Here is a 115,343-nt window from a genome sequence, read left to right as displayed (position 1 = left end):
ATCGTGTCGGTGAAGGATCTGGTGATCACCGAAGAGATGATTGCCAAGCGACTACTGGAGTCATTGCGTACGTCTCCCCATTCGGTGATGGAAGACGTGTACGATGCGTTCGCAGCAGATGCGAGCATCCTTTGTAGCGGCGATCCAAGTATCTGTCCGTTTGCGGGAAGCTGGCACGGGACCACACGACTGCGCCGATGGTTTGCCACGCTTCAAGCGACACTAGGGAGTCGGCTCAAGAGGTTCCAGGCGGTCGAAACGAATCGCTCGAAGAATATTGTGTTTGTATGGGGCGGCTTTCCACGTCGGGGAGAGCCTCTCTGCAACGAGCAGGAACGGATCGCCCTGAGGTTTCAATTCCAGGCTCTCGAAATCCGGCTGCTGGAGATTGTGTTCGACAGCAGTCAGTGCCGCCGGAATCCGGTGCCGGTCCCTATGGGAGCCGGTAGCTCGTAGTCAATTTAATCTCGCAGTGGCGCTGGAGAAACGAAGCTTAGAATGGGCGAACGGAGGGAGCTTGCGGGAACCACCAACATCGAGTGGGCCCCACAAATCGCCAAGAAGCACTAAAAACAGTCACTTCTTGGAACTCACATGGCAGAGAGCCATGTGTAAGAGTACCCCGTAGGGGAGTCGAACAAGGCGATAATCACCGGGAACTAGGCGTTTTCTCAAGCAGCGTTGCAAAAAGCGTGGCACAGTTCCCGAAATTGGCCAATCTCATCGAATCCTGGCCGCATCTTTCGGAATCCGCTCGAGCCGAGATTCTCTCAATTGCCGCGCGTGAAGGCTCGCCGCGAGTGTAGGCAGATCCTGCCGAGTTGGTAAAATCGGTGGAACGCCTGGCGGCCACCAGGCTGAGAACTCCCACCTAGGCAGGTCGCTCCTGCCGTCGGCCGCCGCGCTGGGTATCTTCCTTTCGCCCAGCACCGCGGCTGGGGTGGTTACTTGAAAGGAATGAAGGATGGCGAAGAAAAAGGCACAACGCCCCAAGCTGGTGGATGAACTCGACGCCGCATTGTCTCTCTCGGATAGCTTTCTAAACATCGAGCTTCACTTGCAGGCAATTGCCGAAGATCTACGGCTACTTGAGGGTGCGAATTCGAGTAACACACTGAAATTCGGGCTGGATGGACGTGTAGTGGATATGGCAAGCCGCTTTGATGATGATCAGTTTGACGAACTTGCTGATCCAGATCGGTTGGACCTGATCAGCAGTACAAGCAAATACCTAGCTGAATCTGTAAACAGCCTCTACTTCGAAGTGAGAACGGCCAATTCGGTCTTGGCTCAACTGCCATCCCGAGTGCTCGAATTGCTTGACAGGCATACCGGCAAAACTCCCTGGAGGGCTTGGCTGCTTCGCACCGTGCTGGATCGGTTGGTTGAGTGGCCTAGGGAGAACGAAAGCATATCATCCAAGGGGATCCTGCGGATTCCCACGCATCCCGAACGCATGCTCCAATTGTCGTCTGAATCTCATCCATACGAGCTTTGGGATGGCTATCGTGCCACGCTGTTTGCATGCCGGCTCGATATAAGTGCTCTTCGATTTGAGTTTCACAGCACGCATTCTCCAGAGGAATACTCATTGCCGCGAATGACAGTACCGAGAGAACAGGTGCTCTCATTTCTACGGGAATATCACACCAAGGAATCCGGCGAGCCTTGGCCCGCTACACTGTCTTTGGAGGCCATTGCCCACGGATCAAAAGCTTCTGGGGCTACGGTCAGTCGGCTAATCAAAGATGTGTTCGGCGGAAAAGCACAGTATGACGGGATGGATGGTCAACGGATTATGCACATGCTTAAGGACTACGACGGGGACGGGAAATCATTTGGTACCTCGTACATTGAAGGCGCAGACACGGACAAAATTGCCTGATCGTTTTCACGTTTTCACAGCGTTTTCACTGAAAATCCAATTTTCCGAGATTATTTTCCCCCTGTAAATACAGGGCCATTTCTTCTCTACACTCTCAGCGGGCCGTGATTTCATCGATTTCACGGCCCTTTTTCTTTCCTTATGTGCCTGCGAGTTGTTGTTGCTTCTCGGGCCACTTCACTAGCCGCTGGTTATTAAGCAAACCCGCTCCAGGAGAGAACAATGCTCATCGCCGATGCACACGCTGTCGGTCGCCGTAGCCTAACTCGCATCGAAGCCGCCAAGCGGCTGGGGTGCTCTGTTACCACTATCGACAACCGGATTCGAACCGGAGCCATCAAGGCTATTCGCAACGGTCGATTGGTGCGAATTCCACTCGCGGAGATCGAACGCGTCGAAAGCGATGGAATCGAAGCCTGAATCGAGAGGAGCCTTTCCCATGGCCACAATCGCGCATGAGTATCTGACAGCCCAGGAAACCGCGGACCTGCTGCGGATTTCTGCTCGGCACCTGCGAACGCTCACGAAGTCTGGCAAGGTCCCGAGCATCAAGGTAGCGGAGCGGAGCTACCGCTACCCAAAGGCTGAGCTGCTTGAATCTCTAAAGCCCCAGCGTGGGGCGGAAAGCTGAATTAAATGCCGGGCGACCCCGACCCGTGGGGCACCCGGCAAAAATCGAAAGGCACTGCCATGGTACATCACACCTCCCCGCCCGACCACCGCACGCGAAGAAACGCGAGCCATAACAGCAGATTCCCCCAACCGGTTGGCGAAATCGAGCTAGCAATACTGGAGACGCGACTTGCGATCGAAGGGGAAACCGACATCGATGCGGCCGCCCAACTGCTGAGTGGCCTCTACGCGATGTATCGCCAGAGGTTGGCAGATAGGGGAGCGGTATGATTTCGGTCTCGGAACAACCTGCACACGCGATCCCGCTGGCTACCGACGCAACGGAATGCGTACTAGGTAGCATGCTGCTGGACGCGCGGTGTATCCCGAAGGTGCTCCGGGTGTTGTCCGCACACTGTATCGTAGAGCCAGAGCACGCCGAGCTATTCCGAGCGATTGAGCGTCGCCACCGAATGGGGCAACCGATCGATCCGGTGCTACTTCTGAGAGACCTCCAAGACTCTGAGTTTCGCCATGGGCTTGGTGCGTTCATGGCATCGATCGCCGAAAAGGTGCCTACCACTGCTCACGCCGAGCATTACGCTCTGATCGTTGCTGAGGCAGCACGGAAGCGAAACATCTACGACGCAGCGAGCGTGGCAAGGCAGCACGCCCTAAACGGCAAATCGAGCCGAGAGATCCTCTGTGAACTCCATGCGTTCGCAGACGATGCTCTTCGCGAAGCAGACCCCGCGGTCAGCGAACTGGAATCGTTTCCGCTCTCGGAGTTCCTCAAGATAGAGAGTAAGCAGGATTTCCTCATTGATCGCTGCATTACCGCCGGTCAGGGAGGGGTGCAATCGGCCCGATCGAAGAGCCTCAAAACGACATTGGCCATAGCTGAGGTGTTTGCACTGGCGACCGGTACCCCATTCATGGGCGAGTACGAAGTGAAGCGAGAGTGCAGCACCGGAATCATCACGGCGGAGTCAGGTATCTCGACGGCTCAAGAGACCTTCCGACGCATTGCCAAGGCTTCCGACGCGACGAATCTCGAGGAATTGAGAAACTTCAACCTGCAGGTTTCCACCAAGATACCGCATTTGGTGGACCAAGCCGGGAGAGATCAACTTGAGCGGTTCATCGATCGATTCTCCCTGGAATGCCTGTTTGTCGACCCGACCTACAAGGCATTCGCGGGGGTCGATGATTTCAAGCTTTCGAGGATGGCCGAGGTGCTATTCCCAATTAGTGAGATCATCGACCGCACCGGTTGTTCGATCGTATTCGTTCATCATCACCGTAAGACACCGCAGCGCGAGGGCGAGCATTACACCGAACCAACGATGGAAGACATCGGCGGTACCGGCTGGCAACAGTGGGCTCGGTTTTTCATCATGCTCAACCGTCGCCGCGAATGGAACCCCGAGACCGGCCAGCACTGGCTGTGGTTCAAGACCGAGGGCTCTGCCGGATTTGGCACTCGCCGTTGGCTCGATGTGTGTGAGGGCCGCAGAGACGATCCAGGCGGCCGCACCTGGCAGGTTGAACTCAGAGACCCGGCCGAGGGTGAACAGGCCGAACGAGAGGAAGCTGCAGCACGCACCGAAAGCCTGCAGATGGAAAGCGACCGCCGCAAGGTCTGCGAAGCACTCGCCCCGCATCCTGAAGGACTCACCAAATCCAAAACTCAAGAACTGTCAAAGGTATCTCGCCGCAGGTGGCAAGCGGTTTTGGAAACGATGCTCGACTTGGGTGAGCTTGAGCTATGCGAGGTTGCCATCAGCAACCAGAAAACACCCCGCGAAGGCATTCGCCTGGTGATTGATTCAATGGATACCGAGGCACCCTAAATGACCCAGCTTAAACCACTCCGTACAACACTTAAGCCCGTACCGAATGGCGTGCGGAATGGTGGTCCAACCATCACTCCGTACACGCCCCCTTTAGGGGGCGGTGTGCGTGGTGGTGGTGGTCCCTCCCGTGGAAGCCATGCTGACCACTCCGTACGCGTACACAGTGGTCAGCGATCGAACCCGTTTCAAAAGCAGAAGCAATCAAGGCTCCAGCGAATGGGGCTCGCGGTACTCGACCAAGAGATTCACACCATGGGTGGCTTGCATCGAATGCCATCGCTGGCAGATCGGTGCGAGCGACGACTGCAGGCCGAAGAAACCGGCGTCGACTTCGAGCGTGCCCGAGTCGAAGCGATAGAGGCCAATCGCAGGGGCGAAGCAACATGTCCTTTCTGAGTAACATTTCCATGATCCAGCAAAGTGATACACTGACCGATACGCAGGTTGCCCTTTCCTCCAACACTGGGGGGAGGGGGGGCGATCCTTCCATCCTGGACCTGTCGAAGCTCAAAGACCTGCGATTGCTCAAAAAGGCCATCCTTGAGAACTGGCCGATCGCCCCAGCCGACCGCCCGGCGATCGTCGCGGCCGTAGGACTCATTGCCAACGATCCTGCATCGAGCGAACGCAAGGCTCGCACGGCCACCGAGATTTTGCTTCTCATGGTCAAGCGGAATCAAGAGTTAGATCGCGAGATTGCTTTGCTGCTGTCGCAAACTGCCACTGAATGTGCAACGAAAGCACCCCACCAACCACAACGGGTCTAGAAACGCGGGCACTCTTTCAAACTGTTCGCGTCCAGTAAGGACTATTCAACCCCCATCGGAGAGCGAATCCCATGATCGCAACACGCACCCGACTGAGAGAGATCGCAAAGGCCACTACAGCCCCCAAGGTCGACGAAGCGGCCGGTATGCTTTATGCCGCGAAACTATTAGGCGAGCACTCAAAAAACGGCAGGCGTTATCCACGCCGAACGCGCGAGGGCGCTGTAGGCATGTATGCAGGCAAAAAAATCTACCTTGACCACGCCGGTGTAGCGAGCGGCGAACGATCCTATGACCGATGGGTCGGAACAATTACGAGGGCGTACAATCGCGCAGATGGCATCTACGGCGATGTGAAGCTCCGAAAGAAATCGCCGCACTACGAAAGCATCATCGAAGCTGCTACCGACTTCAGCAATCAGTTTGGATTCTCTCACGTGGCCGACGGAAGCACCCGCTTCGAAGACGGCATCGAAGTGGTCGAATCAATCTCGGACGTTTTCTCCGTCGACATCGTGACCGACCCGGCCCACGGCGGCGGCTTGTTCGAAAGCCTTTGCGAAATGGAAGGCGCGGCCATGAACGACCCAGGAACGCGAACCGATCCGCAAAGCTCCGCAGACCAAGAGATCATCGACGAAGTGGTGAAGCTCGCAAAGGAACTCGAGCCAACGTTGGTAAAGTTGGTTACCAAAGTCCACGAAACGGGCGACTCGGTATCGCTGTCCGACGAGATTGGCCAAGTGCAGGAAATCGCTCGCATGGCCAGTGAATGGCTCCAGCAAGACACCCGGAACTTCGACGCGAAAAGCGTCGAGCGAGAGATCAATCTCATCGTGGACGGAATCGCTGAGCTGCTGAGAAATCCACTAGTCGACGGAGCACCCGAATCGATCGGCAGCATGATGAGCGCTTTAGTGGATGCACTGGACGGAGCTGCCGAGGCTCGCACGATCGTCACCACGGAGAGCATTAGCAGGCTCACGCCAGCGGGCCTTGCCGAGATCCTCACTGGCCGCCGAGAGCGACTACCCGACGCACCCAACGTGTGCGGCCTCGATGCTGACTCATCGAGCTACGCGCGGTGGTAACAATCAATTCACGGTTGCAAGTGCGTTTGCTTGCGGCCACCATGAAAACTGCCAACTACAGGAGTTTGAAAATGGCAGCCAAAACTGAGACCCCAACCGCGACTCTGCCCAACCCCGAGTATAAGTTTGCACCAACCGATGTTGATGCTCACACAGCCGACCTTCAGCGACGTGCTGCGGAGCGCGAGAAGAAACAGCAGGTACTCGAAGATTGCTTGGACCCCGAAGTCGCCGCGAGACACGAGCTAAAAAAGCAGCGATTTCGGTGGCGGGTGGCTGGCACGCTGCGCCGGGCCGTTGGCTCCGGTCGCTTCAGTGCAGAAGAAAAGGTAACAGTGGTCGTCGCCGAAAATGAAGACCAGGCGTGGGCACAAAGTTGCGATGTTTGGGGGGTATGGCCTTCCAGAAAACATGGCATGCGAGACCTGACGATCACGAAGATCGGCGAAGCCGAGACCGGTGAAAAAACGAAGATGCCCCGAAAGCTCACTTACAGCTAGATCAGACTCCGGGACGGTCGGGCGGCTGCTTAAAACTAGGTCAAGTAGTCGCCCGGCCACCCGGATTCGCAACAACCGAGAAACCCCGTGGCAGACCATCCAATTAAAATTTTGCTGAAGCAAGCCAGCGTGATGCGAAACGGAGCCCAGGTGCATCGAGAGTGCCGAGAGCGACTATTGCGAACTCCGCACCCCGAAGCTCTGGATCGTTCGACCTTGATGCTCATGCGTTCATCGCTGCTCAGCCTCCACCAGCAAGACGCCGAGGTCTATGACTCTCTGGCTGACCTATTCGAGGAGATCGCGAAATCATGGCCGACGTAATTCGCAACGTAATTGTCAAAGTAAAGCTGGAGCAGATCAAAGCTGACCTGCAGGCTCCCGACATGGGACCTGTGAAGCGTGAGATTGAATCGGTCAAGAACGAAGTGAAGCAAGCCACCGAATCGACAAAAGCGCTTAGCAAGGAAATCTCTTCCGCAAGCTCGGAGTCGCAAGGTTCCTTGCTGACGCTTCGCGAAGAATCCAACCGTCTTGGTGAAGGGCTCTCCAAGCTCGCATCGGCCGGCGGTCTCTATGCCGTGGCGATGGACGATGCACTTCCGCCGTCGATCCGGCTGTTCTCCACGCTGCGGGGCGGTGTTGAGCAAATCAGCGGCATGACGACCCTATTTCAACAAGCGGGTGGTGTGCTGGCGGGACCGTGGGGAATCGCAATCGCTGGTGCCACAACGGCAGTAAGCATTGCCGCTACCACCTGGCATTCGTGGCAGCAAGAAATCACAGACGCTACCAAAGACCTGCGACTCCAGAACGACGAGCTAGATAAGTTCTTTGAGTACCGCGAGATCCTGCAGAGTGAGCGAAACGCGAATCGAGGCATTACCCGCGAACGTCTTAGCCTGGCTCAGGAGCGAGGTGACAGCGGCGAGGTGAGCAAGATTCGCGCTGAACTGCTTTCGGAGTTGGAAGCCGAAATCCAGAAGACGGTCAGCACCCAAAAGACTATCGGTGCAGCGAGAGACCGCGGAGACATTGGCGAGCTGACAGGTGCCGAGCGATACCTTGAGAACTTCCAAAGGCGGAAGGACATCCTACAAGAGCAAATCGGCATTCGTCGCGACGAGTTTCGTGTCGACCAAAAGGCGATCGACGAGCAACAGGCGGTGGTCGAAGCGCAGCAAGCCCAGATTGTCGGCCTGCAAGAACGGCTGAAGAAAGAGAAGGCCAATCTGCTGTATGGCTCAGACACCGACTACAACACACAGGTCGACATCGTCAAATCGCTCGAAACTCGCATTCAAGAACTCGACCCGGAAGGGACACGCCAAAAGCTCGAGGAGCTGCGACAAAGAGAAGCCGAACTGCAAGACTCGCAAAACAGAACTCTCGACCTTCTGCTAGACCGACTGGAGACCGTGAACAGCAGAATCGTAACGCAACAGCAGCGGATTCTGAAGCTCGAAGGCAAATCGGAAGACGTTGAAAACGCTGCACTGAGCAATCAATTCACACGGGGCGGCAGCATCTTCTAAGCCGACACCAACGCGACACGACAGGAGTGAAGTACCATGAACGAAAATCAAATCAAGTTCCTAGCCGCCTACCGGGAGTGCGGGATCGTCAGTGAAGCGGCAAAGATCGCCGACGTGCACGTGTCGACGCACTACCGCTGGCTCTCGAATGACGAAGACTATGCCCAGCAATTCCAACAGGCCCAGGCCGAAGCGGCCAACGTGCTCGAAGAGGAAGCCCGCCGGCGAGCTGTGGAGGGTGTGCGGCGGTACAAGTTCAACCGCAATGGCGCTCCGATCCTGCACCCCGAGACCGGCGAGCCCTACTACGAACACGCCTACTCCGATTCCCTACTGATTGTCCTGCTGAAGGCGAACAACCCCACGAAGTTCGGCGACAAGATCGAACAAACGCACAAGGGCGACCAGAAAGCACCGGTGCACGTCTACCTGCCCGACAACGGGAGAGGTCGCGCCAACCTGGTCGAGGGGTAGCGAGTGCCACGCATTCTGCAACGAATGCTAGCCAGCCTACTGCAGTGGTAAGGAAACCCCGTCGATCCCGTGGCCTGTTCGAACCCTATGGAGACTATTCGAAGTGAAATCGACACCCGACCCAAGCCCCGAGGAAATCGCCCAGTTGTGCGAAGAGATTCGCGCCACCTGGTCGGAAGCGGAAACCTATCGGCGGTTGGTCGTGAAGCCTACCCCGTGGCACGTTCCGACCGCTGGAGAGCTTGAGGAGGCAGCTACCGCCTAGCGGGTGGCCTGATCTTTGACAATTCAATCTAGGGCGAGAGCCCGACCACTCGGGACAGTGCGTAAGCGGCCGCCGGGTGGAGAAATATACCGCTGTGCTTTTTGCGGTATCTCCCATTGCGGAGTACCAGATTTGCCAAGGGCAGCTAACACCATCCCAACGTGCGATGGTCGCGGCTCGCGCCCGTGACATGTACGACAAGGCGGCGAAGGAACGGCAGGGGTAACGCACCGATAAACATGATGGAAAACTTTCTATGAAGTCGACTGCCCGCGATGCCGCCGGAAAGTCAGTTGGCGTACGCGGCAAGTCGCATGGCTTGGACAAGAAAGCCAAACAGCGGAAGAAACGCAAGCCAAAATCTGTGCGTGCAACGGTGCGCGAACAAAGCAAGCGTTCTGATGTTGAAGCCGCATGTCAATTCGGCGTAGGCGGTCGCTCGCCCGACTTCGCCAACTCTGCACGCGATACTGCAAGCTTTCGCGACCCTAGATGGAAAACACCGGTGAATCAAAGGTGAGTTCGAACCTGCTAACGGTTATTCGAGCGTTGAATGCCGTCTTGAAGGCATCATGCGTTTGATGGACAATAACGCACTGATGCACAAAAAAACCCTGCTGGGGGTGGCATCCCCAACAGGGCAAATCGAAATTGCCGACAAAGACAATGTCAGTACCCACTAGTGTAACAAATCGAGGCGAGAAGCAACACCCCACCGGGCAGTTGCGTAAGCGGTCGTGGTTGCATTATCTCGGGGCAGGCGTTGCTCACCAGAACGCGCCCGATACAGCGCGGCGAGTAGTGGCATGGAAGCCGACCAAAGCGGGACTCACACCCCCGAACGCGAAGAGATTCGTAACCAGCAAAAGTACCGGGCACTGCCAGCCTGCAACCCGGTCGGGGCACATCGGATCGACTTCACGGCTCTTTATCTGGTTCGAGTCGGATTTTTTCGACCAATTTTGCAGGAAATCTTTTTAACTCTCGGGAGTTGATGAGATTTTTCGCGACGCCGAGCGGGAGCTAGACCCTAGTGCCCCAAAGATGGCCGTGGTACGCGCTGAGCAAAGCACGAACACAGGTTGACACGATTCAGCGAAAAGGCGTACCATACGGACGCTAAACCCGTTAGGTGGCATCTGATACCACCCAACACAAGAGGAATTGGAATGCTAAACTCTATTGGAAAATCAGAGAGCATGCGCGTATTGGTGTGGGGACTCCGTAAGGACCCCGGGCGGCTTCCAATCCGCCTAGCAACGCCAGTACGCGCATGCTCTTTCTTTTTGGACCTGCCGATTCTCGGTAGTCCAAGAAAGGGCTTTCTATGTACCCGATCACCAAGGCGTTGCTGGGCAAGAGTGGCGAGCAGCATCTACTCGTTGCTGAGTGGCAGAACACCCACGGGCGTTGTCGCGAATGGACCTCTACTATTCACGATGTGCTATTGCCGCACCGGAGCTATCACGTTTTCGACCGCTACAACGCGATCGTTTACAAGCTCGAACCAGGCTTCGACACTCACGACTTGCATTGGCGTGATGCAATCATGCTGGGAAGACCCGTCGAGCTGGCGACCGACTTCACGCCTCCGATGGCAGGCGATTTCGTAAACCCCATGGATGAGCGGTTCCCGAGCGGTGCGTTGATCGTAGCAGCGCTTTACTGCGGGATGTTCATCGCCGAGGAAACGATTGACGACAAAGACTACCGCGGCGAGGACCGCTATTACCTACTCGGTGCCGACTTGGTTCCGATGACGGTTGAGGACCGACCGCACTATGTGACGCTCGGTGATGCGATGGCGGCTGCGGTGAAGCTGGAGAAAGAGAGGGACCGTTTTCACTTCATGGTCTCCGACTTTGCATCTGTCGAAAAGCAAGGGGGTGCGGTATGAATCAGGAGCTAGCAAACTGGACCATCGAGCGATACCTAAACGAATCGTTTATCCCTTCCCGGGAGGATGATTGGGGTAACGCTGTCAGCACCTCCAAGGAATATCGCGTCGCGGTTTCATCGCTCGACAGGTTCGCGGGGCACAGCGTTACCATGGGCGAGGTTACCGAAGCAATCCTGGCCGAGTTCGGCGAGTGGCTTATCGACAATGGTTCCTCTGCCGAGACCGCTCACTCATACTGCAAGCGGGTGCGAGCCATCGCAAGGGAGGTGAATCCGACCGAGTTCGCTTTGCTGTTCAACACTCGCAGAGCGGTCGATCTACTCGATAAGAAAGAGCAGGAAAACGACGCTCGCGCAGGTGAAGTGCAACAAGCTGGTATCACCCTTTTGACGCCGATTGCCGATGCGAGATGCCTATACCATGCGGTGAAGCAACACCGCACGAACACCCGAAGCCGCTACAATGGGGCGTTCAATCATTGGGCTCGGCTGATAGGTGGCGAAATGGTCGGCAGTCTGACAGACGCCAATTTCGCCAAGTACGTCGAGGCTCGTCAGAACGAAAAGGCTGTTGCCGATACCATCCGCGGCGAGTTAAACAAGATACTTGCGTTCGCTCGCTGGTGTGTTGTGAGGACCACCCTGCCCGAGCCTGAATGTAAATCGCCATCGAGGACACGAAAGGCACCGAAGGCTTGGAGCAAGCAGGAGGTGCGGAAGCTGTTCGACGAAGCACGCCGCACGAATCGCAAAGTCTACGGAATGCCCGGCTCGGTGTTCTGGCCGGCGTTGCTGCACACATCGTGGGACACGGCGGAACGAATCGGAGCCTTGCTCCAGCTGACACGCGACGACATCGACCTGCACGAAAGATTTGTCCGCATAAGCCACCGGAAGGGAGGCGGCAGGGAGTTAGTAAAGAAGCTCTCACCGGAGTCGTGTAAGGCGTTGGGGCTCCTGTTCCGCACCATGCCTGGCAGCGACAAGGTTTTCATGTATGGCGACCCCAGCACGCTATGGAAAGCATACGGGAGAATCCTGGAGGACGCCGGGCTACCGTCAGGCCGCGACTCCAAGTTCCACCGGCTGCGGAAGACTCACGCCACTTGGTTGCATCGTGCTGGTGGCGACGCGACCGAAAGCTTGGGGCATTCGTCCGACGAAGTAACAAGAGCAAGCTACATCGATCCTCGGTACTCTCAAGAGAAACGAGCCGACCAATTGCTATTTAAGCCGGAGCGTACCAGCATTGCAGCGGGACTGGCTGGTGTGCTGGCGTGGTTCGGAAAGTGAGTAGTTCCGCCTCGTCGCGGTTCCGTCCGCGGCGGGGCTCTTTGCCAAAAAGGCAGCCACAGGATGCCCCAGGATCGCACGGAAGCGGTTGACCCGACCCCTGAGACCTGTTGAATATCGCGGCCTGAGAATGCCGCACAATCGAAAGGCACCACTATGGCTAGTTTGATTAAGACCACGTCGAAGAGGACCGGCAAACCCCGCTACTCGGTTCAAGTGAACATCGGGGAGCGGAACCGGCCGACGTTTCCACTTGGACAACTGACCAAGAAGCAAGCCGAGGCCGCCAAGGGGCACATCGAAAACCTGCTATCTACCAAGCGATCGGGGAGCATCCTCGACGGACCTACTGCCGACTGGCTTGCTCGAATCGATAACTCGCTGCGGGACCGGTTGGCCAAGTACGAACTCTGTGCGCCCAGGGTTGCCACCAAGCCCCAGACCGCGGTGCCCAAACTGGGGGCCTTCATTGATGGCTACATTTCGAAGCGATCGGAAGAACTGAAACCGCGGACAATCATCAACTTGAAAGTGGCTCGCGGGCATCTGGTCGAGTTCTTTTCCGTTGACCGCGACCTAGATAGCATCACGCCGGGCGATGCGGACGACTTCCGGCGAAGCTTGATCGCGAAAGGCTTGGAGGAAAACACGGTACGCAGAACGTGCGGACGAGCGAAGCAATTCTTTCGCGACGCGGTTCGGCGACGAGTGATTGACGAAAGCCCATTTGCCGACATGAAGGCAACAAGCGTAACCGCCAATCGCAAGCGTGATTACTTCGTCACGAGCGAAGAGGCGGACGCCATGCTCGAAGCATGCCCCGACACGCAGTGGAAGCTCATCATCGCCCTGAGCCGGTACGGCGGGCTGCGCTGCCCGTCGGAGCATCTGGCCCTAACTTGGGGCGATGTGGATTGGAAACGCAAGAGAATCCGCGTCAGGAGCCCCAAGACCGCCCACCACGATGGCCACGAAGAGCGGATTATGCCACTGTTTCCGCAGCTGCAGCCTTACCTTGAGGCAGCTTGGCAAGAGTTGATCGATTCCGAGGACTTTACCCCCGAAGCTCAGCCAACCAGCGAGCTGCCGGTAATTACCCGCTACCGAGATTCCAATTCCAACCTGCGAACTCAGTTGCTACGAATCATCAAGAGAGCCGGGCTAGTAGCTTGGCCGAAGCTTTTTCAGAACATGCGGGCAACCAGAGCCACCGAACTTGCCAAAGAGCATCCCGGGCACGTGGCCGCTACCTGGCTGGGGCACAGCACCAAGGTCGCCGACAAGCACACTATTGGCAGGTGACCGATGAGGACTTCAAGCGAGCCACCAGCAGTGAGCCGGAAAACGTTGCAGAATCGTTGCGGAACACACCGGAGATAGCGGAAGTGACCGGAAGCAACGACAGCCAAAGCATAAAAAAACCCCGGGAATCGCGTGAATCCCGAGGTGTACAAGCTTACAGAGTACCCCGTAGGGGAGTCGAACCCCTGTCGCCGCCGTGAGAGGGCGGTGTCCTAGGCCACTAGACGAACGGGGCGGGACACTGCTGGTGGGCGAATCGCGTGCGATTTCGGCCCGCCACAGGAAGTTCCCATTATCTGCGCTTGGGCCATCTCTTCAAGGGGTCTATTTTCCCGCCGCGGCTCGAACTGCCTGGGCGGTTTCGCACCGATCCATTATGTTAAATGGTTTGGGCCTCCCCCCTACCCTGACGTGCGGGGCCTTTGCCCCGACGCATCCGCCCGACCGCTTGGAGACGCTTCGTAATGCCCCAGTTTAACGTTTCGGTGCCTCACTACACGACCAAAGAGGAAGCCTCGACTAAGATCCGCTATCTGCTCGAGGGGATCAGTGCGAAGTACTCCGACAAGATCAAGAACCTCGAACAAACCTTCGACGGCGATCGCATGCAGTTTTCGTTCAAGACCCTCGGCATGAACGTGACCGGCGAGGGGCTCGTGGACGACGAATATGTGACGGTAAAAGGCAACATTCCGATCGCCGCGATGATGTTTAAGGGGCAAATTGAATCGACTATCAAAGACTCGCTGGTCAGACTTCTAAAGCCCCCCAAGGCGTAGTTTGCCTGCCAGCAGTCCCCTCCTCGGGGGAAAGCGACCGCAGTCGCGAACCTGCTCCGCTGCGAAGGGTCCTTCTAACTTCGGCCGATCCCGGATAGTCAGCCTGCGCGCCGATTGCCAAAATAGTCGTTAGCTCGGTGTTTCCGTCATGACTTGGGTCATAGGGTATCACCGGGCTGCGCGGGGCGATTTGCCCGTGCTATCGGATTTTAGAGGACCACGTTCGTAGGCATGACGCGATGGGGTTGGATGCTTGGATCACGGTTGCCGTTGTGCTGGCGATGTTCGTGGCGTTGCTACGTAACCTCGCCCCGCCCGATTTGCTGTTCGTCATGGGCGCGGCCATCCTGGCGCTCACGGGGGTGATCACTACCAAAGAGGCGGTCGCCGGCTTCTCGAACACCGGCATGCTGACCGTGGGCTTCCTGTTTGTTGTTGCCGCGGGGCTGCGTGAAACCGGGGTGCTCAACCATGTCGGCATGCGGTTGTTGGGGTCGTCGTCCGACGATCGGAGCGTGCTCAAGCGACTCGCAGCGGTCGTGATTCCTTCGTCGGCATTTCTGAACAACACGCCGATCGTGGCCATGCTCATGCCGGTGGTGGTCGACTGGTGTCGCCAACGTCGGGTGAGTCCCTCGAAGCTGCTCATTCCGCTCTCGTACCTCGCCATCCTCGGTGGCACCTGCACGCTCATCGGTACCTCGACCAACTTGGTGGTGCATGGTTTGATGCTCCAGCATGGGTTGCCAGGCATGGGGCTGTTCGAACTGGGAGCGGTGGGGCTACCGTACGCGGTGGTCGGAGTCATCTATATGCTCACCATCGGGCGGCGACTGCTGCCCGAACGCACCGAACTGCTCGAGCAGCTTGGCAACTCCCGCCGCGAGTATGTTGTCGAGATGCTCGTGCAACCTGGCAGCAAGTTGTTGGGCAAGACCGTCGAGTCGGCAGGGCTGCGTAATCTGCATGGGCTGTACTTGATCGAAATCGAACGCACCGGCGATTTGCTCTCGCCGGCCAGCCCCGACGAGGTGTTGCAGGCGAGCGACCGCTTGGTGTTTGCAGGCATCATCTCGAGCGTCGTGGAACTGCAGAAGATTCCCGGGCTGGTGCCGATGGCCGATGGACTCTCGGGCGATACCGCTCGCGAGCAGTCGCACCGACGCCTGGCCGAAGTTGTAGTGTCTGATAGTTCGCGGCTCGTAGGGCGGACGATTCGCGAGGCCGATTTTCGCGCTGCCTACGGAGCGGTGGTGGTGGCCGCGCATCGCGGAGGGAGCCGCATCGAAAGCAAGCTGGGCGATATTCGTTTGCAGGCGGGCGATACGCTGCTGCTACAAACTCCTCCCCACTTTGCGCGGGCGTACCGCAACGATCCAGCGTTTTATCTGGTAAGCGATGTCGACGATTACCGCCCGTTCCGCAGCCATCGCGCGTGGATAGCCGGCATCCTACTCTGCCTGCTGATCGTGCTGATGGCCACCGGCATCGTCGACACCCTGATTGCGGCCGCGTTGGTTGCCGTGGCGATGGTGCTCACCGGATGCATCTCGGCCAGCGAAGCTCGCAGCAGCATTGAATGGCAGGTGCTCGTTACCATTGCCTCGGCGTTTGCCGTGGGTATCGCGCTGGAGAACTCGGGGGTCGCCGGACAGGTGGCGAGCGGTCTCGTCGAGGCGACCCGGGGCTTCGGGCCGATCGCGGCCTTGTTGTGCATCTACTTGCTCGCGTCGATTCTCACCGAACTGATTACCAACAACGCGATTGCCATTTTGCTGTTTCCCATCTGTCTTGAAACTGCCGCGCTGCTCGAAGTCGATTCGCGGCCATTCCTCATGGCCCTTGCGTTGGCCGCCTCGGCCAGTTTTATGACTCCGATTGGCTACCAGACCAATCTCATGGTCTACGGGCCGGGCGGTTATCGCTTCGGCGACTACCTGCGCGTGGGTGCCCCGCTCAACCTGCTACTAGCCGGCGTCGCCGCTTTGCTGATTCCCTGGGCTTGGCATTTCTGAGTGCGTGGAACGTTTGCGAATAGACGACGCACGGGCCAGTCGGTGAACTGCATGCACTTTAGGTATTCCAGAGTAGTGTTTTGTCCTGGGTGCCAATGGGCTGCGCCAGTGTTTGCTGGCGGGATGGTTTGTTGTGTAAACTGCTGAAGTAAGGGGAGCCTGTACTGCTCCGGGGAACACTTTGCCAATGGTGGTGATCCAACGGAGTTGTTCTCACGGGCGAAGCCCGTGGCACGCGGCGCTAAGTCTGATCTTTGGAAGGACGGTAAATGGAATCACCCATGGGTAATCGGACTGCCAGACCTGGAAGGTGATTGAGCATGTAGCTCCCAATCTCTGAATGAGAGTGTTTTGAGCAAACTACGATATAATGTGCGGTTCCTGCTAATTTTGACAACCGTTGTCTGTGTTTTTGGATTGGCCGTAAATGTATATCAGAACTTTTGGGGTCCATTTGCAATCCTCGTAACTAGCCTTTTGTGGGAGTACTCGTGGGCAACGAGCAAAGACCGCAATGGTCCGACAGTGTTGGCACGGTGCTTGTCTGCACTGGCAGGAGCCTTCCATGGTGCCGTAATCGGGGTCGTTGTGTATATTGCGCTGTCGTCATGTTGCTTGGGAGGGCTCATCAATGTGTGGTATGTGGTGCTTGTTTGTGCCTTCTTGCTTAGCGCATGTGGTTTCGTATTTCCTCATATTTTTAAGAATTTCCGTTAGTTGCTTCCGTAGCCTAGACATTCGATCTCTCTAGTCGGGCACAGAGGCAAACTAATAATTGTCACTAGTGCCAAGAAGTTACAGCGGAGTGGCACTGCAAGACTTCCACTTTTCCGGTGCCGCTACTAGCGTGCCACCGACAGCCTTTCCAGATCGCATGGCAGTAGCAACGGCTTGTTGATGATCCGCCATGTTATCCATCACCAGCAGTGTTCTGGATGCTTGGTGGGGGAGTCACGACCTCGAAGAACCAAGCAAGCCAACGTACCCCGGCTACAGATCTGCGGTAGTGCGTGGTCTAGGACGTTAGGAAAGGTTTCGTTCTCGCCACGGATGAACGCGGATGGGGTCGCCTCTCGACCTCTTGGGCTTCGCCCACCGACAACTGGGCGGGGTGCGTTTTTGCGGAGTGGCAATGCGTAGTGCGCGCAGCTATCGGTGCTACCCGAAGTCGGATTTGAAACAGTGAGGGGCGTTTTCCGCTTCCCACCTCCCCGGGCCTGATAGCCCGACCCTCCGCCAGCGGAGGGTAAAGTCGAGGGCTAAACGATTTTTCTTAATGCTCCAGTTTTCGCTGGGAATTGGCCACCTATGGTGTTCTAATGGACATGTGTAGTTGGTACGTTGTTAGTGGTCAGTAGTCCGTTGTTGGAGGATGGAAAGATGTAACCGAGTGAACATGAAAACTAGCTAGGCCATTCACCAGGCAAGCGCTGTAGGAGCGGTCTCTGACCGCGATGGCCCTTGCGCTGGCGTTCACTGCTGCGCGTGTGGGTAATGCGATTGGTGGGGCTGCGTCGCTGGAAGCTCCTGGACCCACCCTACGCGGCGCTCGTTGATAGCGCGTTCGAAATGGCTGGCTGAGATCTTTCGGTCGCCGGAAGCTCCTTCAAGATGACATCCGCTTATTCCCATTCCGCAATCCGCAATCCCAGATCTCCAATCCGTCCCCTCCCAAAATACTTTCCCACGCATGGGAATCTATTTTGGGCAACTATCGCGGAGGTGTTAATGCAACCTGTTACCTATCAACGACTTGCGTTTTATTCCCACCCAAGAAATAGATTCCCACTCGATGCGTTTTTGGAAATGGGAATCTATTCCAGCGCGAAAACCACTGGTTTTGTAGCTTGGGCGAAGATTCAATTTTCCCATCGATGAGTAAATTGGGAATCTATTATCCCAGCGGCCGAATCGTCAGTTAGCCGCAGCCGAGAGTCGGATGGTGTCGCCGGCGAGTTCTGCTTGCAGGCCTGCTGGTTGGCAGGCGGCGGTCAGCAGTTCGTCGAGGTCGGCCTGGTCGACTTCAAACGACACCCGCTTGGCGAGCATGTCGTCGGTCACCGCTGGGTCGACTTCGAGCTGTTTGCCGAGTTGCCGAGCGAGCGCCTGGACGATTTTGCCGACCGGCTGCTGGGCGACACGGAGCGTGTAAACCTGCTTGCTCCCGCGCGGCTGCTGAGGTGCCTGCTCGCGGGGTTGGTTCGCTTTGCCGAGGAGCTGTTCGTGCAACTCCACGGAGGCGGCTACCCACACGTGTTGGCGGTCGTCGCCTGGAGTGATGGTGAGCTGCTCGCGAACTTCCGATGCAAGTTGCTCGATGTGTTGGTTGTCGTACGGATGATGCACCGTGACTGGGAGTTCGATGGGGACGATCTCGATGGAGCTTCCATTGTCGGCAGCTTGCCAGGTGAGATCGAAACCAACGAGCAGCAACGTGAGTTGTTCGGCCAGCGGAAGCGATGGCATTTTGTTGGCTTGCCACAGGTCGTGTGGCACCTGCGTGGTGCCGGTGATCGACACGTTGGCTTGCGAGCCAATTTGTTCGATCCGGTCGCGAGGGGTCGCAAGTCGCGCGATCTCGAACGATCGTCGGCGAAGCATCGCATTGCGCGGCGCGTAAGCCAGCTGGTTGGTTTGTTCGTACCCGCGTGCTAGCAAAGTTCGAATTTCTTCAACACTGGAAGGAGGTCCCACGTAGTAGAAACCGCCAACCGCGATGGCCTTGGCTTCGGCCTGCTCGGTAGCGAGATTAAAGAACTCGCCGAGCGGGGTGCGACGGGCACTCAGCGTGATGCGTTGCGTGGGATCGATGCGTCGATCGACCCACACGGATAACCGTTGCGACTGTGCTAATCGCTCCAACGCTTCGCGAACCGGAACGTCTTGCCATTGCACGGTGATCGGCGAGTTGCGCGACTGCGTGGCCGGGCCGGGTGCTCCCAAGAGCCTTGTTTCGTCGAGTGGTTCTCGCGCGAGCGAAGAACTCGCGAGCATCGCAGAGAGCAACACCAAAAGCATACCAGCAAGGCGTGCGTTTGTGGTTGTCTGAAGCATCGCAGGGATTGCTCCGGTTGCAATGGTTGAAGGCCCCGCAAGGCACCAAGCGTTAGGCGAGAACAATGGTTCCCCCCGCTAGCGACGGAAACCGGTTTTTCGTAGCACTTAATTGTAACTTGTCGCTCGCGGCACTGGCAAGCAAAACCAGTCGTTTGCCAGAATCGGTTCGTTGCAGGCAAACTTTTGCTTGTGCAGTTTGCAACCGTGATTACACTCGGAAACAGAGGCCAAGGACGTAGGGATGACAAGAGAGAGTTGTTCCCTCCGCCTCTATCGGTAACGGAAATGACTCATCACTCGAACGGAACACCCAGCTTGGAGTGACCACCAGGAACTCGGTGGACACAGCACAGGATTCACCGCCCCCTGGCAACCGGGCGGCCTGAGCGAGTCGAAGTGCGAAGCAACGTCGGCAGAAAGCCGGACAGTGCAACGCGAACCGGCGAATTATATCCAGCAAGTTGGCAAGCATTCGCCGCGACAGCGTCATTGAGATAGACAGACTCAAGAGGTTATGCAGGAGTAAACTAACGTGGAATCACAGTCGTCACGCGCTCCCATTCTGGTCAAGTATTATCACGAGTACCTCGACCAGCAGGACTCTGCAACGTTCATTCACCGTGTTGCTCGTCGGTATACTTGTGCAACGCTAGAACGTATTTCGGCCATGGGGGACCGCATCGCTCGCCGGGGAGCCATTTTGGCCATCGGCTTTATGGGCGACTACAGCTCGAACGCCATCATGGGGCGGGCGCTGATCGACCGCGACCGCGGTGTGCGTACGATTGCCGAGAATGGCATCCGCGACATTTGGTGCCGAGTGGGGAGTCGCGAACAACGACTCACGTTGCGGACAATCATTCGACTGAATCAAACCAAGAACTACGAGCGGGCGATCGACCTGTCGACTGAGTTGATTCACGAGTCGCCTTGGATTGCTGAAGCATGGTGCCAACGCGGTACTGCTTACTATCACCTGGGACAATACGACGCAGCGATTCGCGACTCGCATCAGGCGCTCGAGATCAACCCTTACCACTTTACCTCCGCCGCTGGCATGGGGCAGTGCTACATGCTGCTCGACAATCCGGTGTCGGCTCTCGAAGCATTCCGCCGAGCTCTGCGACTGAACCCCAGTATGGAAGAAGTGCGGGCCCAGGTCATTCAGCTGCAGAAGACGATTAAAGGCGAAGGTTAAACGCGAACCGAACCAAGCTAGAACGCAACATGGCGAGAGCAGCAGCTGCTCTCGCCATGTGGTGATTTCAGGTATTGAGTTTGTCGCGCGAACGCGAATCAGGCGTTACCGCAAGGTTTGTCCGGTAGGAGCCTGAGCCATGGCCTGGCGAATGCCTGCCACGTAGCGATCGGCTTGCGAGCTGAACTTGGCCAGGTTCTCTTCGCTCTCGAACAGGTAGAGTTGTCCGCCGCACTCGAGCAGGTAGGACGACTTGCCTTCTACGACGCGACCCGAGTCGATCGCAGCGACTGGGTCGATGCCCGAGAGTGCTGGGGCGTAGGCATCTCCGTTGGCGAAGAACTGGTCACGAGCTGCTTGCGAAGCAAACAGGTAGGTCCGTCCGCGGTGGTAGCAACCCCATTGGACGTCGCCCTTCTGCCAGCGGCCTTCGTTCTTCATGGTCACAGGGCAGTAGCCGAAGAAACCAACCGGAGGCGAACCCGCGGGCAACTGCGGTGCAGCACTCGCGACAGCTGGCTGTGCAGCAGCCGGAGTTTGTGCAGGAGCAGCTGGAGGAGTAGCCGAAGGAACGGCCGGCACCTGAGCAGGCTCGGCCATCGCAACCTGGCTAACAGGTGGCTGGGGCGGAGCGGCTGGTTGGGCTGGTGTGGTATAAGGGTTTGGCACGTCGATCGGGGTAACCTCGATCCGAGGAGCCGCAGCAGTTTGCTGAGTTTGCTGAGCAACCTGATTGGCGGCAGGCATGGCCATCAGAGCGTGAGGATTGCTGGTAACGCTGGGAGCACCAGCAACCGGTTGGTTGGTGAACGAGTTGTTGTCGCCCTGCACTGGGAATGCAGCAATCGCCGCACTGGCGGGCTGCGAGGTTCCTGCTACTTGGGCTTTGTTAACCAGGTTGCGAGCCATCTGACGATGATGCTCCTGAGCCAGACTCGATGTCTGCGTGATGTAATCCATCGGTGTCGCAGGCGAGATCATTCGCTTGATCACTTGACCTTGTGGAGTGATGACCACATCCGTCGGCACGCGAGTGATGCCAAACCGCTCAGCAGTAGCTGGGAAGTCGTTGGTGTTGAGCTTCACAGGCACGTAATGCGAATGAACCGCTCCGGCGACGGTCGGTTGGTTGAACACCGTTGCGTCGAGCATCCGGCACGGACTGCAGTTATCGTTGTAGAAGTGAACCAGCAGAAGCTTCTGGTCACGCTCGGCCATCGCCCGGGCGGCGTCCAGGTCCTTCTGCCAAGTGATAGCACTGGTCGACTGGGCAACCACGAGGGCCGACGGTGCCATGAGCAGGGCAATGATCGGAAGGTATTTGTACAGCATGGAAAATCACCTTGGCTTGCGGGGAGGAGTCGTGAGAGCAGCCACGGGTGCACGTCGCCCCGTATGCGTTCCATCGGCTAGTCCGTCGTTGATATCGGCCTGGCAACGGCAGCGGCTTTGGTTAAATCTGCGGGTTTTGCTGGTTGCAGCGGTGTGCGACGTCGGAGTTTTGGACGAGAACCTGGGGAAAACCGGTAGGTAAAGGGCGGAAAATGGTGGCTAAGTCGTGGAATTCGCGCTTGACAGGGTGCCAGCAATAACGAATACTGCTTGTGAGTTAAGCGTCCTGCCCACCGAGTTGGGTGGGTTCTGTAGGCCATTTCGTTCGTCGGTCGGCCTTTTTCGCCAGGGAATCGCCTTTTCGCGGAATCTTCCCAGCGTCCAGAGGCGTCCGACACGCAGACACTGCGAGGCCTTTGCCCAGAGCACTTGGCAAGCCTGCCCTATTGCTAAATAGGCAAATGGTCGTCGATCGAGGGTGGTATTTGTTTTCAAGCGAGGCAACCTGCTCGGAATGCATGTTGAGTTTGATTGCCCAAGAGTCTTTCGGCTGTGACTCAGAGGGAAAGATTCGCTAGATGGACTACCAGCTTTCGCTCAGACGAGGCTTGGCGGAACTTCACTCTATAGAAGGAAACTACAAACAACTATTGGTAGGTGAAGGTGCCGGCGCTTTCTTACGCGCTACCATTCACCACCGATGAACGTCGCCCAAGGCTTGGAGGCAAGGGGCCCATTCGCTACTAAGGCAGCGACTTTGGTTCGATTAAGCCTTTGAGGTCTGCGACGTAAGCCAATTTGGTAACGACGGCTATCAAGGGAATCACCTACGCGGAATACAAATGCCGTGCAGAGGGCCATCCGGGGGATGGCCGGTGAGTTATTTGAATCTTTCCAAACCACCGCTCTGGGGTACTCGAAGTACAGAGAGCTAGGACTGGAAGCAACACGTTGAGCGAGCAGGTGCCGCTAACCTTAGCACTGCTCGTAGAGTCGGTTGGTGTGCTACTTGAGTGCACCACGCCTGGGCTTTTTAAGGAGAGTGCCCTCGCGATCCACAACGGCTCGCAATCTTGTTTAGAGGATTTTGAGAGATATGAGTAAACGGAATAAGAGCAACCGCTACCGCGGACGGAACAACAATAACAGCAACAACAATAACAACAACGGAAGCGGTGGGCGACGTTATAATCGCAATCGCAACCGTGGTGGAGGGCGCCGGGGGACCGCGGTGGTCGAGAATCTCGATCAGAGCTTCCCCGATGATGGCACTCCGTTGCCGTTGACACCTGGCTCTGGTGTATTGGAGATGCATCCGAACGGATACGGATTCCTCCGCGATCCTGGCACCAACTTCACCCGCGAACGCAGCGATCCATTCGTGCCTGGCACGATGATCGAGAAGTATGGCCTTCGCGAGGGTCTGTTGCTGCAAGGCATGGTCCAGCGTCATCGCAAGGGCCAAGGGCCTCGATTGAAGGAATTGCTGGATGTCGACGGGCTTGCTCCCGAAGACTACGTCGGCATGAAAAACTTCGACGAACTTACCCCGATCACGCCCGAGGAATGGTTTCGCTTGGAAACCGGTCCCGAGCCGCTGAGCACTCGAGTGATTGACTTGCTGGCCCCGCTAGGTAAAGGACAGCGTGCGTTGATCGTTGCTCCCCCGCGGACCGGTAAGACCGTGTTGATGCAACAGCTTAGCCAAGCTGTGTCGACCAACTATCCTGAAGTGTCGATGATGATGCTGCTCGTCGACGAGCGGCCGGAAGAAGTCACCGATATGCGTCGCAGCGTGAATGGCGAAGTGTTCGCCAGTAGCCTCGACCAGGATGTCGAAAGCCATGTGCGTTTGTCGCAGCTCACGATCGAGCGTTGCAAGCGACTGGCCGAAATGGGCAAAGACGTGTTCTTGCTGATGGACAGCATCACGCGGTTGGCTCGCGCGTTCAACAAGTGGGTTGGCAACACTGGCCGTACTATGAGTGGTGGTGTCGACATCAAAGCGATGGACATCCCCAAAAAGCTGTTCGCAACCGCCCGTGCGTTCGAAGAAGGTGGTTCGCTGACCATCGTCGGTACGGCGCTGATCGACACCGGCAGCCGCATGGACGACCTGATCTTCCAGGAGTTCAAAGGCACCGGCAACATGGAGCTGGTTCTCGACCGCAAGCTTGCAGATCGACGAGTCTGGCCTTCGATCGACCTCGATCAATCGGGCACGCGTCGCGAAGAGAAGCTTTTGCCGCCTGAGACTCTACACGCGGCTACCATGTTACGACGAACCCTGTCGAGCATGCATCACATCGATGCGATGGAGCAGCTCACCTCGAAGTTGGGTAAGTATAAATCCAACGAAGAGTTTGTCAGCCTTATCAAAGGCGCAGCAGTCGATTAACTAACAAAACTCCGGCTAAGTCGCACGCTCCCGCGTACGGCTTAGCCGGTTTTTGCTTTTCCCCTCCAGCTGCGTCGATTCGTTTGCTGTCTCCGACTTCCCTCACAGTTTGCCAAAACAGCTGAGTTGAGGGACTCTTTTTCGGATATGTTGAGCCTGACTCTAGTAGCCAGGCGGAGCGTGCCGGGTTTACACTGTCGGTTAGCTTGTGGAGTGCCGTATGGTGCACTGCTACTAATCAACCAAGGCGCGTGAGTCTTCGCTGCAGCGAAGTACCCACACATCTTCTCAACTATTCCCGTACTCGAGCAACTTCCATGCGTCGTTCAAAGCTTCGCTTGCAGGCGAGTCGCAAGGACCAGCGCGCCCTGCAAAACTGTTTGCACCTATGGCTGGCAGCGCTGTTTGTCATGACCATGGCTGGATGCAACGAGTCGGTAGAGTCCACTGACGGTCCCGCCGAATCTTCGGCAGCTATCGAGGAGAGCGACGAGATGCAGCAAGACAAGAATTTTGGTCGAGACGTGGAATTTCTTAACGAGTACGTGAAGACGATCGTGCTACGTAGCGACGATGGTCAATCGCTCGTGGCCGTGGTCCCCGATTATCAAGGGCGGGTCATGACCTCGTCGGCCACCGGTGCGGAGGGCACCAGTTTCGGCTGGATCAACTACAAGCATATTGAGTCGAGGGAAGTCGCTAAGCACATCAACGTGTATGGTGGAGAAGAACGTTTCTGGCTCGGACCCGAAGGAGGGCAGTTCAGCATCTTCTTCGCGCCCGGGGCGAAGTTCGATCTAAGCGACTGGCAGACCCCCGCTTCGATAGATACCGAACCGTTCGAAGTAGTTTCGCAGGACGACTCGCAAGCAAGTTTTACCCGCGAAGCGACTCTCCAGAACTACTCGGGTAGCCAATTCAAGTTGCGGATTGATCGCCAGGTGGAACTCGTCGCGCCCAGCGCTGCCCAAGAGTCGCTAGAGATCGATGCCGAAGGGCTACAGTTAGTTGGGTATCGAACCACAAATTCCGTGACCAACACTGGCGACAATCCATGGACAAAAGAGTCGGGCATGCTGTCGATTTGGTTGTTAGGGATGTACAAGCCGGGGCTCGAGACCACGATCGTGGTGCCTTACGAGCAAGGCAGCGATGAGCAACTCGGCCCGATCGTGAACGATGCTTACTTTGGCAAGGTGCCTGCCGAGCGTCTCGAGGCGACTGACGGCGTGATCTTCATGTCAGGCGATGGCAAATACCGCTCGAAGATCGGACTCTCTCCCCAGCGAGCCAAGCAGGTGTGCGGCAGCTACGACGCTAAGCGTCAAGTGCTTACCATCGTGAAGTACAATATGCCGGCAGGTGTCGCCGACTACGTGAACTCCATGTGGGAACTGCAGGAGAGTCCCTTCGCTGGTGATACGGTAAACGCGTACAACGATGGTCCTCCGGAGCCTGGAGCCGAGCCACTCGGCCCATTCTACGAGCTGGAGACTTCGAGCCCCGCACTAGCACTCTCGCCAAGTGAAACCGGCACGCACATCTCGGAGACTTATCACTTGCAAGGAGATGCTGCGAGTCTCGATCGCGTTGCTCAGCAGGTGTTTGGAGTCGGGCTGCAATCCATTCGCTCGGCGCTGCAATAGGTCCGTGGTTTTCAAGTGTAGCGAGCATCATTCCATTCAACGTTTCATAACCTTCAAACAGGCGGCGGGCGATGGCGAACGATACGATCAACACAGCTAGCGATCAAGGCAATCCGTTCGTCAGCCCAACGGCTCGCGACGACTCAAAGTCAGAGGCTCCGGCCGGCGGGCGGGTGATTCCGAGAGAGTACGTGGGGCCCTTTATGCTGGTGACCTCGCTATTCGCCATGTGGGGATTCGCCAACGATATCACGAACCCAATGGTGGCCGCGTTTAAAAACGTGCTGCTGCTGAGCAACTTTCAGAGTTCGTTGGTGCAGGGAGCTTTCTATGGCGGCTACTGTGTTATGGCGATCCCGGCAGCGCTGTTTATACATCGCTTCAACTATAAGTTTGGCGTGTTGATGGGCCTGGCCTTATATGCGATCGGCTGTTTTCTGTTTGTGCCCGCTGGGTGGTCGATGCAGTTCGGGGCATTTTTGGTGGCCTACTTCATCATGACGAGCGGTCTAGCTTTTCTGGAGACCACGGCCAATCCCTATATTCTCGCCATGGGGCCGGAGTACAACGCCCCGCGGCGTTTGAACTTCGCCCAAGCGTTCAATCCTATGGGATCGATCATGGGCATGTTTATCGCCAAGGATATGATTCTGGCGCGGTTGAACGAAGCAGACGAAGCTACTCGCCTCAGCTTGCAGCAAAGCGATCCCGCGGCGCTACAAGCCATTCAGCAGAGTGATCTTGGAGTGATTATCCTCCCATATGTCATCCTTGGGGTGGTGGTGAGTGCGGCATTTGCAATGTTCTACTTCAGCCGGCTTCCAGAAGGAGAAGTCTATGAAAAGGGTGAAGGCACCATCGGGGCGACCCTAGATCGACTGTTCTCGAACCCACGCTACTTAGGAGGCGTTGTCGCCCAAGCGTTTTACGTTGGAGTGCAGATCATGTGTTGGACCTTCATCATTCAGTATGGTGAGAATGAAGTCGGCATAGCCAAAACGGAAGCGCAAGGGTTGAACATTGTTGCCATGTTTATCTTTGTGTGCAGTCGCTTTATTTGTACGTTCTTGCTGAAGTATATGAACCCAGGCGTCCTGCTTGGTGGGCTGGCCGTGGGTGGCGGTTCGCTCGTCGTCGGTGCCATGCTGCTCCCTGGATATAGTGGCATCTATTGTCTGGTAGGTGTGTCGGCCTGCATGTCGTTGATGTTTCCCACCATCTATGGCATCGCTTTGCAAGGCTTGGGCGAAGATGCAAAATTGGGGTCGGCCGGACTGATCTGTGCGATCGGCGGTGGGTGCTTCATGCCACCGCTGCAAGCGCTGATTATGGACGGAACTGGAATCAGCATCGGCTCGTTGTCGCTTACCGCTACGCGATTGTCGTTTGTATTGCCGCTCATTTGCTTCGTAGTCATTGCGGCCTACGGCATCGCGACATCCCGCCGACAACCAGCCTGAGGTTCGCCTCGCGGCACGCTTTAACCGCTTTGCGAACGTCGCTATGATAGGGACACTTTCTCGCCAACGTGATCACTAGCAAGCGAACGTATCCCACATGAGCACCTCCCCTACCCTGATTATCATGGCCGCCGGAGCTGCGCGGCGTTACGGTGGATTGAAGCAACTCGCGCCGGTTGGTCCTACAGGCGAAGCGATCATGGAGTACTCGGTGTACGATGCGCTGCAAGCGGGATTCGACAAGGTAGTGCTGGTGGTTCGTCGGGAGTTCGAGCAGGCGTTTCGCGACAAGTGGGTCGATCGTGTCGCCGGCAAGGCCGAAGTGGCTTTTGCGTTTCAGGAACCTGATGCCTTCATGCCTGCTGACACAGAAGTGCCAGAACGACCAAAGCCCTGGGGTACAGCGCACGCGGTGTTGTGTGCGAAGCCAGGGGTCGAGGGAGCCTTCGCGGTGATCAACGCGGACGACTTTTATGGCCCTGGAGCGTTTCAGGCGATGGGCGAGTTTCTGGCGTCGCCGGAGGCCAACACTGGATCGACCGCAGCCATGGTGGGCTATCAACTGGAGAAAACGCTATCGGATCACGGCACGGTCAATCGCGGGGTATGCGAAGCCGAGAATGGTAAGCTGGTAGATATCGTCGAACGCTTCAACATCGCCCGGGCTGGCGATGCTGCGGAAAGTGAGCTAGCGAATGGTGGAAAGCTGGCACTTGGGTACGACACCATCGTGTCGATGAACCTGTGGGGCTACCCCGCGGTGATGATGGACTACCTGCAAGCAGGCTTCCATCAGTTTGTTGCCAGCAAGCCGGAGCCAACCGTCGAGTTTGAGCTGCCGACCTTCACGAAGTTGCTGATGGGCGAAGGCAAGTTGTCGGTGAATGTGCTCCCTACCACCGAGCAATGGTGCGGGATGACTTATCAGGAAGATCTGCCGATCGCTCAGGCGCGGCTCAAGGAGTTAGTGGCGGCCGGGGTGTATCCCGATCCGCTATGGCAGTAACGTTTTCTGCGGAAGGCGACCACTTGAGGTCGAGTTCGGTGTAGAACATTGCACTGGGATCGATGCCTCGCTCGTCGAGCCAATCGAGTTGCTCCTCCACCTGTGGTTGCGTAGTGAGTGCGGGGAGTACCACGCCCCACACCAGCAGTAACGCCACCAGGCAGCCAGCCAGGTTCAAAACAGATTGTCGGGGAGTTCGCATCGATTGGGTCCCGCTTAGTTGGTTCCTGGAGGGAACAGTACGCCGTACATGAGCCAGGCCATGAGCAACGTGAGGCAGAGATTCAGCGATTGGCCACAGACATAAAGCACCAACGGCTTGCCGCCTTTTAGTTGCGGCAAGAGTTCGCGGAAATTGGTTTCGAGACCGATGCACACAAAGGCCAGGCAGAACAGCCACCCGCGGATTGTTTTGGTAAGCCCTTTGATGACTCCGCTGGTTAACTCTTCTCCGCCCGGCACTTGGGCGTAGATGAATGAGAAGACGATCGAAGCAGCCAAGAAGCCGAGTACGAACTTCGGAAACCGCCGCCAGATTTCGCCGACGCCGACGCGCTCGCCGGTGCGGTCGGGATCGACAAACACGGTCCAGTACACGGCCACTGCGAACGAGGTGACGCCGATCAGAATGTTCTGAATCATCTTGACTGTGACCGCCACCTGGGCGGCGGTTTCGCCCAACGTGGCACCCGCAGCGGCCACCGCACCCGTAGCGTCGATCGTTCCCCCCAGCCAGGCGCCGGCAATGTAGGGTTCGAGGCCGATGAGTTTGATGATCACCGGCATCACGGCCATCATCACCACGGTGAAGGTCAGCGACAAACTAATGGCCAGCGACAGCTCTTCCTTCTTCGCGCGGCAAGCGGCCGCCGTGGCGATGGCCGCCGATACGCCGCACACCGACATGTCGGCCGAGATCACTATGTTCAGCGTCGGCGACGACATCTTGAGCACCCTCTGCCCGAACCAGAAGGTGGTGATCAACACGATCGGCGTTACCACCCAAGCAACTCCAATGCCTGGAAGACCAAGCTCAAGCAGTTTGCTCATCAACACTTCGGCTCCGAGTAACACGAGTCCCGTCTTGATGTAAAACTCGGTTAGCACGGCTGGCTTCACAAACTTTGGCGTACCTATTGTGTTGCTGATGATCAAACCAACCAGCAGCGCCCAGAGAGCGTACTCCAAATTGTAGGCTTTGATAATTTCTTGTCCGGCTAGCACATAGGCCGCGAGTGCAAGGAGGAAGACGATCAAATACCCCGCGAGAAACTGAATGGGGTTTCTCCCTCGCACCGCTTGGGCGATGGAAAAGAGAGCCGCGATTACTCCCCCAGCGACGAGCGAACCCGACAAAGGTGTACTAAGAAACTCGCTGCCTGCTGTGTATAGACCCTCGGCGGGAGAAGTTCGCCACGAGCCTGGTTTGCCCAGGTATTCGCCGGCGCTCTTGCCACACATGCTGACGAGTACCACCGCGACCGCCAGAATGAGACCGCCGCACCAGATGGCGAGCCAGTCGTCGTGGGTGATCAACGCGGAGCGTTGCGGCTCGGGAGATTCCGTGGGAGATTTGGGGGGCGTATAAGGCATCGCACGACCTTTACCTGGCAGGAGCACATCTAATAGCGGGCTTAATCACCCGAGTGCAAAAGGGAGGACTTCCGAGTATGTCGAAAGTCTACCTGCGAGGAAAGGGTTTATTTCGCGGAATGCCGAGGAGATGCCTAGCAACCGGACGTTTCATTGTTCGGCACGACTGGCAAGCGGTAAACCACCAGTAACCCGAACATGGCAATCGCGAGTATCGATGCCAGTGCTGGCCAGGCAAGCGAACTAAGCGCAACCAACATGGCCATGGCAGCCAAGACCATTGCGATGGCGATGCGCTTTACGCGAAGCGTCACACCGCGATGCTCGTACCAGTTTTGCAGGATGGGGCCCACAAGTGGGTTCTCGAGCAACCGTTGATTCAAGGCCGGCGACGATCGGGCGTAGAAGTAGCTAGTCAACAATAGAAATGGGGTGGTTGGCAAGCCAGGTAAAACGACTCCCACCAGGCCGAGCGCCAGGAACAAGCTGCCAATCGTCACGTAGACGACGCGCTTCGCTCCTTGAACGCATTGCTGCGCCGAATCGCTAGCCGAAAGAGGAAGCTGTTGAGTCTGCATAAGCATTGCCGATGGAGGGAGCGGAAGGCAGTGTTCGGTAAACCTCAGTTTCGAAAACCCTAGCTTGCCGACATGGGGTGGCAAGCTGGTAGTCGAACCCATGCGCTATTTTGACGGCTTCACTGCCATAGGGCCGGCGAATTGGCTGGATTAGTGCGCTTAGCCATCGGCGTTAGGTGAATTGCCACTTTGTGGGTGGATTGAAATAGCTCGTACATCGTAACGTCCCAGAAACAAAAAAACTCCCTCCAAACCCATCGTGTTTGGAGGGAGTTAAAGTCCCGAAGAAGTTGCTCGCAGATTGGTTGCTGAAGGGGGATCTTACAACCAATCTGCGAGCTGCCAAGCTGTTAGTAACGCAGAATCAAATCAACCGTCAGACGGTTTTCAAGCACGTCGCGACGTTCGGTGAGTGGGTTTTCCCAAGCAACACCAATTTCGGTCAGGCGGTTCGGCTTGTACTTCACACCGAAAGCACCGGTAACGATGTCGTTACCAGCTACGCCTTGAGCACCGAGATTGAACAGGTCGCCACCGGATACGCCAAGGTTGGTGGCCGAGCCACTCTCGGTCCAATGGAACCAGTTGAACTCGGTAAGGGCATAGAAGCCGTGCCCGAAGTGATAGTCGATGTGGTTCGACCAGTACAGGCTCGACTCCTCGGCATCGTCATCCACAGGAAGACGTAGGCCGAACGCACTCAGGTAGTGCCAATCGCAGCAGAGTTCGGTACCACCGGTGACGAACAGGTGGAATTCGCCGTCGCCGTTGCCCTGCAGTGTGCGGGGGCTACCAACCGGCATCTCGTACGTGAAACCAGTGGTCAGCAGCGATTCGGTTTTGTAGTCGCGAATCAGGTTGTACTTCAGACCCAACGAAACGTCGGCCCAGCCGTCGCGAATGAGCGGATTGCTCGATACCGCGTAGCCATCTTTCGTGGCGATCAACGACAACCGGTCGGTGAGAGCAGCACGAATCTGCAGGGCGTACAGTTGCACGTCGCCACCGCCAGCGGCCAAAGGTACCTTGTGTTGCAGGAAGATGGCACGCAGTTCGGTCAGCGTGCGGGGGTCTTCGAAGAACACAGGATTAGTCATGGGGCTAATCCAGTCGTCGAAGCAGTGAGGCGTGGGACAGAAGCAGCCCAGCAGCAACTCAGGAATCACGCAGCCCGGGGCGTCGCAGCAAGCATTGCCACAAGCGATGTCATCGCAGCACCCGGTGCCGCAAGCGTCGTCACAGCAGCCTGGAGTATTGAAGCAAACTTGCTGGTTGAACTCTTCCACCAACGAGGTTTGGCCCACGAGCCGAGCCGGCGAAGCGGTGGTGTTCTGGGCAACTTGGACGCTCTCGGCATCGCTGAGATCGAAGTAGCTGGCGATGTTCTCGCGCCCGTCGGCCGTGGCAAACGATGCGGCTGCAAACATCACAGCCAGGGTGGCGTTACCCACCAGGCGGAGACGTGTCATGATCTGAATCCTTACAACAACATGAACGGGGGACTAAGGCGGCAGCATCCAAGCAATAATTGTCGCCTAACAAGGTTGTCGACCGGTTGTTGCAATAGCTTCAGAGAACGCGTGTTGCATACGTCAGACTGAAAAATCGTTATATTTTAGCCGAGAAATCAGGTGTGCACTGTGCATTATCGCTCAGTGCGACGAGCGGATTCGGTTTATGGCATAAGTGCGACATTTTGCCGCGTCTCGATTTACCCTTTATTTAACAGGGTATTTTGGGTTAGAACTGTTGCCAGCAGCTTGCGGTATATTAGTTGCCATAGCGATTGAGGACTTGAGGGTACTAATACCCTGTCGTATTTTTCCTTCCTCATCCTCAAAGAGGCTTTTGCTGTGGCTATTTCCCAAACTGCTGAGTATGCACTTCGAGCCGTGATTCGACTCGCACAAATGCCCGAACAAGCACAGACAACCCAACAACTGGCGGAATCCACCAGAGTGCCACAAAGCTACCTACCGAAGGTACTGCAGCCGCTGGCACGCGCTGGCATCGTCAAAGCTCAGCGTGGTTCCCATGGGGGATACTCCCTCAGTCGGGAAGCACAGTCGCTTTCTGTGCAAGAAGTGGTGCATTGTGTCGATCCTCCGTATCACCGCGAGGCGTGTCGTGGCGAAGGACATCAAATGTGCCGACTGCATCAACTGCTGACCGATGTTCAATCCGTAACGGAAGATCGTTACGCAGCAACGAGCATCGGCGACTTGGTGCAATCGGGGTGTGGTTCCGAACCACTGTGCAATCTGCATCTTGACGAACTGCAGCAGATTGCCACCTAAATCATTGACCTTTTCAGTAAAACCTACGTTCGTTTGGATAACGGATTACCTATGCAAGAATCGAAATCCACGCCACACACTGGGCACGGAAAAGCTACCGGACCGCTTGAGTCCTTCACCTACGACGATGCGATCACGCGTAAGTTTGTCACCGCGACGCTGGTGTGGGCCGTGGTCGGCTTCCTCGTCGGGTTGATACTGGCGGTGGAATTGCCCTTTCCGCAGGTAAACGGCGGTCTCGAATGGATTACCTTTGGGCGTTTGCGGCCGTTACATACGAATGCCGTGATTTTTGCCTTTGCTGGTAATGCGATTTTTGCGGCGATCTATTATTCAACCCAGCGGTTGTGCAAGGCTCGGATGTGGAGCGACATGCTCAGCAACCTGCACTTCTGGGGGTGGCAACTTATTATCGTGAGTGCGGCTCTGACGTTGCCTTTTGGGATTACGCAGAGCAAAGAATACGCCGAACTTGAGTGGCCTATCGACATCGCTATTGCCGTGGTGTGGGCCGGATTCTTTGGCGTGAACTTCTTTATGACACTCGTCAAACGCCGCGAACGTCACATGTACGTGGCCATCTGGTTTTACATTGCAACGATCGTCACCGTTGCGGTCCTGCATATTTTCAATAATCTGTGGGTACCGCTCGTGGCAATGGGCGAACCCGGTTCGTTGCTTGCATGGTTCAAGAGCTACCCGATTTACGCGGGGGCACAAGATGCCATGATGCAATGGTGGTACGGGCATAACGCGGTGGCGTTCTTCCTGACCACTCCGTTCTTGGGGCTCATGTATTACTACTTGCCCAAAGCGGCCAATCGCCCGGTGTTTTCCTATCGCTTGTCGATTCTTCACTTCTGGTCCTTGGTGTTCATTTACATTTGGGCCGGTCCTCACCATTTGCATTTCTCGGCTACCGACGAGTGGGTGCAAACGCTGGGCATGGTGTTCTCCATCATGCTGTGGATGCCGAGCTGGGGTGGCATGATCAACGGCTTGCTCACATTGCGTGGAGCCTGGCACAAAGTGACCGCGGACCCAGTGCTGAAGTTTTTCCTCGTGGGTATCACCTTCTACGGCATGAGCACCTTCGAGGGGCCGCTGCTGTCGGTCAAGAGCGTGAATGCCTTGAGCCATTACACCGACTGGACGATCGGCCACGTGCACGCAGGTGCTCTTGGTTGGAACGGTTTCATGGCCTTTGGCATGATCTACTGGCTCGCGCCACGGATCTATCAGACTCGGCTCTACAGCCAGCAGTTGGCAAACTTGCACTTCTGGCTTGCGACCGCTGGTATTCTGGCTTACGTCATTTCGATGTACGTGGCTGGGTTGACCCAAGGCCTGATGTGGCGTGGCATCACCGAAACTGGCCAGTTGGCTTATCCCGACTTTGTCGAAACCACTCAGGCGATTATGCCGATGTACTGGATTCGCATTGCGGGCGGTCTGCTGTACTTCGGTGGGACGTTGATCGGCTGCTGGAACATCTACATCACTTGGGCGAGCCGTCCCTCGGAGTACGAAGTACCTGTGTTCGAGGCCCCTGCCTTGGCCGATTCTCCGTTCACTCCGGAAGAGCGTCCCGAGTCGGAACTCGATGGCGTGTTGGAAATCGGCAAGAAGATCGATGTCTGGAGCACCTTGTGGTGGCATCGCGTTTGGGAACGGATGCCGATCAAGTTTACCGTGATGACCACGTTCGCGGTGGTGTTGGCTTCGGTCATGGAGTTGGTTCCCGCCTTCGTCGTGCGATCGAATATTCAGGAGATCGCCACGGTGAAACCATACTCGCCGCTCGAACTGACCGGCCGCGACGTCTATGTTTCCGAAGGGTGCTACAACTGCCATTCGCAGCAGATTCGCCCGATGGTGGCCGAGACCAAGCGATATGGCGACTACAGCAAAGAGGGCGAGTTTGTCTACGATCATCCCTTCCAGTGGGGGTCGCGACGCATCGGTCCCGACCTGGCTCGTGAAGGTGGCAAGCAAAGCCATCAATGGCACGTGTTGCATTTCAATAATCCTTCGTACATGACTCAGGGCTCGATCATGCCTGAGTACTCGTTCCTGATGAAGAAGCAGATCGACTTCAAGTCGATTCCGCTTCGGGTCGCAGCGCAACAAGCACTCGGGGTGCCCTACCCTGAGTACGAAGGCGACAATCGCAGCAAGGCGGCCGACGATGCCAAGGCTCAGGCCGCGGCCATTGCTGCTGAGTTTGTTCAGCAAAACCAAGGTCCTTACCGTGACGATGACGGCGAGGTGATCGACTTGGCCGACAAGAAGGTGATTGCCTTGATCGCGTACCTGCAACGTCTCGGCGTTGGGTTGGATGCCGAACCCGCAGCCGAACCTGCCCCCGCGACTCCCGATAGCGAAGAGACTCCAGTGGCTGTCGAACCGGCGGACGATCAACCCACTGCGGGTGGTTTGGCAAGTACCGTTGGAGAGAAAGGCGCTTCGTAATGGACTGGCTGCAAACCGAGCAAGCCGTGGACCTATTGAAGAAGGCAGGACTGGTTTTATTTGTTGCCATCTTTGCTGGAGTCGTGTTGTGGTTGCTGTTGCGTAAGAAGAGCGAAATAACACGTTGGTCGGAGTTGCCGCTCGAAGATGATCCGCCCAAGAACAATGAGAACCATGATTCGCTTTCCTAACAGGTGACGCTTGGCACGTAGCATTGGTCACTATCAGTCCAGGCGGCGAATGCCAGCGTGTCTGCCGAGTTGGAAAACGAGTTTCCCTTCACCCTAAACGTGATACCCATTTCCTATGTCCGATACTCCACAAAACGAGCCTGAAGTTCAGGAAGAACTACTCTCTAGCCACAATTACGATGGCATTCAGGAATACGATAACCCGACCCCCGGTTGGTGGAATTGGTTGTTCATCGGTTCGATTGTCTTCACTCCCATTTACGTGTTGTGGTTTCACTCTCCTTCGACCAGCCGCACCTTGGCTGCGCAATACGAAGATGCCAAGGCGGCCAATTTGAAGCTGCAGTTTGGCGAAATCGGCGACTTGGAGCCAACACGCGAAAACATCATCAAGTTCATGGATGATGACAAATGGCTCGCCGTCGGATCGGCGACGTTCGCTACCAATTGCAAGTCGTGTCACGGTGCGGATGGCGAAGGTATTTCGGCTCCGAATATGACCGACGATTACTACATCAACGTCAAGAACATCGAAGATATCGCCAAAGTCGTTAAAAACGGCGCCAAGAACGGTGCAATGCCAGCTTGGGGAAACCGCCTGCATCCGAACGAGGTCGTGTTGGTCTCTTCGTATATTGCCTCGTTGCGAGGTGAGAATTTGCCTTCGGCGCGGGGTGCCGAGGGAAATATCATTCCACCGTGGCCCGATTCGGTAAGCGACGTAGAATCCAGTAGCGAAGAAAAAGCCGACGACACGGAATCCGAAGCAAACGCTGAGCAATCGACTACCGACGGTGGTGAGGCCAAGGAGGCTGCCGCCGAGTAATTGGCGGCAAGTGAGGTTAGTCACGTGGAACTCCCTGTTCTCCAACCCGAAGAGCGTGTGCTTACCACGCTCGAAAGCGATGGTAGTCGGCATTGGATTTACCCCAAGCTGGCGACCGGTCGGTTCTGGCGCTGGCGCCGTGTGGTGGCCTACGCCCTGATCACGATCTACGCATTGCTTCCATTTCTTAAAATCGATGGCAAGCCTGCGATTCTGCTCGACTTGGGTAATCGCGAGTTTACGTTCTTCGGATTCACATTCTTGCCGACCGACACGGTGCTGCTTGCCTTGTTTGTCGTTGCGTTGTTCTTGTTTATCTTTTTTATTACTGCGATTGCGGGGCGGGTCTGGTGCGGTTGGGCCTGTCCGCAAACCGTGTACATGGAATTCGTGTTCCGGCCGCTCGAACGCTTCTTCACGGGAACGAGCGGACGCGGGGGAAAGGCCAAGAAGTCGGTGCCAGCCTGGCGTCTGGCCGCGATGTACCTCGCGTACTTCGTGATCTGCTTGCACCTGTCGAATATGTTCCTCGCTTACTTCGTGGGGGTCGATAAGCTGCACGCCTGGATCTGGACCAGTCACCCCGGCGCTCACCCTGGTGCGTTTGCCGTGGTCGCGGTAGTGACAGGGCTGATGATGTTCGACTTCTGCTACTGGCGCGAGCAACTCTGCATTATTGGTTGTCCTTACGGACGTTTTCAGTCGGTGATGCTCGATCGGTCGAGCTGCATCATCGGATACGATGAGGAGCGTGGCGAACCGCGTGGCAAAGGCCGCGATCGCGACGAGCTTAATCTCGGTAGTTGCGTAGATTGCGGGCTGTGCGTCGATGTGTGTCCCACGGGGATCGACATTCGCCAGGGGCTGCAGCTCGAGTGCATTGGCTGTGCCCAGTGCATCGATGTGTGCGACGACGTGATGCGTAAGACCGATCAGCCGATTGGCCTGATTCGTTACAGTTCGCAACAAGGTCTCGAAGGCAAGCCAACCCGCATCATTCGCCCGCGTACGCTGATCTATTTGACCGTCATCACGTTGCTGGTCACCGGTTTCTTTACCGTGCTGGTCAACAAGTCGGCGTTTGACGTCACCGTGCTTCGCGGGCTTGGAAAGCCTTTTTTGCTTTCGGAATCGGGCGACGTCGAAAATATTCTCCGTGTGAAGATTGTGAATCGGGCGGAAGAGTCCAGTGGTTATCGCATCGAAGTGATCGAGCCCGCCGAGGCCAAGATTTCCAGCGGCAGCACTGTCGAGGTGATCGACCCCGGACTCGAAGAAACCCAGCCTGTTCATATTCATGCTCCGCGATACATCTTTCGGGCAGGTAAAGTCGACCTCAAATTGCGAATCATCGACGATCAAGATCGCGTCGTTGAGGAACGGTTTTTTATGCTCGGTCCGCTATAATCAAATCAGTCAGCTAGCCAACGGCGAAGGGGTTGTGACTCATGGTTTGCTATCCAGCGAGTAGAGTCGCAGCGAATCGCAAGATCGATTGCCATTTCGACTTAACCACTAGGAAACTTTCATGGCTGAAGAGTCCCCTGCCAAGCCGACTTTCATGAACACTTTTTTTTGGCCAGCATTTGTGGTGGTGCTGTTGCTTGGGCATATGTCGCTCATGCTAGTTGCCATGACCCTGGCCAACGCCGATCCGCCGGAGTTGGTGGAAGGTAGTCCCTACTCCAATGCTCCCCAAGCCAAAACCGCATCGGCCGAGCAACCATGATCGCCCAGGTTGTTACCGTTTTTGTTGCTAGCCTGTTGGGCTCGCCTCACTGCGCAGGCATGTGCGGTCCGTTTGTCGCGTTTGCGGTTGGGCAGTCGAGCGATGGCACTTCGCGCTGGCATCTGCAGTTCGCCTATCACGGGGGGCGACTGGTGACGTACGCCTTGCTGGGAGCGGTTGCCGGGTCTTTGGGAGCCTTGATCGATCTCACCTCTACGCTCGCGGGACTGCAGCCGGTGGCCACCGCCCTGGCAGGTGGATTGATGATTGCGATGGGAGTCACCGAGTTGCTCCGGCATTTCGGGCACCGCATCGGTAAGTTACATCCTCCAGCGGTGTTGGTGAAAGCCGTGCAGCGCGGCCAGCGACTGGCCATGAAACTCACCCCCTTTAAGCGTGCCTTGGCCATTGGGTTGCTCACTACGCTTCTTCCATGTGGCTGGTTGTACATGTTCGCACTTACCGCTGCAGGCACCGGCAATCCCGTCGCGGGTGCGGTGGTGATGGCCGTGTTCTGGGCAGGTACGCTGCCGATTCTGGTTTCGCTAGGTGCCGGCGTGCAGGCGGCCGTCGGTATTCTTGGCAAGCGATTGCCGCTGGTGTGTGCGACTGCTTTAATCGCGGTTGGATTGATGACGCTCGTGGGACGCTTAGGACTCGAGCCCGAAGCGTTGGCCCATAGTGTCGAACAGCGACAACCGGCAGGCCAGGACGCGCCCGATCCTAATGAGCTTCCTCCGTGTTGCCGCCCGGACGCCAAAAAGTCTGCTCCATGACCGCTGTGCCCGAGGTTGTTTGCGACCATTGCGGATTGCCTGTGCCGCGTGGTTTGGTCGATCCTGATGCCGAGTTGCAGTTCTGTTGCAACGGTTGCCGCACCGTGTATGGCATGTTGCACGAACATGGGCTCGACGAGTTCTATCACGTCCGCTCGGTGGTCGACGCCCCGAAGCAGGCGGTGCGAAGCACCACTCAGAAGTACGAAGCGTACGACGATCCCGCGTTTCTGGCCAAGAACGGCCGCCCGCTGGCCGGCGGGTACCTGTCGATCGATTTGCGATTGGAAGGCGTGCACTGTGCGGCCTGCATGTGGTTGGTGGAACGTTTGCCGAAACTGATTGCCGGACTGGCATCGGCCAAGCTGCAGATGCGCGATGCGGTAGTGCGACTCACCTGGGATCCTGCGGAAACCAAGCTGTCGACCATTGCGACCGCGCTCGACCGCCTGGGCTACCCAGCCCATCCCGCCCGCGATACCACTGCGAGCGATATCCATCGCCGGAGCGAGCACGCGCAGCTCATCCGCCTGGGAGTCGCGGGCGCGTGCGCTGGCAACACCATGTTGCTGGCGATTGCCTTATACGCTGGGCAGTTCGCGGGGATCGAAGACGAATTCAAAAACCTCTTTCGTTATGTCTCGGCATTGATTGGTGCCTTGGCTTTGGTGTGGCCGGGCAGCGTGTTTTTTCGGGGAGCCATCTCGTCGTTGCGGGCTCGTTCGGCAACGCTCGACGTGCCGATCGCCCTGGCCTTGGCTGCCGGCGGACTGGCCGGCGTGGTAAATGCCATCCGCGGAACGGGCGAGATCTACTTCGATTCGCTGAGTGTGCTCGTCTTTCTCTTGCTCGTGGGACGTTGGTTTCAGGCTCGGCAGCAACGCTGGGCCGACGAGGCCGTGGGGCTGCTCAACTCGTTTACCCCGAGCACCTGTCGGGTGGTTCGGGAGGATCTGGTCATCGAAATCACCACTGACTCACTGGTGACAGGCGACATCGTCGAGGTGCTCTCCGGCGGAGTGTTGCCAGCCGATGGAGTGTTGGTCGAGGGGCAATCGTCGCTCAACCGCAGTCTGCTGACTGGTGAGTCACGCCCCGAACCGGTGGTGGTTGGCGACGACGTTTTCGCTGGTACGCAGAACATTGGCTCGCCGATTCGGTTGCGGGTCGAATCCATCGGCGAGGCAACTCGGGTTGGGCAGTTGATGGACATGGTGGCCGAAGGGGTACGGGAAAAGCCGCCGATCATTCAGTTCACCGATCGGGCAGCCGGTTGGTTTGTGACGATTGTGGTGTCGGTCGCTACGCTCACGTTCATCGTATGGGCGGCGACCGCTACGTTGGCCGAGGCGGTCGAGCACACGATCGCGCTACTCATCGTCGCCTGCCCCTGTGCACTGGGACTCGCGACTCCGCTTACTTTGGCCGTGGCGATCGGGCTGGCAGCTAAGCGGCATATCCTTATTAAAAATGCGGGTGTGTTCGAAATCCTGGCCGGTGGCGGGCGGATGCTGCTCGACAAAACCGGCACCGTGACGCGGGGCCGGCCGACGCTTATCGAGTGGTCCGGCGCCGAGTGGTTAGCCCCCATCGTCGCTCACGCCGAATCGCATTCGACCCACCCGATTGCCACCGCGTTTGTCGAAGCGTTCGGTTCGCAGCCGATCGAGGATCGTCAGCTCGTGCCCCGTGACATCGAGGAACAACATGGCGGAGGACTCCGCGGCATGACTGGCGGCGATCGTTTGCTCGTCGGTTCACCGAGGTTCCTGGCTGCCGAAGGTGTGACGATCGACGCTGCGCAGGCGGATCGCATCGCCAGTCAGGAGCAGGCCGGTCGCACGATGATCGGCGTAGCTGTGGCAGGCGAGTTGCTCGCGACCGCCGCGCTCGGCGATCGTCTGCACGACGACTCCGTCGAAGCTTTCCAGCAACTCGAGTCACTCGGTTGGCACCCTTCCATACTCTCGGGCGACGCAACCGGCGTGGTCGCCAGCGTTGCCGAGCAACTTTCGATTCCATCCGATAAAGCACTCGGAGGAGTGACCCCCGAGCAAAAGCTCGCTCTGGTGACCGCCGAACGCTCAGAGCCGACCGTCATGATCGGCGACGGCGTGAACGACTCGGCCGCGCTCGCAGCAGCCGACGTCGGCATCGCTGTCGAAGGGGGAGCCGAGGCTTCGTTGGCCGCGGCCGATGTGTACATTGCTGCTCCTGGATTAAGTCCTGTGGTTGACCTCGTGCGTTTGGCTCGGCGTACCCGCCGAACTGTGCGGCAAAACCTGGTGCTCGCCTTGGCGTATAATACTTTGGCTGTATCGCTGGCGGCCGCCGGGTGGATAACTCCGCTCGTCGCGGCTATCCTCATGCCGATCAGTTCGGCAACCGTGCTTGCCAGTGCCATGAGTATTACCTTGGGTGGAGAGCGATAATGTCGATGTTGTATGTCATGGTGCCTGCTGCACTCGCCCTGGCGGTCACAGCGCTCGTGGCGTTCATCTGGGCGGTCAAGTCGGGGCAGTTCGACGATCCACATAGCCATGCCTATCGCATGTTGTTTGAAGACGAACCGGTGACCACCAAGAAATCGAATACCGCGGACATCGAAGCAGATCCGACAGCCGCATCGACCGAAGCCGATTCCTCGGAATCCTCTCCGTTGCGCGAAGACCGTCTCGGCGACTAACTCTCAGCATCGCTTGCCTCGCGAGTTCGGGGTTTAAAGACCTCCATCAGCGACTGCCGGAAGCGAGGATATCCAAGGCCGATCGTCCCCAGGCAGAACACCGCAACCGACCAGCGACTCGCCCCGGCCGAAAACAGCCGCGCCGTGTCGAGCAGTTGATCGCCGGTGGTCCAGGCGAGTGCCAGGTAAACTCCATTCGCAAGCAGGCAAAAGTTCGCAACGAACCAACCCCAGCGCCGGCGAATGATCGCTGCCAGGGCAATCGGCACCAGCACCCCAAGCACCGGCCCGCTCCACAGCGTGATCAGCGGGCGGGGATCGGGCGAGAACCGACTATGTGGCAAATGCCATGGCCGCAGCTCCGCCTGGCGCAGGGTGCCCCCGCTCAGGTATCCCCCGACCAAGTGCCCCACCTCATGGGTCGTAGTCATCACACACCAGGAGAGTACTAGCAGCAGAGCGAAATGCAGGATTGGTTTCACGGAACGTTCCGGATTGGGCGAATCGCTGAGATCTGGCCCTCGTTTTTGTTTCCCACGTGGGAAACAACGAAAAGCCGTAAATAGAGTAATACCAAGCATTTCGGGCGATGGGAATTTTCCCATTCCCAATAACGCATTCTATGGGAATCTATTTTTCGTCGCACCGGTTCGCGTAAGTGGTTGTGGGGTAAGGTGTTGCAATGAGGAGTCGAAGGTCTTTCTCAAAAATAGATTCCCATAGGTGGGAAACAATTATCGGGGATGGGAATCTAAGCGTGGGGACTGGGAAGGCGATGTCGAGAGCTTGTCATCCTTTCTAACCGCGCAGCAGTAAACACCCACCAATAGCCGGAAGCTTCGTGTTGCCAGCTAGTAGCCCGGTATTTTTGTACGATGTCAAACAACAGCCGACTGCTACGCAGTGGGGTACTGTTCATTAGAGCATGTGTAGTGTCCACATTCAACAATGAAGTTGCAAGAATCGTGGAATGATCAAGCTAAAGATGTAGCTAGCGGGATGGCTTTAGTGCTTGTCTAGTCAATCGCGACAGAGAGACAGAGTGCTCAGTGATTGGAGGGCTGAGGAAAATGCTAGTTGCTTAAAGTGGGAGGATTCGAACTCGAAGCCGGTTTTGATCGACAACAATTAGTGCGCCCTCTGTGAGATCGCTTTCGTATTGTTTGAGGACGGTTACGATCGTTGACTCTAAATCCACTGGCATGATCTTCTGCGTTCGTACTTGGATAACACTCGGCCCAGTTGCTCTTGTTAAGGCCAAGGCCGTTCCAAAATCAAGGTCGTGTGTGAAGACAACGCAGTTATTAGCCGAAGCCCATGTCATGATATCGATATCAGGAGCCTTGGGACTCCCAATATCAGACCAGTGGATGCTATCCCAGCCATGGTTCTTTAACACTTCCACCCATGCAGGCGACAGGTTCATATCGATGACAAGGCGAACGCTCATGCTGTGGGCAGTGGTTGCTCGCGCTCTTCAACACGCCACGCTGCGTAAGCCAAACACTGGTCGATATCTTCTGCTTCCAGGTAGGGGTAAGCGGCAAGGATCTCCTCTCGCGTGCTACCCGTGGCGAGTAGTCCCAAGATCGTCCCAACGGTGACGCGTAACCCGCGGATACATGGCTTGCCGCCCATTACTGCAGGGTCGAAAGTGATTCTGTCGGTGGATGGCATTTAGAAATAAGTTCAGAAGAATATGATGGAATGGTACCTTTATTCTAGCATCCACAAATCGGTAAAACAACAAAAGACTTTGCGACGAGCATACCAGCAGCTAGCGGTAGCAGGGAGAATCATTCTGCCGGAGGCCTGTCACGAAAGTTGACGAGTGGTGTGTTGCTGCTTATGTTGTCACGATGGTAATCACAGCGAGCGGCGGTACCGACGGTGCGAACATCGTTCTCTTCTGGCCCAATAATCTGCCGGACGACGCAGATGCGCAATTGCGTGACGACCCCATTGCCTTGGTCGAGCAGCTACGCAGTGAAGGTCGTATGATCTGGTTTTACTGTGAAGGAGATGGCGACTATTCCGCGACGTTCTTTATCGGGACATCAATTCCTATCGACCTTTTCCGTTTCTGTGCAGAAGACGAGCAATACTCGGAGCTAACTGTCAATGGCGATGGGTACTTCGGCGGCATGGAGTACATGTTTAAGCAGGATCACACTGCCTATGAACGAAACCCACATATGCTTGAGAAAGTTGATATTCCCGAAGGTAAATATCGTGCCATCGTCTATTCCACCACAGTTGCCGATTCTTTCCGCCGCGAGTGGTTGCTACGCAGAGTTGGCCGCAAGGCACTAAGATTGTCAAACCTGTTGCAGTGGTTGGTTGTACTCTCGGCATTTTCAGTTTTGCTATTGATTGTGACTTTGTTTGTGATTCATCAACTAATATGGATTGCATTTGCTGCAGCCGTGGTGTTCACTGCAGCGGCTATGCTGATTTCAACTACAAAGGGTATCAAAGCAACAAGAGACTCGATGGTTGAATGTGAGAGAGAGTTTCCTTCTTATGTCGTGCATCTTGACTTGTTGTAGTTGTCTAACTGACTATGAAAAACTCTATTGGAGGATTCAGTCGGGCAGTTAATGCGTTTGCAGACCCGAAAACTTTGCCATCATTTAGTGTGAGCGATAGTGAATTGGCATTATGAAAGCGAGTCAGAGTCCTGCGTAAGCTAAACACTGGTCGATATCTTCTGCTTCCAAGTAGGGGTAAGCGGCAAGGATCTCCCCTCGCGTGTTACCTGTGGCGAGTAGTCCCAAGATCGCGCTGACGGTGACGCGTAACCCGCGGATACATGGTATCACTACGGTGAAGCTTACTGGGGCGATGGATGCCATTAGGGTAGCCTGACGAGACCGAGTTGAACTGTTAGTCCTTCTTCAGCGGCCCCGTCTTACCTTCCATGTGGGCCATCAGCAGTGCGATATCGGCCGGGGTGATGCCGCTGATGCGGCTGGCTTGGGCCAGGTCGACCGGGCGGACTTTCGTGAGTTGTTGCCGGGCTTCCATGCGGAGTTGTCCCAGGCGGTGGTAGTCGAAGCTATCGGGGATGCGTTTAGCGGCCAGTCGTTGGTGTCGCTCGACTTCGGTTTGTTGTCTTGCGATGTAGCCTTCGTACTTGATGTCCCACAAGGTTTGCTCGGCCGCTTCGCTGTCGATCGTTGCGAGCGCTGGGGCCACTGCGACGACGTCGTCCCAAGTGACTTCCGGGCGACGCAGGTACTTGGCCAGCGGGCCCCCTTCGTGGGAAGTGGTCGTGAGTATCTGCTTCGCCTGGTCGATGTCGGCCAGCTTGGCGTTCAAACGCTCGAGACGTTGATCGTCGGCCAGGCCGAGTTCGTGCGCGAGGGGAGTGAGTCGTCGGTCGGCGTTGTCTTGCCGCAGCAACAAACGGTACTCGGCCCGACTGGTAAACATGCGATACGGTTCGTCGACACCACAAGTCACCAGATCGTCGATCAATACGCCCATATAGGCTTGATCGCGAGTGAGAATCAGCGGCTCGCGTCCCGACTGTCGCAGCGCGGCGTTCGCCCCGGCCAGCAAGCCTTGCGCGCCGGCCTCTTCGTACCCGGTGGTGCCATTAATCTGACCGGCCAGATACAGCCCGCAACACGCTTTGGTTTCGAGCCAAGGGGTTAACTGATCGGGCGGTGCGTAGTCGTATTCCACCGCGTAGCCGTAACGCATGATCTCCGCCCGCTCGAGTCCGGGAATCAATTTGAACATCTGATCCTGCACGTCGCGGGGCAGGCTGGTCGACACACCGTTGACGTAGACTTCGAGCGTGTTGCGCCCTTCCGGTTCCAGAAAAAGCTGGTGCTGTTCTTTTTCGGCAAATCGAACGATTTTATCTTCGATACTTGGACAGTACCGCGGACCGCTGGTGTTGATCTGCCCGCTGTACATCGGCGCCCGGTTGAGGTTGGCCGTGATTAGCGCGTGGACTTCGGGATTGGTGTAAGTGATGTAGCAAGGCATCTGCTCGAGATCGAGCGAGCGGTTGAGGAACGAGAACGGCTGCGGGCGGTCGTCGCCAGGCTGCAGTTCGGTGCGATCGTAGTCGATGGTCCGCCCGTTGAGTCGCGGGGGAGTGCCGGTTTTGAATCGCTCGAGCCGAATGCCGAGCGAAGCGAGGGCGCCGCTCAGGCCGGCGGTGGTGCCCTCCCCTGCCCTACCCCCTTCGGTTTGGGATTCGCCGGTGTGCATCAAGGCCTGCAGGAAGGTGCCGGTGGTGAGGACCACCGCGGGGGTACGATAGACCGCGCCGCCGCGAACGGTCACTCCGCGAATCTCGGAAGTTTGCGGGTCGATCTCCAAGCCTTCGACCACTTCCTGACGGAGCGACAGGTTGGGCTGCGACTCAACGATGCGCTTGATCTCGGCCTGGTAGGCTTTCTTATCGGCCTGGGCGCGAGGGCTGTGCATCGCCGGACCTTTGCGGCGATTCAGCAAGCGAAACTGGATGCCAGTGGCATCAATCGCCTGGCCCATCGCCCCGCCGAGGGCGTCGATTTCGCGGACGATCTGCCCTTTGCCGACCCCGCCGATGGCCGGGTTGCAGCTCATTTGTCCCACGGTGTCGCAGTTGGTAGTGAGCAGCGCCGTGCGGGCTCCCAACCTGGCCGCTGCTAGGGCCGCTTCGGTGCCTGCGTGGCCGGCTCCGACGACGACCACATCGTATTCGTAGATAGAAGTTGGCATGCGAACCACTAGCTTGGGGGGCAAAGGGAGACTTCTCAGTTGGTTCTTACAAAGATACCCTCGAAGGTTGTTTTGTTGTATTCCCCGAGGATGGAAACCGACTATGAAACGATGCGATTGGGCGCTGGCGAGCCAGGCAGAGACGCTGTACCACGACGAAGAGTGGGGAGTTCCTTCGTACGACGACCGTCACCTGTTCGAAATGCTGACGCTCGAAGGGGCCCAGGCGGGGCTCAGCTGGAGTACGATTCTTTCCAAACGCGAGGGCTACCGCCGAGCGTTCAGCGAGTTCGATCCGGCAAAGGTGGCTCGCTACACGGCAAAGCGAGTGGAGAAGCTCGTGGGAGATGCCACGATCGTTCGGCATCGGGGCAAGATCGAGTCGACCATCAACAACGCCCAGGCGGTGCTCAAGGTGCAGCAGGAGCTGGGATCGCTGTCCGATTACCTGTGGCAATTCGTGGAGCACGAGCCGGTGCAGAATCGTTGGCGTCGGTTGTCCGACGTGCCGGCTGAAACCGAGATCTCGAAGGCGATGAGCCGCGATCTAAAGAAACGGGGCTTCCGATTCGTTGGCCCCACGACTTGCTACGCCTTTATGCAGGCGGTCGGCATGGTGAACGATCACCTCGTTGGCTGTTTTCGCCACAAGCAGGTGCAAGACGATTAGTACGTTGCGGTACGAATGACGGAAGCGCTAGTTGCTTGGGTCGGCAGCAGCCCGCTGACGCAGCTTGGTACGAGCTCGGGTGAGCATCGGGCCAATGCTGTTTTCGGGCACGCCGGCGGCCTGGCTGATTTCGCCATAGCTCTTGCCTTCCATGTGATACATCCGCACCACGTCGGCTTCGGTACCGGCCAGCGATTGCAGCATTTGAGCTACTTCTTCGCGATCCTCAATACGCGACTCCACTGAAACAGCGGCCGAAGGGATTTCACCATCGGCGAGCGGGGCCACGTGCGAGGGGGCGGCTACCAGTGTGCGGACCACAATGCGTCGGGCGACCACCGTCAGGTAGGTGGCCAGAGAGCTGTTGCCTCGGAAATGTCGCAGCACGGCCAAGTCGTTGTCGACGAGCGTAAGGAACACTTCAGAGACGAGATCTTCGCGATCACTTTGGCTGAGTCGCATCGAGCGATTCGCAGCGGTGTGGTTTACCACGTGCACCACCAAACCCATGAAGCGATCGACGAAATCCTCCCAGGCATGCGGCTTGTGAGCCAAACAGCGTTCAATCAAGTTTCGATCAATATCGGAGAGCGCCACGGAAGGTCACTCCAGTTTGGGTGAAGTTGTCGGAATGGCACGGTGTTGGTGCAGTACGCCTGCCAATTTCTCAGTTCCTGCCGCAGTCGCTAAGCTTCAAGGCGACTACATGCCGATGCACACGATGAGTGCCGATTCCCTCAGCCCCTATATTCGATTCTAGGTAGGAGGATGGGCCAAGGCAAGGCGAATGTGCGGCAAGCGGCAGAACCCGCAAAACTGGGCGATTTTGCCAGACCTTCCGCTTGACATCTCGCGAGCGACAGTACTAGTATTCGAGAAAAGCCAAGGCAACGCTCAAGTTACTTAAGTGATTGCCATGTAAGAGGTTTTGAGGCCTGTTGTGCCTGGAAATTCCGGTTTTCGGGCATCCTAATCTTGCGGTTCGTCCATGCGGGCCGCCCCACTAGAGGAGAATGGAAGAACCATGACGCACGTTGTTTGCGAACCGTGCTTTAACTGCAAGTACACCGATTGCGTAGTTGTGTGCCCGGTGGAGTGCTTCTATGAAGCCGAGCAGATTCTCTACATTCATCCCGACGAGTGCATCGACTGCGAAGCCTGCGTGCCCGAGTGCCCCGTCGAGGCGATTTTCCACGAAGATAACGTGCCGGACGAGTGGAAGGATTACATCCAGCTCAACGCCGACATGGCTCCGCAGTGCGAAGTAATTACCGAAAAGAAGGAGCCCCTGGCCGATAGCTAGGATGCTGTCTTCGGCAGATAAAGCCAAAGTAACGAAAAGGCCCGCGACGAGTTACGACTCGTCGCGGGCCTTTTTTTATTGGATGTGGTACTCCGAAAACGGGCTATCGCACGGATTACTTAAGGTCGACCGACCAGTAAGCCGCGTCGAGGAAGGTCTTCCAGCTGGCGTACTTGGGATTGCCAAGTTTGATGGCCAGCAGCGGGCTCCGCCGGGGGCGGACCGGGCGGCGGTAGAGCTTCATGCCGGCCTGCTGCGGCGTGCGACCTCCCTTACGGACGTTGCACTTCACGCAGGCGCACACCACATTTTCCCAGGTGGTTTCTCCCCCGCGGCAGCTCGGCACCACGTGGTCGATGCTTAGCTCGCTGGTAGGAAAGTGTTGTCCACAGTACTGGCAGCGGTTTCCATCGCGGGCAAACAAGTTGCGACGGTTGAGCCGTACGCGTTGTTTGGGAACGCGGTCGAAGTTCAGCAGACGCAGCACCCGAGGTACCTGGACTTCGAAGTTCACGCTTTGAATCCAGTCTTGATGCGGCTCTTTGAATTCCGCTTTCAGTTCGCTGATCTCGCGCCACGAATCGAAGTCGTAGTTGCCGTACTGGCCATCTTCGATATGGATGACTTCTGCCAGGTTGCGAATCAACAAAGCGAAAGCACGGCGCACATCGATCACGTGAACCGCCATGTACTGACGGTTCAATACCAAAACACTCGAACTCAGGGCTGTATCAGACATGGGGCAATTACGGGTGTCGTAAATCCTTGGGGATTACTTGGACCGCTGGCCCGATCCGTTCGGGCCATCCAGTGGAACACCACTGCGGAAGCAGCAGTGCAAAGTGGCTGTCGTAACCACGGTAAAGCTAGAAGCAAGAAACGGCCAAACCAGTGCAGGGCGGCGTACTGCCACCCTGGCCAGTGGGAGGGATTAGTCTCGGAGGCCGCAGTCAACATGTTCTCGCCAATCGATTCGTAGAGAACGAAACGTGCAGCGAATCGAACTGTCTAGCAGGCGATTCGCCTATGCCGATGTCGCCTTAATTTTAGACGAACCGTGATAGCGAAACCACCCAAATCTGACCAATTGTTTCCGACTTCATCGAATCTTCAGACAATTCGTCGTCGATCAAGGTTCGCCAAACGGTGAGCGGATTGCCAACTTAAGCAACTTGTTCAAGTTGCGACTGCTGGCGGATTGCCGTCGCAAGGAGAGTGCCCTACTGCTTGCTGCGGAAAGATGACTTTTTTGTGACCTTGTAACGTTTGCCTTGCTTCCCGGAGCGGTTTGTCATTACCATGAATCGTGTGCAGGTGGTTCAGGGATGTTCTACGGGCATGTCTCTTCAAAACTGGAACCAAGGAGCGACAAGTATGATTCACTTCACTTGCGATTGCTGCAAGCGGATCATCGATCTGGAACACGAGGTGCGTTACATCGTGCGCATGGAAGTGTTCGCTGCGGTCGATGGCGTGGAATCGGCCATGGATGACGACCGCGATTACCTTCAAGAAATTGAAGATATCTTGAATCGCGACGGTTCTGAAGAACTCGACGAAGAGGTGTATCAACAAGCTCGCTTTGATCTTTGTAGCGAATGTCGCGAGCGATTCATTCGCAATCCACTCGGTCGCCCTGCCCCGGTTGAATTGGGCTTTAGTGACAACTAACGCGAGGCCCATGGCCTCGACTCGTATCGACCCCACGCAAGTGTAAGCCATCCGATGTCTCGCCCAGTATCACGCGGTTTGTTGCGCGGTTACTGGCCGATGCTGGTGATCGCGCTGCTTGTAGTGCTGCGCCTGGTCTACCAAGCTCAGCAGCCGTCACCTGCCGAGGTGCTCGGCGAGGGAGAGTACACCGTGGAGCGGGTGGTGGATGGCGATACGCTGCTGCTCGCAAACGGAACCCGAGTGCGTTTGCAGGGTATAGATACTCCAGAGACCGTAAAGCCCAATACACCTGTCGAGCGTTGGGGGCCTGAGGCTTCGGAATTCACCAAGCAGTTCGTCCGTGAGGCCGACCAGCGGGTGCAGCTCACTTTTGGTAATGAGCGGCTCGACCGCTATGGCCGGCAATTGGCGTTCGTCTGGAACGGCGACCGCCTACTAAACGAGGAGCTGGTGCGCGCGGGGCTCGCCCGGGCTCGGCTTGGCTACCGGTATAGCGGTACAATGAAGCGACGACTGTCCGATGCCGAGCAAGCGGCCCGCTCCCAGCAAGTGGGGCTGTGGTCGAGTGAAATACCTGCCGGGCAGTTCGCCGAATAACTGTAAGCACATCCGATTCTTGTTGGCCATCGATTCCATGCTGTTCTCCCCTCACATCTCCGGCAAGCGTCTCTCCGAACTTTGTCATCACATGGCAGTCGGATTGTCGGCGGGGGTTGATATTCGCAAGGTCTGGCAACGCGAAACGGAAACCGCGTCGCGACGCGTCCGCCATGACTACGAACGGGTCCTCCGCCGGATCAAAGCGGGCGACTCCTTTGCCGAGGCGATCCGCCAGACCGGTGGGTTGTTTCCTTCGCTCTTTATCGAAATGGTCGACGTCGGCGAGCGAACTGGGCAGATCGCCGAAGTGCTTGATAAACTTTCGCACCATTACAAGCAGCGGCACGAACTCACACGAGGTTTTCTCGTCATGCTGTTCTGGCCGTTGCTGCAGTTGGGTGCCGGCGTAATGATCATAGGGCTCCTCATTTGGATCTTAGGAGCCATAGGTGCTAAGAAGATGAGCGGCGAACCGATGGACGTGCTCGGTCTCGGGCTGACCGGGTTCTGGGGCATGATCACTTTTTTCAGCATCGTTGCCCTGTTTGCAGTCGGAGTGTTGGTGCTGGTGCAAGCGACCCGGCGGGGAGTCTTCTGGGGGCCGCCGTTGCAGCGATTTGTCACGCGCTTGCCCGGCATCGGTAAAGCAATTCAAACCTTGGGCTTGGCTCGTATTTCGTGGACCCTACACCTGCTATTGAACGTAGAGATGGACATGCGAAAGCTTGTGCCGTTGGTGTTGCGATCGACCGGCAACGACTTTTACATTTGCCATACCGATCAAATGGTTGCCGACGTTGCCGCCGGCAACCCGTTGTACCTGGCATTCGCCAATTCGCTGGCCTTTCCTCCTTCTTTCCTCGACGCCTTGGCGGTCGCCGAAGAAAGCGGTCAGATTTCGCGATCCATGGAGCGACTCGCTTCGCAGTACGAAGCCGAAGCCGAATCGGCGATGAAAATCATTGCCGTGATCTCCGGCGTGGCCATCTGGATCTGCATTGGTGCATTGCTAGTCTACATGATCTTCCGACTGTTCTTTGTGCTCTACCTGGGACCGATCCAGGAGATGCTGAACGCCTGATACATCGGTCGCAGCCAGAGAGTTAGAACGTGTCGATCACTATCACTTCGCTCTTGTCGAGCTGACCTCCTCGTGGGCGGGCCGGTTGGGCGGCTTTGCCAATGACTAGCATCATGGCAATCTTGTGATCGGCTGGTAGCTTAATCACTTCCGCGACCTGCTCGGCATCGAAGCCGATCATCGGATTCGAGTCGTATCCCATCGACTTGGCTGCGAGCATCAAGGTTTGCGCGGCGATACCACAGCTTCGCAGCACTTCGTCCTGCTGCACCTGCTCTCCTCCTGTCTCGTAGAAGTTGCGAAGCATCGCTACCAGATTCTGTTGAATCTCAGCAGGAGAGTTCACCCAGTAACGTTCTGGCGACTTGTCCCAGGCTTTCACGTCGCCGCACAACACGAAGGTAAGCTGGGCCTCTTCCACCTGGGCTTGATCCCAGGCGGCTGCACGTAGCTTCTTTTTGAACTCAGGATCACGCACCAACACAATCCGCCAGTTCTGAATGTTGAACGAGGTAGGCGATAGCAGTGCCAGATCGAGCAGTCGCTGAACGTGTTCATCCGGCATTTCATACGAAGTGTCGTAGTGCTTTACACTGCGGCGTTCTTCAATCGCGGTCAGAGTATCCATCAGGGCAATTCCTTAACTCAGAGAACTCACAAGAAAACTTTGCAATACGTTCGGGGTTCCATTAGAATCCCGGAGCAATTGATCGTGGGGTATCACCGTACTGGAGCAAATAGTTATGGTTCGTTCGAATCTGGTGAATCGTCGTCGTTTCCTGGAGCGTTCGGCGTTCATGGCTGCCGCTTTTGCGACCCCCGGACTTTTGGCCGAAGAACTTTCGAAAACGCCGGCCCTTACCGAGGGGCCGTTTTACCCGGATAAACTTCCGCTCGACACCGACAACGACCTGCTCATTCTGAACGACCAGCTAACCCCGGCCGTTGGCGAGATCACCCACCTCACCGGGCGTGTGCTCGATACTTCCGGCAACCCGGTTCGCAATGCGGTGGTCGAGATCTGGCAAGTCGATGGCAATGGCATTTATCTCCACAGTCAGAGCGGCGGCACTGGTACCCGCGATACCAATTTTCAAGGCTTTGGTCGGTTTCTCACCAATCGCAAGGGAGAGTATTACTTCCGCACGGTGAAACCGGTCGCTTACCCTGGCCGAACTCCTCACATCCACATGGCGGTCAACCAAAACGGCCACCGCAAACTAACGACTCAGCTGTTTGTCGAAGGCGAAACTCAAAACGAACGCGATGGCATCTATCGCAGCCTGAAAGATCGCCAGAAACTTGTAACGAGTGCCTTTAAGCCGATTGCCGATTCCAAGACCGGCGAACTCGAAGCAAGCCTCGACCTGGTGCTGGGTGTCACTCCCAACGAAAACTAATCGCAGAAGACGCCTGGCGATTGGTTAGGTTTCGTACACGATGCGACCGTGCGATTGGCTGCGGCTGATCCGGTCGGTCGCGTACAAACCAGCTAACACAAACTCCACGCAGCTCGCCCGCACCGCATCATTGTCGGCGGCGTTCACTTCGAACGCTTTATCCCAAATTGCCGGTACGCGCTGAACGAGCTCCGCATAGTGGCTTGAAGAAAGCATATCGCCGACTTCGATACGGATTCCTTCGGCGAATATCTGAGCGATCTCGGCCAAGCCATGCTCTTCGACGTACTCGTTGAACACCGAAGCAATTGCTTCGGCAATCACCGAGTCGAGCACTTGCCGCTCGCTCATCTGATGCGTGCCCATCAAGTCAAGTTCCAGCTTGCCGAGCGAACTGGCGTACAAATGACCCAGATCGCTAATCCTTGGCACCGCGGGCGATTCGCCGAGCACCGCCGCTCGATGACGGGCGCTGGCCAGCATCGTGCGATAATTGGCGATCGAAAGTCGTGCGCTCACGCCAGAGTCGTGGTCGATGAACTTTGAGTTGCGCGCCGCGCGACTGATCTCTTCGATCAGCTCTTTCATGAAGTACGGAACCACCACCAGCGGTTGGGCGGATCCCTCAGTGGAATCCTCCGAAGCGGTCGTGGGCGATAGCTCGGCTACCTCTTGCTCCATGATCTCGATGCCGAGATCTCGCTCCAGCGGATAGTGAGTGTGGATCACCGAGCCGATTCGGTCCTTCAGCTGCGGAATCACTTTGCCGCTGCGGTTATACGTGGCTGGGTTCGCCGAGAATAGGATCATCACGTCGATGTCGAATTTCACGGGGTAACCGCGAATCTGCACGTCGCGCTCTTCGAGAATGTTGAACAGTCCCACCTGAACCAGCTCGTCGAGCTCGGGAAGTTCGTTCATGGCGAAGATGCCACGGTGCATGCGTGGGATGAGCCCGAAGTGCAAGGCTTCTTCGGAGCTCATGCTGACCCCGCCAACCAGCTTCGAGGGGTCGATCTCGCCGATGATGTCGGCAAACTTCGTGCCTGGCGCTAATCGCTCGGCGTATCGCTCTTCGCGGGGCCACCAGGCGATCGGAACCTGCTCCGGAGCCATGGTCGCAACCATCTCTTGCCCGCGACGAGTGATCGGTCGCAGCGGGTCGTCGTGCAGCGGAATCTGCGGGGCGTCGAGGTACGGAATGTGGTCGTCCAGAAACGTGGCAATCAACCGCATTAGCCGACTCTTGGCCTGACCCTTCTCGCCGAGGAACAGCAAGTCGTGTTGGGCGAGCAAAGCGATATTGATCTCGGGCAACACGGTGTGGTCGTAACCAACGATGCCCGGGTACAGTTCCTCACCGGTTGCCAGGCGGGTGGCAAAGTTGTCGCAGATTTCCTGTTTAACGGTCTTCGAACGCCAGCCGAAATCGTGGAGTTCGGCCAGCGTGGTAGGCAGTTGAGGCGTATTCGGCATCAGGGGCTTTCAGCGGTAGGCAAGCAATGGAATGGCTTCAGGCCGAATTATAGCGCTTTGCTTACCCTCGCCAAGAATACCGCCGAACTGGCATTAAGCCGAGCGGCGTACCGTAGCCACCGCCGGTTCGACTTGCCGTAAACGAAGCAAGCGATCCGCCGTGATCTGCATCGCTCGCACGATGATCGAATCGACTTCGTGCGGAGTGTAGTCGGACAGCGGGCCGAGTAGTTGCAGGGTTTGCTCGGTCACTACCCTCCGAGCTCGGGCTCGGAGATATCCACCCGCTTCGCTCGTCGAACAGCTATTCCAGCGTTGGTTTAAGCGGGTTTGCGTCCGATCGACGGACGCTTGAGCAACTTTGCGAGCAATTCGCTCCAGCTCTACTTCGGAGGGCTGGGCGAACCAGCGGAGGATGTTGGGGGTCATGATCCATAACCTGGTAACCGGGGGGGAGTGGCGATCCATCGGATGCTGTTGCCATCATCGTGCGGCGATACCCCTTGGCTTGATCTGCATGCTACCAGGCGTCGCATCTTCCCAATCCCGACGCGTCGAACAGGCTAATCCCCATGTCAGAGCTGGAGAAAAAAGCAGGCAGTAACGAGGCTCGACGACTGCCGGAAACGTGGTTAAGTTGTTGCGTGTCAACAACTTCGGCTATTTGCCATAGGCACCGAGGGCTTGACTTGCCTTGGAGGATTACGTAATTTTTATCAAAGACGCGGGCCACGTAGGTCGATAACCTACACTATCGCCGGGCGATTGAACTTATCCGATCAATCGGCATAATTGACCCTTCGTCAACGATGGCGTCGTAGCCAAGTGGCTAAGGCATCGGATTGCAAATCCGACATCCCCGGTTCGAATCCGGGCGACGCCTCTCCAGAGAACCCTGCGAAACAGCTTGTTTTGCGGGGTTTTTTGCTGCGCTGGGGGAGCTTATGGCAGATTCCGGGTTTTAGGACTGCTGCTACATATAAATGTCGGCTAGTCGCGTTCGGTCGCTGCGGACGGGGAGCGGTTGAGCAACGCCGCCGAGGCATCGTCCAAAAACACTTGCGTGTGCGGGTGTTGCTGCAAGATCGAAGCCGGGACGTCGGGGGTTACTCGGCCCTCGATGGCGTTGCGCACCGCGATGGCCTTCTGCTGGTGCGGCACCGTGCACACGATACGCTGGCTGGCCATGATCTGCCGAACGCTCATGGTGATCGCCCGTTGGGGAACCGACTCGAAGTCGGCAAACCATCCTTCGCCCAGTTGTTGTCGGCGACATGCCTCGTCGAGTTCGACGCTCAGAAATGGTGTTTCAGTTTCGAAGTCGGCCGGTGGATCGTTAAACGCCAGATGCCCGTTCTCGCCGATGCCGACAAAAGCGATGTCTACCGGCTTCGCGGCGATCAGTTCGCCCACACGCCGGCACTCCGCCAGGCAGTCGCCCTCGGCGTTGAGAAAGTGAAACGCACGCAATGGTCGCGGCAATTGCTCGACGAATCTGGTCTGTAGGTAGTTTCGGAACGAAGCGGGATGATCGGCCGAAATCCCTTCGTACTCGTCTAAATGGAATGCGGTGACCTTGCTCCAGTCGATGTCGGTAGCGGCCGTTAATTCGGCGAGCATACCGAGCTGCGAGGCACCGGTGGCCAGAATGATGACCGCTTCGCCGCGGCGGTCGATGGTTTCGCGAAGGTAACTCGCCCCCGTTTCGGCGGCCGCACGAGCCATTTGCTCAGGGGTGGAGAAGATCTGAATGTCCATGTTCCTGGCCTCGGTCGAGATGAGTGGCTCGGCAAGCGGTTTTGGCGGATTGTGCGAACAGTGGTTGACTCAAGTGCATGCATCCATGATAGTGAATTCACTTTGCAGGAAGCAACCACCAAATTTCATTCCTGAGAATCCGTGAGGCCAGCGATGATGTTCGGCAAGTCTTTCGAAGGTTGGGGAGCCTGGCACTGCTGGGCTATTGCCATGGTCGTGGTGCAGATGGTAAGCCGATCGGCCCTCGCAGAGGAACCTCCAGTGATTCGCACCGGAATCGTTGGGTGCGACACCTCGCATGTGATTGCATTTACCAAAGCACTCAACGCCGAAGATGCCGGCGATACCTATCTTGGAGTGCGCGTCACCCATGCGTTTCCCGGGGGGAGTCCCGATATACCTGATAGTCGGGATCGAGTGGGCAAGTTTACCGACGAACTGAAAGGACTTGGCGTGGTGGTGGTCGATTCCATCGAATCGCTGGCGCCGCACTGCGATGCGTACTTGCTGGAGAGCGTGGATGGTCGGGTGCACTTAGAACAGTTTCGAAAGATTGCTCATGGCAAGCCGGTGTTTATCGACAAGCCCGCGGCCGGGTCGCTGGCCGAGTTGCTGCAGATCTTCGAGATTGCTGAGCGAACTGACACGCCTGTGTTCACTTGCTCGTCGCTTCGGTTTTGTGAGCAGGTGCAATCGCTTGTTAGTGATCCTGCGATTGGAGAACTGACGAGCGCAACCGCTTCGAGCCCCTATAAGATTGAACCGCATCACCCCGATTTGTTCTGGTACGGCATCCATGGCATGGAGGCGCTCCATACCTTGATGGGCCAAGGCTGTCAGCGGGTAAGCCGTGTTGAAACCGAGACAATGGGAGTGGTGGTTGGTGAGTGGTCTGATGGCCGCATCGGCATCTTTCGAGGTTACAAGTCGGGCCCGAGCTATTCCGATGCGTACACGTTCGAAGTCGTTGGCGCCAAAGGCGTGGGACACACGCATGGCTTCGGCGGTTACGAACCTTTCTTGCTGGAAGTGGCCAAGTTCTTCCGTTCCGGCGAGCCACCTGTGTCGCCAGAAGAGTCGTTGGAGCTGTTTGCTGCCATGGAGGCGGCAGACGTGAGTAAAGCCCGCGAGGGTCGCGCTGTCGAACTGGAAGAGGTAATGCAGCAAGCACGCCATCAGGTTGCCAAGTTGGAGACAACCGAAGACGAGTAGGTCGAGCGAGATTCATTCCGTTTGTTTTGGATCGAGGAGGAATACAAGATGCGCGATATCGATCGACGCCGTTTCCTGGCTGGTACCGCTGGAGCGGTTGCCTTGTCGGCCTTGCCAACGTCACACCTGGCGGCAGCTAACCAATCGGCCAACAAGGTGGTGCTTGCCATCATGGGCTTGCGCAATCGTGGTGTGCAGCTGGCCGAGCGATTCAATCAGATCGAGAATGTCGAAATCGCCTACGTGTGCGATTGCGACGAGCGGCAAATAGCTAAAGGTATCGACGTGGCTTCGGCAGGCGGAACCCGCCCTCGCCCGCAAGGGGTAAGCGATTCTCGCCAAGCCCTCGACGATCCCGCGGTCGATGCCCTGGTAGTAGCGGTACCGAATCACTGGCACGCCGCTGCGACGATCGCCGGTTGTCAGGCTGGAAAGCATGTGTACGTGGAGAAGCCCTGTAGCCAAACCGCTGAAGAAGGCGAGCTGATGATGGCCGCGGCCGAGCGGCATGATCGTGTGGTGCAAGTCGGCATGCAACGCCGCAGCGGTGCGCTCTATCGGCGGCTAGTCGAGCGGGTGCGCGAGGGGGCCATCGGCGAGGTGCTGTATGCCAAGTCGTATTACTACCGCAACCGCCCAACGATCGGCCACGCCAAACCCGAGCCGCCGCCCGCCTGGCTCGACTTCGATGTGTGGCAAGGTCCCGCGACCGAGCGTGAGTACCAGTCGAACATCCTGCACTACAACTGGCATAACTTTTGGCACTGGGGCAACGGCGAAATCGGCAACAACGGCGTTCACTCCATCGACATCTGTCGTTGGGCGATGGACATGGACTTTCCCACCCAAGTCGATGTGCAAGCCATGAAGCTCCGCTACGACGACGATGCCGAAACGCCCGACACCATGACCGCTCACTTTCGCGAAGGGAACAAACTGATGGTGTGGGAGGGGGTGAGCTGGTCCGATCCCTACCGAACTGGCGAAGGTTTTGGCATCGAGCTACGCGGCACCGAGGGGACTCTGGTCGCCAACGACAGCGGCTACACTATTTACGATATCAGCCGCGCAGCGACCGAGCACGAAACCGGTAGTCGAGGAGACGTGGAGCACTGTCAGGACTTTGTCGACCGGATCCGCAATGGTGGCACCCCTCAGGCGACTCTGCAGGAAGGACATCGGAGCGCCATGTTCTGCCATCTGGCGAACATCGCCCATCGCAGCGGCGAGTCGCTGAACGTCGATGCTAGAACCGGACACCTCGTAAAACCAAGTGAGCAAGCGGCTCAATTGTGGAGCCGCGACTATCGATCGAAGTGGATGCCAAGCGTATGATGCGCACCGGCAGATGTGAATATATTAACATCACTGCCTGCAACACCCTGGCGTTACCACATCGCGACTAACCAACAGCACTTGGTATGATTAGCTTCTTGCGAAACCTCTTCCGCTCACTTGGGCCGGCGATCATCGTGGCCTCGATCGTGTTGGGGCCGGGCAGCATTCTTACCAGCTCGAAGGTGGGATGCCAGTATGGTTACGAGCTGCTGTGGGTGCTGGCGGCAGCCGTTGTGTTGATGATGGGCATGACCGCCCTGGCGGCCCATATCGGGGTGATCAACGAACGCACCATTTGTGACGAGGCGGCTGCGCGGTGGGGACGCCCCGTCGCGATTGCGATTGGGCTGGTGGTGTTCTTGATCGTCGCCTGCTTTCAGACGGTCAACAATGTCGCGGTGGTTGCCGCTTTAGAAGGCCTTTGGCAAGATCCGTCGAAGTCGTCATCGCCCACCATGAGTGGGCAACTTGCCAAGGTCTCAGCTGTCGTCGTGCTTAATGGGGTGGTGATCAGCGCCATGTACGGTCTGCGGAAGCTCTATCGTCCGCTGGAGAAGCTGATGATGGTGTTGGTGTTCTCGATGCTTATCGCGTTTACCATCAACCTGCTCGCTGCTCGGCCATCGGTGGAGGGAATTGCGGGAGGGCTTGTGCCAAGCCTCCCCTCGCAAGCGGATACTAGTCAAAACCGCCACGAGAATCTGCTCGCCCTGCTTGGTTTGGTCGCGACCACGTTCTCGGTCGCGGGGGCCTTTTATCAGTCGTACTTGGTTAAAGAAAAGGGCTGGGACGCCGACGACACGCGAAAGGGGCTCCGCGATGCGGTCGTCGGAATTGGAGTGCTAGGCGTGGTATCGGCCCTGATCATGTCGACCAGCGCCGCGGCGTTGCACGGAGTCGTCGCTCCCGAAAGCCTGAAGAACACCAGCGACATCGCCCGGCAACTGGAGCCGCTTTTTGGTTCCGCTGCGGGGCTGCTATTTTCCATCGGGGTGTTTGCCGCTGCGTTCAGTTCATTTCTCGGCAACGCCTTGATTGGTGGAACCGTGCTCTCCGATGGGCTTGGCTGGGGGGCGTCGATCGAACAGCCTTGGCCGAAGCGACTAACAACCATAGCTCTCGGCATCGGAATGGCGATCGCAATCGGCTCGGTGTTACTCGATGCAAATCCGGTGCGGGTCATCGTGTTCGCCCAGGCGTTGACGGTCGTCGGTGCCCCAGCGTTGGCTTTCTTGCTGATTTATCTCGGTATGCAGGCGAAGGCTGCCAGCGGAGCAAGACTATCGTGGGGCGTGATGACAATCCCTTGGCTCGGGGGCATCGTCACGCTGTTGCTCGCTGGAAGAACCGTCTATCAGCTCTGGCTTCAAGCCAACACCTAGCCGCGACGGCATCGCCACTTTTGCCCGCGCTGCTGGATAAGCAATACGCGAAGTGATTTGATATTCGGAGGACTCAGGATGGCGATCGACCAAACCACCAGCAATCAAGACACCATCGATAACGGTGCCATCGACTTGCAAGTGAATGGTTTTGCAGGAGTCGACTTCAATAGCGACTCGATCACCATCGACGATATTCATCAGGCGTTCGAATCGCTGCGGGCCTGTGGAGTAGCGAAGATCCTGGCGACGATCATCACCGATCGTTTCGAACGTATGAAAAGCCGGGCACGCTTGCTGGTGCAAGCGATGCATCGCAGCGAGGTAGTCGCCCAGGTGCTTGCTGGTGTTCACTTCGAGGGACCCTTCATCAGTCCGGTGCCTGGCTACGTGGGGGCGCATCCAGCCGAGTCGGTGCTTACTGCAACAGCCGACAAAGCGCTGCAACTTGTCGATTGCTGCGAAGGGCACTTGCGGCTGGTGACCTTGGCACCGGAGCAAGATGCCGCAGCTGCCGCCACGCAGGCGCTGGTCGACTCGGGGGTGGTAGTGTCCGCAGGGCATTGCAACCCGTCGGCCGATCAGCTCGACAGGGCCATCGATGCTGGGTTGAGCATGTTTACCCACCTCGGAAATGGCTGCCCGCTTGAGTTGTCTCGCCATGCAAATGTGATTCAGCTGGCGTTGAGCCGCGCCGAACAGTTGTATCTGTGCTTCATTGCCGATGGAGTGCATGTGCCTTTCTTCGCACTCAAAAACTACCTGCGAGCCGCCGGCGTAGAGCGATCGATCGTCGTGAGCGATGCCATTTCGGCCGCCGGATGTGGGCCGGGGCGCTACAGCCTGGCTGGTCAGCCGGTGGTGGTCGATGCGAATGGCGCTACTTGGTGTGAAGATCGCAGCCACCTAGTCGGCTCGGCCATGACCATGAGCCAAGCGTGCGCCAACTTACGCGACGCACTCGGTTACGACGAATCGACCATTCGGCAGCTGACTCGCGATAATGCTCTGGCAGCGGTGCCGGCGATTCTGTCGTAGCCTTGCTTGAGTTGCCAGCGGTTACGACTAAATCACCTGGCTGGTGAAACGTCCTTCGGAAGCCGCAGTAAGATGCAAGCGGACGAGCTCTCTCGCCCGGGCGGCATCTCCCTCGACCATCGCTCGCAGGATCTCTATGTGTTGTTGGTATTCGGTTTCGAGCTCCGACCGACATCCCTCCGACAAATCGTAGGAGACTCGCTTGTACGACCAGCAGCGGCGGATCGAAACCCGCATCGGCAGGTTTCCGCAATACTCAGCGATGGCAAGGTGCAGTCCAAAGTCGAGGTACTGCGCTGCCTGACTCCAGTCGTACTTCGGCGTGGGCTGCGAGTCCTGAGCCAGCGCACGAAGGTCTTCGATCACCTCTGCTGGCAGCTGTCCGGCCGCACGGTACGCAGCTTCCGGCTCAAGGAGTTCGCGTAATTCGTGAATCTGCACCAGCCAATCGGCAGCTCCTTGGGCAACGATTGCCTGATGACTGTTTGGCTGCGTCAGAATGCCATCGACGGTAAGTTTCGCCAAGGCTCGGGTAACAGGGGTCCGGCTAACTCCCAGTTGCTGGGCGATCTGTGTGCTCTTGAGCTGCGACCCCACCGGCAATTCGCCGCGGATAATCTGTTTGAGCAGCGTGTCGCTCACCTTATCGGTGAGTGTTTGCGACGTCGAGTCGTCGCCATCCACAATGGCGCGAAGCGTGGGATATCGTTTCGGGTGAAACGGACTGACAGCTTCCAAATCGTTGCTCGCCTTGGTGAATGAGTTGAAGGAAATACGCTCGGCGACGCCCGTGGTGAGCACCAATGCCTGGATGATTCGTATTTTACGCCCGACTAGCAGACGAGTTCAATTGGCGAGTGCGTTCGCTCTCTACGCTTGTTTCATTGGATAGCGGGCCATCAGTTGCAGCACCTCGTCGATCTGTTGCGGGGCTTCGAAGCCAATGGTCATCGCGTCCATGAAGTCGTGCTGCTGGGCGTAGCGAATGCACTCTTCACGCTGATTGGTCAGTTGGCCTTCGCCAAAGATCTTCATGCCGATCACCGACTTTCCCGCTGCTTTCGCGCCGCGGAGCACCTCGATTATCTCCTCGGGAGTCGCATCCATCTTCACGCCCTTGGGGTTGATACGGGCGAGGATCACATCGACCCAGGGCTCGGCGGCCGCAGTCTTGAGGGCTCCAAAATCGTGGCACGAAACTCCCAACGCCTTGATGCGGCCCTTGGCCTTCTCTTCGTTCAGCTCGTCCATGTACCGGGCCATCTCTTCTGGCCAATTGGCTTTCTGCATGCAATGCAGCAGCACGATATCGAGGTAGTCGGTCGCCAGTTCGTGGCGGAATCGTTCGACCGTCGTTTTGGTAATCTGTTCGCGATGCTCGGCAAGTGTTTTGTTTTGCGGGCCATCGTACCGCCACCAGATCTTAGTAAGGATGCCGACTTCGTCACGAGGAATCGTACGCAAGGCTTCGCGGAAGTAGATGTGGGTACCGTACAAGTCGGCCAAGTCGTAAAAGCGAATCCCGCGCTCGTAGGCGTGGTGGAACAACGAGACAAGCTTCTCGAAACCCATGCGGGTTTGATTCGATTGCCGATTGCTGCCGAATACGCCGGTGCCTTGACCTAATCGCGAAAGCGTGACTCCCGTGTCGCCGAGGGTGACCTTGGGAGGGGGAGGAATCTCGCCGGGCGCAAGTTTGGCGGGCGGCGAGGGTTCTTCGCCCCGGCCGACCGAGTGAGCTGCCAGGCCGGCAGCGACGCCTGCAGAAGTTCCTAGAAAAGTTCGGCGATCAAACGAGGACATGTTGAGTTCCTTCAGTGTTTGGGGGCTTTCGCAAGTATACCGCCGAATCGAGGGGCGTTCCACAGTTTGTGAGTCGATTTCGGAACTCTCGTATGCTTCCAGGTGAAAGGCTACCAGCGCAAGCCGTGTGCTGGTTCTGCCGAAGGTTAGTTGTTCAACAACCGGACACTTAGGCCCGAGAAGCGTTGGCCTGAAACTGGTACATAGAGGTCGTCCTTGTACTTCTTCAGGTACAGCAGATACTCTGGATGAATGTCGTAAGTCTCAATCGGCGTCGAACTTCCGTACGAGGTGATTACTCCGTCGATTTCAGTACCAACGAGCAAAGGGAGTCGCAACGTGGGGCGGAGTCGAGCGATATCGGAGTTAGTCATCACGATGACATCGTCCTTCCATTCACTAGTCGCGACATGAAGGATCTGACCGCACGCACCTTTGAGAACCGAATGCACTTGCAGGCGATGGTCGTACTGGGTGGATGTGGCCGCTCCAAGTGCGTGCTCAATTTCTAGGTGCGGTGCCATCGCTGTGCTTGAGTCGACGCTGGCAATCACGATCAAGTCGGCCGCAGCTTCAAGCCTGGCATAACTCCATTCCGGAGTTGCGGTAAGCTTCACGAGCTCGAGTACGCTTCTGATCTCTTCCTTACGAAGGGCATCTTCGTCCGGAGTTTGTGGAGGTTGCCCTTCGAGCACCCCCATGCAGGTGCTAAAGATTACGGCTAGCAGCAGAAAGTGTTTCATGACATTGCCCCTTCGACGATCGGAACGTTTGAACGAAAGAAACGCAGGAAACGCCTGCAAATGTTGTTCTGGTGCACACTTAGATTTGATTGGCAGAATGACTCGATTCGGATTCGACCCGCCCCTATATTGAACCGTGTTGAGGGGAAGGTGTTCTGTGGATTCACCGATACTGGTTTTGCTAAGTCATACTTAGGTGATGGATATGAATCAGATGTGTGGCCTGCTTGGGAGTGGGTGGAAGGAATGGATGCGGTGTTTGGGCGGTTTGGCAGTCGTCTGGGGGCTGCTGGCTTCCGCTGCAATGGCGGCTGAGCCCGCAGCGATTGATTTTGCCCATCAGATTGTTCCGGTGCTGCGGAAGCATTGCGCAAGCTGCCATGCTGGGAAGAAGGCCGAGGGGGGATTCTCGATCAATACTCGCGAGCTGGTGCTCGACGCAGGCGTGGTTGAGCCCGGTAAGAGCGACGACTCGTATCTGCTGGATCTCATCACGACCGACGATTCCGACTTGCAAATGCCCCCAGCGGGGAATCCACGAGTGCCAGCGACGGCCGTGGCCGCGATTCGGCAATGGGTCGATTCGGGGTTGCCTTGGGAGCCGGGGTTTTCGTTTGCCGGCGATGCCTACGAACCGCCGCTCGCCCCGCGTCGTCCCACACTGCCCCCCTCGCGCGATGGCCGCGAACACCCGATCGATCGAATCATCGACACTCAACTGGCATCGCAGCAAACGACGTCCCCCGAGCTGATCGACGATGCGACGTTCTACCGGCGGGTGTCGCTCGACCTGGTTGGTTTGCTTCCAGTGGCCGCCGAGGTTGAGAAGTTTGTCGCCGATTCCTCGCCAACGAAACGCGAAGACCTCGTCGAGCAGTTGCTCGATAATCGCTCGGCCTACGCCCAGCACTGGCTGACGTTCTGGAACGACATGTTGCGAAACGATTACGTCGGCACCGGCTACATCGATGGCGGGCGGAAGCCGATTCATCAATGGCTCTATCGCTCGCTGCTCGAAAACAAACCGTACGATCAATTCGTCCGTGAGTTGATTGCTCCGACCGACGAGTCGGCCGGCTTCATCCGCGGCATCAAATGGCGCGGGGCGGTGAATTCGAGTCAGACCCAGGAGATTCAATTCTCGCAGAACGTCTCCCAGGTGTTCCTTGGCATCAATCTGAAGTGCGCGTCTTGCCATGATAGTTTTATCGATCGTTGGACATTGCAGGAAACGTACGATCTGGCCGCGCTCTACTCGGAGCGGCCGCTTGAGATCCATCGCTGCGACAAACCGACCGGCAAGTTTGCCAGCGGCGCCTGGCTCTTTCCGGAGCTTGGGCAGGTCGACGCGTCGGCTCCGCAGCCGGAGCGACTCCAGCAGCTTTCGCAGTTGTTGACCGATCCCGAGAACGGGCGGTTTGCCAGAACCATCGTGAATCGTCTGTGGTATCGTTTGATGGGCCGCGGCATCGTGCATCCCGTGGATGCGATGCAAACCAAGCCCTGGAACGAGGATTTGCTCGACCAGCTGGCGACGGAGTTGGTGGATAGCGGTTACGATCTGAAGCATGTTTTGCAGTTGATTGTCACCTCGCAGGCGTACCAGTCGCAGACGGCTTTGTTGCGTCAGCCACCTGCGGCTGGGGAGTATCATTACCACGGGCCAATCGCCAAGCGTATGACCGCCGAGCAGTTTGTCGACGCGGTTTGGCAGATCACCGGCACCGGACCCCAGCAACCTCACGCTCAGGCGGCCGCCATGCTGACTGCGGCTGGGGATACGCAAGCAGGTGCGGCAGGAATCTATCGGGCGGCGCTGGTCGAGAGCGACCTGTTGATGCGGTCGCTCGGTCGGCCAAATCGTGAGCAGGTAGTCACTTCGCGCCCCGAGTTGCTCACCACGCTCCAGGCGTTGGACCTTTCGAATAGTCCGATCCTGGTCGCGACGCTGCGGAAGGGTGCCGAAAACGTAGTGCAAAAGTATCCTCCTGAGCAATGTGAGCAATTTGTAAACGACTTATACCTGCAAGCCCTTAGTCGAATGCCGACCCAGAGCGAACGCGATATCGCCCTGGAAATCGTCGGCGCGCCGATGTCGGTGGAAGGGTGTGAGGACCTGTTGTGGGCGGTACTGATGTTGCCGGAATTTCAAATCGTTCGTTAAGTGTTGGATGGGATGGAAAAATGCCAGAGCATGACGATAGCCAAGCAGCCACGAAGGGTCGCAGTCGCCGGGAGTTTCTCAAGGCCCTGTCGGCGGCGAGCGTTGCTGCATGGATGACCGGCGAGCCACGGTTGGTGCAGGCCAGTGCGAACGCCGACTCGGAGATCGCACCGAAGGCCGACAGTTGTATTCTGTTGTGGATGGCCGGCGGCATGGCTGCCGCTGAAACGTTTGATCCGAAACGCTATCAACCTTTCGAAGTTGGCTTGCCAGTGGAGAAGGTGATTAGCACGTTCCCGTCGATTCCCACTGCAGTAGATGGGCTGCGCATCAGCAAGGGGCTGGAGCACACGGCCAAGATCATGGATCGAGGCACCCTGCTGCGTTCGGTCGTGCTGCCGGATCTTGGCGACATTCTGCATTCTCGTCACCAGTATCATTGGCATACGGGATACGTACCTCCACAAACGGTGGCTGCTCCGCATCTGGGAGCTTGGATCGCCAGGATGCGTGGGCCGAACAATCCGGTGATTCCTCCTTTCATAAATATTGGTCAGCGGCTCGAGGGCATCGGCGAGTCGGAAGAGCTCAAGGCGTTTACCACTGCTGGTTTCTTTGGCACCGAGTATGGTCCGTTCAATCTGCCTTATCCGGAGGACGCCGCGGTGGCGGTCCGCCCACCCAAGGGGATGACGGCCGGTCGGTTCCAAAATCGCTATGCTCAATTCAAACGGTTGGTCGAAGCGAGTCCGCAAGCCGAGTACGCCAGCGACTATCAGCAGGAGTCGATGCTCCGCTCGTACGAGTCGGCCTATCGTTTGTTGAACTCCGACCAGAAGCAGGCGTTCGATCTCGACGAAGAAGATCGGCGCAACTTCGAGGTATACAACACTAGCCGGTTCGGCCGCGGTTGTTTGCTCGCCCGGCGGTTGGTGGAGTCGGGCGCGCGGTTCATTGAAGTCACGACGGAGTACGTGCCGTTCCTGCATTGGGACACCCACGAAAACGGCCACGCAACTGCCGAGCGGATGAAGCAGGAGATCGACCGCCCGCTCGCCCAACTCGTGATCGATTTGGAGAACCGAGGCTTGTTGGATCGTACGCTCGTGATTGTGGCTAGTGAGTTTAGTCGCGACATGATTATCGAAGGGGTTCCAGGTAGTACGGCGAAGGATCAATCGCGGGCGAAGACCGACGTGTTGCAGCAGCCGATCCATTACGGCCTGCACCGGCACTTTACCGGGGCGAGTTCGGTACTCATGTTCGGCGGCGGCGTCAAACGGGGCTACGTGCATGGCGAAACCGCCGACGAGCGGCCTTGCGTGGTGACCAAAGCCCCCGTTTCGCTCACCGATTTGCACGCGACCATCATGACACTGATGGGAATCAGCCCGAAAACGCAGTTCGAAATCGAGCGGCGGCCGTTCTACGTTACCGTGGATGGCAAAGGGCAAGCGGTCTCGCAGGTGATGGCCTGACCTCCACCCCCCTGCCCTGGCAGGTGCGTAGCGGTCGGCCCCGATTTGGCTAGCGGGCGTTAAATTGCTATAACTTGTGCTCCTTTCTTCCATTGCCTGTTTCGAGGGGGCTTTCCGCCGTGAGTCACATTGATTCGTTCGCCAAAGATGGCGTTTTGACCATTCGCTTTCTCGCTCCCCGGATGCTCGACGAAACGCAGCTGGACAAAGTTGCCCAGGAAATGCTGGCCGTGATCGAGAAAACCTCGGACGAAAAGGTGATTCTCGATTTTGCGCCGGTGCAGTTCATGCCTTCCTCGATGCTTGGCAAGTTGGTGATGATCAACAAAAAGTGCAAGGAATATAAGGTAAAACTCAAACTCAGCGGGCTGTCGCCCGACATTCGCGAGGTGTTCAAGATCTCGCGGCTCGACAAAGTCTTCAGCATCGAGAAAGACGAACCGGCGGCTCGTAAGGCCTTTCTCAAGCGGGGATTGTTTGGTTAGCGGACACCGCAGCTGAGGTAGCGTTGGTAGGCGTTTCTGGCTAAGCTAGTCAACCAAACTTGCCTATTCTGTTCACCTACGAGCTCCTGCCATGCCTGCCGAGCGGCGTTCCTATAGTTTGCTGCAGTGGTTTTTTTACTTCGTAAACATGTTCCTCGTTCGGGTGATGTGGCGAGCGAAGCTGCCGGACAAGCTGCCGATCCCCGACGATCAGGGGGCCATGCTCATCTGCAACCATCGCAGTAGTATCGACCCCTGCGTCATTCAGGTAGTCGCGAAACGCCGCCTGGTGCACTGGCTCGTGGCTCAGCTCTACAAACCTGGCACGTTCATCGCACGTATGCTCGACGTATTCGAGGTGATCTCGGTTCGCAAAGGAGGCAACGACGTTTCGCCGCTCCGCACGGCCATCCGCCGGGCTTCGGCTGGCGAGCTGGTCGGTATGTTTCCCGAGGGAACCATCAACACGACCGACGACTTCATGCGGGCGATCCGCCCGGGAGCGGTGGTGGTCGCCCTGCGAGCGAAGGTGCCGGTGTTGCCTTGTTATCTGGATGGATCTCCTTACCATCGCATCCCTTGGATGCCGGTGTTCATGTTGTCGCGGGTGAAGCTCACCATCGGCGATCCGATCGACTTGAGCGAATACTATGGGCAGGAACGGGACTCCGAGGTCGTTAATCGGCTGGCTTTGATGTGTGTAAAGGAGATTGCCAAGCTGGCTGGGCATGACGACTTCGAACCCCAGATCGCCGGCCGTGGCTGGAAGACCTGGGAGAAGGGCGAAGCCGAGCAACCATCGGACGACAAGCAAGAGCAGCAGCAAGACTGACATCGCTTGCCGCTGCCCCGCTATCGAGATTTACTCACTCCGAATCCATACCTCCGAGCCACCTCCTCGGTTGTTGCGAGCGAAGTTGGGAATCGCCAGCAGCGGCGAGCCATCGGCGAACTTGCCTTTAATGACGACCACGCCCCCTAAGAGATCGGGCCGCCACTGGGTAGCGAGCGGCGCATCGTTCGCCAGCACTCCGTTCAGGTCGTTACCATCAACCGATTCGATGCTGTAGACCAGTGGGCCATAACGCAGGGCCACGCGTCCGCGGTTGGCTTCCACCCGCGGGTCGCAGGTCACGCGCTGCACGGTCATCGGTAGTTCGAACGAAACTGTGTCGCCGGCTTGCCATTCGCGGTCGATCACTACGTAGCCGTTTTCGGTGCGTTGCTCGACTGGCTTGCCATTCAGCAGCACCTGCTCCATGCCATCGGCAGCAGGCGTGCTGGTGTAGAGTTCGCTCACGCTCCGCTCCGGCGAGCGAATCCGCAGGGCGAACTCTTTCGACTCGGCCGGGTTCACCGTGATCTGCACCTTGCCGTTCCAGGGGTAGTCGGTCTGTTGTACCAGCTCGACGTCGGTCCCTGCGACACCAGCAAGTTGCGTAGTGCCACCGATGAATAGGTTGACGTAGATGCCATCGCTACTGGTCGTATAGGTCCAGGTCGGTAGCATCAGCAGCGTTCGCGGAATGTTGCCAACGCAGCAAGGGCAGCCATGCCAGGGATAGCGAGGTTTGCGTTCGACTAGCGGGTTGTCGTAATAAAAGGTTCCTCCATCCAGGCTCAGCGAACCGAGCAGCGCGTTGTAGAAGGTCTCCTCGTACAGGTCGACGTACTTCGCTTCGTGATACGACAGGTGCATCTTGTACTGGAAGAAAATGTTGCCGCAGCTGCTGCACGACTCGCAGTAAGCGTGTTGCGGAAGCGAGTAGTTCGGGCCGAACCCTTCGGAGGTTTCGCCGCTACCGACGCCGCCGGTGACGTAGTACTTTTTGTTAATCAGGTTGTCCCACAGCGACATGACCGCCGAGCGGTAGTCGAGGTCGCCGGTCTCGGTGGCTACGTCGGCCATGCCGGAGTACAGGTAGACCGCCCGCACTGCGTGACCGACCGCTTCGTACTGCTGCTGCACCGGCAGGTGGCTTTGGTCGTACTCATTGCCGCCGGCGCGGCTATCGATCAGGAACTTCGCCAGGCGGATGTAGCTGTCGCCGGCTCCGCCCCCTTCCATGTCGTTCACAAAACGCCCGAATCGCACCAGGGCTTGTTCCATCTCTTGGTGCTCGTCGTACCATACGATTTTGCCAGGCTCGGGTCCGATGTGGGCGACCCAGCAGTCGGCCAGCTTCTTCGCAGCGTTGTACAGCCGCAAGTCGGTGCCGTTGGTCAGCGTGTAGTGGTTAATCGCCGACTCGATGAAGTAACCAGCCACGTAGCCTTCGTGACCCGAACGGCTTTCGGGCTGCCAGCGATTCATACGATCGTTCAGCGTGAAGGTGGTTTGCAGGTAACCATCTGGTTCCTGAGCAGCAAGAATCTTGGGAATCCAGTCTTCGAGCGTGTCGCGCAACATTGCCTGGGCGGCGATGATCTCTTGATCGCCTTGCGGATCGACCATCAGCGCGATGCAAATCGACTCGACCGTCTGATGCACCCACGCGTTGGAGAACACGTACCCGCGATGCGGCTGGCTCGGTTCGCCGCGGAGTTTCTTGGCCGCTTCGACAAAGTTGTTGATGCCACCCTCTTTCAGGTCGGGGCGGTTGATCTCTTCGACGCAATGGGGAATCCACTTGGTAATCAGTGCTTTCGCTCGATGATTCCAGAGCGGGCTGTCGATTTGATATCGCTTGGTGTAAACCACGCCGAGCGGAGTTTCCGGCGGAAGCGTCTCGACTCGCACGTTCAGGGTCTCGGTCACTTGCAGGTCGCCTTCGCCTGCGGTCGCTTGCAGCACGTACTCACCGGGCGTGTCGAACGTAGCGGTCGTGTTGGTCGACGTCGCATCGGCGAACGTGGCAGCGCCGGGGCCCGATTGCTTGCTCCACTGCAGCGGGGCTTCGCCTGCTTTGCCGACTCCCTGCAGGGTCGCGTTCAAGTAAGTCTTGCCCCCGAGCATCACGATGCGGTCGGGACCGAGCGTCAGTTGCGGCGGGAAGGCCGGCGACTGGCCGTTGTCCCAGACACGCCATTCGAGAATGCCGGTCGAGAAACGTCCGTTGCTGTCGATCTCGAGGCGCAACCGAGTGGTTTTGAGTGCTTCGAACGAGAACCGATTAAATTGGTCGCGCTCGACGCCTACCTGGTCGACTCCTGGCACCGCTTGGTACTGGTCGCCATCCCAGTAGAGCAGTCGGCTGGCTTCAGGCAGGTTAATCCCCCGCCCGTCGGCCCACCAGTAGACTTCGATACCATCGGTCACGATCGGTCGATCCCAGGTGTACTCCACCCATTGGGTGCCGGTGCGGTTCCAGTTGCCATACGACCCGTGCCGCCAGTCGCCGGAAGATCGCGGCGCAAAGCCATCGCGCATCGCATCGAGCGACGTATCGCCCGAAGTGTACGAACTGCTCGGCACCGCTACCGAGGCGAGATTGTCGTGCGACGAATCGCCGTAGCAAGAGAGACCGAAAGAGAAAACCAACCAAGCGCTCAGGCACGTTTTGCCAAGCCAAGCCGCCAGCGTGCATCGCATGTTTGTCATCCTGTAAAGCTGAGAAAAGAGGACCGCATGGATTTGTGTAAAGTATAACTTGGGTTTATGTTTTGTGCGAGCAGGACTCGCGACGCCTTTTTGCCCCCACTTCGCCAAAATCGATTCGTGGGGGCTTTATTTCTTTCTGTTGCAGCCAATGAGATCGCTGTAAACTGATGTGCTGCAAGGGTTTGCGACGAATGGCGGAAAGCGGCCGATCGAGCGTTTCGCCCCACCCCGTTCAAACTGGGGGCAAAACCGGGGTCCAGCCAGGTTTTTGGCCGCCGCTGATTCACCTCAGAAAGGGGGAGCTTCCAGCCAGCGAAACGCCTGCTGGGAGTCGATTGCCGGCGAACAATTGAGAAGGCCTAATTGTCAAAGAACACAGTACGTGAATACATGTTCATTAGACCAGATTGGCCGCCAAATGCAACCAAAAAAAGTGGCCACTTTAGCCCGGCCCTAAGGCAGGTAGAAACCAAACGATGCTTGCAGGCGGTTGGCATGGCCGGTCGCTCCGCTCACGTCGTCGCGGACGCCATACAAGTACTCGACTCCACAGAAGACCCGTTCGTACGGATTGGCAATCAGGTTGACCGCCAGGTAGGTCATGCCCTTCAGATTGTCGCCATCCTGTCCGGGGATGTCGTCGTTCGCAAGCCGGCTGAACGTGACGTTCGAAGTCAGTGAGTCGTTCCAGGCGTGGTGCACACCAACCATCCAGCCGAGCGAGTGCACCATAGCGGCTGAATTCGGTCCGGTGGCCACCACGTCGGGGGTGCCACGATAACTGCCGATGCCATCGCCAAAGGTGATTTGAAAGTAACCTCGGGTATCGGGCATCACAAACACCGAGCCGGTGAAGTTCCAGCCCCAGCCGGTGTCCTCAATCACCTCCTGCCCGTCGGGCTGGAAGCCGAGGGTTCGCAGCACGTAGGCCGCCCGTAGTTCTCCCCAATCGCGTTTGTATCGCAAGCGGGCAACCAGATCAGGCATTTCGGTGCGGGCTTCGCCGACGACCATCGACGGTGCTTCGATACTCACCTGGGGATCTTCGAGCGCGACCGCGACCGAGTAACAGTCGTCCCACAGCGGTTGATCCCATCGCACCAGTCCCTGGCGAACGTTTACGTTCGAGATAGCTCCTTCGAAGTCGATGGTCTGCGGAACCGCCGACGGATCGGTAAAGGTGGTCCACGTTTGTCCGGCGGTGAACCGCCCGACCGTCCCATAGGCGTGACGCAACCGAAAGCTCGGGCTATCGGCCGAACCGCCGAAGAAGTCGCCTTCGAAGAATACCCGGACCACTTCGCCGCTGGTTCGCCAGCGGGTGTCGCAGCTAAGTCGAGATTGCCTCGCATGGAAGCGGGCGTTCTGCCAACCAGGGCCACTGGTAGGAATCGTCGTGGTGTTGAAGGAATCGGTGGAAGTGATCGCATCGAAGTCGCGAATCAGATCGGCCTTTACGTAGCCACCAATCTTCATGGCGATGTTATCGGACGCGATGATGATGCCTTCCTTGAACTCGGGGAACCGCGTGAAGTCATTTTTCAGCGAGCGATACGAAGCCTGGCGGAATGCCTCGGACTGAAACCGCTCGATTGGTGGATTGGCCGAGAATAGCTCGAGGGTGTCGGTCACCGGCTGCGTGTAGTCGATCGGGGTGACCAGCGGATCGCTGGTGGACGTGCCAGTTACGCTGAGGTCGGTCGCGCTGAGGTTGGTAGTTACCGGCTCACTAAAGATAGAATCGTTAGCGGGCGGAGTCAGGTCCTCTGCCAACGCACGACTCAAGGGGGGAAGTCGGCGAATCGCCAGACTGTCTGGTTCGGTGCCTTGGCCAACGCGACTGCCCATCAGGGCAAGCACGAGCGTGCATGCAATGATCGCGATGGTGGAGCCGCGCATGGTTTCTGGGATAAGAAGGAGAAGAAAAGCCTGGATAAGGTGCAACAGCCAAGCCCGGAAAAGCAAATGGGTAGCATGCTACATCATCTCCTCTCGGCTACCCACACCGCACCGGTTGACCGAAACCGCCAAGTTTGGCGAGACCTTCACGTTTCTTAAGCTCCCAGCAACCAATCGCCTGTCATGCTGGCAGCCTGGCGGGTCGATTGCTAGCATTGGAAGGGTGCCGAACCGGCGCGCCGCTTTGCTTGTCGTCCTGATAGCATCTGATCATCTAATAGGGGAACCAGCGGTGTTTTCGTACCAACTCGACAGCGATACCACGCTGGAGCTACTCGCTCCCCGCCACGCCCAGGAACTCTACCGAGTGGTCGACGAAAACCGCGACCACCTCCGTCCATGGCTAGGATGGGTCGAGGAGACCAAGTCGGTGAGCGACGTGCAGGGGTTCATCCGCGCGGTGCAAACCCAGGTGGGAGGCAACTCCGGATTTCAAACCGCGATTCGCCATAAAGGTGACTTGGCTGGGATGATTGGGATGCACGGCATTCAGTGGACTCACCGCAGCAGTTCCATCGGCTACTGGCTGGCGAAGAGATTGCAAGGCCAAGGCATCATGACCAGAGCATGCTCGGCCTACCTGCGACATTGCTTCGGCGAGTTGGGGCTGCATCGCATGGAGATTCGCTGCGCGACGGACAACGAGCGGAGCCGGGCGATACCTGAGCGGCTGGGATTCACCAATGAAGGAACGTTGCGTGATGCCGAGTGGGTCACCAACCGCTTCGTCAGTCATGTCGTGTATGGGCTGCTTTCGAAGGACTGGCGTAAACAGTAGCCATGGCGAGGAGTCCCATGGATGGAGTGCAAACTCCCCTTACGGAGCACTCGCAGCGGCGGAGTGTCGCCTGACCGCCCACAGATAGCAGCAGGTTGCCACCACCGCAGCGGCCAGCGAGCGGACCGAAAACGAACATGCCGCGATGATCGCAATGTTACGGGAGGGAGTCATGAGGGGTGGAGTGGCTGGAGAGGACTTCCGCACTCGGGGGGACCATTTCAGTTAGCCGCGGATGATTTCGCCCATGCACTCGGCGAGCTTCTCGGGGGTGCAGACCAGGATGTCCATACCGACCTTGCGGAGCTTGCGGGCGGTTTGCCGATTGTATTCGGGCCGGGCGTTGTATCCTAACGCGCCGAGACCGATCATGCGAATGCCCGACTCGGCCATCTGGCGGGTCTGGTGGATCAAATCGCGCTCGTTGCGACCTTCGTAGAAGTCGGTAATGAGCACCACGATCGAGCGCGCCGGCTCGCGGACCAAGCCATGGGCGTACTGCAGCGCTCGGGTGATGTCGGTGCCGCCGCCGAGTTGAACGGAGAGCAGCACGTCGACCGGCTGGCCGACCTGATCGCTCAAGTCGGCGATGTCGGTGTCGAACAGGAACAGCGAAGTGCGAATCGACGGGAGCTCGGCGAAAATCGACGCCATCACGGCCGAGAAGATGGCCGAGTCGAGCATCGATCCCGATTGGTCGACCGCGACGATGATGTGCCAAGGGCGTTTCTTGCGTTCTGCGGCAAAGTAGTACGCGCGATCGATGAATAGCTTGCCGCTCTGGTGATCGTAGTTCTTTAGGTTGCGGCGGATCGTCGTCTTCAAGTCGAGATTGCGATACACCTTGCGCGGCGAGTGACGGTCGCGGCGAATCGCCCCGGTGATGGCCGTCTCTACTTGCAGCTTCATCTTCTCTTTTAGCTGCTGCACTACCTGATCGATGATCTTGCGAGCGAGCACGCGAGTCTTGGGATTAAGCAGGTCTTTGTGCGTAAGCAGAGTCTTTACTAGATCGATGTTGGGTTCGATCTTCTCGAGCAACTTGGGCTGATCGAGAAGTTCACGGATGCCCCGGCGGCTGACGAGCTCTTTCTCCATGACCTCTTTGGCCTGGTGCGGAAACAGCTCGGCCACCGCGTCGACCCATTCCGGTACCGTGAGTGGATGCCCACCCCCGAGCCCCCCCTGGCGGTCCTTCGACCTCCCCCGCCCGGAAGCCCCGGTGGGATCGCCCTGCCCTTCGCCGAACAGAAAGCCGATGATGCTTTCGATGCGTTGGTAGGTATGGTCGTCGGCGCAGGTGATGCCTTGGGCTTCGGCTTGTTTGCCGAGCACCAGCCGCCAGCGGGCGAGGGTGTGCCGATCGTTGGGCGAGGCTTGCGACATGTTAAAACTCCCAGTCCGATAGAATGTTGGCCACTTCGGCGTCGATGCGAGCAAACAACGCGGCCGCGCCGACCGAGGTGCTGAGTTCGGTAAGCGAAGTCTCTTCGGCCAGCCCGTACCGGCGGGCGACGCACTCGGCCAAGGTTTCGACATGGCGGTCGTGCAGTCGATCGAACGCGGCCCGCATCCGCGGAACCATCACCAGGAACGCATCCCAGTCGGCCGCCTTTAGCAGCGTATCGATCGCTTCGATCAGCGACTCGGCACCCAGCAGCAGCGAACTACGCGAGACAGCCATGATGCCATCGAGCAGGTCGCCAGCGGTGACCATCGTATCGATCGGTGCACTGGCCAAGGCGGATACCTCGTGGGCGAGTTCGTCGGTCGGGATCTCGCGCATCTCGGCCAGCATGCCGAGAAACGCTCCGCGGAGGAATGGTACGTTCGTTTGCTGGGCGGCCGAGCGAACGCTTTGCGTGAACAGTGTCCGGTCGAGATCGCGGGTCTTCTCGTCGCGAATCACCAACTCGGCCAGCGATCGCAACGCTTCGACCAGTTCGTTCTGCTCCTGCTCCGGCACATTCGCTGCCGCTGGCAACGCAAAGCAGGCGCGATCGTACGCTCGAACAATCAACTCGGCTAGCTGCTGTCGCACCAGCCCGCGATACTCCGCGTAGCGGTCGATCACGGTCAGGTGAGTGATCGCCTGGCAGAGCGAAACGAACCGCGAGTCGTCGTCGATGGCTTCGCCGCAGAGTTGTTCGGCACGCTGCACCGCACCCGGCAAGTCCATGTTCACCGCCCAGACGAGCCGGGCGCACATGGCCCCCGCTTGCGAGGCATGTTTGGCCAGGTCCTCCTCGAGCTGCGCAAGCGCGGCCGACTCAATCGTATCGCCGTACAGATTGCGTTCCACCAGTTCGGCTTCGACCTTGGGACTCCAGCGAAGCTCCCACCGTTCGCGGAACAACGTTCCGGTGGCGAGTTCCTGCGTGCTCGCGTCGACCAGCTTGCCGAGCGGCACTTTGAGGAACTCGACGCGGTGCAGGAAACAGCTCCGCCGGCGAGCGAACTGCTCGCGCTTGTCGAGCTGCACCGATTGGCGTTTCTCTTTACTCATGACTTCGGCGAGTTGCAGCTCGTCGAGGTTGCCATAAAAATCGCTCACCAGCGGCAACCGCCCCAAAGCGGGCGTGACTCGGCCGAGCTTGTTGCCGACGTCCACCGCGTCGATCGCCCGCTGCAGCGGTATACCAACGTCGGCCGGATCGCCTTTGCAGCAGCAAGTAACTAGCGCGTCGTGAATGTCGTCGAGCACCGGCGAGGTGCGTCCTCGCAGTCGGGCCAGCATGCGGGCGTGCTGGCTTACCGAGATCGCATCGGCCGAGGACAGCGGCTCGCCTTCCTTTCGGGCGCGTTTGAGGACCGACACCACGTGCTCGGCCAGCAGATCGGTCGGCCGGCCTTCGGACACCAGCTCCCACCAGGTCTGATAGTACTGTGGCGCGCGATTGCCCGCCCCGTAGCCGGAGAGTTCCGAGATGCGGAAGAACGAGTACGGCACCACCGAGGTGTAAACCGTGCCGGCTGGCAGTTCGCTGGGCGGTTGGAGGTCGTCGCGATCGAGAAACAAATGAAACCCGCCGCAGACGACCATGCAATCCTTTGGTTTCAGCTTGCGAGTCTTTAGCGTCTGGCGAATGGTGTGCCACATATGACGCTCGCGATCCAGGGTGCCATCGATGGCCAACCGCTCGGCCGGCGAGGTGCGTCGCGACGCGGCGCAGAACGTTGCCAACTCGCGGCGAAACTCCTCGGTATCGCGCTGATCGGCGTCGAGTTCAAACAAGGTGTCCCAGGCTTCGTTCCACGAACGAAATCCTGCCGACTTGGCGAGCTGTTGGTAGAATCTGCTGCTGAAAAGCAGTTGATCGGAATCATGCGTGGCGGCCGACGCAGGATTGGCGTCCTGGTCGAGCACCTCGGCGGGCGGCGGTTCTTCGAGCGGTTCCAGGTCGCTTCGCGGAGTGATCTCGGCGTAGTGCGGCAGGTCCATGAACACCACGTCGGCCTTCGTTTTCGTGGCCGCCTGCAAGGTGACGTATTCCGGCGAGTAGGCAACCAGCGGGTACCACGAGGCAAACCTGGCTGGGATGTCGGGCGACTCGCTGGCGATGCCGGCCAGGCCGAGCACGTTGTCGTCGTCACGATACGACGAGTAAATCGCCACTGGTGGCTTGGTCTTGCTATCGATCACATGCGGCAGCAGGTCTTGCGCCTCGGCAGGGCCTTCGAGGAAGATCACTTTCGGCTTGCGTGCGAGGATGGTCCGCTGCACGTGATACGCCACGCCGGGCGAGTGATGACGTACCGGGAACCAATACAGGTCCTCGCCGAGCACCTGGTCGACTTGCTCCGCAATCGCCTCGGTGTCGAGCCCGCTTTGCCTGATCGCGGCGGCTGATTGTTTACCCGCTTGGCTCATGAATTACCTCACCGAGCTCACCACTGCGTCGTGAAAGTCCTTCCAATCCTTGTTCTTCATCCCCCGCTTCTTGGCAACCACCACCGCGTACTCCTTAAGCACTGCCAGCTCGGCGACGTCCTCCTTCACGATCGAGCCAATCATGTTGCGGGCGATGTCGCCGGGCGTCACCTCTCCTTTTCCGAAGTAGCGGGCGTGCAGGTTCGCGTCGAGGGCCACGCCGATCGCTTCGGCGGTCGACAGCGTATTCGAGGCTTGTTTCAGGCTCACCCCGTCGCTGGTTTTGCCAGTGCGGAGTTCACGAAAAACGGTGGCCAGCAATTCGACCAGCGGCGGGCTCATCCGTTGCGGCAGATCATACCGCTCGATCAGCTCGGCCGAGCGGCTTTGCACAATTTCGATCTCAGTTTTCTGATCGCTGACGATGGGGATGTGGATATAATTGAACCGGCGCTTCAACGCGGCCGACAGTTCGTTCACCCCTTGGTCGCGAGTGTTCGCGGTCGCAATGATGTTGAACCCAGGCCGCGCCCACACCATGTTGGCATCAGGCAGTTCGGGGATTGCGATCGCTTTGTCGGACAGGATCGACACGAGCGAATCCTGCACGTCGGGCACACAGCGGGTGATTTCTTCGAACCGCAGCAATGTTCCCCCCTGCATGGCGACCATCGCTGGCGAAGGAATCAGGTTGTCGGAGGTCGGCCCCTCGGCGATCACCCGGGCGATGTTCCACGAGTACTTGATGTGTTCTTCAGTGGTCCCCGCGGTTCCTTGGATGGTTAAGGTTGAGGTGCCCGAGATGGCCGCGGCCAGATGCTCGGAGAGCCAGCTTTTGCCGGTTCCAGGCTCGCCGACCAGCAATAGCGCCCGCTCCGAAGCCAAGGTGACAATCGCCCGCTCGACGATGGAGTCGTCTCCGTAGAACTTGCGGGTGATCGGCACGTCGACTTTCTTGCCATCGATCGTGGCTTTTAGCTTCTTACCGCCGACGATGTAGTCGAGCACCGCTCGCGGCGACAACCGCCAGGCGTCGGGGGGCGTGTCGGAGTCGTTCTGCACGAGTGCTGCAAGCTGGTCGGCATATTTCACTTCGGCCGGATCGCGAAGCCTCTCCGTCTCTACCTTGGTGGTCGATGCGGCCGGCTTCTTCGCGGCGACTTTCTTTTTAGCCATGATGGGTGCCTTGGTTCAAAACTTGAGCGCTGCGAGCAACGCTTTACGGTCGACGTCTTTATCGGAAATGGTAAGGTAGCGCGGTTTCTCCCCCTCGAGCAGCGTGAGCGGCTGCACCATCAGTTGGCAAGCCGCGTAGTGCATCAGCCCAAACAGTGGTGGGCGATCTTTCTTCGCGTGCAGTTTCTTGAGGGCCGATTTCACCGATACGCCTTCCGGCGAGTCGCTATAGCTCAATTGAAAAAGGGTTTGATGGCTCACAATCGGAACCAACTGCTGCGTTTTGCGAGTTGCAGGTTGCCAGGAGTCCTCGGCGAACTGCCATACATCAAGCATCAACTCTTCCTGCAGGTCGATCTCCAGATCAAACGGGCCTGGGCGGTATTGTTGCAGATGTTGCTGGGCCCGCGACGGATCCCAAGCAAAGTGCTGCGGCCAGTCGCTGTAAGTCTTGGCAGCGGTAACACTGGTCTTCTCGCCCATGGTGAGTCGCCCACCTCCGTGGTCGTCGAGCGCGAACATGGCGCTAGTGATTTCGACGATCTTTCCTTCGAGAAACAGATGCGGCTTGAACTTCTGTTTCTGAGGCAGATGCAGAAAACCCTCGGGGGGAATCTCGTTGCCTGGTTTCAAAGGGAACACGCACGACCAGACCAACGACTGGCCGCGCGGAAGTTGCGGAGTATCGTCGAGCGTGCGAAGTCGAAAATCGAAGCCGCAGAAACTATCTTTCACATGTTTTTTGGTCACCCCCAGGGTGATCACTCGCGTTTGCTTGAGCGGTTGCGAGACTGGCGTGTGCATTAGTCGTTCGAACAACGCCGAGTCGGTGTTGCGAACCGCGGTCGCCAGTCCACGACTCAGCAGCCAGGCCCGACCGAGGAAGAAACTGAGCCGCTGTTTGGAGAACTCGGCATCGTTGCGGGTGAAGCGGCCGATTTCTTCGTTGGCCACGCGCAGGGTGGCTCCCAACCGCAATAGACGCATCCGCGAAGCTTCTTGAAAGCTTACCCCCAGCGTCTTGTGAGTCGCCTGCGAGGCAGCGGTAAGCCCGGCCAGTAAGATTTCTTCGATGGCAGCGGTAAGCGAATCAAGCAGCGGCAACACCTTTTTCGAGTCGAGGTCGGCCAGTTTCATGCATCCTCCTCCGCCAGCTCGTCGTCGGGCTGCTGGACCGCGACGAAATGCTCCAGAGAACTGCTCGCCGATTCGAGCGAGAGCACCCGCTCGAAGAGTCGCAAGCTGGTTTGTAGCCGGACCATCTGCGCGGCCGCTTCGCGATCATCGGCTTCGACCAACGCGATTAGTTGTGCCAGTTGCTGGCTGAGGTGTTCGGCGCCGATGGTACCGAATTCGTCGGCCACTGCCCGCAAGCGGGCGAGCGTGGTCGCCGGTACGCATCGCAGCCCGCTGACGACCAGATCGTCGAGCAGGTCTTGCACATCGTCGAGCGTAGCCACCGCTTCGGTTAGTTCGTCCATGACATCCGATTCTAGTGCAAGTTGCACGTCGTGGTATTCATCCGGGGTGCGAAAGTCGCGCCGCTACGAAACAAGTTACTGGAGCGTTGCTTTCGAATACGAGCTAAAACGCGTAGTAGTCTTCGGGCACGGTTTCGGTCGGCCGCCAATCGACTTCGCCCGCCTCGGCACCTTTGTAGCGAAGTAAGGTTTCGCTCATCGCATCTTTATCCAATTGAGGTTTCGTCACTAGGCGACTCGAATCGAGCCATTCGTCGGCAGTCGTTGGATCGATTTGCTCACTTTGGGCAAGTCCGACAATGAGTACCAGCAAGTGCTTGCATGGTTTGCCCCGCAGACCGCCGCACATGTTGAGGTTTTGCGTGCAGCAGGCGAAGTTGCCATCGGATCCCAAGCGGGCCGAATAAACCAGGCTGGGATCGCTTTGGCTCTTCACCACTCCCACCAGGTGGTCGTCCTGCACATCGGCGTACAGCTGAAACCGGTCGGCCTTGAGCATCTTGAGCGCCTTGTCGAGGCGGGCCGCATCGACGCGTTGCTTAATGCGTTCCATGAATAGTTCCATATCGATCGGACCTTTGGGTCGCGCGGCCTTGATGGCCTCGGCCAATCCAGGCGCGGAGCTTGGGCCTTTCCATTCCATCTTGTCGCGGTGCACGAACCCTTTGGGAAGTATTGTGTGTTCGTCGTAACGTACCTGGTCGAGAATGACCGTTTTGAGATCGACATCGGTCAGGTCGGCACCACACAAATCGGCCGACGTGAGGTTGCAGTTCTTCAGATTCGCCTTGGCCAGTACCGCTTTACGAAGGTTGGCCCACTCGAGCGACGCCCCCGCCAGCTTTGCGCTGGTGAAGTCGGACTCGGAGTATCGCGAGCCAACCATTTTGGCCCCTCGCAGGTCGGCTTGCTTAAAGTTGCATTTCGCAAAGGTGGTATGCAGTTCGGCCTTTTGGAGTTTGGCCTTTGAAAAGTCGCAGTCTTTGAACTCGGCTCCGGCTGCTTCCCAGCCTTCGAGCTTCGTCCCTGAGAAATCAGCCTTGCTGATGGTGCCGCCTGCCTTTCGCTGGCCTGTTGTGAGCTTGTTCCACTTTGCCACCCCAGCGGGACCTTCCTGCAGCATGGCGATCAACTCGGTCCGCTTTGCTTTCTGCCCCGCCTGACGCTTCTCGTTCGACTTGGCGAGTTGCTCGTCGGAAGGTTCGTCGACACCAAGGGCTTCGCACCAGGCGCTTAGCGCGAGAGCTTTGAGATCCTTGCCTTTGAGCGGACACTTGCTTCCTTTGGCAACCAGCGAGTCGAAAATCGGCTCACCTGGGTAGAGCGTGGTTAGCTCCAGCATGCCATCCGAGAACTTCTTGTGGGTGTTCCAATGGTGGGCATCCTCGACGTCCACTCGTACGCTGCAGTAGCCGCCGCCACCCTGTACATGCAGGGTGGCGTTGCCATGTTTGCGAACAACTTCAATCGACAGCGTGATAGAGTTCGACGCTTTCGCGGTTGTGTTGAGCTTTTTCAGGTGAGGGCCTTCGTGACCCACCGGCTGCGCTTGGTCGGCGTCGAAATTCTTGGCCTTCGAAACATCCACGTTCGAAAAAGCAGCGCCCGCTAGTGCGGCACCGCGGAAGTCGGCTCCGTCGAGCGTTGCGTCGGTAAAGTTGACCCCTGCCAGATCGGCATCATGGAACTTGACCCGCGTTAGATTGGCCTTGGTGAAATCGGATCCGCGTAGATTCGCACCGCTAAAGTCGGCCCCGGTGAAGTCGCTTTCGGCGAACTCCGACTTCGATAGTTGTTTACCAGCCAGGGAGACTCGCTTCAGATTGCAACGCTTTGCGTGCATGCCCTGATTGCCGTACTTGGAGGCGCGATCTTGCGTGAACGTTACCCCCTGAAAGTCACAGTCCGCGAATTCTGGCCCCGACCAACTTCCGTTGGTTAGGGTGGCTTTCTTAAAGCTGCAATCGTTAAATCTGGGTTCGGAGTACCGCACCGGGAAATCGATCGTGGCTTCGTCGAATCGGGCGTGCGATACCTCTTCGAATTCCACGCGTGACAAGGTGGCCTTGCGAAAATCGACGCCGTCGAGGTTGATTTCAGTCAAATCGATCTCGGTAAGCGTGGTACCGCGCAGGTCGATGCCGGAGAGGTCGAGTACTTGAGTTGTGCCGTGGTGGAAGAAACGGGAACGGCTCGATTCTCTGGATAGCCATTGGAACCGCTGGCAACCTTCCTCGCCGGCTTGCAGCAGCGCAGTAGCTTCGTGGATATCGGGCTGCAGCATGGCGCCGAGCTGGTCGACGTCGATCACCGTGATGGTGGCCCCTTTGTTTTGATTGAGCTGATCGGCTTTCTTTTCTGCCGCGCTCGGCCCGCTACCGGTGGTGCTGCCGACGATCAGGTAGTCGAGACCGACCGTGACGCCCTTCACGAACTCGCCCCCTTCGTGCTCGATGACGTTGAGCACGGTTTTGCGATCGGTCGGATAAGAGAAACGCCCTGCAGTGGCAACCTTTTGCCCCGCAAATCGCTGGTGAAGCCAGTCGGCCGACGCCTTTTGCTTTTTCTTTGCCATGGTGTTCCTTCCGTGCGCGGCCAGTAGCCACGGGACAAGTACCGCTGCCTGAGTTGGGCGACTAGTAGTTTTCTGCCATGGTGACCCGCTGGTCTTCGACTACACGAATCAATCGACAGAATAGCCGCCCACGATTGTATCGTGTTCGTAGCCAGCTGGGTATATTGCAGCCGCTGATTGGAAGGAAGGGGCGAAACCTTTAAGCTGCTGCCGAGGCGGGTGAGGCTTTAGCAGCCAGTTTTCCGGAGTCCTCTGCTTTTGAAGACGCAGAAGTGGGAGTTGCCGTGCAGAGTCGCCCGAGGGGACTTAGCAGCAGCGCTGGCAGTAGTACTAAGTCTCCTGCGAGTGCCAGGCCAAGTAGCATGGCCATGCTGGTTGCGAATCGGCTGGTCGGTAGGAAGTCGCTCAGCGCGAAGACCAAAAGCCCCAGACCGCAGCTTACCGAGGTTTGAATCATGGCTGGGCCGCAATGCTCGAGGGCGTGACGGACCGCGCGGTCGCGACTCGCATGCTTCGCGTAAGCCCGCTGGAAGAAGGTAAGGAAGTGGAACGTATCGTCGACCGCGATGCCGAGGGCAACGCTGGCGGTCATCACGACACCGATATCGATGGGATCGCCCCGCCAGCCGAGTACTCCGAAGTAGATGGCAATGGGGAACAGGTTGGGGAGCATCGCAATCAGCCCCGCCAGCACGCCCGACTGTACCAAAGTCATTACTACAGTAATCAGCAGCAAAGCTGCGGTGAAGCTGTGCAATAGATCGGCGAGCAATTGTCCTTGAATCGCATGTACCAGCGGCATGATGCCAGTGGTATTGGTCGACAATCCTTGTCGCAAATCCGGCGAGTAGTCGGCCAGTACCTCATCGACAATCGCATCAACGTGGGCCAGAGTCTCGCCATAGTCGGCAGACCCCAATGCAGTAGTGCGGGTGGTGAGTCGCCAGTGCTCGACGCTCTGGTCGCCACGTTTGACGAGCCCCATCGATTCGTAGTGCGGAAGCTCTTGGGCAATGATTTGGTCGATGATCTGGTTCTGAACCGGCAATGGTTGTGCGGAGAGGTCGACGATGGGCGGAAAACAATTCGCCGCCGAGAATGCCGGCGATAGTTCCTGGTCGGTTCCCAGTTGTTTGCCAAGGTTCCAGAGCAGTGCCAGTTTGTCGCGATAGGTCAGCGGAGAAGTTTCTTCGAAGGTGAGCGTCACTTCCAGCGGAACCAGCGGGCCGACGTGCGATTCGAGCCAGGCGTAATCTTCGATCACCCGATGCTGGCTGGCGAACATGGTTTCGATGCGGACCGACGTAGTGATTTGCGACGCGTACCAGGCGCCCACCAGAGTGAGCACCACCCCTGCTGCGGTGATTGCCAGATTGCCACGAGAGAGCACGCTCGCCCACACCTGCCAAGTCGAAGAGCGGGTGGGCGCTGCGGAACGCTTTCCGCCCGATTGCTGCCGCGCGCCGGGGGGCCAGAAGAAGTAACAAGCGGGCAGCAGGCCGAGCAGGATTCCGACGGTCAGCAGCACCCCAGCGGCCGAATACCCACCGAAGGCACGAATCGGCTGCAGTTGGCTCGACATCAGCGATGCCATGCCGATGGCGGTGGTGCCGGCCGAGAGTACGCATGGAAGCCACCCATGTTCGATGGCCGTAGCGATGCGTCGCTTGCTTGCGGTGGATTGGTCGAGGTCGAAGTAGTAGTTGGTTAAGTGCACCCCTCCGGCCACGGCCAGCACCTGAATGAGCGGAGGAAGCACGATCAACAGTGCGTTCATTGAATCGCCAGCGTAGTAAACCAATGCCAGCGTGGCCCCTTGGCTGAGCATGGCAAGTCCAAACACCACGAGCGCCGCGCGAATGGATCGTAGATTCAACCAGCACAACAGAAATATCACCACGGCCGACGGACCCGCGAATTTCGACAACGTTGCCTGACTGGAGTTATCGACCGACAGGCCATCGATCACCGGCCCCGACAGATGCATTTCGTCGTTGCGCACTCCGCAGAACTCTTCGGTCGCTTTGGTGATCAAATCGACCAGCCGCTTCCGCTGCGCAAGCCCCTGTGCGTTAAACGTCACAATCACCGCGGTCGTGGAACCATCGGGGCCCACGAGATAGCCAGACAGCCGCCGCTTGGCATCCTGGTAGGTGATCGTTGAGTCGCCGCCTGAGAGACTCAACGCCGCTTCACGCCCCGAGGTGACTTTGTGGAACAGCCATTGATCGTCTTGGTAAAACACCTTGGCGGTGCGGAGCACCTGTACCAGTCGATCGAGCGGGGCGTTCTCGACCGTGCAGCCTTGCCAGCTCAGCATCAGCGTGTCGCCTGGACCGAATAGCTCGCAGTGCTTGTCGTAGTCGCGGCGGGGAGCAAACTCGCTGGTGACCCAATCGATCGGCGAGTTGTTGTTCGAGTCGAGCGCGCGGGTTGCTCCCCATACGACTAGCGGCAAAGCCAGCAGCGTGTAGCCCAGGAGCAATCGAAGTCGCTGACGGTGAACATTCACTAAATGGCTCTCACGCTAGGCTGCCCGTCGAGGCGTTTGCTGGTCGGTCGTGGGTGCCTTTACCGGGATGCGGGCCAGCGGTCCAAATGGCATCAACGGGAACCCCGGCACCCGCGACTGGTACTCGAGATAGCTATCTCCTAGAAAGTAAGCGAGTCGACGATCTTTCAAATAGCTGCCGACAAATAAATACATAGTCCAGATTCCGGTGAGGATCACGTGGTCGAGCGACATGTGCGGCGTGAACCAGACCAGACCCATGAAGCTCAGGTAAACCGGATGGCGAATAAAGCGATAAGCGCCGCAGGCATCGAAGCCGCGACGAGGTGGTTTCTCCCCCCGCACCCAATAGAGCCAAGGGGTCAAACCGGTTTGGTAGCCAAGGCCCGTGAGGTACAGGCTGTAGAACAACGCTATCCACGAGGCGTAGAAGCCGGCGGTCATCACGCCCCACCCTGCCCCGTCGAGGTCCCAGAACACCACGTCGCTTCCTTGCCAGTAGTGAAACAGCAGTAGCAGCGAAACACACGTAGCCACCGTATAGAACAGCCCGTAGAAAGCAGCGGGGATGACTTTCACCAGTTTGCTGCGGACTGCCGGATAGAGCAGCAAGCTGTGTGGCACCGCGAACATCAGCGCCAGGGCAGCATCGAGACCAAGGTTGCCTCCGGTGCTGGCGGCACGGCCATCTTTCAGGAACCAAAAGAGATGCCAAACCGTGTAAGCAAACAGTACATGGGTACCAATGCCGGCCGCGTAGCCGGCGAAGCGAGCCATCCTGGCCCGAATGTCGCGTCTCATGACGAATCCCTGATCAATCGTTAGTCGACTCGGAAGCTAGTCGACCGCCTTCTTGGCAACGAAACAACCGTACTGCATCGCTCCACTTCGATACGCATCGAGAATGGTCTGGAACCGATCAAGGAAGATGATTTGTCCCCGGTCGATCCACTTCGCAGCTCGGTGAATGGCAAAACGCTTTACGCGATCGCGGCATATTTCCCAGGTGCGATCAACCTGTTGAGTCCAGTCGTCGGCGCGTTCGACAGTCAGCCCAGCTTCTCGCATCCATTGTTGGTATTCGTCCAGCGTGGCCAGCGATGGGCAGAAGAACCCTTCGCACACGTCGAACACTTGCTGGCGTTGCGACTCGTTGAGTTCGGGCCCTGCAAGCCAGGCGCAAATGGCCATGGTGCCACCTGGTTTCAGCCACTCGGCTGCGCGTTGGATGAAAGCGGGTTTGTCGAACAGATGCTCGGTGCATTCGACACTCCACACCACGTCGAACTGTTCGGGATCGAACTGCACCTGCTCGGCGTCGGCTCGCAAGAAGCGGGTTTGCCGACGCAGACCGTAACGTGCCGATGCCAGCGTGGCCCAGCGCCGTTGGAATGGACTAAGGGTGACCCCGGTGACCTCGCAGCCATACTTTTTAGCCAGCCGGCGCGATGAGCCACCCATGCCGCAACCGATGTCCACGACCTTCTGCCCAGCGGAAATGTTGGCCGCGGCCACCAAGCGATCGGTAAGTTGATCTTGGGCAATCGCTGGCGACTCATCCTGTTCCCAGTAGCCATGGTGGATATGACGTCCCCATAGCAGACGATAGAACAGGGTCGACACATCGTAGTGACGACGAATCACATCTTTTTCAATCGTTGGGCAGCTGATCATTGGAAGTTTCGGGAAGGAAGGATCGACCTAGTTGCTCGATCCCGAGGTGGGAGCCACCCAGGCATCGCCCCAGATGGTAAGTTCGTCGGCCACGCCGATCGCGCCGAACGCTTTGGTAAACGGTTTCATGCCGTAGTCTGTTTGCTTGATGCGAAATCCACCTCGCACGTGTTGCCAGCCCTTTGCCATTTCGACTTCCACTAGGAACTCGAGCGGGCGGGTGGTTTCTTGCAGGGTAAACTCACCCTTCAGCAAGTACTGCGGCAGTTTCCGCTTGCTTAGTTTCTCGTAAGGTTCGGCCGAGATCACCCGGAACGTGGCCGTGGGGTACTTCTTTACGTTGAGCACCTGATCGCCGAGCATGTTGTCGGTAACTTGCTGCTGGGTAGAAGCCGAGCTGGTTCCTTCGAGTCCCACGTACTTGCGTGCTGCATCGGTATCGGCCACGAAGCTCGTCATGTCGAACACGATCTCGCCGGCATCCTTGGCCGATCCGAGGTGCAACTCGCCACTCTTGATCTCGCCGACGACGCCATGCTCGTGACCCAAGCCGGTTTTGCCGACTAGCGTATAAACATGGCTCGACTCGAGATAGAAATCGCCAGGGTGGTATTCTTTCTGAGCTGGCTTGTTTTGTGCCGCCTGAGCCGACGAGGCGGTAGCTACTTTCGCGGCCTCTTGGGCAATGAGCGTGCTGCAAAAAATTGCAGTAGCTGCCAGGCATCCAGCCAGGGCAATGTTAGGTGAAATCCGTTTCATTGGGTGGCTGCCTTACTGATGGGGATGAAGGGCTTGAAGGTGGGATCGTGTTTATACACCCATCGCCTATGGTTCGCCCAGAGCAATAAACCGCATGTTTCGTTTTGCGACGTGTTCTCATTAACCTGCTTGCGGTCGCTGTTGCCTTGACAATTCTCGGCAAAAGTCAAAGACTGCAGCATGCAATACAGCCACTCGCAGGATTTCTGATCGGCAGCCATGGAAGTAAGTAAGCGAAAACTGCAGCCCGAGTGGATGGACGATCCCAAGCTAGATCGGACGTTGCATGTGAACGCCTTGAAAGGCCTGCAGCGAATCAACGCCTGGAGTCGAACCTCGTCGGTACTCTGGCGGGCGATTAACACTCTTGCGAAGGCCCGCCCAGAAGGCAAGCTGCGGATCTTGGACCTCGCTTGCGGCGGTGGCGACACTGTGATTCGGCTGGCGCGTCTGGCCGAGCATTCAAACTGGCATATCGAAATCGATGGCTGCGATGTGAGTAGCACGGCGATCGATCACGCAACCGAATCGGCCTCGCAGGCGGGTGTTAAGGGATGTCGGTTCTACGCCCACGATGTGCTTGAGGGCCCGTTGCCCACTGGGTACGACATCGTGACCAGCACACTATTTCTACACCACTTGGAACAATCACAAGCGGTCGACCTATTGCGGCGCATGGCCGTTGCAACCAACCATGCGGTGTTTGTGGACGATCTACTACGCACACGTACAGGCTACGTACTGGCCCAGGTTGGCTGTCGCCTTCTCTCTCGCTCTCCGGTCGTGCACTTCGATGGACCGGTATCCGTGCTGGGAGCCTACACGTTGGCCGAAGCCCAGGCGATTGCCAACGAAGCAGGACTGCACGGCGCACGTTTTCAGAAGCACTGGCCCGAACGTTACCTCTTAAGCTGGACGAAAGAGAAATGACCGTTCTCGACGCATCAAACCAGCAAACGAGTCGCGAGTTATGGGATGCGGTGGTGATTGGAGCCGGTCCGGCGGGTGCGATCAGTAGCTATCTGCTTGCCAAGAGTGGTGTCCGCACGCTGTTGGTAGAAGCCAAGGCCTTTCCCCGTGGCAAAGTTTGCGGCGGGTGTTTGAACGCACGCGGCATCGCCGCCCTGGAGTCAATCTCCCTGGGGGAAACCCTCAAAGAGTGCCAACCAACGGTCGTCGACTGTTTGAAGATCGTTCACCGCAATCGTTCGGCCGAACTATCGTTACCAGCGGGCTTGAGTGTATCGAGGGAGACGTTGGATGCCGCGCTCGTCGAGGCATCCATCGCAGCGGGCGTAACGTTCATGCCCGAGACCTCTTGTCGTGTACTCTCCGATTTGGACAACGACCTCCGTGTATTGCGACTAAGCTCTCATACTGGCGAGACGACTCAAGTGAGCGCGCGGGTAGTCCTAGCCTGCGACGGACTAGGCCATCCCTCGCTGGTGAACCTGCCGGAAGTTGCATCGACGGTGGCCGCTGGTTCGAGAATCGGTTTAGGAGCAATTGTCGAAGACAGCGAGGCAAGTCAAGCATTTGCCACCAATACCATCTACATGGCCGTTGCCGAGCAAGGCTACGTGGGATTGGCTCACGCCGAACGTGGTCGAGTGAGCATCGCCTCGGCGGTGGATCCCAAAGCCTTGGCTGCCGCCGACTCGCCCGCCAGTTTACTGAGACAGATGTTGCGTTCGGCTGGACTCGACTATCCAACGATCGATGACTCGCTTCCGCTGCGAGGCACTCCTCCCATCACCCAACAAGCTGGGCAGGTGGCCAGCCATCGGTTGTTTTTGTTAGGGGATGCGGCTGGTTACGTCGAACCGTTTACCGGCGAAGGCATGGCGGCAGCCATCGAAGGTGCCATGTCTGTAGCTCCGCTGGCCAACCAGGCAGTAGCCAACTGGAATGAGCATCTGGCCGCTGCCTGGCAAGAAACTTACCATCGTACTATCCGTTCGCGCCAGCAAGCGTGTAAGGCCATCGCCTGGCTGGTGCGGCATCCGCGATTGCTACAGTGGAGTATTGGGTGCCTGTCGTACCAACCATTCGTCGGCAACAAAGTTGCGAGATGGGTTGGTTCGATGCGGACGCCACAAGGAAAAAGCTGCTGATGAGTACATGTATCCAAGGCTTGGGCCTGGCGGTTCCCAAGCACTTTATCAATCAAGCCGAAGCAGCCCACTACGCTCTCGCCAGTTGCGTAGCGAGCGACAAACAGCGGCAGTTGGCCACGCGACTCTACTTGCGGTCAGGCGTGGAGTCGCGCCATAGCGTCTTGCTCAACTCCTCCACCAACGGCGAAACCGCCGCGCAATCGTACTACGAACCATCGACCGAAACGCAGCCTTTCGGACCGACTACCGCCGAGCGAATGCAGACGTACCGCTCCGAAGCCGAGAAGCTCGCCATCGAGGCGGCCGGAAAAGCACTGCTCGCTAGTGGAGTGGAACCTGCTGCGATCACGCATGTGGTCACCGTGTCGTGCAGCGGATTCGACGCCCCTGGAGTCGATGTGTCGCTGATCACAGAATTGGGGCTTAAGCAGCAAGTCGCCCGTACGCACGTGGGATTCATGGGATGCCATGGAGCGATGAACGGTTTGCGGGTGGCCAAGGCTTACGCGAATGCCGATCCGAACGTGCAAGTGTTGCTAGTAGCAGTTGAGTTGTGCAGTCTGCACTATCAATACGAGTGGACGAACGAGCGGATGGTATCCAATTCGCTCTTCGCCGATGGAGCAGCCGCAGTGGTGGTGAGTAACGCCGAGCAATCTAAGTCGCTGTGGAGCATCGGTGAGAGCCTGGCCGAGATCGTTCCCGAGAGTCGCGACGCGATGACTTGGCGAATCGGCGACCACGGATTCGAGATGACCCTGTCGCCAGCGGTGCCGCAACTCATCAAGCAGGAACTCCGCCCTAGGCTCGAAGCGTGGTTATCGCAAGGCGATTTGAGCCTCGATCAGATCGCCGGCTGGGCGGTACACCCAGGTGGCCCGAGAATTTTGCAGGCGTGCAGCGAGGCCTTGTCGCTGCCCGACTCGGCGCTGGCTGCTTCGTTTGATGTGCTTCGGCGATTTGGCAATATGTCGTCGCCAACGGTATTGTTTGTGCTGCATGAACTCGAGCAGCAGATCACCGGTCCGACGGTCGCGCTGGGATTCGGGCCAGGTTTGGCGATCGAAGGATGTTTACTTTACCGATAATCCGCGAATCAGTCCCAGCTCTCGCGACTACTGGCGGCAAGCTGTGCAACTATTGCACACTCGAGCAGGTACCCCTACGCAATCTCAGGGGATCAACTCTTCAGGGAACGCTGGAAAAACGTTAACGGGAGCTTTTATCTCGCTCTGGCGCGCCTTTTGCCTTGTGGACTTCCATGTGTCGCGTTCGACACGCGTGAAAGTTCGTTTACTCAAAAGGCTCCTCTCATGTCGCAGAATACATCGACTCTAAGTCCCATCGAACAGCTTCGGGCCGCCGCTGGAAGCGGAAAACCAGTTACTACCACCAGCAAAGTCTTCGGGTTGCGGGCGTTCACATCGATGCTGCTCTCGGTGTCGTTTCTAGTGCTTTGCGTATCGGGAATCGTTCTGTTTCTAACCCCCCGTGGGCGGGTCGCAAACTGGACCGGGTGGACACTATTGGGGCTCGACAAGCACGAGTGGTCTTCGTTGCACGTGAACAACAGCATTCTGTTCATCATCATGGCAGCGACGCACTTGGTACTGAATTGGTCGGTGCTGATGCGTTACCTGAAGAACAAAAAGGTTCCAGGGATACATAAATGGAAAGAATTGACCGTGGCGCTTGGCGTTGCCGGCTTGTGTGTGGCTGGTCCCATCTTTAGTGTTCCGCCATTTAGTTCTTTGATGGCGTTTAACGACGAAGTCAAAGACTATTGGGAACAGGACAACACAAGCGGCAGCGCCAACCCGCCGGTCGCCCACGCCGAAGAGCTAACGCTGGCCGAACTAGCGGATCATATCTTCCTAACTTCCGATCAGGTCTCGACGGCCCTGGCCTCGAACGGCTACGACGTGACCAACACCAGCTTGACGGTTGCCGAAATTGCCGAGCAAAAGCAGCAGACACCCAGCGAGTTGTTCGACGTGATTCGAGAGGAGTATCCCGAATCGCGCGGCTGGGGACGCATTGGAGCCAAGTCCGAAGACCATGACACCGCGTCTTTCGGTGAGGAAGCGGAACACGCTGGTGGTTTCGGCGGTGGAGGAGGTTTCGGGCGCGGTCAGGGACAAGGAGGAGGTAGAGGTCCAGGACGTGGGATGGGCGGCGGCCAAGGCGGCATGGGACGTGGTGGCGGCGGGGGCGGCCGAGGAGCCGGCTTGGGGGGAGAGCTGTAGGAGATTCGCTACCGTACAAGTCTAACTGCTTCCACAATCAAGAACCAACAGGCCTTCGATCGACGAGATCAAAGGCCTGTTCTATTGAGATGCTGAATAAAGTGTGACCCAAAGAACAACGCCTGGCACACGTTGCGTGTACCAGGCGTTGCTTGTTGCTAAGGTAATCGACAGGTCCTGAGTGGTTACAGGGCCTTTGCCAGGCGATCGAGTTTACGCAGGCGAAGTTGGTCGCCCACTTCGGTTCCCAGCTTTGCAAAGGCTTGATCTCGCAGTTGTTGCGATTGTTGTGTCTGCGTTTGTTGCGAGCTCTGGTTGGTCGCCTGTTGAGCTGCCTGGCGAGTCTGCGATTGCTGGCCATTCGAACCATTCTGGCCGGCCGCATTCTGGCTGTTGGCACCTCCCTGCCCTGCTGCTTCCGCCTGACCACCTTGTCCGGCTTGCGTGTTGGCACTGCCGTCTCCGGTGCAAGTGCCAGTTCCGCTACCGGTACCATTGCCAGTTCCCGCTGTGCCTGCGAGAGCCGCGGTAAAGGCTTCCAGATGGTTCTGCGAACCGTTGAGCAGATGGGTATAGACCTGCTCGATGTCGGCATGAGTCGTTTCTTCAATCGCGAACTGAAGATCTTCGATATCGAGCTCCTCGATGGTGATACCCACCTGATAGGCATCACTTAGCGAGTTCGATCCTTGCTTAATCAAAGCATCGTACATGCCTTGCAGAGTGGTGCTTTCGAACACACCTACCCCATTGTCGCCCACGGGATCCTCGAGGCCGTATTTCTCGAGCAATTGTCCCACGGAGTCCATGTGTTGCTGTTCGGATGCGGCAATGTTCTCAAAGAGATCCACCCCGTACATATCACCCAGCGTTTGGTACACATCGCGGGCCAGCTTTTCCTCTTCCCGCATGTGCAGCAGATCGGTGACTTCGATGTCTGCTAGCTCGGTGGCGACCGGGCAGTCGGCATTGCTCGTGCAGTCTTTTTCTTGTTGCTTCTGCTGCATCTTGTCGTGATGCTCTTGAGACTTGCCGGTCTGGCGAACTTGCGCGGCCTGCCCATCTTGCGATTGGGTACAATCTTGCGAGCCCACCTGTGCCGCCTGGCCTTCGCCAGCATTGGCCTGTGGCCCGTTGCCGAGCGCGTCGCCAACGCCATCGCACAGCCCGGCCGCCGATAGCACCTCGCGTCTTTCCAGCGATTCGCTCCGAAGCTGTCGGCTAGTGCGGTACTGTCCGTGGCGTTTGTGGAATCTGGTCCTTGAACTCATCTCCGTCGCTCCTTTCTTGCGAATCGCCTAGCCAGCAAAAAATGCCAACCATCGGTTCGCAACATTTTGTGATAAGTCGGCATCCAAGAGAAGAAACGGCATGCCGGTTGCCGCAGTTTGGGGAGTACTAATTGCAACTGCTGGGCCAACTATTCATGATTCGCGACGTTCGGCCCTGTAACACAAGAACATTCGGTTTGCCACCAACCAAGAGTCAAGTTTTGCGAGGCGATGTGGACGCGAGCGAGCAATGAATGCGAGATCCAAGTCACCAAGGTGTGCAAAAGTTGCAGCGCTGTAGACGCTACGAGTCACGCGTTCGCTCAAGTAGAATAGAGATAGATAATGAATCACTCTTCTTGCCAGGCCATCGGAAAGTGCCATGCTTAAAACAACCAGAAAGGCTGCTGTGCTGCTGGTGCTCGCCGTCGTCTGGGGAGGCATCGCGGCCTGGCAACATCATGAATTTGGGCATGAACGCGAACGCATTCAGGGCGATTTGATCCGACAGTCGGAAATGCTTCGCCAAGCACTGCTAGGCGGGGCCCGCGCTCATCGACGTCTCGGCCGCGTGATTGAAGAGCAGATCCAGGCAATCATGGACGAAATCACGGGCAAGTCGGGAATTCTCGCTGTTCGCATTCGCGACGACGATGGCTGGTTCTCGATTGATTCGGGCCATACCGAATGGCTTGCCTCGACCGATAAGTCACCTACTTGGTTGACTCAGGGATTACAAACCAGCGAGCGGGTGACGATCCAAGTGTTACCCCGGGGACAAGGCCAAGGGGGGGGCGGCGGAGGGGGCCCCGGGTGGGGACACAATCTCGGTGAAGAGAGCCATCCTCTGGAGTTGCAACTCACTTTGCTGGTAGATCGCACCGCGGCCGACGCGGCGATTCAGTCGGCCGCACACCTGCGTGTGATTGTTGTTGTTGCGAGCGGGGTGGTGCTTGCTGCCCTTGGCTTGGCCTGGCGGGCATTGGTGAAGTCGATGGAGTCGCAATCGCAAACCGTGCTACTCAAGGCCGAGAAGAAACGGCTCGAAGACCTGAGCCAGGCTGCATCGGGGTTGGCTCACGAAACGCGCAACCCTCTCGGTGTGATTCGAGCTGGCCTACAGACCATCATCGGCAACGGCTCCGATGGTTCGATGCGAGACTATCGACCGCGGTTGCGGCTCATGATGGAAGAGTGCGACCGCGTAACGTCGCGCATCAACCAGTTTCTCGCTTACGCCAGACCTCAGGCGGCCGAATTAAAGCCAGTTGCGCTGGTGCCGCTGATCGAAGAGTTGCAGATGCTGTTGCAGCCTGATTTGGAAGGGGCCGACTTAGAACTGCGGCTTAAGGTCGACAGTGGATGCGAAGTCGTCCAAGCGGATGGTAATTTGCTGCGGCAGATTCTGTTTAATCTCTTGCAGAATGCCATCGCTTTTTCTCCCGCAGGCGAAACCGTGGAAGTGCAGGTGGCAAGGTCCTCGGGTAACGCGATTCGTATTTCCGTTGCTGATGTAGGTCCTGGCGTCGACGATAAGCTGGTGGAAAGTCTGTTTTCCCCTTACTCGACGACACGCCAAGGAGGAGCAGGGTTAGGGCTGGCGATTGTCTCGCGTCTTTCGCAAGAACAGGGCTGGACCGTACAATATCAGCAGCGCCCCGAAGGGGGTGCGCTATTTACCATCGAGGGTGTTCGTGGAGCAAGCTAGTCAAACCATCTTGATTGTCGACGACGAAGCCCCGCAGCGCGAGCTACTAGCCAGCGCCCTGCAATCGTGGGGGCTCGCGATCGTGGAAGCTGCCTCGGGCGAGGCGGCGCTCGAGAGGATAAGTGAAAGTGCTCCCGATATGGTGCTGCTTGATGTTCGCCTGGGAGGGATCGATGGTTTAGAAACGCTCCGTCGCATTCGACTGAATCATACTGAACTTCCTGTGCTGCTGATTACCGGATTTGCCGATATCCGACAAGCCGTGGAAGCAGTGAAGAGCGGAGCCGATGACTATCTGAGCAAACCGATCGATCTCGATGAACTACAGATCGCGGTGACCGATGCTCTGGGGCGGCTTGAAGAGGAGAAGGTCGATGGTGAGCTTCCGAATCTACCAGAGAACGTAGTCGCCGAGAGTGCGGCCATGCAAGCAGTACTGCGAACGGCCGCGCTGGTCGCAGCTTCCGATGCTCCTGTGCTCGTAATGGGCGAAAGCGGAGTCGGCAAAGAAGTGATTGCCGATCTGATTCATCGATGGAGCCATCGCGCAGCGAAGCCTTTGATTGCTGCAAATTGTGCAGGCTTGCCGGAAACGTTGATTGAAAGCGAGTTGTTTGGTCACGTGAAAGGTGCCTTTACCGGGGCTTCGACAACTCGCGAAGGCTATTTTCGTGCTGCTGAGGGAAGCACTTTGTTTCTCGACGAAATTGGGGAGCTTCCAATGCACTTGCAGCCAAAGTTACTGCGGGCGTTGGAAGCCAAAGAGGTGACGCCTGTCGGGGCCGATCGACCCGTGCCGGTCGATGTGCGGCTTGTCGCTGCGACAAACAAAAACTTGGAGCAGGCGGTCAAAGATAACACGTTTCGCGAAGATCTGTACTATCGATTGAATGTGGTGGAGCTGAATGTTCCGCCGCTCCGCGATCGTCGTGAGGACATCCCAGCTTTAGTCCGTAAATGGGGAAGCGAGTTTGTCGGGGCGGCGATCCGGCTGTCGCCCCAAGCGTTGAACTGCCTATTGGCCTACGAGTGGCCAGGCAACGTGCGTGAACTACGAAATGCCATTCAGCGGGCCTGTTTGTTGTGTCGCGGCGATGTCGTGATGCCGGAGCATCTTCCTGCCAAGGTGCAAGCATTGGTTGTCGACGATTCCGGCGACGAACTGGGGCGTTTGTCGCAAGTCGAGCGAGCGACCATATTGGCCACCCTCGAAGAATGCGAGGGGAATCGTACCATCGCAGCCCGCAAACTGGGAATCAGTCGCCGAGGACTCATCTACAAACTGCGCGCGATGAATTTCGAAGGGTAAATTAGCATTTGGCACGCAACGTGCGTTATATCTTCTTTCGGTTGGTCGCGTGACCAGCCCAGCAACCAGTCATTGCTTCCTGTGTTTCAAGTAAGCAATTTGAATCGCAATTGGTTGCTGTTGGCCAAAGCACTGGCTGGCTGCTGTGCAATCCTTGCAGGTTGCAAAATATAGCGATCTGCAAAAAGTGCTCTTGATTCATCGAAAGGAGAAGTGAGCCGTGAGATTTCATTCCATGATCGTTTCGGTCACCTTAATGTCGACCGCCCTGTTTACCTCGAACGCATTAGCCCAACGAGGTATCGGAAGAATGCAAGGCGTCGCCCGGCAAGCGACCCCTACTGTGACTGAAACCATTGTCGGTACGGTTTCGGAAATAAAAATTGGTCCCTGCGAAGACACTACGGGGCGAGCAGCCATTGGCGTGCACCTGCTCGTGGCTACCGACGACGAAACGACAGTGAATGTTCACCTCGGACCACAAGCGGTGGTCGATGAACTGGTCGGCGACATCGTGGTTGGTCAAGAAGTCACGATCGTCGGGTTCCGAACCGCTGACTTGCCGGAAGACTCACTGGTTGCCAAGAGTATTGATATCGATGGCCAAATTGTCGAGTTCCGCCAAGACTCCTTGCGTCCGATCTGGGCTGCCGGCGCTGGTCGAGGACAGGGCTTCGGCCAAGGTCGCGGTCAAGTATTTGGACCGGCGTACGGTCAAGGACGTGGCCAAGGCTTTGGTCAGGGATATGGCCAAGGGCGAGGCAACGGACAACCTTGCTGGCGTTATCAGAGCCAGGATTGGAAACCGGCCATGAATCAAGCAGGTGGTCGGGGAATGGGCCAGGGCCGCGGCCGTGGCATGCAAGGCAATGGCTACCGCGGTGCTCGCGGAAATGGCCAACGCTGGGCCCAATAGACTCCTGCGAAGTTTGGCCCCCCAAGGTCAGGAGCCAGCGACTGAGCTCCGTCGCTGTCGGGGGGCCAATTTCTTTTGCCCTATCGGCGAACCTTCCCAGCCCGCAAATGCTCTAAAAATACTGTGTAGGCGTGGGCTAGACGGGGTTTGTCGTACTCCAAAAGCTTGCTAGAATGCTTCACGCAGCAATTGCTAACCAAACGCCCTGCGGTCTTGGCCGACAGGGCGTCGTTTTTCGCCGAACTGGAGGACGAGTTTTTGTCCCCCAAGGCAGCGGAAAGCAACAAATCCCGTGAAAAACGGGGTTTGACCCTGTAGCTCAGTTGGTAGAGCAACGGACTTTTAATCGACTCTAGCGATTCTCTTTTGTCCGTTTCCCCCTGGTTTTATAGGCTTCTCGCGTTTTTGGCTCAGGTGTACAAGTACCCAAAAATAGCCAAAAATAGCCCCCGACGGGTGTACGTACACCCGCGCAATCCTCGGAAAACGGTTGGGGCGGTTATTCGAGACCAAGCTTCTGCTTTATGCATGTCTTGGCTAGCTCAGTAATGATCGCCAGAGTTACCCCCACGCCGGCATTAGCGATGCTCTTCTTTGTGTCGTTCCAGACCTCATTGCTTCGGATCGAATCTAGGAAGTCGTGACCTGCCCATGTCAATCTTGGAGTTGGCTTGTAATGGGCATTAAGCTCGCCATTAATTTCGTATTCGACCTCAACGCCCGCTATCAGGTAGGGCTTCCCTTCGGCACTCGCTTTCTCGATCCGCTTCGCCCATGCGTTGGCGTTCAGCTCGCAATGCTCGTGCGCTAGCCATGCTGGTTCGTCTTTCTTCTAGAAGCGATAGAGGTCATGAGGAACAAAATGCCCCTCCCCGGTGCTTGGAGGTTAATTCGGTTCCGGGGAGGGGTGGTAGTGGCCGAGACTGTTACTCTCGGTGCTTCGCGGACGGTCGAGCCGTTCGGCGATTGCTGGGGGGTGAAGTTGCCCCCCCCAGCTTGCCGCCGCTAGGCGCTACCGGGCCTAGATCGTTGGGTATCGAATCCCGCGAGACACGCTAAGGCGAATCAATTGGCCAGTCGGACGCGAGGACATGCCGTGCGTTCGCGGTTGCCGCTGCTGCTTTTGCTCCTGCGCCGTGAGCTTTTGTTTGCGAAGGGCTTCTCGCCGCTTGCGGGTGAGTTCCGCGAATTCGGCGTCGGTGGGCTCTCCCAACAGGCGATGCTCGCGGTCGGCGAATACGCGGCCGAGGTATGCCTCGAACCCCAGACCGGCCCGCTTGGGCTTTTCCTGGGCCTCCTCGGCTGGTTTGGCGGGTACAGAACCGCCGCTGAATATCAGTTTGTCGGCAAGTGGCATGGGGAGTTCCTCGTTTAGGGGGGATTTGAATCTCGCGACTGCGCGCAGCGCGCAGTCAACTCGCTTACAGGTCTACCGATACGCCCACCAGTAGCCTGCCGCAGAATTGGTGAAGGGCTTCAACGGCAATGTCGATCGACTCGTCTGCGCATCGAGTGAACCGCTGCAATTGCTGCAACTCGGTGCTCGCATGCTTAGCAAGCTGATCCGCGGCGATGTAGTCTTGATGCTGCCGACACTGATAAGCGAATTGACGCTCTGCGGCTTCTTGGTAGTTCCCCATTCGGCCAGCCTGGGTTTGGTCGAGTCCCGCGCCTGCCTTCTCAAGCTTTACGCCAACTGCCTTTAGCACCTTTGGCAACGCCTCTGTTCGCTTCTTTGCGACAGAATCTAGTATCGGAAGCAACTCGCGAGCCAGTTCTGCGCGTGCTCGCATGATCGCAACTCGCCGTTGGTAGAGTTCGAGCGCCTGCTGGCCAGCAATGTCTCTCGCGGCCCACACGTCTGCGAAGCCCATTGTTTCAGGATCGCCGGCGATTTCGGTTAGCGTGGTCTTGAGTGATTCAACGTCCTTGTGCCATGCATCGTGGTTCTGCTCGTTGAAGGCGTCGACCCGCTCTTTGCTGTCGTCGGGCAGGCTGTCGATTTCTGGCAATCGCAAGTTGCGGAGGGCCGCTTGCTGGTCACCTCTGGCAATGACCGAGGGGTGGCCTGTTCGGATGTGGCCAGCGGTTGGATTGGATGGGGTGAGAACTGCAGTCATTGCTTGGCCTTTGGGGGTTTGGGATTCATGTGGTACGGAAGTTGTTAAAAAGGTGCTCTTCCGTTTGCAGTAGAGCTAATATTTGTCAAAAAGGACCCGCGGGGGGCTATTTGAATCGCAGGTGGCAAGCGAATCCCTTGCCTTGCGATTGATACTTGCGAACCTTCTCAAGGTCGTCGGGCGTGTAGTACTCCACACTGTCGAGGGACATAGCAGGAGCCACCTTTGCACCTTGTGCGAGGCGTCGGAAGTCAGCAGCGTTGCAGCTCAATAGCTGGCAGCAACGGCCGAGGCTCAAGTACTGTTTGTTTGTGCTGTTGGTGTCCATGCAATCACTCTACCCGATCAGCTTCTGAAATAGTTGATGCTCTTGTCCGCCGGCGGGTTCTTTTTTCCGTTCGGACGATTTGCTCCGGTTCGTACCACGCTCGGTCGGCGTACTCACATTGGGTGCAGTCTCGGTTCCTGGTAATGAACGCTCCGACAAGTCGCTTGCCGTGAAGCCTCATTTGCGAACCGCATTGTGGGCAGTGCTCTCTCAAAACGGGTTCACCTCCTCAAGGTTCAATAGCCTCGCATCACGTGAAAGGCTTACCCCGATCTCCTCCTGGAGGAAACGGCGTTGGTTGGAGTCGTTCAACTGGGGGGCACGGTACTGGCCTCCCCGGCTTCTGAGACGCGCCAGCAGTCGGGCCCGGGGTGGGTTTTCGTCGGTCACTCGTTTGGCGGTTTCGGTGTTCAACTTTTCTTCCTTGGGGTGGACCGCGTTAGCGCGTCCCCCTTCTGATCTTTTATGAGGGGTTGCCACTGGTGTCAGAGGTTTATGCCACCAGTGTCAGAGGTTCCTCTGTCACCAGTGTCAGAGGTTGAACGGTTCAATTTGGCTACCCTTGGGATGGTCATCTGGTACACATTTGATCGCTTACTGCTATTGCCGCGCGAAACCAATGTTGCGTAGCCTGAGTCGATCAGCTTCTTCACATGACGAATAACACTTCGCTCGGATTGGCCTGTCAGCTCCGATAGCTTGCTATAGCTGATCCGCACTAACCCATCCTTGTGGTCGACGAAACGGTCCATCGCCAACCAAACGTAGGCGGCTGGAATGCCGAGTTTCATACCGTGTTCGTCGATCATCGCGTTTCGATTTGCAAACCGATTACCTCTGCCTCTCGACTTCGACTTCTCTTTCCGCGGTGGTGCTGCTCGGCTAAGTGCTTCTTTGTGGTAGCTCAAAACTCCGACCCCCCATCCCATGCAGCAAACTCGGTGTGCGGTTCGGGTTCGTCGAATTGGTCCTCTGCTGGTGCCAAGAACTCTTGCATGGAGTGGTTGCAAGTCAGGTCGATATTTTCCTTTGCGGCGTTGCGCGCCTTGTGACACTCGCACTTGATCTCTGTGCCATCTTCATTTTGAGGTACAAGCTTGTATGCGTAATCGCACGCAAACTCTACTTCGCTCGACTCGCGAAACTCGCCTTGCCGTGAAAGTGCAGACAATAAGACAACTGCAGGGCCGCGCATCGCCAATTCCCTCGCTTCACTCATTACATCGCTCACTTGCATGCGGAAGTCGGTAACTCCAGAAACCCGGAATCTTTGCAAGTAATCGATGCAAACAATGTCAGCCTCGATTCTCTCAGCCAGTGCTTTCAATCTCTCCATGCTGAAAGGCGGTTGCATGAACGAAACACGTTCTTTTAGAGGCATGATTTCACCAGCAGCATCAAGCACCCGCTGACGTTGGCCACCACGATAGCGACGATCGCGAACAACGGCATATGGCACCTCGGCAAGTCGCGCTACGTTGCGGTCTAGCAATTCGCCCGGATCCATTTCGCAGTTAGCGACAAGAACGCTAATTTCTGGATACTCCATCACGATATTGAAAAGCAGTTGCATCGTGAGCAATGTTTTTCCGGTGCCTTGCTGCCCACCCAGCACGGTCATCCTCCCCTTTGCAATTCGGAATCTGTTTAGCTGATTGCCCGAAGCAGCAACGCGGAAGAACGATTGCCTATCCTGCTCTTGTAGACTGCGCTGCCAGTCCGCCCACCCGTCCCAAGGCTTCACCGCATGCCCTGGACGTTTATCGCTTGTGTCGCGCAGCTCGTCAGGTCGCCAATCTTGCATGCCCTTGGCTGCAATCTCGGGTGGTGATGCCTCGGGTGGTGGTGCGAAACTACTAGTGTCTGAAGTCACTCGCCACGGGTCGGCGCTGTCGTTTGCGTAATTCACGATCGAACCCTCCCACCTCTGCGCGAAGAGTAAACAATTCCCCGCGCAAGCTGCCGGGCGAATGTTTTTTCATCGGGCGTAAGCTCGAAGATACCCGCCTGTAAGACAAGGTTTTCGGCTGCCAGCTCTCTCGCTGTCGTTCCGAATCTTGGAGGCGGTGCGAAAGCGTCGCCATCGAAGCCAGCACGGCGGGCATGACTGCGAATGGTTGCTAAGATTCTCGCGCGAGTGGTATAATCCATTTCGTCAATCCAATCTGCCCCGTTGCGCCTGCCAGCGTGCGGGGCTTTTTTGTGCGCAGGGGGTGGTGTGTGCTTACTTATAGAACTCAATTACGCCGGCGGGTTGTCGGTACCGCTTTGCTGGCTTGGGAGTTGACGTTGAAGATCGCGACCTCTTGAATCTTTCAAACTCGTCGGGCTCTATAGCCCAGCGTGGGCGGCCACCCGATGTCGTCGCAACGTTAATGGCAGTTAGTTCACCGGATTCAATCCAGCCATGTACCTTTGCGACTCCAACGCCAAGCATTTCGGCGATCTGGGGCGGATTGAGCATCTTGGTACTGGTGTTCATTTCTGTGGCTCCTGGGTAACTCTCAAAGGCACATGCTGCCTCCTACCCATTCCTGCGCTCGATCGGATTGAAAACTCGAGCGCACAGTGCCTAAATAAAAAAAGCCCTGCTTTTGCAGGGCTATGAAAAATCAAGAAAGTTTCTAGCGCTCGGTTGTAGCACCCGAGCGCTCGGTTTTGCGAGAGTGGACTAGTTGTGCTTAGGCCGACGGTTTCTTTGCATTGCTTTTTCCGCTTTGCTTCGTTCACGCTGCGGTGCTAGGTGGGCTTTCCAGGTTGGAGTACCCTGGATCGTAGACTCGCTATAGCCTATTTCACTTGCCCACCTGCGCAAACTCCAACCGCAGGATTCGGGGTTTGATTGAATCGTTTCGATGATTACGGTATTGCACTTTGGCCGTTTCTTGCCCGGCGGTTGGTTGGTTTGCTTCGTTTGCTCTTCCGGTGATGTGAACTGTGTTCTAATAACAGGTTCCGCGACTACCCCAACCGGATTGGACGCAAACCCTCGAACACAACACAGGACATGTTCCGCCAGAGTTTTGTCATTACCATTCAGGTCGGATTTCGCTGCAATGCCAGCGGCGGAAAGCCTGATCTTGAATACGCTACTGCGGTGATACTCCTGCCATTCTGAATCATCTTGCTCCAATCGATCCAACAGCAGCTTTTTGGATACATTTCCAGAGAGAGTGATGCGCACCGAAGCAGGAGAACGATTGCCATAAAGTAGCTGATAATGCCACTCTTCTTCCGTTAAACCAGAGCGACGAAGGCTTGCCAGTGTCGTCTTCTCCGTCTCCGACAAATTCCGCAATTCAAGTTCATTCCAGTCGCCACTTAGTTGGGCGATCATGTTGGCAATTGCGGCATCAGCCTCTGCCAGCTTTGACGCGTCGGTGTACTTCGGCACCCATGATGGTGGGGAATCAAAGTTCCAGAATGATTCAGGCATTTCACAATCCTCTCAGCCAGGTCGACCAGCCACGCCGCGGCGGATTGTGAAACCGCGAACGTGGCCAGTCTATGCGGGGATCAGCCGCAACCCGGAAATGGCTATTTTGCTCGTTTCTTCGGATTTGGGAACAACCACGCCCGCACCACGTTCACGCACCCGCGGAGTCGGTCGTCAGGGATTCGCTCGCGGTATTCTCCCGACATGGTGTTGTCGATGTGCCCCATGATAGCCCGGACGGCATCGGGGTCGCGCGAGTCGCCTGCAATGGTTTGGAATACATGCCGCAGGACGTAGAAGCTAATGCCGTGACGGTAGCTGTTCGCATCTTCGAGCAGCTTTCGAAATCGTTGTGATAACGGCGAGTCCGCTTTGTCTGAATAGCCCCATGGGTTCCCGTAGCGAGTCAGAAAGCATAAGCCATCATGGTCTTTGTGGTTGGCTTCTGGCCGCTTTGCGATCGCCTCTTTGAGGCTCGTGACTGTTTCCGGCCACAATGGGCATCTGCGGGGGATGGCGGTCTTGCTGCGTGGGAAATCGATCCATCCGCCTTGCAGGTCAACCGCTGACTGGGATAGGGACGCCACGTCGAAGTTGCCAAACCCGCAGTTGACGCCCAGCAAGATCATGGCGTGCAACGGCTGCTTGGCTTTCTTCAAGATAGCCTGCAATTGCTCAGCTTCGAGCATCCGCTCGCCTGTTGTCTGCTTGGCAACCCTCTTGGCTTTCTTGCTCGGCTGCTTGAACTCAGAGCCAAACCGTACCGGCCGATCAATCAGGCTGTTGTCGTAGCCAAACTTGAACACTGTACGGGCCTGCTGAACCTCCCCTGCAAGTGCGTATGCTCCAAGCGTTCGGGACCATTTGGCCCGAAGTATGCCGAACTCCTCGGGCTGCAGGTCGTCCACAAGTCGTTTCTTGCCAAAGTGCGCGAGTAGCTTATCGCAGGTCTTGTGGTAGTCCTTAAAGGTGCGGGGGCTAAGCTCCCCCGCCTCACGCTGGCGGGTTTTAGCAGTCAGAAACGCGTTGCAGAGTGCCATCACAGTACACCCGTCATCAGGTGTACGCGGCTTTCGGCCAGCCAGCAGGTAATCTTTTTGGTCCAACCACTGCTCTAAGGCTGCTTCGCCTTTAGGATCGGCTTCGATTTTGCCGAAGTAATGTAACTTCCCGCGAACCTTCTTGGCCCAATAGCCTCGTTGATGTGGGAAAAGCGGGAAATCGGCCCGGGGTTTCTCGGGCTTAAATGCATTGCTAGAATGTGCCATCGGCAGCAACTCCTACCAGAGTAACTTGTTGCCAAGACGCCCTGTGGTGCCAGCCGCATGGGCGTCGTTTTCGCTGGTTTCGGATTGTAGCGGGTGTACTACCGGGTGTACAGTCGCCACATTCAAAGCTTCGAAAACGCATCAAACCCTTTGTTTTAAGGGGTTTGACCCTGTAGCTCAGTTGGTAGAGCAACGGACTTTTAATCCGTGGGTCGTGGGTTCGAGTCCCGCCGGGGTCACTAGTTGGTGAGGATAGGTGACACATAACCTCACCAAAACGCCGTTCTACGTCACCTAGTGTCACCATTGGTTACGCCAGGTGAGTTTCGGGTTGCGCTTCGCTTTTGGGCCTTCTCATCAACCCGGAGCGATATCCAAAGCTCGTGGATCACGATCTTTGGAAACTCGGATGGGGAGATCTCGTGCCCTGCTCCGATCCAATCGTTATCCGCACTCGTGTGGAGGTTGTTCCACGGTTCTGCTCGGGACTGGACCCCCGCACGGATTGTCCGATGCTCCAAACGATCGGACAAAGCGGCGTGCGATAGTTCTCACCAGCGAGAGAACAAGTAAAGCGACTCCTTCCCCCTGCTCTACCTCGGTCCTTTGCGTTCCACAAACGTAGCAAGGTGCTGACGCATGGAGGTTCGAGAAGAACATCGCGGATGCTGCCATGCCGGCTCCGCTCTGTCTTCACGGCCTTGAGCATCAGATTCCACTCGTTCCAGTCGAGAGAAACTCAGCGATTCGAGCTTGCCCCCGACGAGTGGTACCCACTGAGAATGGAGCTGGTTTAACATTTGTGCCTGCCCCGTCACGTAGCAAAAGGGTAGCCGCCGCGGGGGGGAGTGGCTTGAGCGTCTCAGGGGCTGAGAGCTGGTAGATGAGCTATCTGTACTCTCTATGATGCAAGTGGTGCCGTCTGCGACTGAAGGGAAATGCTTACAGGTACGATGTCGGTATTTTACTGGAACCGTCGAAGTGCCCGTGGTAAGCTCTTGGCTGCGTGGTAAGGTATTTATCCTATTGGCAGGCACAATTAGGCCTAGTGATAGCTAGGAGTTATACGATTAGGTCCCGGACAGAAAGAACTTGAGCTAAGCTCGTTCACACCTATCAGACACGCCATGCATGGCACCTTGGGGGATTTACTTATGTGGAAAAAGTTTTGTTTGAATGGGCTTCGTGAATGGCCTGTTGTTCTCTGCTGCTGCTGCATACTACTTGTGTCCATATCGTGGCCATCGGTTGGCTGGACAGCAGGACTGTTGACAAAGTGGGCGGATCCTATCGATGGGGACTGGTCCACAGCTTCAAATTGGTCGACCGATCCTGACTATCCCAATAATGGAAGTCCTTCACCCAGTGATGCATACTCGGTGGTAATCGATGCATCGGGCAATGCGTACACTGTTGTTATGGACGAGCCTATTACAGTCGATTCTATCGTCGTCAATTCGAGCGACGCCACGCTAGCACTGCAAGGAGGACGGCTAGAGACATCGCTGATTGAGGTTGTCGAGGGGCGTGTATTGTTGACGGTAGATGATGCAAGTACCTTTTTTGTGCCTTCTGTTATTGCTGGGGCAACACTCCGTGGTAGTGGTGATTTCGTGATTTCCGAAGGACAATTTAATTCGCTCGCTATTTTTGAAGACGTACGTCTTGAGACGAACATTGAGGTCCCCGCGTTTTCTTTCTTTAAGTCGACCGCGCTCATTGTTCGAGAAGGACTAACCATCGATGCAGGAAATCATCTTGAACTGATGAGCGGTTCCTTGATGAGCTTAGATGGCGATCAAACTATTGATGGAGAGGGAGAAATACTGTTAGGTGGCCGGATTGCGATTGAGGATGATACTAAAGTGTCCATCAGTCCAGAGACCACCATACGCACTTCCAGTGGAGGAGGGAGCATCGAATCATTTGACATCAGGCACGCGACAGTGCTTCCTGAAGTCTACAACTATGGCACGATTATCGTTGAGGAGAACGACAACCTTGGAGTTCTCCAGGACCCAGATTCCCCTTATGTTTTCGAGAATCACGGAACAATCGTTGCGGAACAGAATACGCTTCTGAAGATTGGTGGTAAGTGGACTAACTACGGAACCATTCAATTGGCGCCTGGGGCTGAGTTCCAGGTATTGGGAGAGGTGACGACTGCGGGGCTGGGCGATTTGCGATTGAACGGTGCCAAGATGTATATTGGAGGAACTCTAGACAACACCGGCGACGTACTCACAGCCGACGCATCGACAGGAGATATTGAATGGAGTGGCAATATTGTTGGGGGGCGGCTTGAATCGGTCGATGATGCGAAGTTTATCGTTCCATTTACCTCCCATCTCACCGATGTCACCCTAGGGACAGATCTTGAAATAGATGGTTACCGTGTAATTGACATTCAGAATGACTTGACACTCGATGATGCGACGATTCGTATGTCCAGCGGTGATGTTGGGATTTCTGACGCTAAGCTTCGTTTCAGAGATTTTACGGGTAGCGGGCAGTCGCTTAAGGGGGAAGGAACACTGCATTTCGTAGCAGGGAAGCTCAACGACGTGAGTGTTTCAAACGAACTGTTCATCGAGCAAGGAATTCACTTTGACTTTGATGGTGGAGAGGTGGAGTTCAATCCCCATAGCGCATTACATGCCAGCATCATCAGTGAAGCCTCCATGGATATTGCTGCGGGAGCCGAAGTCTACATAAACGTTGATGAGTTTGTTCAACGCGGAACGATCGACGTTGCTGGAACTCTCTGGATAGGTGAGCCAAACGCATCCAGTTCATTCCGGAGAGATAGCACGTGGCACAACGAGGGAACTATACATTTGGCAGATGGCAGTACTCTGCGATTGAATGGCGTATTCACGGTTAACGGTTTGGGAACCATGGTAATCGACGAGGGCAGCAACGTAGTATTGGCAGGAACTCTCGATCTTGAAGGTGATGACCTTGATCTCGAATCACTTGCTTTTGGGGATGAGTTCAGCTCAAGCGGAGGGCGGCTACGAGGAGGGCGTGTTTATTCGAGTGGTCAAGCTTCCCTTCCGCCGATTGGCTTCGAGAACATGACTCTCGCAACCGACTACACTGGCGGCAGCCTCGTAAGGGATGGTCTGGTTCTGGAAGACGTGACCGTAACTGTTCCAGAAGGATCTACATTGCAGTTTCAGGGCGATACTCAACTTTTGGGCGGGCAAGGCGAAGTGCTCTTAGTTCCAAGAGAGAATACTAGTGGGAGTGTGAGAATCCGAGGTAACGAATTAGTAATTGGTGCAGGTATCACCATTCGTGCTCCAGAATCCGGACTTAGTGTGGACATCGAGTTTAAAGAAAACTACGGGACGATTCTGCTTGAGGATAGTATGAATACCGACATAGGCAGTTCTGGCGACTCGTGGGTAAACTTCGGACACATTCACGCTGTAGGTGGCAATCTCGATCTGCAAGGGGTGTATTCGTTTGCAGATATAGGTGACGTTCAGAATATGGGGGGAGTAGTCAGCGTTAGAGGAGAGGTACAGAACGAAGGTCAGACGATCGCCATTGATTCATCGCATTCAAGTTGGCGGTTTCTTGGGGGGATTCATGGTGGGCGTATTGAGACTTTAGAAGGTCAAGCGATCGCCATGGAAGGCCGGCTACTCGACGTCACACTCGCTGGACAACTCTCACTTTCTCGAACAGCAGGTTCAGGGAGGCTTGTCGTTTACGACGGATTGACCATGGACAAAGGCGAAATCGTCATGGCGGAAGAGACCTCGCTAGGTTTTCAGTCAGAAGCTCGTCTAAAAGGAACTGGTACGATTATCCTCAATGGCTCCGAGGACACTACCTACATCAACGCTGTTGAAATTGGCCGTGATATCCTCATTCGTACAAGTGTCTCGGGGGGCGGACAAGTTGTGAACGGAGATAACTATGGCACTCTCTCCGCCGAGACTCGAAATCAGTCCATTCGTATACGAGGTGATTTTCAAAACTATGGCCTTTTGCGTGCAGCAAATTTCGGAGCAATAGTGATCGATATCGACAATTGGTCCAATCATGGGCTGATTGAAGTCGGGTTGTCTGGGCGGTTTGCTGGGGGAGTCGTCTTTGAAGGCACCGGATTTGAGAATCTACCCGAAGGTGTCATTACGGGAACCGGTGCAATGCGTCTTCCAGACGCTTCGCTGGTGAATGCCGGTGTGATTGAGCCAGGCACTGGAGTCGGAGAGTTGACTGTATGGGGCAACCTTGAGTTGACGCCGAGTTCTAACCTTGTGATTGACGTTCTAGATGTGCTGATGTCGGATGAATTGAGAGTATATGGAGACGTGACACTTGGTGGTAAGTTGAGTGTCAACCTGCTAGATCAGCAACAACTTCGGGTAGGAGATTCGTTTACAGTACTTTCGACTACAGCAAGCCTAAATGGGCGTTTCGCGAACTCCAGCGATCTTGTGCACTATGGTGCCTCAACATTGAGCATTGGCTACCTAGCAAGTTCGGTTAGTTTGACAGTCGTCAGTGTCCCTGAACCACCAACTTACCTTTCAGTAGTCATGTGCCTAGGCTGTGTTGCCGTTTTCGCTAGAAGACGCACTGCAAAGTGACGTTAGGCTTTCATCGTTGCACTACATTGCAACGCGCTCATGTCTGATGACAGCATCGTATGGTGCTCCCGCGAATGATTCGCTGGAGATCAGAACCAAGCTTCCATCCTCGCAAGAGAACCGGAATCTCGGTACACACAGCAGCGGACGGAAATCAACCCATTTCAGCAAGCTTCAGGTTGCTCTTGCATCACCAAAGTGAATTGCACAATCCCCGGGGACATGATATGTCGATGAGGCAGGATGTGGAAGATAGAATCAAGAAGTGTTAGCCCGAGTAGAGTGTACTAGGGGGGCAGGTCACTCCACTCAGGCTAGCAGCGATTCCAAGAGACTTTGGAAGCAGTAGCTGACGCACCCCAGATCGGCTCAAGTAGAAAAGCCAAATAATCGCTCAGCCTGATGATGCCTTAGCTAGGTTCAGCGTGTCTCTTCAGTCTAGGCCCGCGTAGTGTATGGTGAGATAATCGCAGGATGGCTAGGCAATAAGAGTTCGATAATACTCGATCGACCGACGGAGCCCTTCTTCAAACGTAACCACTGGTTCATAGCCGAGGATGGAACGAGCGAGAGTAATATCGGCTAGGCTCTCTCGAACATCGCCGGCTCGAGCTTCAGCAAAGGTCGGTTCGATCGTCGTCCCAAGAACTTTGTTTATGACATCAACTAGATCAAGTAGCGTGGCTTGTTGTCCGCATGCTACGTTCATCACCTTGCCGCTAGCGTCTTTGGCCGAAGCGGCAGCTAAATTGGCCTTCACGACATTGTCAATGTAGGTGAAATCTCGTGATTGCAAACCATCTCCATAGATCGTAGGTGCCTTACCCCGTAACATCGCGGTAACGAATTTGGGAATGACCGCCGAGTACTCACTATCGGGATCCTGGCGGGGACCAAACACATTGAAGTACCGAATGCCGACTGTTTCGAGCCCATATGTGTTGGTAAAAGCCCGAAGATAGTATTCGCCACATAACTTGGCTACCGCGTAAGGCGAGAGAGGAGATGGTAGATCCGATTCGCGTTTTGACGCAAAGGGCTGATTGCCGTACGCGCTGCTTGAGCCGGCATAGATTACTCGACGAATTCCTAGTTCCTTGGCCACCTCAAGCACATAGAGAGTGCCTGTTGCACAGGCTTCATGAGTCGCTGATGGATTCGCGACACTGCGAGGCACCGAAGCCAATGCGGCCTGATGGTAGACTACATCCGCACCTTGCATCGCGTTTCGAAGAAGGGGTTTATCGAGCAACGATCCGCGGGCGACTTCAATTTTGCCTTCCATATGTTCGAGGTTTTGAATCTTACCCGTACTGAAGTCATCGAACACGGTAACAGCGTTGCCTTGTGATACCAACGCTGATGTGATGTGAGAGCCAATAAATCCGGCTCCACCGGTAACGAGGTATTTAGTCATCGTAATGTACTATCTCAAGTTATTGGGATCATCCAAATGTTGATTCAATGAGCTTACGCTTTGACAATTCTGGCTCCGGCCACCTCGACGCCTGCCAAGGCATTGCGAGTGTCGACAATGAGATCTGTGTGTTTCACTAAATGCTCATAATCAACAGAACTGTGATCAGTGACAATGATCACACAGTCTTGCTGAGCCAGGAAGCCATCAGTGAGACTACTGCTACTCATATCGGGAACATCGTAGTTTCGCATTCTAGGTAGCGTAGGTACGTGCGGGTCGTGGTAGCTTAGATCGGCACCTCTTTCGGCGAGTAGTTCGAGTAACTCAAATGCGGGGCTTTCACGTGGGTCATCGACATCCCGTTTATAGGCTATTCCAAGAATACAAATCTTACTGCCTTTGACTGGCTTGCGATAATCGTTCAACGCTGCAATTGTTTTGTCGATGACATATTCAGGCATGCTGGTGTTGATCTCTCCAGCAAGCTCAATGAACCGTGTTGGTAGATCATGTTTTCGTGCGACCCAGCTTAGATAGAAAGGATCAATGGGAATGCAGTGTCCTCCCAAACCTGGTCCTGGATAAAATGCTTGGAACCCAAATGGTTTGGTCTTTGCTGCATTGATAACATCCCAAACGTCAATGTCCAATCGATCAAAGATGCGTTTAAGTTCATTTACCATCGCAATATTGACTGCACGATAGGTGTTTTCAACAATCTTGCATGCTTCAGCAATCTCACAGCTAGAGACAGGTACGACTTCGGAAACAGCGTGCCCATATAGTTTTACGGCAAATTCGAGACTCGCAGGGTCGTAACCTCCAACCACCTTGGGGATCCGACTGGCGCTAAAGTCTGGGTTGCCGGGATCTTCGCGTTCAGGGCTGTAGGCTAAAAAGAAGTCTTCTCCTGCCTTGAGCCCTGACTGTTCGAGGATCGGCAACATTACATCTCGTGTTGTGCCTGGATAAGTGGTGCTTTCCAGTACCACAAGTTGTTGAGAGCGAAGTCGACTTGCAATCTCTCTGGTGGTCGATTCTACGTAAGACAGGTCGGGATCACGGCTTTCTGAAAGCGGAGTTGGCACGCAGATGAGTATTGCATCTGGCTCGCATAGTTGATCCATGTTGTCCGTAGGAGTGAACTTCTCGGATTGAACACACTCGTTGATCCACTCTGACGAGAGGTGCCCAATGTAGCATTTGCCATCGCGTAGTTGCTTAATCTTGTATGTATCTAAGTCAAACCCCATGACCCGATAACCTGCCTCGATAAAGGCATGTGCCAGAGGCAGTCCAACGTAGCCTAGTCCAACTATTCCGACGAGTGCCGATTGGTTTTCTATCTTCTTCGCTAAGGTGTTCATGGTTTCCCCAAAGAGATCATACAAGCAGAGTACTCGTAGCTGCCAAGTACCTAGATTCAATAAGAGCCATTGTGTGCAATTCGTGTGTTCTGGACTGAGAGTGTCAGTTGATATGCTTGAAAGAGTTTCAGTAGCATGAATTCCTTTGGAGCTCACATGGAGACACATCGTTGAAGTTGTGAGCAAGGAAATTCACGATCAATTCACAAACCAAGCAAATAAGCATGTGGTAGGTAAGCATTCGGCATCGCGCGACACTGTTTACCTCGTCCTGTATTTCATGTGTTTGGGGGAAGAGAGACACTTCTACTGGTTCTGGGGACATTGTCAAACTTTGTACTCAGTAAGACTTACAAGGTGGCATTGCCACTGAGGGAAATTATGCTAGTTTACCGGTTATAGTGACTGCGCAGGCTGAGGGCTTCGGGTGGTTCGCGAAGTAAGGCTCCGAGATTAAAAAAATGCTACGTTTCCATTGGTGCGTCATTCTTGTTCTCGCTAGCAGCCAATTGCTAAATACTCCATCCTCTTCCGACTGTTTGCCCTTCCATTTTGAACCCAGCACCTCCTGTACTCACGCAGTCTGCCTCTCGTCTCCAACTCTTGACGATATCCGTAAGATCATGGCCCAAAAGAAGAATCGCAGGTCGACTGTTTCACCAAAGAAAACGGAGTTCCAACTTGAACACTTAGAACAACGTGACTTGTTCTCGGTGGATGGATTTCCAATAACTTCCCCTGGATCGATTGACTCCGGGGCAGTGGATGATGGATATCCCGCATTAACCTCACACGATATTCCGTCGGCAACGAACTCGACTTGGATACCAATGGTTTTTGCAGGTAGTGATCAGTCAACGAAGCAAGGTCTCGCATTACAGCTATCTGGAGAGGTGTTAGTAAACCGCGTTAACGAATTCGACACCGAATGGAGCCTAATTTCAGGTCCTGGTAACGCAAGTTTTAGTAATAGCGGGTTGGTAGACGCCACGGTCACATTCGATCAGGCGGGCACTTACGAACTGCAACTCTCTGCGACGAACAATGGTGAAGTCGCCATTGATCGCTTATTGGTGAATGTTACTGCTGCTAATGTGGTGAACATCGATCAGTCATGGCTCGATGCCCAAGGTGAAGGCCCTTATTATCTCAGCCAAGCGGGCTACACATACATTCTCCAAACCGATATCGAAACAGATGGAACCGCGTTTGTAATTGTTGCCAAGGACGTGATTTTCGACCTGAACGGTCACACGGTCACCTATAACAATGCTCCGCCTGTCGAAATTCCAAATGGAAGCTTTGAAACAGGAACAGGCACTTCGGGTAACGCGTGGGATTTTACGCATGCGACTGATGCCCAGCGATATCGAGGGGAATGGCTGCACAACGAGGTTTACGACGGTGATTATTCCCTTCGTTTCAATACCAGCACGACTAACCAATACGTGACCTCTACGGGTACCATTTCTCTGGCGGCAAATACAACCTATAGCTTGTCGGCTATGTTTGAGTATGGAGGAGAGGGTGATGCAACGAATCCAGGTGCAAAAGGGTATGTGCGGATAACGAGCACGACTACTGGAGCAGTCCAGGAAGTGTCTTGGAGTAGTTCAAACTGGAGAGGGATACAACTTCAGGAAAAGACGTTCACAACCGGATCCGAAGACACTTATATTGTTGAAGTTGGAGTGCAGGGGAAAGCTGGTGCTGTTGATTCGTTTTATATTGACGACATTCAGATTCAACAGACGAGAGCGTATGGTGTGGCCGTGTCAGCTTATGACTGGTCTCCTGCTGATTACCCGGGTGTGAAGCAGTGGGGGCGAGCAACCAACGCAGTTATTCAAAATGGTACCATTGTTCAAGGTGCTGATGGAGCGACCTGGGCTCATGGTGTGTTTCTAAATACGGTTGGTGGTGTTACCATTCAAAACCTTAACATAACGGTAAATGGTGCAAATTCGTCTGCCATCGCAGGAAAGGGACAGGACAGTTTCACGACTACTATTGCGAACAACACTCTCACAAGTAACGTGCAAACGATTACATCACGTGACAGTTTTCATGGTGCGGTGGTTGCTTGGGTACAGGGAGAAATCTACGGGAATACTATCAAAAACGGCCCACATGCTGGAATCGTCACCGCATCAAAGATTCCTTCTGACATATACAGCAATGTGATTTCACTGCGGGCCCGCTATACAAACGGGTTCGCTATTCGAGCCAATAATGGTAGTCAAATCCATAGCAACGTTATCAACTGTGGTGCCGGCGACTATGCTGCACGCGGCATTCTAGTATCAGATGGTTTAGCAGACGTCGAAACAAGCGTCTATGAGAATGTTGTTCACGTTCAGCTGTTGGCTAATAGTCAAGAATATCAAGGCGCTCCCTTAGGTGGGGCTTACGGTATTCAGATCGAGAACGGAACAAATGTTAATGTCTACGGTAACGTTGTGACCGCTTATGGCAATGAAGCGGAAGCCTACGCGTTTCGGATGAATAGCGATGGCGGTACATCGGAATCCGTGCGAGTACACGACAATGTGTTTCGCGCTATCACATCTGAAAGCAGAGCAGCAAGTGTTAAACTAACTGGGCTAGCGAGCGACGATCTTGTGTTCGAGGACAATACTCTGATCACAAACGACGGTATTGTTGGAGGGTCAACTAATTCGAATACATTGTTTACTAGAACCACAATTTCAGTGGTAAACCCAGTCGAAGATCCGTTCATTATGACTGCAGATTACAGCAGTCAACTTAATCACACACGTATCCGATTTCTCGATTCTGTATTCTCGGACACATCGTCCGAGGATTACTTCGAGGGTGCCATAGCCAGAGAAGTTGCTCGATACGGTGGTGATCCAGAACCAAAAATGTCTTTTGATGCTGCTTGGTCAACGCAGTTTGATGCTGTCGATGCAAACGGTACTCCACTGGCTGGTGTGCAGATATCAATCACCGATAGCAAAGGCAATGTTGTAGCCTCGGGAATGACGACGGCGAATGGAAGCTATTATGCGATGCTCGTAGAGTTCACCACAGCTGGT

Annotated in this window: 102 protein-coding genes and 3 tRNA genes (2 of these 105 cut by a window edge); 61 read left to right on the top strand and 44 right to left on the bottom strand. The window is 56.7% G+C overall.

Annotated elements, in window-relative coordinates; all coding sequences use genetic code 11:
• From Pan181_RS09525 to Pan181_RS09460, 16 genes are all read left to right on the top strand, one after another.
• Positions 1-456: the 3' portion of a helix-turn-helix domain-containing protein gene (locus Pan181_RS09525; RefSeq protein ID WP_145246600.1), read on the top strand. The gene continues 228 nt to the left of window position 1, outside the view; the window shows 456 of its 684 coding nt (coding positions 229-684); the start codon falls outside the window, past its left edge; its stop codon occupies positions 454-456.
• Between the two features lie 508 nt (positions 457-964).
• Positions 965-1,885 (top strand): hypothetical protein, encoded by a 921-nt coding sequence (locus Pan181_RS09520; protein WP_145246599.1) that lies wholly within the window; start codon positions 965-967, stop codon positions 1,883-1,885.
• 222 nt (positions 1,886-2,107) lie between these two features.
• Positions 2,108-2,305 (top strand): helix-turn-helix domain-containing protein, encoded by a 198-nt coding sequence (locus tag Pan181_RS09515; protein ID WP_145246598.1) that lies wholly within the window; start codon positions 2,108-2,110, stop codon positions 2,303-2,305.
• Positions 2,306-2,324: 19 nt separating this feature from the next.
• Positions 2,325-2,516 (top strand): helix-turn-helix domain-containing protein, encoded by a 192-nt coding sequence (locus Pan181_RS09510; protein WP_197529097.1) that lies wholly within the window; start codon positions 2,325-2,327, stop codon positions 2,514-2,516.
• A 268-nt stretch (positions 2,517-2,784) separates the two neighbouring features.
• Positions 2,785-4,350, top strand: coding sequence for a DnaB-like helicase N-terminal domain-containing protein (locus tag Pan181_RS09505; protein ID WP_145246596.1), 1,566 nt, complete (start codon positions 2,785-2,787; stop codon positions 4,348-4,350).
• Positions 4,351-4,760: 410 nt separating this feature from the next.
• A complete protein-coding gene (locus Pan181_RS09500) occupies positions 4,761-5,120 on the top strand; it encodes a hypothetical protein (RefSeq protein WP_197529096.1) in 360 nt (119 codons plus the stop codon).
• Positions 5,121-5,191: 71 nt separating this feature from the next.
• Entirely contained in the window at positions 5,192-6,211 is a 1,020-nt protein-coding gene (locus tag Pan181_RS09495; RefSeq protein WP_197529095.1) for a hypothetical protein, read from the top strand.
• A 71-nt stretch (positions 6,212-6,282) separates the two neighbouring features.
• Positions 6,283-6,711 carry a hypothetical protein gene (locus Pan181_RS09490; RefSeq protein WP_145246593.1) on the top strand — a complete coding sequence of 143 codons (429 nt, stop codon included), beginning with the start codon at positions 6,283-6,285 and terminating at the stop codon, positions 6,709-6,711.
• Between the two features lie 87 nt (positions 6,712-6,798).
• A complete protein-coding gene (locus tag Pan181_RS26020; protein WP_197529094.1) occupies positions 6,799-7,035 on the top strand; it encodes a hypothetical protein in 237 nt (78 codons plus the stop codon).
• Complete coding sequence (locus Pan181_RS09485; protein WP_145246592.1) at positions 7,023-8,246, top strand: coiled-coil domain-containing protein; 1,224 nt, start codon at positions 7,023-7,025, stop codon at positions 8,244-8,246. The genes Pan181_RS26020 and Pan181_RS09485 overlap by 13 nt, the downstream gene beginning before the upstream one ends.
• A 36-nt stretch (positions 8,247-8,282) precedes the next feature.
• The gene (locus Pan181_RS09480) at positions 8,283-8,720 is read left to right on the top strand and encodes a hypothetical protein (RefSeq protein ID WP_145246591.1); all 438 of its coding nucleotides are present in this window, start codon (positions 8,283-8,285) and stop codon (positions 8,718-8,720) included.
• Between the two features lie 103 nt (positions 8,721-8,823).
• Positions 8,824-8,985, top strand: coding sequence for a hypothetical protein (locus Pan181_RS26015; protein WP_197529093.1), 162 nt, complete (start codon positions 8,824-8,826; stop codon positions 8,983-8,985).
• Between the two features lie 256 nt (positions 8,986-9,241).
• Positions 9,242-9,505, top strand: coding sequence for a hypothetical protein (locus Pan181_RS09475; protein WP_145246590.1), 264 nt, complete (start codon positions 9,242-9,244; stop codon positions 9,503-9,505).
• A gap of 807 nt (positions 9,506-10,312) precedes the next feature.
• A complete protein-coding gene (locus Pan181_RS09470) occupies positions 10,313-10,882 on the top strand; it encodes a hypothetical protein (RefSeq protein ID WP_145246589.1) in 570 nt (189 codons plus the stop codon).
• Positions 10,879-12,177 (top strand): tyrosine-type recombinase/integrase, encoded by a 1,299-nt coding sequence (locus Pan181_RS09465; protein ID WP_145246588.1) that lies wholly within the window; start codon positions 10,879-10,881, stop codon positions 12,175-12,177. The genes Pan181_RS09470 and Pan181_RS09465 overlap by 4 nt, the downstream gene beginning before the upstream one ends.
• A 156-nt stretch (positions 12,178-12,333) precedes the next feature.
• Positions 12,334-13,479: a tyrosine-type recombinase/integrase gene (locus Pan181_RS09460; protein ID WP_145246587.1), complete on the top strand. Its 1,146-nt coding sequence runs from the start codon at positions 12,334-12,336 to the stop codon at positions 13,477-13,479.
• Between the two features lie 162 nt (positions 13,480-13,641).
• On the opposite strand, the gene Pan181_RS09455 is transcribed toward Pan181_RS09460, so the two are convergent.
• Positions 13,642-13,714, bottom strand: a tRNA-Glu gene (locus Pan181_RS09455).
• A gap of 229 nt (positions 13,715-13,943) precedes the next feature.
• Between Pan181_RS09455 and Pan181_RS09450 the strand changes: the two genes are divergently transcribed.
• Together Pan181_RS09450 and Pan181_RS09445 are read left to right on the top strand one after the other, a co-directional pair.
• Positions 13,944-14,258 (top strand): polyhydroxyalkanoic acid system family protein, encoded by a 315-nt coding sequence (locus Pan181_RS09450; RefSeq protein ID WP_145246586.1) that lies wholly within the window; start codon positions 13,944-13,946, stop codon positions 14,256-14,258.
• 239 nt (positions 14,259-14,497) lie between these two features.
• Complete coding sequence (locus tag Pan181_RS09445) at positions 14,498-16,273, top strand: SLC13 family permease (protein WP_145246585.1); 1,776 nt, start codon at positions 14,498-14,500, stop codon at positions 16,271-16,273.
• A gap of 1,914 nt (positions 16,274-18,187) precedes the next feature.
• On the opposite strand, the gene Pan181_RS09440 is transcribed toward Pan181_RS09445, so the two are convergent.
• The gene (locus tag Pan181_RS09440; protein WP_145246584.1) at positions 18,188-19,327 is read right to left on the bottom strand and encodes a hypothetical protein; all 1,140 of its coding nucleotides are present in this window, start codon (positions 19,325-19,327) and stop codon (positions 18,188-18,190) included.
• 535 nt (positions 19,328-19,862) lie between these two features.
• Between Pan181_RS09440 and Pan181_RS09435 the strand changes: the two genes are divergently transcribed.
• Positions 19,863-20,528, top strand: coding sequence for a tetratricopeptide repeat protein (locus Pan181_RS09435; RefSeq protein WP_145246583.1), 666 nt, complete (start codon positions 19,863-19,865; stop codon positions 20,526-20,528).
• Positions 20,529-20,633: 105 nt separating this feature from the next.
• Here Pan181_RS09435 and Pan181_RS09430 read toward each other — a convergent pair whose 3' ends face one another.
• Positions 20,634-21,860 (bottom strand): thioredoxin family protein, encoded by a 1,227-nt coding sequence (locus Pan181_RS09430; protein ID WP_145246582.1) that lies wholly within the window; start codon positions 21,858-21,860, stop codon positions 20,634-20,636.
• A 1,096-nt stretch (positions 21,861-22,956) separates the two neighbouring features.
• Here Pan181_RS09430 and rho point away from each other — a divergent pair.
• From rho to Pan181_RS09410, 4 genes are all read left to right on the top strand, one after another.
• A complete protein-coding gene (rho, locus tag Pan181_RS09425; RefSeq protein ID WP_145246581.1) occupies positions 22,957-24,258 on the top strand; it encodes a transcription termination factor Rho in 1,302 nt (433 codons plus the stop codon).
• A 317-nt stretch (positions 24,259-24,575) separates the two neighbouring features.
• Complete coding sequence (locus tag Pan181_RS09420; RefSeq protein ID WP_145246580.1) at positions 24,576-25,904, top strand: DUF6786 family protein; 1,329 nt, start codon at positions 24,576-24,578, stop codon at positions 25,902-25,904.
• Between the two features lie 71 nt (positions 25,905-25,975).
• Positions 25,976-27,364, top strand: coding sequence for an L-fucose:H+ symporter permease (gene fucP / locus Pan181_RS09415; RefSeq protein ID WP_145246579.1), 1,389 nt, complete (start codon positions 25,976-25,978; stop codon positions 27,362-27,364).
• A gap of 97 nt (positions 27,365-27,461) precedes the next feature.
• Complete coding sequence (locus Pan181_RS09410; protein ID WP_145246578.1) at positions 27,462-28,370, top strand: sugar phosphate nucleotidyltransferase; 909 nt, start codon at positions 27,462-27,464, stop codon at positions 28,368-28,370.
• Here Pan181_RS09410 and Pan181_RS09405 read toward each other — a convergent pair.
• The 4 genes from Pan181_RS09405 to Pan181_RS09390 form a co-directional block, all read right to left on the bottom strand.
• A complete protein-coding gene (locus Pan181_RS09405; protein WP_145246577.1) occupies positions 28,321-28,572 on the bottom strand; it encodes a hypothetical protein in 252 nt (83 codons plus the stop codon). The two genes, Pan181_RS09410 and Pan181_RS09405, sit on opposite strands and share 50 nt — an antisense overlap.
• Before the next feature lie 14 nt (positions 28,573-28,586).
• On the bottom strand, positions 28,587-29,963 hold the full coding sequence (locus tag Pan181_RS09400) for a YeiH family protein (protein ID WP_145246576.1): 1,377 nt from the start codon (positions 29,961-29,963) through the stop codon (positions 28,587-28,589).
• Between the two features lie 134 nt (positions 29,964-30,097).
• Positions 30,098-30,547, bottom strand: a complete 450-nt coding sequence (locus tag Pan181_RS09395; RefSeq protein WP_197529092.1) for a YbaN family protein — start codon at positions 30,545-30,547, stop codon at positions 30,098-30,100.
• A 344-nt stretch (positions 30,548-30,891) separates the two neighbouring features.
• On the bottom strand, positions 30,892-32,010 hold the full coding sequence (locus tag Pan181_RS09390; protein ID WP_231943797.1) for a hypothetical protein: 1,119 nt from the start codon (positions 32,008-32,010) through the stop codon (positions 30,892-30,894).
• Between the two features lie 384 nt (positions 32,011-32,394).
• Here Pan181_RS09390 and Pan181_RS09385 point away from each other — a divergent pair, with 384 nt between their 5' ends.
• The 9 genes from Pan181_RS09385 (at position 32,395) to ccoS (ending at position 41,518) form a co-directional block, all read left to right on the top strand.
• Positions 32,395-32,838 carry an RrF2 family transcriptional regulator gene (locus Pan181_RS09385; protein ID WP_197529091.1) on the top strand — a complete coding sequence of 148 codons (444 nt, stop codon included), beginning with the start codon at positions 32,395-32,397 and terminating at the stop codon, positions 32,836-32,838.
• A gap of 51 nt (positions 32,839-32,889) precedes the next feature.
• Positions 32,890-35,310, top strand: coding sequence for a cytochrome-c oxidase, cbb3-type subunit I (gene ccoN, locus Pan181_RS09380; protein WP_145246573.1), 2,421 nt, complete (start codon positions 32,890-32,892; stop codon positions 35,308-35,310).
• Positions 35,310-35,501 carry a cbb3-type cytochrome c oxidase subunit 3 gene (locus Pan181_RS09375; RefSeq protein ID WP_145246572.1) on the top strand — a complete coding sequence of 64 codons (192 nt, stop codon included), beginning with the start codon at positions 35,310-35,312 and terminating at the stop codon, positions 35,499-35,501. The genes ccoN and Pan181_RS09375 overlap by 1 nt, the downstream gene beginning before the upstream one ends.
• 115 nt (positions 35,502-35,616) lie before the next feature.
• Positions 35,617-36,327: a cbb3-type cytochrome c oxidase N-terminal domain-containing protein gene (locus tag Pan181_RS09370; protein ID WP_145246571.1), complete on the top strand. Its 711-nt coding sequence runs from the start codon at positions 35,617-35,619 to the stop codon at positions 36,325-36,327.
• A 24-nt stretch (positions 36,328-36,351) separates the two neighbouring features.
• A complete protein-coding gene (ccoG, locus tag Pan181_RS09365) occupies positions 36,352-37,734 on the top strand; it encodes a cytochrome c oxidase accessory protein CcoG (protein ID WP_145246570.1) in 1,383 nt (460 codons plus the stop codon).
• A gap of 154 nt (positions 37,735-37,888) precedes the next feature.
• On the top strand, positions 37,889-38,056 hold the full coding sequence (locus tag Pan181_RS26010; protein ID WP_231943796.1) for a hypothetical protein: 168 nt from the start codon (positions 37,889-37,891) through the stop codon (positions 38,054-38,056).
• Positions 38,053-38,832 (top strand): sulfite exporter TauE/SafE family protein, encoded by a 780-nt coding sequence (locus tag Pan181_RS09360; RefSeq protein WP_145246569.1) that lies wholly within the window; start codon positions 38,053-38,055, stop codon positions 38,830-38,832. The genes Pan181_RS26010 and Pan181_RS09360 overlap by 4 nt, the downstream gene beginning before the upstream one ends.
• Positions 38,829-41,264, top strand: coding sequence for a heavy metal translocating P-type ATPase (locus tag Pan181_RS09355; RefSeq protein WP_145246568.1), 2,436 nt, complete (start codon positions 38,829-38,831; stop codon positions 41,262-41,264). Before Pan181_RS09360 ends, Pan181_RS09355 begins: the two co-directional genes overlap by 4 nt.
• Positions 41,264-41,518: a cbb3-type cytochrome oxidase assembly protein CcoS gene (gene ccoS, locus Pan181_RS09350; RefSeq protein WP_145246567.1), complete on the top strand. Its 255-nt coding sequence runs from the start codon at positions 41,264-41,266 to the stop codon at positions 41,516-41,518. The genes Pan181_RS09355 and ccoS overlap by 1 nt, the downstream gene beginning before the upstream one ends.
• Here the strand turns inward: ccoS and Pan181_RS09345 are convergent.
• The 3 genes from Pan181_RS09345 to Pan181_RS26995 form a co-directional block, all read right to left on the bottom strand.
• Complete coding sequence (locus Pan181_RS09345) at positions 41,515-41,949, bottom strand: hypothetical protein (RefSeq protein ID WP_145246566.1); 435 nt, start codon at positions 41,947-41,949, stop codon at positions 41,515-41,517. The genes ccoS and Pan181_RS09345 overlap by 4 nt on opposite strands.
• 650 nt (positions 41,950-42,599) lie before the next feature.
• Positions 42,600-42,968, bottom strand: a complete 369-nt coding sequence (locus Pan181_RS27000; protein WP_197529089.1) for a DUF5615 family PIN-like protein — start codon at positions 42,966-42,968, stop codon at positions 42,600-42,602.
• Positions 42,965-43,195: a DUF433 domain-containing protein gene (locus Pan181_RS26995; protein ID WP_145246565.1), complete on the bottom strand. Its 231-nt coding sequence runs from the start codon at positions 43,193-43,195 to the stop codon at positions 42,965-42,967. The genes Pan181_RS27000 and Pan181_RS26995 overlap by 4 nt, the downstream gene beginning before the upstream one ends.
• A 182-nt stretch (positions 43,196-43,377) precedes the next feature.
• Here Pan181_RS26995 and Pan181_RS09330 point away from each other — a divergent pair, with 182 nt between their 5' ends.
• Positions 43,378-44,067 (top strand): hypothetical protein, encoded by a 690-nt coding sequence (locus Pan181_RS09330; RefSeq protein ID WP_145246564.1) that lies wholly within the window; start codon positions 43,378-43,380, stop codon positions 44,065-44,067.
• A 123-nt stretch (positions 44,068-44,190) separates the two neighbouring features.
• Here the strand turns inward: Pan181_RS09330 and Pan181_RS26990 are convergent, their stop codons facing one another.
• Positions 44,191-44,373, bottom strand: a complete 183-nt coding sequence (locus Pan181_RS26990) for a DUF433 domain-containing protein (RefSeq protein ID WP_145246563.1) — start codon at positions 44,371-44,373, stop codon at positions 44,191-44,193.
• 31 nt (positions 44,374-44,404) lie between these two features.
• Entirely contained in the window at positions 44,405-46,240 is a 1,836-nt protein-coding gene (mnmG, locus tag Pan181_RS09320) for a tRNA uridine-5-carboxymethylaminomethyl(34) synthesis enzyme MnmG (protein ID WP_145246562.1), read from the bottom strand.
• A gap of 103 nt (positions 46,241-46,343) precedes the next feature.
• On the opposite strand from mnmG, the gene Pan181_RS09315 reads away from it, so the two are divergent.
• Positions 46,344-46,910 (top strand): DNA-3-methyladenine glycosylase I, encoded by a 567-nt coding sequence (locus tag Pan181_RS09315; RefSeq protein WP_145246561.1) that lies wholly within the window; start codon positions 46,344-46,346, stop codon positions 46,908-46,910.
• Positions 46,911-46,937: 27 nt separating this feature from the next.
• On the opposite strand, the gene Pan181_RS09310 is transcribed toward Pan181_RS09315, so the two are convergent.
• Positions 46,938-47,480 carry an RNA polymerase sigma factor gene (locus Pan181_RS09310; RefSeq protein WP_231943795.1) on the bottom strand — a complete coding sequence of 181 codons (543 nt, stop codon included), beginning with the start codon at positions 47,478-47,480 and terminating at the stop codon, positions 46,938-46,940.
• A gap of 454 nt (positions 47,481-47,934) precedes the next feature.
• Here Pan181_RS09310 and Pan181_RS09305 point away from each other — a divergent pair, with 454 nt between their 5' ends.
• Positions 47,935-48,213 carry a ferredoxin family protein gene (locus Pan181_RS09305; RefSeq protein ID WP_145246559.1) on the top strand — a complete coding sequence of 93 codons (279 nt, stop codon included), beginning with the start codon at positions 47,935-47,937 and terminating at the stop codon, positions 48,211-48,213.
• A gap of 115 nt (positions 48,214-48,328) precedes the next feature.
• On the opposite strand, the gene Pan181_RS09300 is transcribed toward Pan181_RS09305, so the two are convergent.
• On the bottom strand, positions 48,329-48,952 hold the full coding sequence (locus Pan181_RS09300) for an HNH endonuclease (RefSeq protein WP_145246558.1): 624 nt from the start codon (positions 48,950-48,952) through the stop codon (positions 48,329-48,331).
• Between the two features lie 635 nt (positions 48,953-49,587).
• On the opposite strand from Pan181_RS09300, the gene Pan181_RS09295 reads away from it, so the two are divergent.
• Genes Pan181_RS09295 through Pan181_RS09285 form a run of 3 tightly spaced genes read left to right on the top strand, consistent with a single transcriptional unit; the run spans position 49,588 to position 51,568 of the window.
• Positions 49,588-49,884, top strand: coding sequence for a hypothetical protein (locus Pan181_RS09295; RefSeq protein WP_145246557.1), 297 nt, complete (start codon positions 49,588-49,590; stop codon positions 49,882-49,884).
• Between the two features lie 54 nt (positions 49,885-49,938).
• A complete protein-coding gene (locus Pan181_RS09290) occupies positions 49,939-50,484 on the top strand; it encodes a thermonuclease family protein (protein WP_145246556.1) in 546 nt (181 codons plus the stop codon).
• 37 nt (positions 50,485-50,521) lie between these two features.
• Entirely contained in the window at positions 50,522-51,568 is a 1,047-nt protein-coding gene (locus Pan181_RS09285; RefSeq protein ID WP_197529087.1) for a type II secretion system F family protein, read from the top strand.
• A 22-nt stretch (positions 51,569-51,590) separates the two neighbouring features.
• Here Pan181_RS09285 and Pan181_RS09280 read toward each other — a convergent pair whose 3' ends face one another.
• On the bottom strand, positions 51,591-52,196 hold the full coding sequence (locus Pan181_RS09280; protein WP_145246554.1) for a nitroreductase family protein: 606 nt from the start codon (positions 52,194-52,196) through the stop codon (positions 51,591-51,593).
• Between the two features lie 115 nt (positions 52,197-52,311).
• Here Pan181_RS09280 and Pan181_RS09275 point away from each other — a divergent pair, with 115 nt between their 5' ends.
• Entirely contained in the window at positions 52,312-52,968 is a 657-nt protein-coding gene (locus Pan181_RS09275; protein ID WP_197529086.1) for a dioxygenase family protein, read from the top strand.
• A gap of 24 nt (positions 52,969-52,992) precedes the next feature.
• Here Pan181_RS09275 and Pan181_RS09270 read toward each other — a convergent pair whose 3' ends face one another.
• On the bottom strand, positions 52,993-54,444 hold the full coding sequence (locus Pan181_RS09270) for a magnesium chelatase (protein ID WP_145246552.1): 1,452 nt from the start codon (positions 54,442-54,444) through the stop codon (positions 52,993-52,995).
• A gap of 93 nt (positions 54,445-54,537) precedes the next feature.
• Positions 54,538-54,696, bottom strand: coding sequence for a hypothetical protein (locus tag Pan181_RS26005; protein WP_197529085.1), 159 nt, complete (start codon positions 54,694-54,696; stop codon positions 54,538-54,540).
• Between the two features lie 559 nt (positions 54,697-55,255).
• Here Pan181_RS26005 and Pan181_RS09265 point away from each other — a divergent pair.
• A tRNA-Cys gene (locus tag Pan181_RS09265) sits at positions 55,256-55,327 on the top strand.
• 107 nt (positions 55,328-55,434) lie between these two features.
• Here the strand turns inward: Pan181_RS09265 and Pan181_RS09260 are convergent.
• Positions 55,435-56,202, bottom strand: coding sequence for a glucosamine-6-phosphate deaminase (locus Pan181_RS09260; protein WP_145246551.1), 768 nt, complete (start codon positions 56,200-56,202; stop codon positions 55,435-55,437).
• 153 nt (positions 56,203-56,355) lie between these two features.
• Between Pan181_RS09260 and Pan181_RS09255 the strand changes: the two genes are divergently transcribed.
• The 4 genes from Pan181_RS09255 to Pan181_RS09240 all read left to right on the top strand — a co-directional run bounded on the left by Pan181_RS09255 (position 56,356) and on the right by Pan181_RS09240 (position 61,172).
• The gene (locus Pan181_RS09255; protein WP_197529084.1) at positions 56,356-57,414 is read left to right on the top strand and encodes a Gfo/Idh/MocA family protein; all 1,059 of its coding nucleotides are present in this window, start codon (positions 56,356-56,358) and stop codon (positions 57,412-57,414) included.
• A gap of 48 nt (positions 57,415-57,462) precedes the next feature.
• On the top strand, positions 57,463-58,749 hold the full coding sequence (locus tag Pan181_RS09250) for a Gfo/Idh/MocA family protein (RefSeq protein ID WP_145246550.1): 1,287 nt from the start codon (positions 57,463-57,465) through the stop codon (positions 58,747-58,749).
• Between the two features lie 98 nt (positions 58,750-58,847).
• Positions 58,848-60,134 (top strand): Nramp family divalent metal transporter, encoded by a 1,287-nt coding sequence (locus Pan181_RS09245; RefSeq protein WP_197529083.1) that lies wholly within the window; start codon positions 58,848-58,850, stop codon positions 60,132-60,134.
• Between the two features lie 78 nt (positions 60,135-60,212).
• Positions 60,213-61,172 (top strand): N-acetylglucosamine-6-phosphate deacetylase, encoded by a 960-nt coding sequence (locus tag Pan181_RS09240; RefSeq protein WP_145246548.1) that lies wholly within the window; start codon positions 60,213-60,215, stop codon positions 61,170-61,172.
• Positions 61,173-61,199: 27 nt separating this feature from the next.
• Here the strand turns inward: Pan181_RS09240 and Pan181_RS09235 are convergent, their stop codons facing one another.
• From Pan181_RS09235 to Pan181_RS09225, 3 genes are all read right to left on the bottom strand, one after another.
• Positions 61,200-61,910, bottom strand: coding sequence for a GntR family transcriptional regulator (locus tag Pan181_RS09235; protein ID WP_145246547.1), 711 nt, complete (start codon positions 61,908-61,910; stop codon positions 61,200-61,202).
• 132 nt (positions 61,911-62,042) lie between these two features.
• Positions 62,043-62,975: an aldo/keto reductase gene (locus Pan181_RS09230; RefSeq protein WP_145246546.1), complete on the bottom strand. Its 933-nt coding sequence runs from the start codon at positions 62,973-62,975 to the stop codon at positions 62,043-62,045.
• 146 nt (positions 62,976-63,121) lie between these two features.
• On the bottom strand, positions 63,122-63,718 hold the full coding sequence (locus Pan181_RS09225) for a hypothetical protein (RefSeq protein ID WP_145246545.1): 597 nt from the start codon (positions 63,716-63,718) through the stop codon (positions 63,122-63,124).
• A gap of 205 nt (positions 63,719-63,923) precedes the next feature.
• On the opposite strand from Pan181_RS09225, the gene Pan181_RS09220 reads away from it, so the two are divergent.
• The 4 genes from Pan181_RS09220 to Pan181_RS09205 all read left to right on the top strand — a co-directional run bounded on the left by Pan181_RS09220 (position 63,924) and on the right by Pan181_RS09205 (position 68,677).
• Positions 63,924-65,882 carry a PSD1 and planctomycete cytochrome C domain-containing protein gene (locus tag Pan181_RS09220; RefSeq protein WP_145246544.1) on the top strand — a complete coding sequence of 653 codons (1,959 nt, stop codon included), beginning with the start codon at positions 63,924-63,926 and terminating at the stop codon, positions 65,880-65,882.
• A gap of 20 nt (positions 65,883-65,902) precedes the next feature.
• Positions 65,903-67,360 (top strand): DUF1501 domain-containing protein, encoded by a 1,458-nt coding sequence (locus tag Pan181_RS09215; protein WP_145246543.1) that lies wholly within the window; start codon positions 65,903-65,905, stop codon positions 67,358-67,360.
• A gap of 119 nt (positions 67,361-67,479) precedes the next feature.
• Positions 67,480-67,845, top strand: coding sequence for an STAS domain-containing protein (locus Pan181_RS09210; RefSeq protein ID WP_145246542.1), 366 nt, complete (start codon positions 67,480-67,482; stop codon positions 67,843-67,845).
• A gap of 91 nt (positions 67,846-67,936) precedes the next feature.
• Positions 67,937-68,677, top strand: coding sequence for a lysophospholipid acyltransferase family protein (locus Pan181_RS09205; RefSeq protein WP_145246541.1), 741 nt, complete (start codon positions 67,937-67,939; stop codon positions 68,675-68,677).
• A gap of 30 nt (positions 68,678-68,707) precedes the next feature.
• Here Pan181_RS09205 and Pan181_RS09200 read toward each other — a convergent pair whose 3' ends face one another.
• Positions 68,708-71,377 carry a glycoside hydrolase family 127 protein gene (locus Pan181_RS09200; RefSeq protein WP_145246540.1) on the bottom strand — a complete coding sequence of 890 codons (2,670 nt, stop codon included), beginning with the start codon at positions 71,375-71,377 and terminating at the stop codon, positions 68,708-68,710.
• A gap of 462 nt (positions 71,378-71,839) precedes the next feature.
• Complete coding sequence (locus Pan181_RS09195) at positions 71,840-73,285, bottom strand: DcaP family trimeric outer membrane transporter (protein WP_145246539.1); 1,446 nt, start codon at positions 73,283-73,285, stop codon at positions 71,840-71,842.
• 292 nt (positions 73,286-73,577) lie between these two features.
• Here Pan181_RS09195 and Pan181_RS09190 point away from each other — a divergent pair, with 292 nt between their 5' ends.
• A complete protein-coding gene (locus Pan181_RS09190; protein ID WP_145246538.1) occupies positions 73,578-74,123 on the top strand; it encodes a GNAT family N-acetyltransferase in 546 nt (181 codons plus the stop codon).
• 39 nt (positions 74,124-74,162) lie between these two features.
• Here the strand turns inward: Pan181_RS09190 and Pan181_RS26770 are convergent, their stop codons facing one another.
• From Pan181_RS26770 to Pan181_RS09145, 11 genes are all read right to left on the bottom strand, one after another.
• Positions 74,163-74,297, bottom strand: a complete 135-nt coding sequence (locus Pan181_RS26770) for a hypothetical protein (protein WP_261342248.1) — start codon at positions 74,295-74,297, stop codon at positions 74,163-74,165.
• 51 nt (positions 74,298-74,348) lie between these two features.
• Positions 74,349-75,509, bottom strand: coding sequence for a VWA domain-containing protein (locus Pan181_RS09185; RefSeq protein ID WP_197529081.1), 1,161 nt, complete (start codon positions 75,507-75,509; stop codon positions 74,349-74,351).
• 1 nt (position 75,510) lies between these two features.
• Positions 75,511-77,994, bottom strand: a complete 2,484-nt coding sequence (locus Pan181_RS26000) for a DUF5682 family protein (RefSeq protein ID WP_197529080.1) — start codon at positions 77,992-77,994, stop codon at positions 75,511-75,513.
• Between the two features lie 3 nt (positions 77,995-77,997).
• Positions 77,998-79,170 carry an AAA family ATPase gene (locus Pan181_RS09180; protein ID WP_145246536.1) on the bottom strand — a complete coding sequence of 391 codons (1,173 nt, stop codon included), beginning with the start codon at positions 79,168-79,170 and terminating at the stop codon, positions 77,998-78,000.
• A gap of 15 nt (positions 79,171-79,185) precedes the next feature.
• Entirely contained in the window at positions 79,186-80,307 is a 1,122-nt protein-coding gene (locus Pan181_RS09175) for a hypothetical protein (protein WP_145246535.1), read from the bottom strand.
• Positions 80,304-80,678, bottom strand: coding sequence for a hypothetical protein (locus Pan181_RS09170; RefSeq protein WP_231943794.1), 375 nt, complete (start codon positions 80,676-80,678; stop codon positions 80,304-80,306). Before Pan181_RS09170 ends, Pan181_RS09175 begins: the two co-directional genes overlap by 4 nt.
• Positions 80,679-80,754: 76 nt before the next feature.
• Entirely contained in the window at positions 80,755-83,226 is a 2,472-nt protein-coding gene (locus Pan181_RS09165; protein ID WP_145246533.1) for a pentapeptide repeat-containing protein, read from the bottom strand.
• A gap of 199 nt (positions 83,227-83,425) precedes the next feature.
• Positions 83,426-85,738 carry an efflux RND transporter permease subunit gene (locus Pan181_RS09160; protein WP_145246532.1) on the bottom strand — a complete coding sequence of 771 codons (2,313 nt, stop codon included), beginning with the start codon at positions 85,736-85,738 and terminating at the stop codon, positions 83,426-83,428.
• A gap of 15 nt (positions 85,739-85,753) precedes the next feature.
• Positions 85,754-86,539 (bottom strand): methyltransferase family protein, encoded by a 786-nt coding sequence (locus Pan181_RS09155; RefSeq protein ID WP_145246531.1) that lies wholly within the window; start codon positions 86,537-86,539, stop codon positions 85,754-85,756.
• Positions 86,540-86,575: 36 nt separating this feature from the next.
• A complete protein-coding gene (locus Pan181_RS09150; protein WP_145246530.1) occupies positions 86,576-87,412 on the bottom strand; it encodes a class I SAM-dependent methyltransferase in 837 nt (278 codons plus the stop codon).
• 27 nt (positions 87,413-87,439) lie between these two features.
• The gene (locus Pan181_RS09145; protein ID WP_145246529.1) at positions 87,440-88,171 is read right to left on the bottom strand and encodes a YceI family protein; all 732 of its coding nucleotides are present in this window, start codon (positions 88,169-88,171) and stop codon (positions 87,440-87,442) included.
• A gap of 219 nt (positions 88,172-88,390) precedes the next feature.
• Here Pan181_RS09145 and Pan181_RS09140 point away from each other — a divergent pair, with 219 nt between their 5' ends.
• From Pan181_RS09140 to Pan181_RS09125, 4 genes are all read left to right on the top strand, one after another.
• Positions 88,391-89,101: a methyltransferase domain-containing protein gene (locus tag Pan181_RS09140; RefSeq protein WP_145246528.1), complete on the top strand. Its 711-nt coding sequence runs from the start codon at positions 88,391-88,393 to the stop codon at positions 89,099-89,101.
• Positions 89,098-90,285: an NAD(P)/FAD-dependent oxidoreductase gene (locus Pan181_RS09135; protein ID WP_145246527.1), complete on the top strand. Its 1,188-nt coding sequence runs from the start codon at positions 89,098-89,100 to the stop codon at positions 90,283-90,285. The genes Pan181_RS09140 and Pan181_RS09135 overlap by 4 nt, the downstream gene beginning before the upstream one ends.
• Positions 90,285-91,376 carry a type III polyketide synthase gene (locus Pan181_RS09130; RefSeq protein WP_145246526.1) on the top strand — a complete coding sequence of 364 codons (1,092 nt, stop codon included), beginning with the start codon at positions 90,285-90,287 and terminating at the stop codon, positions 91,374-91,376. Before Pan181_RS09135 ends, Pan181_RS09130 begins: the two co-directional genes overlap by 1 nt.
• A 225-nt stretch (positions 91,377-91,601) precedes the next feature.
• Positions 91,602-92,534 (top strand): DUF4405 domain-containing protein, encoded by a 933-nt coding sequence (locus Pan181_RS09125; protein ID WP_145246525.1) that lies wholly within the window; start codon positions 91,602-91,604, stop codon positions 92,532-92,534.
• A 185-nt stretch (positions 92,535-92,719) separates the two neighbouring features.
• Here Pan181_RS09125 and Pan181_RS09120 read toward each other — a convergent pair whose 3' ends face one another.
• Positions 92,720-93,805 (bottom strand): ferritin-like domain-containing protein, encoded by a 1,086-nt coding sequence (locus Pan181_RS09120; protein ID WP_197529078.1) that lies wholly within the window; start codon positions 93,803-93,805, stop codon positions 92,720-92,722.
• A 382-nt stretch (positions 93,806-94,187) separates the two neighbouring features.
• On the opposite strand from Pan181_RS09120, the gene Pan181_RS09115 reads away from it, so the two are divergent.
• The 3 genes from Pan181_RS09115 to Pan181_RS25990 all read left to right on the top strand — a co-directional run bounded on the left by Pan181_RS09115 (position 94,188) and on the right by Pan181_RS25990 (position 97,738).
• Positions 94,188-95,513 carry a sensor histidine kinase gene (locus Pan181_RS09115; RefSeq protein ID WP_145246524.1) on the top strand — a complete coding sequence of 442 codons (1,326 nt, stop codon included), beginning with the start codon at positions 94,188-94,190 and terminating at the stop codon, positions 95,511-95,513.
• Positions 95,500-96,822: a sigma-54-dependent transcriptional regulator gene (locus Pan181_RS09110; RefSeq protein ID WP_145246523.1), complete on the top strand. Its 1,323-nt coding sequence runs from the start codon at positions 95,500-95,502 to the stop codon at positions 96,820-96,822. Before Pan181_RS09115 ends, Pan181_RS09110 begins: the two co-directional genes overlap by 14 nt.
• A gap of 220 nt (positions 96,823-97,042) precedes the next feature.
• Complete coding sequence (locus Pan181_RS25990; RefSeq protein ID WP_197529077.1) at positions 97,043-97,738, top strand: hypothetical protein; 696 nt, start codon at positions 97,043-97,045, stop codon at positions 97,736-97,738.
• A gap of 499 nt (positions 97,739-98,237) precedes the next feature.
• Here the strand turns inward: Pan181_RS25990 and Pan181_RS26985 are convergent, their stop codons facing one another.
• Positions 98,238-98,396, bottom strand: a complete 159-nt coding sequence (locus tag Pan181_RS26985; RefSeq protein ID WP_197529076.1) for a DUF2513 domain-containing protein — start codon at positions 98,394-98,396, stop codon at positions 98,238-98,240.
• An 18-nt stretch (positions 98,397-98,414) separates the two neighbouring features.
• Between Pan181_RS26985 and Pan181_RS26765 the strand changes: the two genes are divergently transcribed.
• Complete coding sequence (locus Pan181_RS26765; RefSeq protein WP_261342247.1) at positions 98,415-98,549, top strand: hypothetical protein; 135 nt, start codon at positions 98,415-98,417, stop codon at positions 98,547-98,549.
• A 285-nt stretch (positions 98,550-98,834) separates the two neighbouring features.
• Positions 98,835-99,113, top strand: a complete 279-nt coding sequence (locus Pan181_RS26520; RefSeq protein ID WP_145246522.1) for a hypothetical protein — start codon at positions 98,835-98,837, stop codon at positions 99,111-99,113.
• A 46-nt stretch (positions 99,114-99,159) separates the two neighbouring features.
• On the opposite strand, the gene Pan181_RS09090 is transcribed toward Pan181_RS26520, so the two are convergent.
• The 6 genes from Pan181_RS09090 to Pan181_RS09065 form a co-directional block, all read right to left on the bottom strand.
• The gene (locus Pan181_RS09090) at positions 99,160-99,858 is read right to left on the bottom strand and encodes a hypothetical protein (protein WP_145246521.1); all 699 of its coding nucleotides are present in this window, start codon (positions 99,856-99,858) and stop codon (positions 99,160-99,162) included.
• A gap of 813 nt (positions 99,859-100,671) precedes the next feature.
• A complete protein-coding gene (locus Pan181_RS09085) occupies positions 100,672-100,995 on the bottom strand; it encodes a helix-turn-helix domain-containing protein (RefSeq protein ID WP_197529074.1) in 324 nt (107 codons plus the stop codon).
• A gap of 95 nt (positions 100,996-101,090) precedes the next feature.
• Positions 101,091-102,095: a DnaB-like helicase C-terminal domain-containing protein gene (locus tag Pan181_RS09080; RefSeq protein WP_145246519.1), complete on the bottom strand. Its 1,005-nt coding sequence runs from the start codon at positions 102,093-102,095 to the stop codon at positions 101,091-101,093.
• Between the two features lie 315 nt (positions 102,096-102,410).
• Entirely contained in the window at positions 102,411-102,650 is a 240-nt protein-coding gene (locus tag Pan181_RS26980) for a helix-turn-helix domain-containing protein (RefSeq protein WP_391483993.1), read from the bottom strand.
• Positions 102,651-102,857: 207 nt separating this feature from the next.
• Entirely contained in the window at positions 102,858-103,622 is a 765-nt protein-coding gene (locus Pan181_RS09070) for a hypothetical protein (RefSeq protein WP_145246517.1), read from the bottom strand.
• 101 nt (positions 103,623-103,723) lie between these two features.
• Entirely contained in the window at positions 103,724-104,890 is a 1,167-nt protein-coding gene (locus Pan181_RS09065) for a tyrosine-type recombinase/integrase (RefSeq protein WP_231943851.1), read from the bottom strand.
• A gap of 166 nt (positions 104,891-105,056) precedes the next feature.
• On the opposite strand from Pan181_RS09065, the gene Pan181_RS09060 reads away from it, so the two are divergent.
• Together Pan181_RS09060 and Pan181_RS09055 are read left to right on the top strand one after the other, a co-directional pair.
• Positions 105,057-105,129 (top strand) — tRNA-Lys (locus tag Pan181_RS09060).
• Positions 105,130-106,308: 1,179 nt separating this feature from the next.
• Positions 106,309-109,497 carry a hypothetical protein gene (locus Pan181_RS09055; RefSeq protein ID WP_197529073.1) on the top strand — a complete coding sequence of 1,063 codons (3,189 nt, stop codon included), beginning with the start codon at positions 106,309-106,311 and terminating at the stop codon, positions 109,495-109,497.
• Between the two features lie 478 nt (positions 109,498-109,975).
• On the opposite strand, the gene Pan181_RS09050 is transcribed toward Pan181_RS09055, so the two are convergent.
• Both Pan181_RS09050 and Pan181_RS09045 read right to left on the bottom strand, forming a co-directional pair.
• Complete coding sequence (locus Pan181_RS09050; protein WP_145246514.1) at positions 109,976-110,914, bottom strand: SDR family oxidoreductase; 939 nt, start codon at positions 110,912-110,914, stop codon at positions 109,976-109,978.
• Positions 110,915-110,967: 53 nt separating this feature from the next.
• Complete coding sequence (locus Pan181_RS09045; protein ID WP_315861141.1) at positions 110,968-112,308, bottom strand: nucleotide sugar dehydrogenase; 1,341 nt, start codon at positions 112,306-112,308, stop codon at positions 110,968-110,970.
• 599 nt (positions 112,309-112,907) lie between these two features.
• On the opposite strand from Pan181_RS09045, the gene Pan181_RS09040 reads away from it, so the two are divergent.
• On the top strand, positions 112,908-115,343 hold the 5' portion of the coding sequence (locus Pan181_RS09040; protein ID WP_145246513.1) for a hypothetical protein. Its footprint extends 426 nt past the window's final position; only the first 2,436 of its 2,862 coding nucleotides appear in the window; it begins with the start codon at positions 112,908-112,910; its stop codon lies beyond the right edge, outside the window.

It is taken from the genome of Aeoliella mucimassa, from assembly GCF_007748035.1.
Lineage (GTDB): Bacteria > Planctomycetota > Planctomycetia > Pirellulales > Lacipirellulaceae > Aeoliella > Aeoliella mucimassa.
This window is presented reverse-complemented; position numbering and strand designations above follow the sequence as displayed.

Bases quoted from the DNA above. Each gene is read 5' to 3' on its own strand.
- Pan181_RS09175 (WP_145246535.1), bottom strand. From the start codon at position 80,307: ATGAAACTGGCCGACCTCGACTCGAAAAAGGTGTTGCCGCTGCTTGAT.
- Pan181_RS09145 (WP_145246529.1), bottom strand. From the start codon at position 88,171: ATGAAACGGATTTCACCTAACATTGCCCTGGCTGGATGCCTGGCAGCT.
- rho (WP_145246581.1), top strand. From the start codon at position 22,957: ATGAGTAAACGGAATAAGAGCAACCGCTACCGCGGACGGAACAACAAT.
- Pan181_RS09305 (WP_145246559.1), top strand. From the start codon at position 47,935: ATGACGCACGTTGTTTGCGAACCGTGCTTTAACTGCAAGTACACCGAT.
- Pan181_RS09050 (WP_145246514.1), bottom strand. From the start codon at position 110,914: ATGACTAAATACCTCGTTACCGGTGGAGCCGGATTTATTGGCTCTCAC.
- Pan181_RS09220 (WP_145246544.1), top strand. From the start codon at position 63,924: ATGAATCAGATGTGTGGCCTGCTTGGGAGTGGGTGGAAGGAATGGATG.
- Pan181_RS09410 (WP_145246578.1), top strand. From the start codon at position 27,462: ATGAGCACCTCCCCTACCCTGATTATCATGGCCGCCGGAGCTGCGCGG.
- Pan181_RS09055 (WP_197529073.1), top strand. From the start codon at position 106,309: ATGGACGAGCCTATTACAGTCGATTCTATCGTCGTCAATTCGAGCGAC.
- Pan181_RS09510 (WP_197529097.1), top strand. From the start codon at position 2,325: ATGGCCACAATCGCGCATGAGTATCTGACAGCCCAGGAAACCGCGGAC.
- Pan181_RS09295 (WP_145246557.1), top strand. From the start codon at position 49,588: ATGATTCACTTCACTTGCGATTGCTGCAAGCGGATCATCGATCTGGAA.
- Pan181_RS09285 (WP_197529087.1), top strand. From the start codon at position 50,522: ATGCTGTTCTCCCCTCACATCTCCGGCAAGCGTCTCTCCGAACTTTGT.
- Pan181_RS09500 (WP_197529096.1), top strand. From the start codon at position 4,761: ATGATCCAGCAAAGTGATACACTGACCGATACGCAGGTTGCCCTTTCC.
- Pan181_RS09115 (WP_145246524.1), top strand. From the start codon at position 94,188: ATGCTTAAAACAACCAGAAAGGCTGCTGTGCTGCTGGTGCTCGCCGTC.
- ccoS (WP_145246567.1), top strand. From the start codon at position 41,264: ATGTCGATGTTGTATGTCATGGTGCCTGCTGCACTCGCCCTGGCGGTC.
- Pan181_RS09215 (WP_145246543.1), top strand. From the start codon at position 65,903: ATGCCAGAGCATGACGATAGCCAAGCAGCCACGAAGGGTCGCAGTCGC.
- Pan181_RS09250 (WP_145246550.1), top strand. From the start codon at position 57,463: ATGCGCGATATCGATCGACGCCGTTTCCTGGCTGGTACCGCTGGAGCG.
- Pan181_RS09135 (WP_145246527.1), top strand. From the start codon at position 89,098: ATGACCGTTCTCGACGCATCAAACCAGCAAACGAGTCGCGAGTTATGG.
- Pan181_RS09480 (WP_145246591.1), top strand. From the start codon at position 8,283: ATGAACGAAAATCAAATCAAGTTCCTAGCCGCCTACCGGGAGTGCGGG.
- Pan181_RS09180 (WP_145246536.1), bottom strand. From the start codon at position 79,170: ATGGCTAAAAAGAAAGTCGCCGCGAAGAAGCCGGCCGCATCGACCACC.
- Pan181_RS09475 (WP_145246590.1), top strand. From the start codon at position 9,242: ATGAAGTCGACTGCCCGCGATGCCGCCGGAAAGTCAGTTGGCGTACGC.
- Pan181_RS09405 (WP_145246577.1), bottom strand. From the start codon at position 28,572: ATGCGAACTCCCCGACAATCTGTTTTGAACCTGGCTGGCTGCCTGGTG.
- Pan181_RS09065 (WP_231943851.1), bottom strand. From the start codon at position 104,890: ATGGCACATTCTAGCAATGCATTTAAGCCCGAGAAACCCCGGGCCGAT.
- Pan181_RS09275 (WP_197529086.1), top strand. From the start codon at position 52,312: ATGGTTCGTTCGAATCTGGTGAATCGTCGTCGTTTCCTGGAGCGTTCG.
- Pan181_RS09225 (WP_145246545.1), bottom strand. From the start codon at position 63,718: ATGAAACACTTTCTGCTGCTAGCCGTAATCTTTAGCACCTGCATGGGG.
- Pan181_RS09330 (WP_145246564.1), top strand. From the start codon at position 43,378: ATGGTAATCACAGCGAGCGGCGGTACCGACGGTGCGAACATCGTTCTC.
- Pan181_RS09345 (WP_145246566.1), bottom strand. From the start codon at position 41,949: ATGACTACGACCCATGAGGTGGGGCACTTGGTCGGGGGATACCTGAGC.
- Pan181_RS09375 (WP_145246572.1), top strand. From the start codon at position 35,310: ATGGACTGGCTGCAAACCGAGCAAGCCGTGGACCTATTGAAGAAGGCA.
- Pan181_RS09240 (WP_145246548.1), top strand. From the start codon at position 60,213: ATGGCGATCGACCAAACCACCAGCAATCAAGACACCATCGATAACGGT.
- Pan181_RS26980 (WP_391483993.1), bottom strand. From the start codon at position 102,650: ATGCTCAATCCGCCCCAGATCGCCGAAATGCTTGGCGTTGGAGTCGCA.
- Pan181_RS26995 (WP_145246565.1), bottom strand. From the start codon at position 43,195: ATGCCATCCACCGACAGAATCACTTTCGACCCTGCAGTAATGGGCGGC.
- Pan181_RS09355 (WP_145246568.1), top strand. From the start codon at position 38,829: ATGACCGCTGTGCCCGAGGTTGTTTGCGACCATTGCGGATTGCCTGTG.
- Pan181_RS09120 (WP_197529078.1), bottom strand. From the start codon at position 93,805: ATGAGTTCAAGGACCAGATTCCACAAACGCCACGGACAGTACCGCACT.
- Pan181_RS09280 (WP_145246554.1), bottom strand. From the start codon at position 52,196: ATGGATACTCTGACCGCGATTGAAGAACGCCGCAGTGTAAAGCACTAC.
- Pan181_RS09230 (WP_145246546.1), bottom strand. From the start codon at position 62,975: ATGTCCTCGTTTGATCGCCGAACTTTTCTAGGAACTTCTGCAGGCGTC.
- Pan181_RS09495 (WP_197529095.1), top strand. From the start codon at position 5,192: ATGATCGCAACACGCACCCGACTGAGAGAGATCGCAAAGGCCACTACA.
- Pan181_RS09270 (WP_145246552.1), bottom strand. From the start codon at position 54,444: ATGCCGAATACGCCTCAACTGCCTACCACGCTGGCCGAACTCCACGAT.
- Pan181_RS09520 (WP_145246599.1), top strand. From the start codon at position 965: ATGGCGAAGAAAAAGGCACAACGCCCCAAGCTGGTGGATGAACTCGAC.
- Pan181_RS26765 (WP_261342247.1), top strand. From the start codon at position 98,415: ATGGGCATTAAGCTCGCCATTAATTTCGTATTCGACCTCAACGCCCGC.
- Pan181_RS09290 (WP_145246556.1), top strand. From the start codon at position 49,939: ATGTCTCGCCCAGTATCACGCGGTTTGTTGCGCGGTTACTGGCCGATG.
- Pan181_RS09400 (WP_145246576.1), bottom strand. From the start codon at position 29,963: ATGCCTTATACGCCCCCCAAATCTCCCACGGAATCTCCCGAGCCGCAA.
- ccoN (WP_145246573.1), top strand. From the start codon at position 32,890: ATGCAAGAATCGAAATCCACGCCACACACTGGGCACGGAAAAGCTACC.
- Pan181_RS26770 (WP_261342248.1), bottom strand. From the start codon at position 74,297: ATGACTCCCTCCCGTAACATTGCGATCATCGCGGCATGTTCGTTTTCG.
- Pan181_RS09300 (WP_145246558.1), bottom strand. From the start codon at position 48,952: ATGTCTGATACAGCCCTGAGTTCGAGTGTTTTGGTATTGAACCGTCAG.
- Pan181_RS09370 (WP_145246571.1), top strand. From the start codon at position 35,617: ATGTCCGATACTCCACAAAACGAGCCTGAAGTTCAGGAAGAACTACTC.
- Pan181_RS09490 (WP_145246593.1), top strand. From the start codon at position 6,283: ATGGCAGCCAAAACTGAGACCCCAACCGCGACTCTGCCCAACCCCGAG.
- Pan181_RS09185 (WP_197529081.1), bottom strand. From the start codon at position 75,509: ATGTCGCAAGCCTCGCCCAACGATCGGCACACCCTCGCCCGCTGGCGG.
- Pan181_RS09085 (WP_197529074.1), bottom strand. From the start codon at position 100,995: ATGATCGACGAACACGGTATGAAACTCGGCATTCCAGCCGCCTACGTT.
- Pan181_RS09205 (WP_145246541.1), top strand. From the start codon at position 67,937: ATGCCTGCCGAGCGGCGTTCCTATAGTTTGCTGCAGTGGTTTTTTTAC.
- Pan181_RS09125 (WP_145246525.1), top strand. From the start codon at position 91,602: ATGTCGCAGAATACATCGACTCTAAGTCCCATCGAACAGCTTCGGGCC.
- Pan181_RS09515 (WP_145246598.1), top strand. From the start codon at position 2,108: ATGCTCATCGCCGATGCACACGCTGTCGGTCGCCGTAGCCTAACTCGC.
- Pan181_RS09430 (WP_145246582.1), bottom strand. From the start codon at position 21,860: ATGCTGTACAAATACCTTCCGATCATTGCCCTGCTCATGGCACCGTCG.
- Pan181_RS26000 (WP_197529080.1), bottom strand. From the start codon at position 77,994: ATGAGCCAAGCGGGTAAACAATCAGCCGCCGCGATCAGGCAAAGCGGG.
- Pan181_RS09260 (WP_145246551.1), bottom strand. From the start codon at position 56,202: ATGGACATTCAGATCTTCTCCACCCCTGAGCAAATGGCTCGTGCGGCC.
- Pan181_RS26990 (WP_145246563.1), bottom strand. From the start codon at position 44,373: ATGGCATCCATCGCCCCAGTAAGCTTCACCGTAGTGATACCATGTATC.
- Pan181_RS09165 (WP_145246533.1), bottom strand. From the start codon at position 83,226: ATGGCAAAGAAAAAGCAAAAGGCGTCGGCCGACTGGCTTCACCAGCGA.
- Pan181_RS27000 (WP_197529089.1), bottom strand. From the start codon at position 42,968: ATGAGCGTTCGCCTTGTCATCGATATGAACCTGTCGCCTGCATGGGTG.
- Pan181_RS09465 (WP_145246588.1), top strand. From the start codon at position 10,879: ATGAATCAGGAGCTAGCAAACTGGACCATCGAGCGATACCTAAACGAA.
- Pan181_RS09195 (WP_145246539.1), bottom strand. From the start codon at position 73,285: ATGCGCGGCTCCACCATCGCGATCATTGCATGCACGCTCGTGCTTGCC.
- Pan181_RS09445 (WP_145246585.1), top strand. From the start codon at position 14,498: ATGGGGTTGGATGCTTGGATCACGGTTGCCGTTGTGCTGGCGATGTTC.
- Pan181_RS09420 (WP_145246580.1), top strand. From the start codon at position 24,576: ATGCGTCGTTCAAAGCTTCGCTTGCAGGCGAGTCGCAAGGACCAGCGC.
- Pan181_RS09130 (WP_145246526.1), top strand. From the start codon at position 90,285: ATGAGTACATGTATCCAAGGCTTGGGCCTGGCGGTTCCCAAGCACTTT.
- Pan181_RS09390 (WP_231943797.1), bottom strand. From the start codon at position 32,010: ATGACACGTCTCCGCCTGGTGGGTAACGCCACCCTGGCTGTGATGTTT.
- Pan181_RS09315 (WP_145246561.1), top strand. From the start codon at position 46,344: ATGAAACGATGCGATTGGGCGCTGGCGAGCCAGGCAGAGACGCTGTAC.
- fucP (WP_145246579.1), top strand. From the start codon at position 25,976: ATGGCGAACGATACGATCAACACAGCTAGCGATCAAGGCAATCCGTTC.
- Pan181_RS09090 (WP_145246521.1), bottom strand. From the start codon at position 99,858: ATGACTGCAGTTCTCACCCCATCCAATCCAACCGCTGGCCACATCCGA.
- Pan181_RS09155 (WP_145246531.1), bottom strand. From the start codon at position 86,539: ATGAGACGCGACATTCGGGCCAGGATGGCTCGCTTCGCCGGCTACGCG.
- Pan181_RS09360 (WP_145246569.1), top strand. From the start codon at position 38,053: ATGATCGCCCAGGTTGTTACCGTTTTTGTTGCTAGCCTGTTGGGCTCG.
- Pan181_RS09485 (WP_145246592.1), top strand. From the start codon at position 7,023: ATGGCCGACGTAATTCGCAACGTAATTGTCAAAGTAAAGCTGGAGCAG.
- Pan181_RS09470 (WP_145246589.1), top strand. From the start codon at position 10,313: ATGTACCCGATCACCAAGGCGTTGCTGGGCAAGAGTGGCGAGCAGCAT.
- mnmG (WP_145246562.1), bottom strand. From the start codon at position 46,240: ATGCCAACTTCTATCTACGAATACGATGTGGTCGTCGTCGGAGCCGGC.
- Pan181_RS09395 (WP_197529092.1), bottom strand. From the start codon at position 30,547: ATGCTTATGCAGACTCAACAGCTTCCTCTTTCGGCTAGCGATTCGGCG.
- Pan181_RS09505 (WP_145246596.1), top strand. From the start codon at position 2,785: ATGATTTCGGTCTCGGAACAACCTGCACACGCGATCCCGCTGGCTACC.
- Pan181_RS09460 (WP_145246587.1), top strand. From the start codon at position 12,334: ATGGCTAGTTTGATTAAGACCACGTCGAAGAGGACCGGCAAACCCCGC.
- Pan181_RS09255 (WP_197529084.1), top strand. From the start codon at position 56,356: ATGATGTTCGGCAAGTCTTTCGAAGGTTGGGGAGCCTGGCACTGCTGG.
- Pan181_RS26010 (WP_231943796.1), top strand. From the start codon at position 37,889: ATGAACACTTTTTTTTGGCCAGCATTTGTGGTGGTGCTGTTGCTTGGG.
- Pan181_RS09070 (WP_145246517.1), bottom strand. From the start codon at position 103,622: ATGCCTGAATCATTCTGGAACTTTGATTCCCCACCATCATGGGTGCCG.
- Pan181_RS09150 (WP_145246530.1), bottom strand. From the start codon at position 87,412: ATGATCAGCTGCCCAACGATTGAAAAAGATGTGATTCGTCGTCACTAC.
- Pan181_RS09140 (WP_145246528.1), top strand. From the start codon at position 88,391: ATGGAAGTAAGTAAGCGAAAACTGCAGCCCGAGTGGATGGACGATCCC.
- Pan181_RS09440 (WP_145246584.1), bottom strand. From the start codon at position 19,327: ATGCTTCAGACAACCACAAACGCACGCCTTGCTGGTATGCTTTTGGTG.
- Pan181_RS09450 (WP_145246586.1), top strand. From the start codon at position 13,944: ATGCCCCAGTTTAACGTTTCGGTGCCTCACTACACGACCAAAGAGGAA.
- Pan181_RS09200 (WP_145246540.1), bottom strand. From the start codon at position 71,377: ATGCGATGCACGCTGGCGGCTTGGCTTGGCAAAACGTGCCTGAGCGCT.